Below are 113,310 nucleotides of genomic sequence, written 5' to 3'. Positions count from 1 at the left end.
ACAAGGTCGCCAAATATCACCTCTCGGCCACCCAGCGCCTGCGCTTCTACCTGCAATATCGCGGGCACACGCGGCTCAATGCCCGTGACAAGCGACGGATTCGCCAGGTGGTGAGCTTCTTCGAGGGAAGGGAATGACCGATTACCTGGCCAGCGCCGACCATGCGCTGCTGCAACGCCATGGCCTGAACGACTTCGAGGCGCTGTGGGCACTGCAACTGGATGCCGTCGACGAACCCAACACCGGGCGCGGCGGCTGGAGCAGCGTGTTCCGCCTGGAACTCGAGGGCAAGGGCTACTACCTCAAGCGCCAGAGCGACTACCTCACGCGTACCCTGCACCGGCCGTTCGGCGAGCCCACTTTCGCCCGCGAATTCCGCAATATCAGCCGCTACGAAAAGCTCAACATCCCAGCACTGCAGGCGGTGTTCTATGGCGAGCGCAAGCAGGGCGGCCAGCATCGGGCGATCCTGATGACCCGCGCGCTCGACGAGTGGAATGACCTGGAGAGTTTCCTCGGTCAATGGCCGCAACTGCCCGAATCCCGACGCCAGGGTATTCTCGCGGCCTGTGGCGAGCTGGCGCGTACCCTGCACGGCGCCGGCCAGGTGCATGGTTGTTTCTATCCCAAGCATATTTTCCTGCGCGAACGCCGCGAAGGCTGGCAGGCCCAGCTGATCGACCTGGAAAAGACCCGGCCACTGCTGTTCGGCATGCGTGACCGCCTCAAGGACCTCGAGCCCTTGCTGCGTCGTGCCCGTGCCTGGAGCGAGGCGGACGTGCGCCGCCTGCTCGCCGCCTACCTGGCGCAGCCGGCCGACAGCGCGCTGGTCGGCACCTGGCTGCAACGCCTGACGCAACGCCGTCGTGAAAAAGAGGCCCGCTGATGCGCTTGTCTGAACTGAAGGATGCCGGGCGCAGCCCGAGCCTGCCCTTGAGCGTGACGCTCGAAGACGCTGCCGGCAGTGCCGAGCTGCAGTTGCTCAGCCTGCTGCGCGTACTGCCAGGGCAGCGCTATGTCGGTGCCGGTATCTGGCGCGGCACGCCGGTGCTGGCCAAACTGCTGGTCGGCAACAGCGCCGCCCGCCATTTCCAGCGTGAGCTGGAGGGCGCGCGCTTGATGGCTGCACAGGGGTTGATCACGCCCCGACTGCTGGCCGATGGCCTGAAGGATGGCGAGGGTGGCTGGCTGCTGTTCGAGTTCCTTGAAAACGCTGAAAACCTGGGTGACGCCTGGGCCAAGGTCGAGCATCTGCCGATGCTGGCGGACGAGCAGCATGGGGTGCTCGGCGAGGCGCTGACCGCAGTGGCGCAGATGCACGCCAAAGGGCTGTGGCAGGAAGACCTGCACCTGGACAACCTGCTGCGCCACGAGGGCCACCTGTACCTGATCGATGGTGCCGGCATCAAGGCTGAAACACCGGGCCAGCAACTGTCGCGCCAGCGCGTGCTGGAAAACCTCGGGGTATTGTTCGCCCAGTTGCCCAAGCGCCTGGAACCGTTCATCGAAGAGGCGCTGGTGCATTACCTGCTGGCCAATGGCGAGCATGCGCTGCCGCTCGAAGCCCTGCAGAAGCAGGTCGACAAGGTGCGCAGTTGGCGCTTGAAAGACTACCTGGACAAAGCCGGGCGCGACTGCACGCTGTTCAGCGTCGAGCGAAGCCTCTCGGGCCTGCGTGCGATCCGGCGCGAGGAGGTGTCTGCCCTGGTGCCGGTACTGGAGCAGGCCGATACGCTGATCGAGCAGGGCCACCTGTACAAGACCGGCGGTGCTGCCAGCGTGGCACGTATCGAGGCCGGTGGCCGCACGCTGGTGCTCAAGCGCTACAACATCAAGAACACCGCCCACTGGTTCAAGCGTTTCTGGCGCCCGAGTCGTGCCTGGCATTCCTGGATCGAAGGCCATCGCCTCGAGTTTCTCGACATCGCCACGCCGCGCCCGCTAGCGGTGCTCGAGCAACGGGTGATGGGGTTGCGCAGCACCGCCTACCTGGTGACCGAATACGCCGACGGTCCTGATCTCACGGCCTGTTTTGCGCCCTACGTCGAGAATGGCGAAGTGCCTGAAGAACAGGTTCAGGCGTTGGTCAAACTGATGCAGAGGCTGATTGCCGAACGCATCAGCCATGGTGACTTCAAGGGCCACAACCTGTTCTGGCAGAACGGCCAGTGGTCGCTGATCGACCTCGATGCCATGACCCAGCACGCCACTCAGCTCAGCTTCGCTCCTGCCTACGCACGTGACCGTGCGCGCTTGCTGCGCAACTGGCCAAGCAGCAGTGCCTTGTACCAGCGCCTCGATCAGTTGCTGCCTCGGCTCACCGAATAAGCCTGCGGCAGCGTCAGCCAGTCGCTGCTGCGACCGGCCTGGCGCACGCGAAGGCTCCATTGTCTGTCTTGCCAGCGCAAGATGGCCGAGGCGGGGCTTTCGTGGTTTTGCCCGTCAAGTAGCAGCCGGTAGTGGTGCTTGAGCAGATGCGCGCGCAGCGGCAGGGCATGGCCACCGGCAAGCAGGTAAAGCCCTTGGTCGCTTTGGTACAACCCGTCGGCATCTTCGTGTTTTTCCCCCGCAGGCACTTCGGCGAGCCGACAGGTGTCGAACAATGCTTTCAGGTCTGGCAGGCCGTCATACCACAGCACGGGGGAGTCGACGACCCATTCGCCGTCCTCGCGACGCTTGACCGGGACCTTGGTGTAAGCGTCCGGCTTGCGCGGATCGACCACTCGCCAGCGGTAACCGTCGAACGCGACCTGGTAACTCTGGCCGGCGCTGTCCTTGATGAAGTAGAAGGTCAATCCTGGATAGGGTGAGGGCTGTTCATAAATACCCTCCTTGTGGATGCCGTCGACTCGGTAGCGAAGCTTGCTGGTATTGACCACACTGACCATGGCCGGGGGGAGTGACAGTGGCGGCGTCGGTGGCATGGCTCGAATTGCCCGGCGAACCACCGTTGAACCGGAGACGCTGTTGATGCCGTCGCTGGCATAGCTGAAGGCATCGACCAGCGAGCGCAGCATGCCGATGCGATCACTTTCGACGTACGCCTTGTGGGTGTCGAGCACCGAGATCGCGGCTCTGGCGAACGACAGTACTGCCAAGGCCCGGCTGGGCAGAACCAGGCTGAGCAGGTCGAGGATGACCCACAGCACATGCAGGCTGAAATCGCCCAGCAGCTCCAGTTTCGTATTGGTGGCCGCGTCCACCGCTGAGAGTGCTGCGTGGACCTCGGCCCGATAGCGTGCGTGCTGAAAGTCGCCGGTGATTTCCGGACGGCTTATCCGTGAGCCCAAGCCGCCCTTGGACAGCCAGCGTTCGACATTGGCCGGGTTGGCCAATGGCATGCGGTCTTTGACATAGTCACGCAGAGCTGGTCTCTCGCGTAGCGAGCGCAGCATGTGCCGAGCGTTGCGATACTCACGCCAGGCGCGGCGATCCGGGGCATCCGGGGTATAGACCAGAAAGCGCTGCATGCCGGCGTTCTCGGGGGTGACGAACATGACCCCTTGTACGGTATGGCCGTCTATCAACAGCTGTCGCACGCTCAGGCGCGTAACCTTCAGTGCCTTGCGCTGCTCGCTGTCGGGATGGTCGAGCACGGTACTGGTCCACAGATAGCCGCGTTCGAAAGGGTCTTCCAGGTAATGGCCGGCGTATCGCGCCTTGGCCGCCTCGGCGCGCATGCGCGCTCTGCTGATGGCGGCATAACTGTCGCGTCGCCACTTGGCCGTCGGTGACTCCAGCAGGTGCGTGCGCAGGTAGCGGCTGTAGCTCTCGCCAACGTCCAGGGCGCGAACCATCTGCTTGATCTGCGCCGGGGTGATCTCGGTCACGGGGCTGCCGTCCGTACGGTGCACTCGTGCTGTCAGCCAGTAGTCGACGTCAAGCCAGCTGACGTTGAGCATGGCCAACTGATCCAGGCGATAGCTCTGCGACACCAACTCCACAGTGTCGCCGACCTGCGGGCGGCTGGCAGCGGGGATGTAGCCGGTAGTGAGGCCGGGATGGAAGACTGGCCCTCTCTGGCGTGCCATCGTCACGCTGACATGCAGATCAAGCGGGTCGGCATCGATTTGATACTGCTGGCGCATGGCTGAACGCAGTTGTTCGCAAATCCATGTACTCAGGCCTTCACGGTCGAGGAACTGATCGTGACTGAGAATGCCTGGCGCGGCAGCCTTGTCGATGGCGATCACCAGCTCCTGCATGGTTTGCATGATATGGATCAGGCCTTGTGTCGACGCGTTCTTGAGCCAGGCGGGGCTGTTTCTCTCCAGCAGCAGGGCATAGCGTGTCTGCAAGGCCGACCTGCTGTCGGCCAGCGGCAGCAGGTCGGCTGCTGTGTCCAGTTGGGCTGTCAGGTTCGGCCAGTCGATTGGCGATGTCTGGGCAGCGTTTTCCCAGACCTGGGTCAGGCGTGCATGTTGGCTATCTATCAGGGCCTGTACCTGCAACTGCAACGGATCATCGTTGAACCATTCGTAGCGCAGGCGTTCGGCATTGCGCGCAAGCTCCCGCTGTTCATCGCCGGCCATCAACTGCAACAGCGGCCTGCTCTGCTGCAGGTCGTCCATGCGCTCGCACAGCTCGGTGTGCAGTTCTGCCAGGTCGTCGAACGCCTCGATGCCATGGGACAGACTGCACAGCAAGGCGTAGTCGCTGGACTCGGCAGGGTCGGGCATGCTGCCCTCGGGGCCGCCTTCGACAATGACGAAGGCGCCGGGCAGGTACTCGCGCCAGTGAGGGGTGCCGATGTCCAGCAGTGGGCGGTAGATTTGTGGGCGCTCGGCAGGAGGCAGGTGCTGGCGTTGCCCGGGCAGCGGCATTTCTATGCTGGTTTTGAGCAGCTCGGCGTGGTTCGAACCGAGGGTGTGATCATCGACGCGCAGGGTGATCTGTGCGAGCAGTTGCGCGCGTAGCAAGCTGACCAGTCGTGCGTTACGACTTTCGCCGGTGACGCCGGTGTCGAGCCAATACTCGGCGAGGTCTGCGAAATACCGCTGGCGTGCCTTGAGCCAGGGCTGCGAGGCCTCAGGCCGGGGCGGCGACGCAAGCAGGTCGCTCAGCTGTTGATCGAAGGCTTGGAAATGTTGCAGGCTCATTGGCTGCGCTCCGTAGTGATGGAGCGGCCAGCTTGGCGTGCCAGGCCTCGGTGGGCGCGTTAGCCGATTACCTCATCGTCTCGACAGGCCGCGCACCCCAAGTAGTACCGGTATGCCCAGCCCCGCCCAGGACAGCACATCCCAGGCGCCATCCCCGAGCAGAGCCGCGAACAGCCCTGCAGCGCTCAGGAGGGCGATGGCGGTTGGCCAGGCGAAGATCCGGCGAGTGCTTTGCGAGCGGTGGCTCATGTCCGCACCTCGCGGGGCTTGCGCTGCTTGCCCCACCACAGGTACAGGCCACTGAGCAGGACGACGATGGTCAGCACATCCAGTACCGCCCAGAGGATCTGCATTGGCCGTCCGCCATAGTCGCCGAAGTGCAGCGGCTGTGACAGGCCCATGGCGTCCATGTACCAGGGGCGATCGCCAATGGCGGTGACTTCCAGGGTACGGGCATCGATCAGTACCGGCGTCAGCAAGTGCGAGGTCAGGTGTGTCGCGCCTTTCATGAACACCGCGTAGTGGTGTTCGCTGGAAAAGCGTGTACCGGGAAAGGCGATGAAGTCTGCACGCATGCCGGGCGCGGCCAGCTCGGCGATCTGCAGCAACTGCGTGGCAGGCGCGCGTTCGGTGAGTGGTGGGGCATCGCGATAGGGCGCAACCATCGCCGCCAGGCTGTCATTGCGCCAGGCCGCGATGACCAGGTCGGACAGCGCGCTGATCACCCCGGTGACACCGACCACCAGCGCCCAGGTCAGGGTGACAACGCCGATCAGCTTGTGCAGGTCGAGCCAGCGCAGGCGCCGCGATTTATCGGTGCGGACCGTGGCGAACTGCAGGCGGCGCATGAACGGAGCGTAGAGCACCGTGCCCGAGACGATGGCAACGACGAACAGCACGCCCATGGCGGCCAGCAGGAGTTTGCCGGGAAGGCCGGCGAACATGTCCACGTGCAGGCGCAGGATAGTCATCATCAAGCCGCCATTGGCGGCGGGCATGGCCACCGCCTCGCCGGTGCGGGCGTCGAGCATGAAGGTGTGCGAGGCGTTGGGTTCGGTGCCAGCGGTGGCTGCGGTGATCGCCACCACGCCGTTGCGCTCGTCATCCTCGAAACCGAAATACTGCATGACCTCGCCGGGGCGGTGTTGCTCGGCCTTGATTACCAGTTGCTGCAGGTCCAGATGCGGCGTGTCGGCAGGCATTTCGCGCAGTTCCGGGGCATCACCGAGCAGGTGTTCGAGTTCGTGGTGGAAGATCAGCGGCAGGCCAGTCAGGGCGAGCAGCAGCAGGAACAGCGTGCAGATCAGGCTGGTCCAGGTGTGGATCGCCGACCAGCGGCGGATGGTTTGGCTTTTCATCAGGGTTGCAGCCTTTGCAGCTTGTGCTGTCTTTCAGGACGCAATCGCGGGGCAAGCCCGCTCCCACAGGATTGTGGTGTACCTGTAGGAGCGGGCTTGCCCCGCGATGCGTCACTCAGAACTTGTAGTTGGCGCTGACCACAACGCTACGCTGGTCGCCGTAGTAGCAGTAGTACGAATCGCAGGTCGAAATGTAGTCCTTGTTCAGCAGGTTGGTGGCATTGACCGCCACCGAGGCGCCCTTGAGGCTGTTGTCCAGGCGGCCCAGGTCGTAGTGCACCGAAGCGTCGAACACGGTGTAGGCCTTGGCCTTGCCGAGGTAGGTGTTGCCCTGGTCGCCGTAGGTGTTGCCGGTGTAGCGCGCACCGCCGCCGATGCCGAAGCCGTCGAGCACACCGCTGTGCCAGGTGTAGTCGGCCCACAGCGAGGCTTGCTGGTTGGGCATCAGTTGCAGGCGGTTGCCTTTGTAGATGCCATCCTGTACCTCCGACTTGGCCAGGGTGTAGGCAGCGATCACCTTCAGGTTCTCGGTGACATCAGAGACGGCCTCAAGCTCCAGACCACGTACCTTCACTTCGCCGGTCTGGCTGGTGATCGATACGCCACCCACGTTGTTGGTGACCGAGACGTTTTTCTGGGTGAGGTCATACACAGCAGCCGTCAGCAGGGTATTCGAGCCCGGCGGCTGGTACTTGACGCCCAGCTCCCATTGCTGGCCTTCGGTAGGTTTGAACGAGTCGGTGGGCGACGCACTGGCATTACTGGAGGGTTGGAACGATTCTGCGTAGGAAAGGTAGGGCACAAAGCCCGAGTCGAAGACGTAGCTGATCGCCGCGTTACCGCTGAATTTCTTGTCGCGCTGGGTGTTGGTGGCATCGTTCTTGTTGAAGAACTTGGTACCGGTGTGCACCCAGTCTTCACGGCCACCCAAGGTCAGGTGCCAGTTGCCAAGCGCCATCTGGTCCTGAACATACAGGCCGGTCTGTCGGGTTTTCTGGTTGTAGTCGTAGAACGCCGTGGAGCGATCCGGGCGAGTGATCGGCAGCCCGTAGACCGGGTTGAGGACGTTGCTGTCTGGCACGTTGAAGCCAAAGATCGACAGGTAGTTGCTGTTCATACGCTGGTGATCCAGGCCGATCAGCAGCGTATGGGTGATGTCCCCCGTGGCGAAGTCGCCCTGGAAGTTGTTGTCCACCGCGAACTGGCTGATGTCTTCATCGGTGTTGGTGGACATGCGGCTGACGGTGCCATCGTCCTTCACCGGGCCTCCGGGTTGATAGTAGCTACCGGGAGTGATGGTCTGGAACGCCAGGTCCGACTTGGTGTAGCGCAGATTCTGGCGGAACTGCCAGACGTCGTTGAAGCGATGCTCGAAGGCATAGCCCAGCGCGTAATAGGTGCGATCGTAGAACTCGTAGTCCGGGTCTCCGAGGTTCTTGTGGTGCGAGATCTTGCCAAACGGCATGTCGATCTTGGTGCCTTGTATCGGCCGGAACTGGCTGGTGGCACCGGTATCGTCACGGGTGAACTGGCTGAGGAAGGTCAGCGAGGTGTCCTCGTCGATGTTCCACGTCAGGCTCGGAGCGATGTTGTAGCGCTTGTCGTCGATATGGTCGATCTGCGTGCCGCCATCGCGGATCACACCGCTGACGCCGTAGAGAAACCGGCCTTCATCGTCGATCTTGCCGGTGCTGGCGAAGTTGATCTGGCGATGGTTGTCGCTGCCGTACTGCACCTCGATCTCATGTGCGGCTTCGGCTTGCGGGCGACGGCTGACGATGTCCAGCAAACCACCGGGTGGGGTCTGGCCATAGATTGATGACGCCGGGCCGCGCAGCAGGGCCAGGCGGTCGAGGTTCCAGGTTTCCGGTTTTGGGTTGGCATAGACGCCGCGTGGCAGTGGCAGGCCGTCAAGGAACTGGGTCGGCTCGAAGCCCCGCACGCGCATCCAGTCGTAGCGAGTATCGCTGCCGAAGCTGGCGGAAACGATACCTGGCATGTACTTCACCGCGTCATCGAGGCTGTGCACGCCGCGGTCGCTCATCTGCTGGCGGGTGGCAACCGAGATCGAGCGCGGGGCCTCGACCAGTGCGGTGTCGGTCTTGGTGCCGGCAGCGGTGCGCTTGGCCAGGTAGCCATCGACCGGTCCCCAGGCGCTTTCGCTGTCGCTGGAGGCGTTCACGCTGGTTTCCGGTAGCGCCAGGCTGCCTTCCGGCACGGCGACCAGGCTGTAGCTGCCTGCACTGCCCTGCTGCAGTTGCAGGCCGGTGCCGCGCAGGGCTGCCTGCAGGGCGCCGATGCCATTGAAGGTGCCACGAACCGGTGCCGAGGTACGTCCGCTGGCCAGGCTCGGGTCCAGGGCCAGGGCGATGCCGGCCTCGCTGGCGATCCGGTTCAAGGTGCCGGCCAGCGGCGCGCTGGGCAGGTCGTAGGCCCGCACGCTGGACTGCTCGGCAGCCAGCAGCATGGGGCTGACCAGAGGGGTGGCAAGGCCGATGGCCAGGGCCATCAGGCTGGGACGCAGGTAAGACTCGACAGCACGGGACATGCAGTGGCTCCTAGACGGATAAGTGCTAACTGCTTCCTTGCCGAGCGAGATTTGGAAAGTGACAGGGGGGTGGAGATTTTTTTGTCTGGGGTTATTGCAGGGATGTTCCGGGCTCGCCCCGCGATAGGACCGCTACTGATTCACCGCGCCCCGACGGTCACCCACCACGGCGTATGCCGCTCGACCTTCACCGGCAGTGCCGGCACCAGCGAGGCCAGCGCCAGGTCGATATCGGTCAGCGGGAAGCTGCCCGTGACACGCAGGTTGGCCACCTCGTCGGTCACGCCCAAGTGGCCGCGGCGGTAGCGGGCGAGTTCGGCCACCAGATCCGCCAGGCGCACGTTGTCGACCACCAGCATGCCCCGGGTCCAGGCGTCGGCACCGGCGCTGACCGGGCCGACCAGGCCGAGGCCGTTGCTGTGCATCAAGACTTGCTGGCCCTCGTTCAGCACTTCTTCGTTATCCGTGTTGCTCGGTTGCGCAGCTACCTGAGCCTGCAGCACTTCAAGGCGTGTGCCGGCAGTTTCGCGTTTGACCAGGAAGCGCGTGCCCAGCGGACGCAGCCGTCCATCGTCGGTGCGCACCCACAACGGGCGAGGGTCGTCGTGGCCGGTTTCCACGGAGATCTCCCCTTGGTGCAGCACGATCACCCGTTGTTCGCCCTCGTAGTCGATATCGACTGCGGTGTGGGTGGCCAGGCTCAGCAGTGTGCCGTCCTCCAGGCGCAGGGTACGCAGCTCTCCGGTCCCGGTGCGTTGATCAGCCAGCCAGTAGCTGGGTGCCAGCGAAGGGGCGCCGATCCAGGCCAGCAGGCCACCGAGCAGGAGCATCCCGGCCAGCCCGCCACCGAGCTTGCCAACCCGCTGGCGCAGGCCGGCGCGTGACTGCAGCAGGGCGTGGCGGGCGGGGCCTGCAGCCGCGCCCACACGTTGGTCGAGCATGCCAAGCTGGAACCAGGCGCGCGCATGTTCCTCGCTGGCGGCGTGCCAGCGCGTGAATTCGTTGCGCTCATCGGCGGTGCCGTCGCCGCCCTCCAGGCAAAGTTTCCAGGCAATGGCGGCTTCCAGGACCTTGGCCGAGACCGGCCTATTGCTCACGTCGGCTCCCCGTACAACGCCACGTAGCACTGGCGCATGCCTTGGGCAATGTACTGGCGCACTCGCGACACCGACACCCCCAGGCGTTCGGCGATCTCGGCATGGCCCATGCCGTCCAGACGGTTGTACAGGAACGCGGTGCGTGCCTTGCTCGACAGTTTGCCCAGCTGGCGGTCGATGGCCTTGAGGTCTTCGAGGATAAGGTGCTGGGTTTCTGGCGAAGGCTGCTCTGCTTCAGGCAGCAACGCCAGCTCGGCAAGGTAGGCCTGCTCCAGGGCGGCGCGGCGGAAATGGTCGAACAGCAGCCCCTTGGCCACGGCGACAAGAAACGCGCGGGGTTCGCGAGGCGCGATCAACTGTTCGCGGCCGAGCAGGCGCACGAAGGTGTCCTGGCTGAGGTCTTCGGCGCGCTGGCGGCAAGCCGTGCTGCGCTGCAGCCAGGCCAGCAGCCAGCTGCGGTGGTCGCGGTACAGGCTGCCGACCAGCTCGGCATGTGGGCTGTGCGCAGAGGACAAGGGCGTTCCCCGGGGAAGAATGCGTTATATAACGATAATGATTCGCGATTGTGGCAGAGGAGGGCGGGGGGATGCAATTGACGCTGGTCAGAATGCCTGTGGGCGCGGGTTTATCCGCGAAAAGGCCAGCGCCTGCCTACAGGCCATGGCTGTGCACGGCGCGCCGCCGCCACTGCCTCAGCCGCTGTTCCAGTTGCAGCGGGCTGTCCAGTTGCTGGCGTCGTGCCTGGCTGAACAGGATCAAGGCCAGCTCTGCGGTGACCTGGGCGTCGGCACTGGCATGATGGCGCGCCTGTACCTCAAGGCCGAAGCGTGCCACCCAGTCGTCCAGGCCTGCCTCACGTAGCACGGTGTCGGGGTTGAGCATCGGTGCCAGTTCCGCCACATCGATGAAGACATGTTGCAGGCGATAGCCGAGGGTTTCCTTCAAGGCGCGCCCGAGCATGCCCTGGTCGAACGGCGCGTGAAAGGCCAGTACCGGGCTGTCGCCGATGAACTCCAGCAAGTCCACCAGCGCTTCGGCCGGGTCGCTGCCTGCCGCCAGTGCGCTGGGCCCCAGGCCGTGGATCAGCACGCTGGCGTTGGTTTTCTGTTCGGGACGGTGCAAGGTGCGTTCGAACTGGCGGCCCAGGTCGATACCGCCGTCCTCGATGGCCACGGCACCGATCGACAGCACCTGATCACGGTTGAGGTTCAGACCGCTGGTTTCGAGGTCCAGTACTACCCAGCGCTGCTCGCGCAGAGGCTGCACGCCGTACGCTGCCGGGCCTGGCAGCGCGGCCAGGCGCTGGCGCAGTTCATCGTCGAGCGCCGGTGCGCTGGAGCGTAGCCAGGCGAACAGCTTCATAGCTGGTACCGCTGCGCCAGGCTGCTTTGCAGGCGCTGGGCCTGGCGCAGCGATTCACGCAGGATGCGGCGGTCCAGATGGTTGAGGCTGTCCGGGTCGACGCGATTGGAGTAGGCCAGGTTATCGCGACTCTGGCGCTGGTGCTGTTGCATGCGGGTCTGCTGGATGAAGTGATAGGCCTCTTCGAAGGCGGCGCCATCGAGGGCATCGATGACGCCCTTGGCCACTAGCTGGCGCAACCGTTCCAGTGTGTTGTTGGCACCGATGCCGTTGGCCAGGGCGAGCAGGCGGGCGCCATCGACGAAGGGTGTCAGGCCCTGGACCTTGAGGTCGAGGGTGGCGGCCTTGTCGTTGCCCTGACGGGTCAGCACGAACTCGCGCAGGCGCCCGACCGGCGGGCGCTGGCGCAGGGCGTTGTCAGCCATCATGCGCTGGAAGATACGGTTGTCGGCAACCTGGGCGAGGATGCCCTGGCGAAGCACTTCGCAGCCTTGCTCATCGCCCCAGACCACGCGCAGGTCGAAGTAGATGCTCGAACCCAGCAGGTTTTCCGGGCTGGCTTCGCGGATGAAACCGGCAAAGCGCCGCGCCCATTCGGCACGCGACAGGCATAGCTCGGGGTTGCCGGCCATGACATTGCCCTTGCACAGGGTGAAGCCACACTGGGCGAGGTTGTGGTTGATGTATTGCGCCAGTGGCAGCAGGCGCGCGCGAATGGCGTCGGCTTCGGCGCTGTCGCGTGCCTCGAAGAGAATGCCATTGTCCTGGTCGGTGTGCAGGGTCTGCTCGCGGCGTCCCTCGCTGCCGAAGCACAGCCAACTGAAGGCCACGCCGGGGTCGCCGCGTTCGGCCAGCGCCAGCTCGATTACCCGGCAGACGGTATGGTCGTTGAGCAGGGTGATGATCTGGGTGATCTGCGTCGAGGAAGCACCATGGGCGAGCATGCGCTCGACCAGTTGGCCGATCTCGCCGCGCAATGCCACCAGCACTTCCAGGCGCGGCGCGTGACGGATGGTGCGCGCCAGATGCACCAGGTCGACCCGCTGCAGGGAGAACAGGTCGCGCTCGGACACCACCCCACACAGGCGACCGTTATCCACCAGGCAGACATGCGCGATATGCCGTTCGGTCATCGCCATGGCGGCATCGAAGGCGCTGGCCTGGGGGCTGAGGTAGAACGGTGCGACGGTCATGTGCCGGTCGATCGGTGCACTGAGCTCGGCGCTGGCGTCGGCGACCACCTGACGGAGGTCGCGCAGGGTGAAGATACCGATGGGGAAGCGCTGCTCATTGACGATGGCAATGCTCCCCACTTGTTGTTCGTGCATCGACCGTACCGCGTCGCGCAGTGGCGTGTCGGGCGTGCACACCACCGGATGACGCATGGCCAGCTCGCCCAGCGGTGTATTGAGCGAATACTGCGTGCCCAGGGTTTCCACGGCGCGCTGGCGCACCTGCTGGTTGACCTGATCGAGCAGGCTGCTGACGCCGCGCAGGGCGAAGTCGCGAAATACGCCGGACAACGAGAACACGCGGATGAACGCCGCCTTGTTCAGTTGCAGGCAGAAGGTGTCTTCGCCGGCCAGGTGTTCGGTGCGCGTGGCCCGTTCGCCAAGCAATGCGGCCAGGGGGAAGCATTCGCCGCTGGCGATCTCGAAGGTGGTTTCAACACCGGGGCCGGTGACATGCTGGCGTTCGCCCACCACCCGGCCCTGCTTGACGATGTAGAAGTGTTCCACGGGCCCGTCGGCGGGCTTGATGATGCTTTCGCCGCTGGCATAGAAGCGCAGTTGGCACTGCTCCACCAGATAGGCGAGGTGGCCCTGTTCCATCTGATTGAACGGCGGGAAGCGCTGCAGAAACTGCAGCGTACCTTGGATGTTCTGCAGCACCGCTGTCCTGCCGGCCTGGGTGTAGGCGTCCTTTTTGCTCATGAAGCTGACCGTATCGCTACGCCGAACTATATATATCTATCTATAGGTATCGGCTTTGTTGTTTTCGGCCTCCATGGTCGGCTGGCTGCCCGTGGATGCCCATTGGACGTAAGTCTATCGGTGAGCGTCGCTGTCAAGGATCCGACGAAAGGTGGGTAGGCTACGCCGGTTTTCGCGGTCCTAAACCTAGCACGAGATTTTTTTGACGAGATGGCCATGGCTGAGCATGACGAAATACTGAGTGACGCCGAGCGCGAAGCGTTGGCCGTGGTGAGCGCGCCAGTGGCGCCCAGGCCGGTGGTGCTGGTGGTGGACGACAACCCGGTGAACAGCGAGGCCCTGAGCCTGTACCTGAAAAGCCGTGGCATCGACTGCATGATGGCCGATGGTGCGCAGGAGGCGATGTTCAAGCTGCACTACGAACCGCGCATCGCGCTGATGATCACCGATCTGCGCATGGAGCCCAAGGATGGCCTGGAACTGATTCGGCAGATTCGCGAGTCGGAGCGGGCGGCCTTGTCGATCATCGTGGTGTCGGGTGACACCGATGTGAAGGAGGCGGTGGACGTGATGCACCTGGGGGTGGTGGATTTTCTGCTTAAACCGGTGGATCTGGGGAAATTGCTGGGGCTGGTGAAAAGAGAATTGAAGATCGAGTAATGCAGGACTAGGGCTGCTTCGCAGCCCAATCGCGGCACAAGGCCGCTCCCACAGGTACGGCGCAAGCTTCGAACCGTGCACTGTACCTGTGGGAGCGGCCTTGTGCCGCGATTGGGCCGCAAAGCGACCCCCGTCGTAGATCTAACTTACAGCCCGTTACGCGCCTTGAACTCGCGACGGCGGCGATGCAGTACCGGCTCGGTATAGCCGTTCGGCTGCTTCGCACCCTCGACGACCAGCTCGACCGCGGCCTGGAACGCGATGTTGTCATCGAAGTTCGGCGCCATCGGGCGGTACTGGGCGTCGCCGGCGTTCTGCTTGTCGACCACCGCCGCCATGCGCTTGAGGCTTTCCAGCACCTGCTCCTGGGTGACGATGCCATGACGCAGCCAGTTGGCCAGCAACTGGGCGGAAATGCGCAGGGTGGCGCGGTCTTCCATCAGGCCGACGTTATTGATGTCCGGCACCTTCGAGCAGCCCACGCCGTGGTCGATCCAGCGTACGACGTAGCCGAGGATGCCCTGGGCGTTGTTGTCCAGCTCGTTGCGGATCTCGTCGGCAGACCAGTGGGTGTTGGCCGCCAGCGGAATGGTCAGGATGTCGTCCACCGAGGCCGGGGTACGCGAGGCCAGCTCGCGCTGGCGCGCCTGGACGTCGACCTTGTGGTAGTGCAGCGCGTGCAGGGTCGCGGCGGTCGGCGAAGGGACCCAGGCGGTGTTGGCGCCGGACAGCGGGTGGGCGATCTTCTGTTCGAGCATCGCCGCCATCAGGTCAGGCATGGCCCACATGCCCTTGCCGATCTGGGCACGGCCTTGCAGGCCAGTCGCCAGGCCGATGTCGACGTTGTTGTTTTCGTACGCGCCGATCCATTTCTCGCTCTTCATGGCGCCCTTGCGCACCATGGCGCCGGCTTCCATAGAGGTGTGGATCTCATCGCCAGTGCGGTCGAGGAAACCGGTGTTGATGAACACCACGCGCTCGGCTGCCGACTTGATGCAGGCCTTGAGGTTGACCGTGGTGCGGCGCTCCTCGTCCATGATGCCCACTTTGACGGTGTTGCGCGGCATGCCCAGCAGGTCCTCGACGCGGCTGAAGATCTCGGCGGCGAACGCCACTTCCTCAGGGCCGTGCATCTTCGGCTTGACGATGTACACGCTGCCGCTACGGGTGTTCTTGCGGCTGGTGTTGCCGTTGAGGTTGTGCAGCGCGATGAGGTTGGTGAACAGGGCGTCCTGGATACCTTCGGGAATTTCGTTGCCCTGGGCATCGAGGATCGCCGGGTTGGTCATCAGGTGACCGACGTTACGCACGAACAGCAACGAACGACCGTGCAGGGTAACGCTGCCGCCATTGGGCGCTGCGTACTCGCGGTCGGGGTTCATGGTGCGGGTGAAGGTCTTGCCACCCTTGGTCACGCTTTCGGCCAGGTCGCCCTTCATCAGGCCCAGCCAGTTGCGGTAGACGACGACCTTGTCGTCGGCATCGACGGCGGCGACAGAGTCTTCGCAGTCCATGATGGTGGTCAGTGCCGATTCCATCAGGATGTCTTTCACGCCGGCGGCGTCGGTGCTGCCGACCGGGGTGCTGGCGTCGACCTGGATCTCGAAGTGCAGGCCGTTGTGCTTGAGCAGCACGGCCGTCGGCGCTGCGGCGTCGCCACGGAAACCAATCAGTTGGGCGTCGTCGCGCAGGCCGCTGTTGCTGCCGCCCTTGAGCGCGACGACCAGCTTGCCGGCGTCGATGCGATAGCCGGTGGAATCGACGTGGGAGCCGGCAGCCAGGGGCGCGGCCTCATCGAGGAAGGCGCGGGCGAAGGCGATGACTTTGTCGCCGCGTACCTTGTTGTAGCCCTGGCCTTTTTCGGCGCCGCCTTCTTCGCTGATGGCGTCGGTGCCATACAGTGCGTCATACAGCGAACCCCAGCGGGCGTTGGCGGCGTTCAGGGCGAAGCGCGCGTTCATCACCGGCACCACCAGCTGCGGGCCGGCCATATGGGCGATTTCTTCGTCGACGTTTTGCGTGGTGGCCTGGAAATCGTCGGCTTGTGGCAGCAGGTAGCCGATTTCCTGGAGGAATGCTTTGTAGGTCGCGGCGTCGTGGGCCTGACCCTGGCGTGCCTGGTGCCAGGCATCGATCTTGGCTTGCAGCTCGTCGCGCTTGGCGAGCAGGGCTTTGTTCTTTGGAGCGAGGTCGTTGATGATCTTCTCTGCACCGGCCCAGAACTGCTCGGCGACGATGCCGGTCCCCGCAATGGCTTCGTCGTTGACGAAGTCGTACAGGACCTTGGCGACCTGAAGGCCACCGACTTGAACGTATCCAGTCATTGCTTGCCTCACTCTGCTCAGCTATTTCGCTCTTCTGTATTAAGCCTGTAGCGCTTCTCTAAACACGCGGCCAGTACATGCCCTCGTCATGCAGCCCGAGCGCGGCTGGGTGCGGCCTGCCAGACAGGCTGGCGGGCGATTCGCGTATTTTCACAGGCGCCTTGGCAGACATCCAAACGACGTTTTGTAGTCCGCGCTGGCGCATACTACATGATGCAGTAGGCGAGTGAACATCAGACTAAAAGCGTCGTTGTGCGACCCGTTGGTCGCATGGGGTCACGCTGGGAGACAGTATGTTCGCAAAAAACGTGTGGATTGTTCCAGATAAATCTCTAAACGGTACACGATTTGTTGCTCGGTCTGCCCTGCGGCAGGTTGCCGCGCCTTGCCTATACTGATTCGATGCCCTTGTAAGAGCAGGTAGAGGAGTGGCCCGTGGATCATCTTGTACTCACCGTGATCGCCCCTGACAAGGCCGGACAGGTCGAACGCATCGCCCAGTGCATCTCCGATCACAGTGGTAACTGGCTGGAAAGCCGCATGTCGCGCATGGCCGGGCAGTTCGCCGGTATCCTGCGGGTGGCGGTGCCAGCGGAAAACTATGACGAGCTGGTCGAGTCACTGCAGAAGCTGGGCGACCATGGGATCCGCGTGCTGATTGCCGAGAGCGGCATCGAACCGTCCTGCACCTGGAAACCGATCGCGATGGAGCTGGTGGGCAATGACCGGCCCGGGATCGTTCGCGATATCACCCGGTTGCTGGCGGAGCAGGGCGTCAACCTCGAGCGCTTGAGCACCGAAGTACGTCCGGCACCGATGAGCAGCGAGCCACTGTTCCACGCCGATGCCTTGCTGGCATTGCCGCTGACCTTGTCGCTGGATGACCTGCAGCAGAAGCTCGAAAGCCTCGCCGATGACCTTATGGTGGAGTTGAAGCTCAGGCCGGAGGAATAGCGGGTTATCCCGATTTAACGGGGAAGCCCCTGTGGATAACCTGAGGGTACTCCAGGCCAGCCCCGATAGATCGCGGGCTGCAGCGGATTGTGCAAAAAATGTCCATATTTCAGGGGCTTGTGCACAAAGCGCGGGGATCAGGGTGTGGATAACCTCTGGAGACCTTGCTGCAGGCCACGTGATACGTGGCCTGTAGAAGTTTGACTGTTTTTTGATCAGGCGCGTTTGCGCAGGCTCAGCCAGGCATCGACGCTGTAGATCGCCAGGCCAGCCCAGATGAACATGAAGGCGATCAGGGTACTCGAGGACAGGTGCTCGTCGAACAGCAGCACCGCCTGCAACAGCACCAGGGTCGGCGCCAGGTATTGCAGGAAGCCCAGGGTGGTGTAGGGCAGGTGGCGCGCGGCGGCGTTGAAGCACACCAGCGGCACCAGCGTGACCGGCCCCGCAGCCATCAACCACAACGCTTCGCTGCTGCTGAAGAACGCGAGGTTGGCGCTGTTGGCTTGCGGGTGCAGCAGCAGCCAGCCCAGTGCCAACGGCACCAGCATCCAGGTCTCCACCACCAACCCCGGCAGCGCTGCTACCGGCGCCTGCTTGCGGATCAGGCCATAGAAACCGAACGACAGCGCCAGCCCCAGCGACACCCAGGGCAGGCCACCGACCTGCCACACCTGTTGCGCCACCCCCGCTGCGGCCAACCCGACCGCTAGCCATTGCAGGCGGCGCAGGCGTTCGCCCAGCAGAAGCATGCCCAGCAGCACGTTGACCAGTGGGTTGATGTAGTAGCCCAGGCTGGCCTCAAGCATGCGCCCGTTGTTCACGGCCCACACGTAGGTCAGCCAGTTGCCTGCGATCAGTGCGCCGCTCAGGGCAAGGATCGCCAGGCGCCGCGGGTTGTCGCGCAGCTCGCGCCACCAGCCTGGGTGTTTCCATACCAGCAGCAGGAGCGAACCGAACAGTGCCGACCACAGTACCCGGTGGACGATGATCTCCACCGCCGGGACGCTCTGGATGGCTTTGAAGTAGAGGGGGAACAGCCCCCAGATGATGTAGGCGCTGAGGCCGAGGATGTACCCGCGCTGCGGGTTTGCGGCGTGCATGCAGATTCCTTGCTTTGGCAGCTGATATCGCGGCGCCTATTGTAGACAGCTGGCGCCTTGCAACTAGAACAATTTGAGTGGTGCTTCATCCAGCGCCGCCATCTGCTCGCGCAGGGCCAGGATCTGGTCGCCCCAGTAGCGCGGCTGGCCGAACCAGGGGAAGCTGCGCGGGAACGCGGGGTCGTCCCAGCGCCTTGCCAGCCAGGCGCTGTGATGCAACTGGCGCAGGGCGCGCAGCGGCTCGATCAGCGCCAGTTGGCGCGGGTCGAAATCGTGGAACTCGTTGTATCCGTCGATCAGTTCGGCCAACTGCGTCAGGCGCTCTTCGCGGCTGCCGGCCAGCATCATCCACAGGTCCTGCACTGCCGGCCCCATGCGGCAGTCGTCGAGATCGACGACGTGGTAGACGTCGTCGCGGTGCATCAGGTTGCCAGCGTGACAGTCGCCATGCAGGCGGATCGCCTCGAAGGGCGTGCGTTGGTAGATATCCTCGACCCGCTTGAGCAGGTCGCGGGCCACGGATTCGAACGCCGGCAGCAACTCGCGCGGGACGAAATCGCCGTCGAGCACGGTCTTGAGCGAGGCATGGCCAAAGTTGTCCACAGCCAGTGTTTCGCGATGCTCGAAGGGGCGCGTGGCGCCGACGGCATGCAGGCGTCCGAGCAATTGCCCCAGGCGATACAACTGATCGAGGTTGCCAGGTTCGGGCGCATGGCCGCCGCGGCGGGGGAACAAGGTGAAGCGAAAGCCCTGGTGCTCGAACAGGCTGCGACCTTCATGCTGAAGCGGGGCGACAACCGGCACCTCGTGCTCGGCCAGTTCGAAGCTGAAGCTGTGTTCCTCGAGGATGGCTGCATCGCTCCAGCGCCCGGGGCGGTAGAACTTGGCGATCAGCGGTTGTTCACCTTCGATGCCCACCTGATAGACGCGGTTCTCATAACTGTTGAGCGCCAGCACCCGGGCATCGCTGAGAAAGTCCAGGCTTTCGACGGCGTCCAGGACCAGGTCGGGGGTGAGGGTATCGAAGGGGTGGGACATGGGAGCTCCGGCAGGGGAATGCATGCGCGGCATGGTAACGCATTCCATGGCGGCTTCAGGTGCCAAAGCTCCCAGCATTCCTGTGGGAGCGGGCTCGTCCCGCGATCGGGCGCGAAGCAGCCGTAAACCGGCCACTACAATGCTCCAGGCCCATCACGTCGCCTGCCAGGTAGCCGCTTCGGGTGATCGCGGTGCGAGCCCGCTCTAACGCATTGCGCTACACCGGCACCCCCAGCAGCACGAACGAAGGATGAAACTGCGCTCGCACCTTGCTGCCTGCCGCGACTGCCTGCTGCTGCAGCCATTGCGGTTCGGCAAAGGCGCACAGCGTCTGTCCGTTCTCCAGCGCCAGCCGCATTTCACTGCTGCCGCCTTCATTGGCCAGTACTTCTTCTACCTGGGCGTGCAGGCAATTGCTCTCGGCGTCCGGCTGATCACCGTCAGCCAGCACTTTCACCCATCCGGCCTTGAGCAGGGCCACCACCGTGCTTCCCAGGGCCAGCTCCAGCCGTTCGGTACTGTCCGGTGTGATCAGCGCATCGATTTCCAGCCCGCTGCCCAGTGCCAGGCTGACCCTGTCGTAACGCCCCTCGCGGCGCAGCCCGCTGATCTGCCCGCGCAACTGATTGCGAGCGCTGGTGCGCAGCATCAGGCGGCCGAGCAGGTCGAGGTCGCTGTGTTCTTCGGTGGATTCGAGGATTTCGCTCTGCAACGCCTGGATGCGCTGATACAGGCGCAATACTCGCGCGCCCTCCGTCGACAGCTTGGCACCGCCACCACCACGTCCGCCGGCACTGCGCTCGACCAACGGCTGCGCTGCGAGGTTGTTGAGCTCGTCGATGGCATCCCAGGCGCTCTTGTAACTGATCCCGGCCGCCTTGGCGGCGCGGGTGATCGAGCCTTGTTCAGCGATGTGCTGCAGCAGGGCGATGCGCTGCGGGCGACGGAAGATGTGCTGGGCAAGCAGGGCGGGCAGGGACATTGGGCAGGTTACCGGCGGTGTGATGCGGCGAAAGTGCCTTCGAGACCGAGTCTAGTCAACCCTGCCCAGGCCTGGGCGTGCGTGCCAGGCAATACACATCGACCCGGCGCGCCCCGGCCTTGCGCAGCAGGCTCGCCAGCGCTCGGGCAGTGGCACCGGTGGTCAGCACGTCGTCGACCAGGGCCACATGGCGCCCGTCGAGCGTGGCGTGCGGTGCGACGGTGAAGGCCTGGCGCAAGTTGCGCCAGCGCGCCTTGGCGTCGAGAGTCTGCTGCGCCGCGGTGTCCCGTGGGCGCAGCAGCACGCGCTCGTCGCAGGGGATGTGCAACTGGCTCGACAGCCAGCGTGCGAGCATGGCGGCCTGGTTGAAGCCGCGTTGGCGCAGTCGACGTGCAGCCAGTGGCACGGGCAACAGCTGGTCGGGTTTTGTCAGGCCCTCGTCATAGCGATGCTGCAGGGCCTGAGCCAGCAGATCTGCCAGCAGCCGCCCCAGCGGCCACTGGCTGCGGTGCTTGAAGCGGCTGATCGCAGCGTCCAGCGGATACCCGTAATGCCATGGCGCAATGACCCGTTCGAACGGCGGTGGCCTGCGGCTGCACTGGCCACAGGTCAACGCCCGCATCGCCAAGGGCAGCGCACAGCGCGTGCACTGTTCGTCGAGCCACGGCAACTCATGCTCGCAGGCCGGACACAAGGGATATGCCTGTTGCGCAGGCTCATCGCAAAGCAAACAGATCTGTTTAATATTTAGCCAGTTGTAAACCAGTGTTTTTATGTTTGGTTGACAGTGCATGGGCCTTCCCTGACTATGCGAGCTATCCGTGAAGCGCTGCGGGCTTTCCTGTCCCGGCGCCTGTCAGAGCCTAGATAAGGAAACGCCGATGAGCGCCAGCACAAATGCAACAACACGTCACGACTGGTCCCTGGCCGAGGTCAGGGCGCTGTTCGAGCAGCCGTTCAACGACCTGTTGTTCCAGGCGCAGACCGTGCATCGCGCGCACTTCGACCCGAACCGCGTGCAGGTCTCGACGCTGCTGTCGATCAAGACCGGTGCCTGCCCCGAAGACTGCAAATATTGTCCGCAGTCCGGCCACTACAACACCGGGCTGGAAAAACAGAAGTTGATGGAAGTGCAGAAGGTGCTGGAAGAGGCTGCCCGGGCCAAGGCCATCGGCTCGACTCGCTTCTGCATGGGCGCCGCCTGGAAGCACCCCTCCGCCAAGGACATGCCCTACGTGCTGGAGATGGTCAAAGGGGTCAAGGCCATGGGCCTGGAAACCTGCATGACCCTCGGCAAGCTCGATCAGGACCAGACCCAGGCACTCGCCCAGGCGGGTCTGGACTACTACAACCACAACCTCGATACCTCGCCGGACTTCTACACCAGCATCATCACCACCCGCACCTACAGCGAGCGCCTGCAGACCCTTGCCTACGTACGCGATGCCGGGATGAAGATCTGCTCCGGCGGCATTCTCGGCATGGGCGAGTCGCTGGACGACCGCGCAGGCCTGCTGATTCAGCTCGCCAACCTGCCCGAGCACCCGGAGTCGGTGCCGATCAACATGCTGGTGAAGGTTGCCGGTACGCCGCTGGCCAACGCAGAAGACGTCGATCCGTTCGATTTCATCCGCATGCTCGCGGTCGCGCGGATCCTCATGCCCAAGTCGCACGTGCGCCTGTCTGCTGGTCGAGAACAGATGAACGAGCAGATGCAGGCCCTGGCCTTCATGGCTGGCGCCAACTCGATCTTCTACGGCGAGAAACTGCTGACCACCGCCAACCCGCAGGCGGACAAGGACATGCAGCTGTTCGCGCGTCTGGGCATCAAGCCCGAAGAGCGTGAGGAGCACGCCGACGAAGTGCACCAGGCGGCCATCGAGCAGGCGCTGGTCGAGCAGCGCAGCAGCGAGATGTTCTACGACGCCGCTTCGGCCTGATCATGGCCTTCGATCTGGCGGCGCGCCTGGCCGAACGGCGCGCTGCGGACCTGTATCGGCGCCGACCCCTGTTGCAGAGCCCGCAAGGCCCGGAGGTGGTGGTCGACGGGCAGCGTCTGCTGGCGTTCTGCAGCAACGACTATCTCGGGTTGGCCAATCACCCGGAAGTGATCGCCGCCTGGCGTGCCGGTGCCGAGCGCTGGGGTGTCGGTGGCGGTGCCTCGCACCTGGTGGTCGGCCACAGTACTGCGCACCACGAGGTCGAAGAGGCCATCGCCGAGTTGACCGGACGCCCGCGTGCGCTGCTGTTCACCACCGGCTACATGGCCAACCTCGGCGCCATCACCGCGCTGGTGGGGCAGGGCGATACGGTGTTGCAGGATCGTCTCAACCATGCCTCGTTGCTCGACGGTGGGCTGCTCAGCGGCGCCCGCTTCAGCCGCTACCTGCACAACGATCCGGCGAGCCTGGCGAGTCGCCTGGATAAAGCGGTCGGTGACACGCTGGTGGTCACCGATGGTGTGTTCAGCATGGACGGTGATCTTGCCGACCTGCCCGCCCTGGCGACGGTGGCGCGTCCACATGGCGCCTGGCTGATGGTCGACGATGCCCATGGTTTCGGCACGCTGGGCGCCAATGGTGGCGGTATCGTCGAGCACTTCGGGTTGGGCATCGATCAGGTGCCGGTGCTGATCGGCACGCTCGGCAAGGCCTGCGGTACTGCCGGCGCCTTCGTCGCGGGCAGTGATGACCTGATCGAGGCGCTGGTGCAGTTCGCCCGTCCTTATATCTACACCACCAGTCAGCCGCCGGCACTGGCCTGTGCAACGCTGAAAAGCCTGCAACTGCTGCGTGATGAACGCTGGCGGCGCGAGCACCTTGGCGCGTTGATCCGCCAGTTCCGCCAGGGCGCGCAACAGATCGGCCTGGCGTTGATGGACAGCCCGACCGCGATCCAGCCGATCCTGGTCGGCGATGCGGCGCGGGCGTTGACGCTGTCGAAGATGCTGCGCGAGCGCGGTCTGCTGGTTACCGCGATCCGCCCGCCAACCGTACCTGTCGGCAGTGCGCGCCTGCGCGTAACCTTGAGCGCCGCGCACAGCGAGGCGCAGGTCCAGCTATTGTTGAATGCATTGGCCGAGTGTCATGCACAGCTGGAGTCCGCCGATGCGTAACCGACTGATCCTCTTGCCCGGCTGGGGGCTGGGCACCGCTTCACTGGAACCCCTGGCTGCCAGCCTGCGGGCGCAGGATCCACGCCTGCAGGTCGACCTGGCAGCGTTGCCGGAGCTGCCTGATGCTGACATCCAGGCCTGGGTCGATCACCTCGACCGCAAGCTGCCGACGGATGTCTGGCTGGGTGGCTGGTCGTTGGGCGGCATGCTTGCCAGCGCCTTGGCGCACAAGCGTGGCGACCATTGCTGTGGCCTGCTGACGCTGGCCAGCAATCCGAGTTTCGTGGCTCGCCACGACTGGCCCCACGGCATGGCCGAAGACACTTTCGGCACTTTCCTCGATGGTTGTCGCAGCCACACGCAGGTCACCCTCAAGCGATTTCGCACGCTGTGCAGCGAGGGGGCGCAGCAACCCCGCACCTTGCTGCGCCAGCTCGGCGTGGGTGTGCCGGACACCGATCCCTTGTACCTGGCCACCGGCCTGCAAGTGTTGGCCAAGCTGGATACCCGCCAGGCGCTCGAGCAGTACGGCGGCCCACAGTTGCACCTGTTCGCCGGCAGCGATGCTCTGGTGCCGGTGGATGCGGCCAAGGCGCTCAGCGAGCTGCTGCCGGATGTTGAAGTCGGCCTGGTCGAAGACAGTTCCCACGCGTTCCTGCTGGAGTACCCACAGGAGCTGGCGGCGGGTATCAAGAGTTTCTTGCATGAGAGTGGTGATGACTGATCTTTCCCGCCCGATCCTGCCCGGCGCCCTGCCGGACAAGCGCCAGGTGGCGGCCTCGTTCTCTCGCGCGGCGGCCAGCTATGACAGCGTCGCAGCCCTGCAGCGCGCGGTGGGTGACGCTTTGCTCGCGCGCTTGCCGGCGTCGATGGCGCCGACCCGCTGGCTCGACCTGGGCAGCGGCACAGGCCATTTCAGTCGCGCCCTGGCTGCGCGCTTCGAGGCTGCCCATGGCGTGGCAGTGGATATCGCCGAAGGCATGTTGAGCCATGCCCGCGAGCAGGGTGGGGCTCATCATCATGTGGCTGGTGATGCCGAGCGCCTGCCGCTGCGCGATGGTGCCTTCGACCTGGTGTTCTCCAGCCTGGCAGTGCAGTGGTGCGACCAGTTCTCCAGCGTGCTGGCCGAAGCCCGGCGCGTGTTGCGACCGGGCGGAGTGCTGGCGTTCAGCAGCCTGTGTGTCGGCACGCTGGAGGAGTTGCGTGCCAGCTGGCAGGCAGTGGATGGGCTGGTGCATGTCAATCGTTTCCGGCACTTCGAGGATTACCAGCGCCTGTGCGCCGACAGTGGCCTGACCCTGCTCGGGCTGGAGCGCCTGCCCCACGTACTGCACTACCCGGATGTGCGCAGCCTGACCCACGAACTCAAGGCGCTGGGTGCGCATAACCTGAATCCCGGGCGCCCGTCGGGCCTGACCGGGCGTGCACGCATGCAGGGGCTGCTGCAGGCCTATGAGCAGTTCCGTGACGACCAAGGTCTGCCTGCCACCTATCAGGTGGTCTATGGGGTGTTGCGCAAAGGCGAAGAGGAGTGACATGAGCCAGGCCTATTTCATCGCCGGTACCGACACCGATGTCGGCAAGACCACCATCGCCACCGGGCTGTTGCGTGCAGCACATAACCTTGGGCGCAGCACGCTGGCTGCCAAGCCTGTGGCGTCCGGATGCACGGTCAGCTCCAAGGGGCTGCGCAACAGTGATGCGCTGGCGCTGATCGACGAAAGCTCGATCAAGCTGCCCTATGAGCAGGTCAATCCCTTCGCCTTCGAACCGGCCATCGCCCCGCATGTGGCCGCGCGCGAAGCCGGCGTGGCACTGAGCGTGCCGACACTGCGTGACGCCATGCAGCAAATACTGGCGCACGGCGCCGACTTCACCCTGATCGAGGGGGCGGGTGGCTGGCGGGTGCCGTTGTCCGATCATGCCAACCTGTCCGACCTGGCGGTTGCCTTGAAGCTTCCGGTGATCCTGGTGGTGGGGGTGCGCCTGGGTTGCATCAACCATGCGCTGCTCAGTGCCGAGGCCATCGCCCGCGATGGGCTGCAACTGGCGGGCTGGGTGGCCAATATCGTCGATCCACGCACTGCGCGGCTTGAAGAAAACCTGGCAAGCCTCGCCGAGCGCCTGCCGGCACCATGCCTGGGGCGGGTGCCGTGGCTGAAGTCTGCCGGAGCCGAGGCGGTTGCCGGTTATCTGGACCTGGACTTGCTTGACTGACCGCTTGGTGAACATCCGGTTACGAAAAATGCCCTGATTCTATTAGCTGGCACTGGGCTATTAAGGATTTAAACGGGTAATTTTCCTTGCGGGCTGTTTTAATTGAGCCCTCTTCCCTCACCCAGTCTTGTGGAGTCCTGATATGGAAATCACCGGCAGCTCTGCTTTCTACGCAGGCCTCGGCGCCATCCAGAACGGGCAGAACCGCGTAGACCAGGCCGCCAGCCAGATCGCCAGCAATGGCGTCGAGCGCGCAGGCGCCAGCCAGTCCACCAGCTATCAGGCCGAGCGCCTGCGGGGTGTAGACCGCAGCCAACAGCAAGACTTGGCCACCAGTACCGTGCAGCTCGCCCTGGGCAAGCACGAAGTCGAACTGGGCGTGAAAGTCGCCAAGGCCTCCGACGAAATGCTCGGTCGGTTCATCGATACCTACGCCTGACTGCATAACCGTCGGCCAAGTACCTGTGGGAGCGGGTTTACCCGCGAATCAACCAAGCCACGCAAGTGTGCCTGGTTTGTTCGCGGGTAAACCCGCTCCCACAGGCGCATTGGGCCGATGAATCAACCGCTGGCAGAAACGCCATCGTTCGCGACCGAATTGGCACTATCGTCCCTTCTTGACATTGCCCTGAGCTAAACGTAAGTTTCAAACAACTGTTTGACCGAAAGCCACCAAGAGCTGGTCGGTACCCGCGGTCTCCCCAACGAACTCAGCCCAGAGGTTCATCGCCATGCCTGAATACAAAGCCCCCTTGCGTGATATTCGCTTCGTCCGTGACGAGCTGCTCGGCTATGAAGCGCACTATCAGAGCCTGCCGGGTTGCCAGGATGCTACACCGGACATGGTCGATGCGATCCTCGAGGAAGGTGCCAAGTTCTGTGAGCAGGTGCTGGCCCCGCTGAACCGTGTCGGCGACCTGGAAGGCTGCACCTGGAGCGAGTCGGGCGTGAAGACCCCGACCGGCTTCAAGGAAGCCTACAAGCAGTTCGTCGAAGGCGGCTGGCCGAGCCTGGCCCATGACGTAGAGCACGGCGGCCAAGGCCTGCCAGAGTCGCTGGGCCTGACCCTGAGCGAGATGGTCGGCGAGTCGAACTGGTCCTGGGGCATGTACCCAGGCCTGTCCCACGGCGCGATGAACACCATCTCCGAGCACGGGACCCCCGAGCAACAGGAAACCTACCTGACCAAGCTGGTGTCCGGCGAATGGACCGGCACCATGTGCCTGACCGAGCCGCACTGCGGCACCGACCTGGGCATGCTGCGCACCAAGGCCGAGCCGCAGGCCGACGGCAGCTACAAGGTATCCGGCACCAAGATCTTCATCTCGGCCGGTGAGCACGACATGGCCGATAACATCGTCCACATCGTGCTGGCGCGCCTGCCCGATGCCCCGGCCGGCACCAAGGGCATCTCGCTGTTCATCGTGCCCAAGTTCCTGCCGAACGCCGAAGGCGGTGTAGGCGAGCGCAACGGCGTGAGCTGCGGCTCCCTCGAGCACAAGATGGGCATCCACGGTAACGCCACCTGCGTGATGAACTTCGACGCGGCCACCGGCTACCTGATCGGCCCGGCCAACAAGGGCCTGAACTGCATGTTCACCTTCATGAACACCGCGCGCCTGGGGACAGCACTGCAAGGCCTGGCTCACGCCGAAGTGGCCTTCCAGGGTGGCCTGAAATATGCCCGCGATCGTCTGCAGATGCGCTCCCTGACCGGCCCGAAAGCACCGGACAAGGCCGCTGACCCGATCATCGTCCACCCGGACGTGCGCCGCATGCTGCTGACCATGAAAGCCTTTGCCGAAGGCAACCGCGCAATGGTCTACTTCACCGCCAAGCAGGTGGACATCGTCAAGTACAGCCAGGACGAGGAAGAGCGCAAGAAGGCCGATGCACTGCTGGCCTTCCTGACCCCGATCGCCAAGGCATTCATGACCGAAGTCGGTTTCGAGGCCGCAAACCATGGCGTGCAGATCTACGGTGGCCACGGTTTCATTGCCGAGTGGGGCATGGAGCAGAACGTGCGCGACAGCCGCATCTCGATGCTGTACGAAGGCACCACCGGCATCCAGGCTCTCGACCTGTTGGGCCGCAAGGTGCTGATGACCCAGGGCGAGGCGCTCAAGGGCTTCACCAAGATCGTCCACAAGTTCTGCCAAGGTCAGGAAGGCAACGAAGCCACCAAGGAATTCGTCGAGCCGCTGGCTGCGCTGAACAAGGAGTGGGGCGAGCTGACCATGAAGATCGGCATGGCCGCCATGAAAGACCGTGAGGAAGTCGGTGCAGCGTCCGTGGACTACCTGATGTACTCCGGCTACGCGTGCCTGGCCTACTTCTGGGCCGACATCGCCCGCCTGGCTGCCGAGAAGCTGGCGGCCGGCACCGCTGAAGAGGCGTTCTACACTGCCAAGCTGCAGACCGCGCGCTTCTACTTCCAGCGCATCCTGCCGCGTACTCGCACGCACGTGGCGGCCATCCTGTCGGGTGCCAACAACCTGATGGCGATGAAAGAAGAAGACTTCGGTCTGTCGATCTGACGCCCGACGCTGTACGGAAAAACGCCTGCCATTATCGGCAGGCGTTTTTTTTTGCCTGCTCTCGTTGCATCCGGTAACGAGAAAACCTCAAGACTCGCCCCCCGCGTGCCGTTAAACCCTTCGTTGTATTCATCTATTCATGTGCGCTGCCGATGAAGTAAGGGCACAATGCTATTATTGATCTGCCGGGTCGGAGATTACCCTTGTTTCGTCTATCCGCTGTTCGCGCCAGCCACTTTCTGCCTTCGATCCTGCTGCTGGTGTCGGGGCTTGCGGCGGCGTATGTCAGGGACCTGAGCGTGTTCTTCACGTCCCTGTTCAACGTATTACCTACCCTGGTGCTGCTGCTCGGCGGTGCCTACTGCGCGGTGTACCGCCGCCAGCGTGAACTGTTCCTGATGGTCACGGTGTACATCGCCTACTTCTTGCTCGATACCCAGACCGATTACTACCGCGATCATGGCAAGGTCCGCGAAGACGCTGCAGTGGTGTTCCACCTCGTGTGCCTGCTGCTGCCAGCACTGTTCGGCCTGTTCGGCGCCTGGCAGGAACGCACCCACCTGGCCCAGGACATGCTTGCCCGCTTCGCCGTGCTGTTCGCGGTTGGCAGCGTGACCCTGGCACTGGAGCAGAGTTATCCACAGACGTTGCTGACGTGGCTGGCAGAGATCCGCTGGCCGTCGCTGCATGGGCAGTGGATGAGCCTGATCCAGTTGGCCTACCCGTTGTTCCTGGGCGTATTCATCCTGCTGGTGGTGCAGTACCTGCGCGAGCCCCGGCCGTTGCACGCCGCGCAGGTCACCGGCCTGGTGGGGATCTTCTGGATGCTGCCGCAGACGTTCATCCTGCCCTTCACCCTGAACATCATGTGCAGCCAGGTGATGCTGATGATCGCCGCAGCGGTTTCCCACGAGGCCTACCAGATGGCGTTTCGCGACGAACTGACCGGCCTTCCTGGCCGCCGCGCACTGAACGAACGCATGCAGCGCCTGGGCCGCAGTTATGTGATCGCCATGACCGACGTGGATCACTTCAAGAAATTCAATGACACCCATGGCCACGATGTCGGCGACCAAGTGTTGCGCCTGGTCGCCAGCCGCCTGTCGAAGGTGACCGGGGGCGGGCGCGCCTATCGCTATGGTGGTGAGGAATTCGCCCTGGTATTCGCCGGGCAGACCGCCGAAGAATGCCTGCCGCACCTGGAAGCGGTGCGCGAGATGATCGCCAACTACGCCATCCAGCTACGCGACCAGAACAGCCGCCCACAGGATGATTCCACCGGGCGTCAGCGCCGTGCAGGTTCGGCGGGCAACACGGTGTCGGTGACCATCAGTATCGGCGTCGCCGAGCGCCTACCGGAGCACCGCAACCCGGAAGAAGTGCTCAAATCCGCTGACCAGGCGCTCTACAGCGCCAAGGCTGCGGGTCGTAACTGCGTCATGCAGCAGGGGCAAACTGCACGGCGCGGGGCAGTTCGCATGGCGTGACTATAGTTGACTATATGGTCGCGTGATGACCCTATGTCTCGTAAAAGTTGTTCGGTTACACTGCTTCCAACCCAGTGTGCGGCCCATGGCGGCCGCCCCCGACTCTGCTAGCGAGAGGTTGTCATGGCCGACTATAAAGCGCCCCTGCGCGATATGCGCTTCGTACTCAATGAAGTCTTCAAGGTTGCCGATCTCTGGTCCCAGTTGCCGGGGCTGGCTGAGGTTGTCGACGCCGAAACTGCCCTGGCCGTGCTGGAAGAGGCAGGCAAGGTCACCAGCAAGAGCATTGCGCCCCTGAGCCGCGCCGCTGATGAAGAAGGCTGCCACTGGGACAATGGCGCGGTCCGCACCCCGGCCGGGTTCATCGAGGCTTACCAGACCTACGCCGAAGGCGGCTGGGTCGGTGTCGGCGGGGATCCGCTGTTTGGTGGCATGGGCATGCCCAAGGCCATCTCGGCCCAGGTCGAGGAAATGGTCAACGCCTCTAGCCTGTCGTTCGGGCTGTATCCCATGCTCACCGCAGGTGCCTGCCTGTCGATCAACGCCCACGCCAGCCAAGCGTTGAAGGAAAAGTATCTGCCGAACATGTACGCCGGCGTCTGGGCCGGCTCCATGTGCCTGACCGAACCCCATGCCGGCACCGACCTGGGCATCATCCGCACCAAGGCCGAGCCGCAGGCCGACGGCAGCTACAAGGTCAGCGGCACCAAGATCTTCATCACCGGTGGCGAGCACGACCTGACCGAAAACATCATCCACCTCGTGCTGGCCAAGCTGCCGGACGCGCCGGCTGGTCCGAAAGGCATCTCGCTGTTCCTGGTGCCCAAGTACCTGGTCAACGACGATGGCAGCCTGGGTGCGCGCAACCCGGCCACCTGTGGCTCGATCGAACACAAGATGGGCATCCAGGCTTCGGCCACCTGCGTGATGAACTTCGACGAGGCAATCGGCTATATCGTCGGTGAGCCGAACAAAGGCCTGGCGGCGATGTTCACCATGATGAACTACGAGCGCCTGGGTGTCGGTATCCAAGGCCTGGCGTCGGCCGAGCGCTCTTACCAGAATGCCGTCGAATACGCCCGCGACCGCTTGCAGAGCCGCGCACCGACGGGCCCGCAAGCCAAGGACAAGGTCGCCGACCCGATCATCGTCCACCCCGACGTGCGCCGCATGCTGCTCACCATGAAAGCGCTGATCGAAGGCGGTCGGGCGTTTTCCACCTATGTCGCCATGCAACTGGACAGCGCCAAGTTCAGCGAAGACGCCGCTACGCGCAAACGCAGCGAGGAACTGGTGGCCTTGCTGACGCCGGTGGCCAAGGCCTTCCTCACCGACCTCGGCCTGGAGTGCACCGTACATGGCCAGCAAGTGTTCGGTGGACACGGCTACATTCGCGAATGGGGCCAGGAGCAGTTGGTGCGCGATGTGCGCATCACGCAGATCTACGAGGGCACCAACGGCATCCAGGCCCTGGACCTGATGGGGCGCAAGGTGGTGGCCAGCGGCGGCGCGTACTACCGTCTGTTCGCTGACGAGATCCGTCAGTTCCTCGGCGCTGCCGACGACGAGTTCACGCGGCCGCTGGGTGCTGCGCTGGATCAGCTCGACGGCTTGACCGAGTGGGTGCTGGAGCAGGCGAAAGGCAACCCCAACGAAATTGGTGCCGCCTCGGTCGAGTACCTGCATGCGTTCGGCTACGTGGCCTATGGCTACATGTGGGCATTGATGGCCCGTGCTGCGCAGGTAGGCGAGGGCGACGAGGCCTTCTATGGTGCGAAGCTAGGGACGGCGCGCTTCTACTTCGCCCGCCTGCTGCCAAGGCTGGATTCGTTGGTGGCTTCGGTAAAGGCGGGCAGCGAGTCATTGTACCTGCTGGACGCCGCGCAATTCTGATCGAGGAGTCGGGGTTTTCGAGTGCAAACGGGACGTTCTGAAAACCTCGGCCTTGTAAGCTTTTTCCTACATTACGTGGTGACTTTTCTCCTCTTTCCTAAGATTGGATCCACGGTTAATCTTTCTTACATGGACGGAGCGCAGGAAGCGCAAAGGACAGAACAGGGACACGTAGGATTTCCCGCTAGGATGGTGGGACGATAAGGATGTCAGGGAAACAGTCTGGAGAACCCCGCCTCGGCGGGGTTTTCTTTGTCTGGCGTTTTTATGCGCCGCGCCCATCCAGTGTCTGCACGCCAGCCTGGCGGGCATCGCTCTCCTCCTCAAGCAGGGTGCGCAGCAACTCCACCGATGCCTGCTGGCGCTGGGCATCGCGAAACACCAGGCCCACCTTCAGCGGCACCCGCGGCTCGCTCAGGGGTTTCCACAGCAGTGCCTGATCGTCTTCGGCCGCTTCCTTGGCCCGCCCCGGAAGGATGGTCGCCAGGGCGGTATTGGCCAGGCTGTCGAGAATCCCCCCCATGTTGTTCATCTCTGCCTGCACCTGCGGCCTGCGCCCGAGGTTGGCCAGTTGTGCCTTCCAGATCTGTCGGATCTGAAATTCCTCCCCCAGCATCAGCAGCGGCAGTTCGGCGGCTTGTCTGATCGAGACCTTCTTGAAGTCTTTCAGTGGATGCGTATTGGGGATGACAAGCTGCAGTTCATCTTCGTACAACAACAGCCCGTGCAGCCCAGGCTGACGTGGCGGCAGGTAGCTGATGCCGATATCCAGGCTGCCGTTGAGTAGCCGCCGCTCGATTTCCAGCCCCGACAGTTCGTAGATCTGTACGACCAGGTGTGGCTGGGCCTTGCGCAGTTTCTCCAGCAGCCGCGGCACCAGGCTCGGGCGTACGGTCTGCAGCACACCGATGGCCAAGGTGCGCAAGGACTGGCCCTTGAACCCCTGCATGGCTTCCTGGGCGCGCTGCAGCCCGTCGAGCAGGGGCAATGCGTGGTTGTAGAGGGTGTGCGCGGCGAGTGTCGGCAGCAGGCGTTTGTTGCTGCGCTCGAACAGGTTCAGGTCAAGGCTGTGCTCAAGCTGGCGGATCTGTTGCGACAGTGCCGGTTGCGACAGTGACAGACGCTCAGCAGCCCGCCCCACATGGCCTTCTTCATAGACCGCGACGAAATAACGCAGTTGGCGAAAATCCATAAGAAATACTTATCGAAAAAGCTGAAAAATCGAAATGGCCGCGAAGCGCCGGTACGCCTAGTCTATCGCCGTATTCCGGAGGGCTGAAGCGATCCGCCCGGTTCATTGTTGCCCCGGATGAGAAACACTTTTGATAGGCAAGGCAAAATATCCGACCTCAGGCGAAGACCGGGGCGCCTTGCCGTCCCCGTGATTGCCTTGGAGTCATCATGAACCTGTTCAAGCTGCGTCGTTCGGCTGCGGCCGTTGCCGGGCCCGTGCAGAGTCCGACGCATGAGGCGCAGCCCTCGCCGTTGTCCCGCGAGTGGCTGATGCCTGGCCGCGAGCGCGCACCTCAGGTGTTCGTGCGGGGTCAGGGTTCGTGGTTGTGGGACGACCAGGGGCATGCGTACCTGGACTTCACCCAGGGCTGCGCGGTCAACAGCCTCGGGCACAGCCCTGAAGCGCTGGCCAGAGCCCTCGGCAGCCAGGCCCAGGCCCTGATCAATCCGGGCGCGGGCTTTCACAGCTCGGCGCTGCTGGCGTTGGCCGGGCGCTTGTGCCAAAGCACCGGCAGCGACCAGGCGTACCTGCTCAACAGTGGCGCCGAGGCTTGCGAGGGCGCAATCAAGCTTGCGCGCAAATGGGGCCAGCTGCATCGCGGCGGCGCCTATCACATCATCACGGCCAGCCAGGCCTGCCATGGCCGCAGCCTTGGCGCGCTGTCGGCGTCCGACCCGCTGCCGTGCAACCGCTGCGAACCGGGATTGCCAGGCTTCAGCAAGGTGCCGTTCAACGACCTGGCTGCGCTGCATGCCGAGGTCGACTCGCGCACCGTGGCGATCATGCTCGAGCCGATCCAGGGCGAAGCCGGCGTGATTCCGGCGACACGTGAATACCTGCAGGGAGTCGAAAAGCTCTGCCGCGAGCTGGGCATCCTGTTGATTCTCGACGAAGTGCAGACCGGTATCGGCCGTTGTGGCGCGCTGCTGGCCGAACAGACCTACGGCGTGCGTGCCGACATCCTCACCTTGGGCAAGGGCCTGGGTGGTGGGGTGCCGCTGGCGGCCCTGCTGGCCCGCGGTACGGCCTGCTGCGCCGCGCCGGGCGAGCTCGAGGGCAGCCACCACGGCAACGCCCTGATGAGCGCGGCGGGCCTGGCGGTGCTGGATACCGTGCTGGCGCCGGGTTTTCTCGAGAAGGTGCATGACAGCGGCCGGCACCTGCGCGAGGGTCTTAGCCGTCTGGCGGGGCGCTACGGGCAGGGCGAGGTGCGGGGCCAAGGGTTGTTATGGGCGTTGCAGTTGCGTGAAGCCCTGGCCCAGGAACTGGTCGAGGCCGCACTGCACGAAGGCCTGCTGCTCAATGCCCCGCAAGCGGATGTGGTGCGCTTCTCGCCGGCGCTGACCGTTAGCCGGGGCAATATCGACGAAATGTTGCAGCGGTTATCCCGGGCCTTCGCCCGCTTGCATTCCCACCCACAGGTTCGCCGCGAAGCGACGGCCTGACCACCGAATTTCAACGAACCGTCTCGCGTTCCTGCGCATCGCCCTTGGCCAGCTGTATTTGGCCCGGGGCGTTTTTTTTCAGGCGTGATATCAGTGTGGAACCTCCAGCGAAGCGCACTAGTCTGTGTTGAGAACCATCCCAGGAGAGCTTCACATGGACTTCATTCGTATCATCATCGCTATTCTTCTGCCGCCTTTGGGCGTGTTCCTGCAGGTTGGCTTCGGCGGCGCGTTCTGGTTGAACATCCTGCTGACCCTGTTGGGCTACATTCCGGGGATCGTGCACGCGGTGTACATCATCGCCAAGCGCTAGCGCATGAGGGGGCCGGGCGCGGCCCCCTCAACCCGCCAACACCCGGCAATAAAACCGCCATTCCTCCTCCAGCGCATGGGCAAGGTTCTGTGCCTTGCGAAAACCATGACGCTCCTCAGGGTAGAAGTGCCCAACCGCTTCGATGCCATTGGCTCTCAGCGCCTCCAGCATGCTGCGGGTCTGTTCCGGCACTACCACCGCATCCAGCTCACCCTGGAAGAAGATCACTGGCGCCTTGATCCGCTCAGCATGCAGTAGCGGCGTGCGTTGCCGGTAGCGCTCGGCATCTTGCTGCGGGTCGCCGATCAGCCAGTCCAGGTAATCGCCTTCGAACTTGTGAGTCGCCTTGCCCAACGCGATGGGATCACTGACGCCATAGAGGCTGGCGCCCGCGCGGAATACGTCGTGGAAGGCCAGGGCACACAGGGTGGTGTAGCCGCCGGCACTGCCGCCGCGAATGAACGCCTTGTCCGCGTCTATCAAGCCTTGCCCGGCGAGGAAGGCAACGGCGGCGCAGGCGTCCTGCACGTCGATTTCGCCCCAGCGCAGGTGCAATGCCTGGCGATAGGCGCGGCCATAGCCGCTGCTGCCGCGATAGTTGAGGTCGGCGACGGCGAAACCACGCTGGGTCCAGTACTGGATGCGTGCGTCGAGTACCGGGTAGCAGGCCGAGGTCGGGCCTCCGTGGATGAACACCACCAGCGGGGGTGTGTGCTGGCTGTCCATGGCTGGGTAGAAGAATCCATGGGCCAGGGCGTCGCCACTCGGGTAGCGGATGGGCTGTGGATAACTGATGCGCTCGGCTGGCAGTACCTCGCCGCCACCTGCCAGGACCCGCCTGCGCTGGCCGTCGCGTGCGATGGCGAGGATTGCCGGTGGGCGCGTGGGTGAGGCGGCGATGGCATAGAGGTGCTGTGCGTCCATCGCCAGGCTGCGAAACCGCGTGTAGTCCTCGGCGAACACTTGCAGGTCTTGGTCTTCGCTGCGAATCGCCAGCTTGCCGAAGCCGTTGTCGAACCAGGTCGCGAGATAGCCTTGCGGGCCCAGGGGCAGCCAGGTGCAGGCGCCCAGTTGCCACGGCGCAGCAGCGTGGTCGGCAGCTTCGGCAGGGATAGCCTGCCAGCCGCCGTCGAACTCGCCCCAGGGCTGCCAGAAGCCGTTGCGGTCGGACAGGCAATACAGCCTGCCGTCAGTGTCGAAGCGAGGCTGTTGCAGGGACTCGTCCTGGCCGGCCACGCAGTGCGTCGGCCCCCAGTGTCCGTCGGCTTGCCGCGCGCGACTCATCAGGCGGGTGAGGGTCCAAGGCTGCGCCGGGCGATCCCATTCGATCCACGCCAGGCGCTGACCGTCGGGGCTCAGAACAGGGGAGGCGTAGAAGTCGGCACCTTCGGCCAGTACTTGGCGCATGCCTGCGGCCAGCCTCACCAAGCGGTGCTCGACGCATTCGCCATGCCGCTCCTCGACCGCCAGCACCTGGCCGTCATGCCATTGCAGGTCGCCATAGCGGCATTCTGAGGCTGCTGTCAGTGCTTGGGGGGGCGAGCCGTCCAGCGCCTGGCTGTAGACCTGCTGGTCCTTCTCGTTGACGAAGACCACCGTCTGCGGGGCCAGGCAGAAACTGCCGCCGCCGTATTCATACACTCGGCTGCGCGCGCTGAAACCGTCCGGTGTCAGGCAGTGGGCCTGCTGCTGGCGCCAGTGCCAGATACGGCAGGCGCCATCGGCGGGGCGGAATTCGTTCCAGAACAGCCCCTGCTCGCCGACCTTGAGTTCGGCGAAGTCGGTGCCGGCGGCCACCGCCTGGGTGGCGCTGAACTCAGCCGCGGGCGATGACACGGGAGTTGCGCTCATTGCGGAAGGTCATCTGTTCGATGTTCATCTGAGCGGTCTGCGCCTCCTCGCGGGCCTTGAGAATGATGCCGTGATCCGGCGACTTGGCGCACACCGGGTCGGCCTTGCTGGCATCGCCAGTGAGCATGAAGGCCTGACAGCGGCAACCGCCAAAGTCCTTTTCCTTTTCGTCGCACGAACGGCAGGGTTCGGGCATCCAGTCGTAACCGCGAAAGCGGTTGAAGCCGAACGAGTCGTACCAGATATGCCGCAGGTCGTGGTCGCGCACGTTGGGAAACTGCACCGGCAACTGACGCGCGCCATGACAGGGCAGGGCGGTGCCGTCGGGGGTGATGGTCAGGAACAGGCTGCCCCAGCCGTTCATGCAGGCCTTGGGGCGTTCTTCATAGTAGTCGGGGGTGACGAAGATCAGTTTGCACGGGTTGCCGTCGGCTTTCAGCCGTTCACGGTACTGGTTGGTGATGCGCTCGGCGCGTTCGAGCTGCTCTTTGGTCGGCAGCAAGCCCAGGCGATTGAGGTGCGCCCAGCCGTAGAACTGACAGGTGGCAAGTTCGACGAAGTCGGCTTCGAGGGCGATGCACAGCTCGATGATGCGGTCGATCCGGTCGATGTTGTGCCGGTGGGTGACGAAGTTCAGTACCATCGGATAACCGTGGGCCTTCACCGCGCGCGCCATTTCCAGCTTCTGCGCAAAGGCCTTCTTCGAGCCGGCCAGCAGGTTGTTCACCTGTTCGTCGCTGGCCTGGAAGCTGATCTGGATATGGTCCAGACCGGCCTGCTTGAACGCGGCGATCTTCTGCTCGGTGAGGCCGATGCCGGAGGTGATCAGGTTGGTGTAGTAGCCCAGGCGCCGGGCCTCGCCGATCAGCTCGGCGAGGTCCTGGCGCACCAGTGGCTCGCCGCCGGAAAAGCCGATCTGCGCCGCGCCCATTTCACGGGCCTGTGCCATCACCTCGAACCACTGTTCGGTACTCAGCTCCTTGCCCTGGGCGGCGAAGTCCAACGGGTTGGAGCAGTACGGGCACTGCAGCGGGCAGCGATAGGTCAGCTCCGCCAGCAGCCACAACGGCAGGCCGACCGGCACCTCAGGCGAGGGTGATCCAGTGTTCGGCACGGGCCACCTCCATGAACTGCTCGATGTCCTCGGCCACTTCCGGGATACCGGGGAATTGCTTTTCGAGCTCAGCGATGATCGCCGCGACATCGCGTTGGCCATCGACCAGCCCACCGATCAGGCCGGCACTGTCGTTGAGCTTGATCATGCCTTCGGGGTACAGCAGCACGTGGCCCTTCTGCGCGGGTTCGTACTGGAAGCGGTAGCCGGTGCGCCAGTTCGGCACCAGTGTGCGGTCGAGACTCATAGTGCGATCCCCTTGTGCCAGACCCGTTCGCTTGTGACGCTGTGATAGGGCGGGCGGTTCAGTTCATAGGCCATGCTCATGGCATCGAGCATGCTCCAGAGGATATCCAGCTTGAACTGCAGGATTTCCAGCATACGCTCCTGCCCTTCGCGCGTGGTGTAGTGCTGCAGGGTAATCGCCAGGCCATGCTCTACATCGCGTCGGGCCTGGCCCAGGCGGGTGCGGAAGTACTCGTAGCCGGCCGGATCGATCCAGGGATAGTGCTGCGGCCAGCTGTCCAGGCGCGACTGGTGGATCTGCGGGGCGAACAGCTCGGTCAGCGAGCTGCTGGCCGCTTCTTGCCAGGATGCACGGCGGGCGAAGTTGACATAGGCGTCGACGGCGAAGCGCACGCCGGGCAGCACCAGTTCCTGCGAACGCAGTTGCTCCGGGTCCAGGCCCACCGCCTGGCCGAGGCGCAGCCAGGCTTCGATGCCGCCGTCCTCGCCGGGGGCGCCGTCGTGGTCGAGCAGGCGCTGGATCCACTCGCGGCGTACTTCGCGGTCCGGGCAATTGGCCAGGATCGCGGCATCCTTCATGGGGATGTTCACCTGGTAGTAGAAGCGGTTGGCCACCCAGCCCTGGATCTGCTCGCGCGTGGCGCGGCCCTGGTACATCGCCACGTGGTAGGGGTGATGGATGTGGTAGTAGGCGCCCTTGGCGCGCAGGGCCTGCTCGAACTCGGCAGGGGACATCGGCAGTGCGTCGCTCATCAGGCCTCCTTACAACTCGATGCTCATGCCATCGTAGGCGACTTCCACGCCACGGCGCTGGACTTCGGCGCGCTCCGGGGAGTCCTCGTCGAGAATCGGGTTGGTGTTGTTGATGTGGATAAGCACCTTGCGCTGGCGTGGGAAGGCATCGAGCACCTCCAGCATGCCACCGGGGCCGTTCTGGGCCAGGTGGCCCATTTCGCGGCCGGTGCGGGTGCCGACACCGCGGCGCTGCATTTCATCGTCTTCCCACAGGGTGCCGTCGACCAGCAGGCAATCGGCGCCGTGCATCATCTCCAGCAGGTTGTCGTCGACCTGACCCAGCCCCGGCGCGTAGAACAGCTTGCCGCCAGTGCGCAGGTCCTCGACCAGCAGGCCAAGGTTGTCGCCTGGGTGCGGGTCGAAACGGTGCGGCGAGTAGGGTGGCGCCGCGCTGCGCAATGGGAAGGGCGTGAATTGCAGATCAGGGCAGGCGGGGATGACGAAGCTGCCTTGCAGCTCGATGCGATTCCACTGCAGGCCACCGTTCCAGTGGCTGAGCATGGTGAACAGCGGGAAGCCGGTGCTCAGGTCCTGGTGGACCATGTCGGTGCACCAGACCTGGTGCGGGCAGCCTTCGCGCAGGCTGAGCAGGCCGGTGGTGTGGTCGATCTGGCTGTCGAGCAGGACGATCGCGTCGATACCGGTGTCGCGCAGGGCACGTGCCGGCTGCATCGGTGCAAAGGCCTGGAGCTGGGCGCGGATGTCGGGCGAAGCGTTGCACAGGATCCAGTGCTCACCGTCGTCGGACAGGGCAATGGACGACTGGGTGCGTGCCGTTGCGCGCAGGCTGCCATCGCGAAAGCCCTTGCAGTTGACGCAGTTGCAGTTCCACTGGGGGAAACCGCCACCGGCGGCGGAACCGAGAATCTGGATGTACATGGCTACTGTCTTGCCCCTGGTCCATGAAACGAAAACGCCCCGGCGGGCCGAGGCGTTGCACTGCAGCGCTGCTTAGCGGCTGGCGAAGTACATGGTGACTTCGAAGCCGATGCGCAGGTCGGTGTAAGCGGGTTTGGTCCAGGTGGTCATGGTCGAACTCCTTCCGGATGGTGTGGGTGGATGTCAGCTATCTACTTTGGTGCCGCCTGAGTCAGGAGGTTCCATTGGCTGAGATTGCGCTATCTTACAAGAAAAATTTGTACCGAAAGGTTAATTCTTCGAAAAGCGCCCTTGCAGTACAGGTAACAATCCTCGCCTCAGACAGAGAGAATTTGCTCAATGCGCGCATCCGGTGCTTCGCTGGTGGCCAGGCATAGCCAGCCGTGCTCGGCGTCCAGAAGGCGTTTCACCAGATCGTCCAGTATTGGCTGGTCTGTCCTGAGAATAGACCTGCGCAGATGGGAAAGGTCTGTCGGCTCTGTAGCCAGATATGTCTGCCAGGCCCATTCGGCGACTTCCGCATTGGCCATCGCCGGCTCCTCGAACTGCGCGGCCAGGGCCCTTACGGCGGCGGGGTCGAACGTGACGCCGTCGGCCAACAGGCTGAGCAGGTGTTCGAGAATCTGGCCGGGCGTTGCCTGTGGCGATTGCACACCGAACAGCAGGCCGCCTTGGCCTTCTATCTGACGAAAGGCGCTGAACACGGCATAGCCCAGTTGCAGTTCGACCCGCAGGCGCTGGTAAACCGGCCCTTGCAGCGCTTGCGCCAGTACCCGACCTGCGCCTTCATCGTGTGCGGGAACCGGGCAGAACAGCAGCAGCGCATGCTCGCTGCCGCCCGTGGGGTGATGCAGCCAGCGTCGGGCCGGCAACGACCGGGAGGCCGGCGGTGGCGCCTCCGTCAACCCCGGTGCATGTGCCAATACCGCGCCGAGGGCCGCTTGCGCTGCGCCATCGAAGCCGATGGCGAGGCCGTGTCGAGGCGCGCTGGCCCAGATCTGCCCAAGCATTGTCAGCTCCAGTAGGCAGGCTGGCTGTGGCTGTATGGTTGCCTCGCGCAGGTGATCTGGCAGTGCCTCGAGCAGTGCCCTGATCGGGATGTGCGCTGGCTCGGCGGGCGCAGGTGTGTGCAGCAAGTGGGGTGCAGGTTGGCGTAGGTGTTCCAAGGCCAGGTCGAGGGTGCGGATTACCGCGCCAGGCATGCCCGCACAGCGCAGTTGCCAGTGTTCGCCAATGAGAGAGAAGTCCAGCTGCAGCGAGGCGCGGCGGGCGCGTTCGAGCAGTGGTTGCAGCGCTTGTGACAGCACTGCGTGAAAGCGCTCGCGCAGGGGTGAGGCGATACGCCAGCGTAGATACAGCGTTGCGAGGCCTCGCTCGACCGGCAGGATGTCGCTGACGGTCAGATCATCCGGCAGCGCTGCGCATCCAACCGGGAGGTCGGCGATCAGCAGGGGCTCATCGTGCGGTTGCTGCCATTGGCCCTGCTCACCGCTCGGCAGATCATCGAGCAGTGCCTTGAAGGCTTTCAGTGCCTGGGCATCCAGCGCTTCGAACGGCCGCTGGGCACTGTCCCGACGGGCGAGTTCAAGTGCGCTGGCTGCTTGCTTGCGACTGTGTTGAAGGCGCATGAACTCGTTGTTGAGCGCTGCGGCGTCCAGGCGCCGCAGCGCGCCGAACCAGCCGTGCAGCAGTGCGCGAACCTCGGCTGGCGGGGCGTCCGGCTGCAGTTGCAGGCGGATGTGCCAGAGCAACTGGCCGGCAAAGGCATACAGCGAATCGCTGTGAACCTCCTGGAGCCAGCCGCGTTGGCGCAGGGCATCGAGCCAGCCGCCTGGGCGGCTGTCGTTCAGGCAGGCCTGCAGCAGGTCCAGGGCCTGCTCGGCACCTGGCGGAAGGTGCTCGTGGGCGAACAGCAAGTCAAGGCCGCCTCTGGAGGCTTCGAGCTCGATCAAGGGGGTATCGAGCAAGGGGGCGGGAGGTGTTTGCGCTTGCATTTCGCCCGCCCTGAACAGGCTGCCGAACTGCCGGCCCAGTGCTTCGAGCTGCATCAGCGATTGCGGCCCGCACAGGCTCAGATGGATCTGCCCACCGCGATAGAAGCGAGCATGGAAGTCGCCCAGCGCGCGCTGGAAAGCCGGGTCCTGCAACGCCAGGCTGTACCGGTTGCCTGCGTGGAACCCGCTCAAGGGATGATGTGGCGATACGCATTGCAACAGCCTGAACTGGCGTTGCGCCTCGGCATTGCGCGACCAGGCGATGAACTCGGCATGGATCACTTCACGCTCGCGGTGCTGGCGCGCCAGGCTCAGGTCCGGTTCGGCGAGCATCTGGCACAGGCGCTCCAGCGCTGAGCCCAGGGCCGAGACGGGCACTTCGAAGAAGAAATCGGTGGTGCGTTCGCGGGTACTGGCATTGACCTGGCCGCCGAACGCCTGGACATGCCGCATCAGCCCGTCTTCCAGCGGGAAGCGCGCGGTGCCGAGGAACAGCAGGTGCTCGAGAAAGTGCGCTATGCCTGGCCACCTCACCGGAGCGTCATGACTGCCGGCATGGACCCTCAAGGCTGCGGCGGCGCGCTTGAGGCGCGGGGCGTGGCGCAGGGTCAGGCGCAGGCCGTTGGGCAGGGTGAGTGTGTTGATAGCGTCGGTCATGAAGCGATGCTAGCGCATTTACGGCGACCGGGCCGGTGCCATCTGCCACGGTGCCGATTTCGCCGGTGAACCCGCTTCTTTGCCGTCGGCTTCAATCCTGACCGCGGTGAAGATCCCGCCGCAGGTCCGCAAGATACGGAAACGCCTCACGCCCCTTCACCACCCGTTCGTGCTCAAGGTCGGCCAGCAATTGGCATTCCTCGCGTCCGGCCATGGCCAGCAGGCTGCCGTCCGGGCCGATGATGCTGCTCTGCCCGCAATACTGGATCTCAGCCTCAGCCCCGCAGTAGTTGGCGTATACCAGATAGCACTGGTTCTCCTGCGCCCGCGAGCGCACCGTCACCTGGCAGACGAAGTCGTAGGGCGTCATGTTCGCGGTCGGCACCAGGATCAGCTCGGCACCCTCAAGCGCCAGGCGCCGGGCGTTCTCGGGGAATTCGATGTCATAGCAGATCAGCAGCCCCAGCTTCCAGCCATCGAGCTCGACCACCGGAAAGTGGTTGGCGCCCGGGCTGAACATCGAGCGGTCCAGCTCACCGTACAGGTGGGTCTTGCGGTAGTTGCACAGGCTGCGGCCGTGGGCGTCGATCAGTTGCACGCTGTTGTGAATCGAGCCGTCCTCGGCCCGCTCCGGGTAGCCATAGACGATGGCGATGCGCTGCGCCTGGGCAATCTCCACCACCGCCATGGCCGACGGTCCGTCTTCGGGTTCGGCCAGGCGCTGCACCGCTTCGGCGCCGATGTTGTAGCCGCTGAGGTACATCTCCGGGCACACCAGCATTTGCGCACCACGTGCTGCGGCCAGTTGTGCCTGGTGCTGCAAGCGTTCTAGATTGCCGGGCACGTCCAGTGGCCTGGGCGCTCCCTGGAACAGGGCGATGCGCATGAGCGCCTCCTCGTCTCAGTCAGGCAGGGCGATAGGGCCGATCTCGTGGAACACGTCGCCCGGCCCGGGATTGTCCGCATGGGTCTTGCCGCCGAAGTGGTTCATGATACCCCACACCGCATTCAGCGACGTTTGCACCGCGCCTTCGACCCAGGCCGGGGTCCAGGACACGTCGTCGCCAGCAATGAAGATGCCGCGCTGCTCGGGGGGCAGGTCCTGTTGCATGAAGTGCGCGTACATGCGCTGGTTGTAGCGGTAGTGGCCTGGCAGCGCGCCTTTGAAGGCGCCGAGGAAGTAGGGGTCGGCTTCCCAGGAGATGGTGATCGGGTCGCCGATGATGTGCCCCGCGATGTCGGTTTTCGGGTAGATCTTCTTCAGCGCATCCAGGGCAAGCTGCACGCGTTTCTCGGTCGGATGCGGCAGCATTTTCAGCGCATCGCTCATCCATGCGTACGACAGGCAGATCACTCCCGGCTTGTCGTCGCCGTTGTCGAACAGATAGGTGCCACGGGTCAGGCGATCGGTGAGCGTCATGCTCAACAGGTCGCGGCCGGTCTGCGGATCCTTGTCCTTCCAGAACGGGCGATCGACCATGACGAAGGTCTTCGACGACTGCATGTAGCGGGTGCGGTCCAGGGCCATCCACATCTTCTGCGAGAACAGCGACTCTTCGCAGTCGATCTGGGTGGTCAGCAGCCAGCTCTGGCAGGTGGTGAGCACCGCGGCGTAGTGGCGGGTGTCGCCATAGTTGTCGGTAACCGCCAGGCGGCCATCGCTGGCACGGGCGATGCGCTTGACCCCGGCCCGCGGCGCGCCGCCGTGCAGCGAGCGAAGACTGGTGCCGGCCGGCCAGTGCGCAGTGCTGTCCGGCACATGTCGCCAGATGCCCTGCGGCACTTGCTCCACACCTCCGACCACCAGGTGCTGGTGATCGTCGCAGTTGGTCATGACCACGCGGAAGATTTCCAGCATCGAGTTGGGGAAGTCCGAATCCCAGCCGCCGGTGCCGAAACCGACCTGGCCGAACACTTCCCGGTGTTGGAAGCTCAGCTTGGCGAAGGCTTTGGAGGTGGCGACGAAATCGTAGAAGGTGCGGTCGTCCCACAGCGGCACCAGGGTATCCCACAGGGCCTTCAGGCGCGGCACGTCGCGCTCGCGGATGGCCTGCTGAATCTCGCCGAAGCGTGCGCCGTCCTCCAGTGCATCGGCCCAGGCTTCGGCCACCTCGTGGAACAGGGCCGGCAGGTCGGCGGCTTTCTCGGCGTAGTAGGTCTGGCCTTCGAGGTCGATCACCGTGCTGCCCGACGCCGGGGTCAGCGGGTTGGGGAAGGGTTTCGTTTCCAGGCCGAGCTTGTCGACATAGTGGTAGAACGCGGTGGACGATACCGGGAAGCGCATGCCGCCCAGTTCGGCGACGATACCGTCGGTGCCGTTGAAGGCTTGCGAGCGCAGGCGCCCGCCGAGCTTCGAGGCTTCGTAGACGACCGGCTTGAGGCCCAGCTTCATCAGCTCGTAGGCCGCCACCAGCCCAGCGATGCCGGCACCGACGATCGCCACTTCTTCGCCATGCCTTTGCGCGGGAATGCTGCCAAGGCCTGCGGGATGCTCGAGCCAGTCATCGAAGGCGAAAGGAAAATCAGGGCCGAAGATGGTGACCGGCGGCTTGCCGTCGACGGGGTGGCGGTTTTTCTTGTTCATCTGATGACCTTGCCAGAGCGGCTGCGCTGAGAGCGGAGCCTGAGTATAGGAAATGCGTGGCGGTCATTTTATGAAGCGTGGCGTTCGTAATTAAGAGCAATAGTGGCGTCGATATGCAGGCTGATATGTCGATATGACGATCAGGATTCGCATTATGACAAACGCCTATCCAGGCTGCCCGCGATCCACCTTGCTGCTGAGGATGATCGAGGTGGTGGTCTTTTCCACCCCTTCTAGGCTGCCAATCTGGTCGAGCAACTGGTCCAGCTGTTCCGGTGAGTCACTGAGCAGCCAGGCAACGTAGTCGAACTCGCCACTCACCGCGCACAGCTGCTGTACCTGCCCCATCGCCGACAGGCGGCGCACCACTTCGCGCCCTGATCGTGGTTGCACCGTGATGCCGACATAGGCCTGCAGACCACCCCCGACCAGGCGCTGGCCCAGGCGCACGCCGTAGCCGGTGATCACCTTGTGCTTCTCCAGGCGCGCCAGACGCGACGTGACGGTGGTGCGGGCGATGCCCAGCTGGCGTGCGAGGGTAGCGACGTTTTCGCGGGCGTTGATCTGCAGCAGGGCAATGAGCTGACGATCGATTTCGTCGAGGGCGATGGCGCGGGAGTCCGGCATGACAAATCTCTGCAATGGGTGCGCTAGCCTAGCCAGACCTGGGCTCGGGCGGCAAGATGAGCCGTTCGCACGATGATGGCAAAATGATTAAATCGATTTCACTTCTGTCCTTGAGCGGGTGCGTATTATGATGCGGCACTTGGTATTTGATAATCATTCTCGCTAAAGAATTGACGCCAGAAATCCCCTCTGCCTAGCTGTAGGTGCCACGTGTCCAGCCTGTTCAAGTTCGACGTCGATGCGGCGTTCTGTGTTTCCTTGCGCGATCGGCAGGACAGCCGCGAGCGCTTCATGCGGGAAGTGGGCAGCAGGATTGGCAATCCACTGGTCTTCCACCTCAGGGACAAGGACATCAACCCGATTCGGGGCCACTACGAGTCCCATCGCGCCTTGGCGCTGATGGCCCTGGAGCACGGCTGGCAGCGCATCCTGATTTTCGAGGACGATGCCAAGCCCTACGACTGGCGTGCCACGTCGATCAACTGGATCAACCGCTTCATCGCCACCCGGCCGTTCGAGAGCCTGCACCTGGGCTATACGATGGGCCGCACCTGGCTGACCTGGTTTCCATTCATCGCCCGTGGGCGGGTCAGTGCACCGCATGCCTACATCCTTTCCCAGGAAGGCTGTCGAGTGCTGGTTGCCGCGCCCTACGACGGCAGAACGCTGGACAGCCTGTTCAAGCGACGGATCAAGCAGCACTGCGTTTACCCGATGCTGTTCCGCCGCATCAGCACTGCCGCCTCCCAGGATGCGCGTGTCGCCCGGCATGAGGATGCGCAGTGGCAGCAGAACTGGGGGCGCCACCTGCGTTCGCCGCTGAAGTATTTCTGGAAAACCTTGTTACGCTGGGGCTTTTGATAGCGCAGGGGACACCGGCATTGACCTTCGAACATCTGCTGGAGTGCTGGCGACTGGAAGTCTCCAACAAAAAGAAGCCGGGGCGATTGGTCAGTTTGCTGAGTAACGTCCTGCGTCGGTCACGCAGGGATAACAAGCTGCGCTTCCTGTTTTCCTACCGTCTGGCTCAGTACCTGGACGGCAAAGGGGGGCTGGCCCGCCGGTATGCCCGCGGCATGCAGCAGCGACTCAATCTGAAGTATGCGCTGGACATCGACATCGGCGCGCAGATTGCGCCTGGGTTGCGTATCGCCCATCTGCCAGGCGTTGTCATCACTCGGCATGTACGGATCGGGCGCAATTTCTTCATCCGCCAGAACTGCACGATCGGTATCAAGACCTTGGGGCTGGAGCACTACGCGCTGGAGATCGGCGACAACGTCAGCCTGGGTGCCAACAGTTGCATCATCGCCGACCGCCTGCGCATCGGTGACAACGTGGTGATCGGTGCGATGTCACTGGTCACCCGCGACATTCCCGCCGACACGACGTTCTACAACCCACGGCAGGCGACGCTGCTGCAGCGCTGACGGTTGCCGTGAGGTTCAGCCGACCGACGCTGCAGGCGAACGATTGCCGCGACTGCCAGACAAAAGCACCATGACTGCCGCCAGCAGCAACACACAGGCATAGGCATTGGTGGTAACGACCAGCCCGACATGCTGGGTGGCGATGCCGGCGGCAACTGCCGGCAGGCTGAAGGCCAGGTAACTCAGCACATAAAATCCGGCCATCAGCCCGCCGCGTTCGTGAGCGTGGGCCAGCGGCACGACCGAGCGCAAGGCGCCGAGAAAACCGCCACCAAAGCCCAGGCCGGCGACTGCGGTGCCGAGGAAGAACAGCCAGGCCAGGCCGCAGTCGACGCCGATCAGGGTCAGCAGCAGGCCGGTGACCAGTGCCAGGCTGCCGCGGCGCAGGATCACTTGGGCCTCGCTGTTGCGCAGGACGAAGATGCCCAGCGCGCCGCAACTGGTGAGGAGAAAGACCAAGGTGCCGCCGACCAGCGGTGCCTGCAGCCCTGTGACCTGGCGCGCGAGCGTCGGCCCCAGTGACAGGTAGAAGCCCCCCAATGCCCAGAGACTCGCATTCAGCGGTGCGATCCGCCAGAAGGCCCGCCGGGCCTGCGGCGGAATCCGCACCCGTGGCCGCAGCGAGGCCCATGCACCGGGCTGACGGCTGATGCTTTCCGGCAGGCGCGCCAGCACCAACGCGAACAACGCAAAGATCCCCAACAGAACCAGGAACACCCGGTGCAGCGGTTCGCCGGAAAACTGCATCAACGCACTACTGCCCAAGGCGCCAAGGGCCAGGCCCAGCATCGGTGTCACGCTGTTGAGCAGCGGCCCGCGCTCACGGTCGAAATCCAGCAACGCGGCGCCCAGCACACTGGTGGCAAGCCCTGTGGCGCAGCCCTGCAGCAAGCGGGCGACGATCAACGCCTCGACCGATTCTGCACGCAGGAATACCGCCATGGCCAACACCTCCAGTGCCAAGGCGGCTGCTATCACTGGGCGCCGGCCGATGTGATCGGACAGCGAGCCGCACACCAGCAATGTCAGCAGCAAGCCGCCCGCGTAGATGCTGAAGACCACACTCAGCAAGGCCGGCGAGAAGCCCCAGGTTTCGCGGTAGAGGGCGTAGAGGGGTGTCGGCGCGCTGGCCGCAGCCGAAAAGGCGATCAGTATCGCCCCCAATAACCACAGGGAGGCAGCGCGAGACAGACCGTTGCGGCGTTCGCGCATGCTTTTGGGTAAGGTATCGCTCATGGTTGCTCTCGCAAAGGCTAAGAGTTAGCTTTTGCAGACGATGAACCTGTTTCGAGATAAAAGCAAACTCTTTGCGTTAAGGTGTATATGGCGATCAATCAGGGCGTGCGTCCAGGCGGGCGTAGTGCGAGGGTCCAGGCCTCGGTCCACAATGCGGTCAATCAGCTGCTGGAGGAGCGCGAGCGTGGCGAACTGACCGTGCCGCTGATCGCTGCCCGCGCCGGAGTAACGCCTTCGACCATCTATCGACGCTGGGGCGACCTCAACGAACTGCTGGGTGACGTTGCGCTGCAGCGCATCCGCCCGGACAGCGGCCCGACCGACACCGGCAGCCTGGCTGGAGATTTGCTCGCCTGGGGCATCCAGTACATGGAAGAGACGTCATCGGTACCCGGCCGCGCCGCGGTGCTCGACTTGCTGGCGGCAGGCGGCGGCTGCTCCGGACGCTGCCTGGAAATTGCCACGGCACAGTTTGGCGCGATTCTCGAACGCGCAGTGTCACGCGGTGAGCCGGTTCCGAGCAATGATCGCGTGGTCGATAGACTGATGGCCCCGCTGGTGTACCGGATTCTGTTTTCCGGTGAGCCGCTGGAAGCGGCGTATGTGGAGGCTCTGGTGGAGGTGACGCTGGAGGGGATTGGCGGCTGAGGGTTATTCGCCTGACGTGGCCGTCCAACCAAACGCAAAAAAGCCGCGCTGATGCGCGGCTTTATCGTATCTGGTAGGCCCACACGGACTCGAACCGTGGACCAAAGGATTATGAGTTGCTTGGCTAATCGATGTGCCTAGCGAAAGCACTCAAGGCTGGGCGTAGGTTACCATAGCTGGAGACCTCATAAAACATGGCGTTGAGCGTAGTTTAGAGTAACCTTCCTCAGCTAGCGACTGTACCGCTATTGTACTGATTCATGCATCAAACAGCATCAGGGTCGCGCCGATACCAAAGCATGTTCCCTGCGATGAAATTCATTATGCGCAGTGCATAATTGATCGTTAAATGCTATCCGCCTATTTAATATGTGCGAGTCGGGCGAGTTATAGTTAGGTCTTGATTTTTTCACCATTGCCTATCCAGCGCATTGAAAAAATTGCTAAGTAGATCAAGGTTAAGTAGAAGAAATACCTAACGGCTGATTGCAATATGTGGTCAATTTTTTTAAGAGAAACTACTGCTTCTAAAATTTCTCTTTCACACAGCTGTTGAATTGTTGGTGAGGAGTTGTCGGGCGCTTTGAGTATCAAACAATTGAAGATTTCTTGCTCTGAAGGCAGTGTGTCGTAAGTGGCAATAGTCGCAAAAACTATAAATATCATAGTTCCAACTATTAGTAATCGGTGAAACTTGTTGAGGGCAAGCTTAAGGTGTATATGCATACTATGTCCTTATATGGCTACATTTTTCCATTTGCTGGGGAATGTGAACTCAATATCGCTAGGCGTCTTTTTGTAATTTTGCTTGATTCTAGAGGGCTTCTGGCTCAGGTCGGGCCTTTTTACACGCAGATACTTGTCGACCTCACAAAAAAGATTTTGGCAGTCAATTAATTGAAGCTTCCGGTTCGCCAGAAATGGAAAGTTTAACCCAAGTCTAGTAAATTCGCGATCCTGTGATTCGGTCATCATTTGTATGATGTAACTGTCTGACTTGCCATCGCTATTAGTGAAGCATTTTTTTATGCCTCTTACAGCACCTGGGCCAGCGACTACGAATTGATCTTCAGAAGCTTCAGAAAATTTGCTGTAAGCGATATCTATCGCGTATTGGTACGCCAGAAAAGGGCCTATGGTAGGTATCTTGAGGAACTCTTCATAAATTTCCCTTAGATTCTTAAGGTCCCATATGCGTTTATGTAACTCACTTTTGAGCATGAGATTTAGCATCTGCATATTGTTCTCATGCTTAACAGCGCTGCCGTACTCTTTTTTACCCGAGGGCATAATGTATGCGGCTGAGTAGATTGGATCGCCTAGGTCTTTGATGGTGCTTAGCACTGCGCAGTAGGTATCGGGATCGAAGTCTCTATAGTCGATCGTTCCTATCCGGTGTTTCAGTGGAAGCCAAGTTTTTTGACTGTTAAATATTTTGAATAGAATTGTTTGAAAAAAAATATTCTCGGCGCACGTATCGGGTACGTTGGTGACTTCTTTTATTAGGTGCTGAGTGGTTCTGTCAAGGACTCGGTAGCAATTGGTAAATTTGTATTTGCTTATAATATCGTCTGGGGTGGTTTCGAATGGGATCCCGGTTGCTCTCGACCTGAAGGCAAGCTGACGATTATAAGCAAAAGACCAATATTCATCATACGCATCGCTCTTTTTCGCCAACTTATTCCCCTGAACTCTTTTGGTTGAGTTGGCTGGGGGCTTCACTGGTCTGAGGGAATATGTTCATGCCAGTGATATCATTGATGCCGGAGAATATATAATTGCGAAGCCCGAAGCCAAGAATGGCTATGAATATAGCGAAGACCACAGTCGAGTATCTGGTTATAATTTTGCTTTCAAGTGTGAGCATTTCTTTTTTTAATGATTCGATCTCGCTTTTAAGCTTTACAGGTGAAAATACCTCGCCAGACATATTTGATATCAGCTTGCTATCGAGTGATTTTGGCGGATTAGTACCCGATTTTCGGAATTCCGGGCTAGAGTCGCGATCGAGATTTGCAAACCAAATTAAAGCGAATGGATCACCACGCTCAATTGTAATATCAAGAGGTCCGGCATTGTAGACCGAGAATGTAAGTCTACCTTTCCATCCAGGGTCTACATGAAATCCTGAGACGTTTATCAGTCCCTTAAACTTGTATGAGGCTTTAAAGGAGATTAAGGCCATAGCATTTGCTGGGACTGAGATGATTTCACTTGTCAGCAGGAATGCAAATTGGCCTTTGGGTATTACGAACTGTGACTTCTCAGCAGTGAGCTTCTTCTTGACGCCAGTATCTTTGCTATTATCAGGGTCGCTTGGGGTTATATAAACCTCATCACCAATCGTCAGCGATATAGCAGCACAGTCTACTGAAATACCGTTAGTCGTCCCGTCCTCAGTGGTTACTAAACTTTCTAGGTTTTCCTTGAGTTTATCGCCGCTCCAAAACATACTAATATCCTGATTCGTAGTTACCCAGTCGGTTGAAGAATATGTTCTTTTTTTCAACCGGAAGTAAGCGGTTCGAGAAAAGGGCTTCTATATTTTCATTGGTAAGTGTGTAAAGGGCTGCGAGCGAAGTTCTGAAACCCATGCCTAGACATTCGGTCATGTTTTGCCTGAATGGAAACGGCTCAAGGTGATCTAGCGACTCCGCAGCCTTGCACAATTTACCCACATGAAAAGATATTTTCTTTGAGAAATCCAGTAGCGTGTTATCGAAAGCGCTGTTTTGTTCGCTGTCAATAATGTGGTTGGCTAAGTCACCTATGTTGTCCAGGCTCTTCTCGTAATCGCTAAGGGCGATATCATAGATTCTAGAGTTGAATATATTGGCAGACGAAAGTGTTATGATAAGGCAGTCAATTAAGGTTTTTTTAAAGTCTTCTGAGTCATTGTCGATGGCAGCTACGGTGAGCTTTGCACTGTATTTTGCTAGGTGCAAAGTCATATGGGTTATGCGCTGCTGAACAGGCAAAAGCCAAATGTCCTTATGGTACTTCTCATCATGTTGTAACTGCTTCCACTGAAGCTCTTCGAGTTGACTGAAAAGTGACATACCTGCTCCTCAGTTTGAAGTATGTTCACCATTCCTGTTCCAGGAATGGCGTTTTAATGGTTGCAGTATACAGGATCTTGAGGCTAGGGGCACCGTTCAGCGCTCTTTTGGCTGGCCAACGAGCCGAACCCCTAGCTGCCTGAGGCCGCGTACGGGGTGGCGCGCGCCAAGCGTTTTCTTGATAGGCTGCGGCCGATTGCTCTGAATGGCGGATGTGTACGCCATCATGCTCAAGGCTGCCACTTTTTAAAAAACGTCGCTTATTTCTCATGGGTATATTTACCCTGTAAGTATCCGAGACTCAGGTTAGCGCATGCTAAAGCTATGGTTTAACTAATTTTACCCAGGTTGGGGTTGGAGTGAGTGGTGTCGCTAACAGTCTAGGTTTGATTGTGATGGAGTATGTAAAATCTGATAGGTTAGTATTGCGAGTAGTCGTCTTTTTTGGGTGTGCAGTGTCAGCTGTGGCGGAATTTGCTTGGTTAAGTATATCTAGGGTTCAATGTTCGGCGGCAAGCGCTTAATGCTTGCTTTTGTTTTATAGCTTGTGTCTGCCCGATTGTGGTTGGCTTTTAACAGCCCAAAATATGAATTGCCCTGGGCTGCTAATTGCAGCGTGTTAATTGCCGATGATGTCAGGAAGATTAAGTGTGGATCTATAAGGGTTAAAGTATCCTGATAAGCAGGTTTTTATTATGTCGATTTGGATAAAAAGAGGAAGGGTTGGATAAGGTCTATCTCGCGGGTACATTTTTAGATATCTAGTATGGTCGGGAACTTAATCTTGATTTGTCGCGATCTTCTCAATGATTCCCGTAACACTTCTGAGTCAATTGAGCCCTGGCGGCGATCAAGTTCGTGTCGTCGGTAATACTTAGTAAAAAAGGATGGTGAGTTTCCCTTGGCCAGTATCCGCTATGACGATTTGAAATACGTAATTAGCGTCCTGCGTGCTTTTGGTCACTTAGCCTAAGCTTAGGCGCCTTGGCAACTGGAGTGCTTATCTTTGCTGTGCTTTACTTAAACTTCGAATTTCACCGGATAGCGCCGGTGCGCTTAAGTACTTTCCGAATTTATGGGTGTCTGTTTACTCTCGTCGCTGAGCGTGATTTGACCTTTCTTAGATGTGCGGTAAGGCGCGGCAGCGGTTGCCTTGACCAGCAAGACAGCATTGAGCGCCGTAGGCGCGAATACGCGTGAGTGAAGTTAGCTAAGCGACTTGTCGCTTAGCTAACTTCACCTGTCTTGCCCTGAATGTTCTTGTGGCTGAGGTAGGCATCGGTAGTGATCATCGGTAAGCAACATGTTTACTTTAATGGTCAGTTCTTAACTGAACGCCGAAACAACGGAAATGATCGGATGTTGAACGCTAGAGCAACTATTGTTCGGCTCAGCAACGGACCCAGATAGCTATGGAACGCCGCAGTTCATGGGAAGCAATCTTCTGGCATAGCGACGAAAAGCTTGATAGCCAAAGTCGATAGACCCTTCGTCATGTAAGGTCTTCCATATTCCTAACAAGGACCAACCACCTTCAACTGCTTGCGAAATTTCCCCGCGTAGCAGTATAAATTTAGCTAAGTTGGTGGTCGGATCTGAAGGCGGGTAGGTAGCGAGTACTCGTTCCGCGATCCGTATGGTAAGGGGGTTCATCTCAACCTCATGGATGACTACGACTCAGAGTTAGAGTCTAGATTTTCAGTTGTCAAAATTCGGGCTGGTGATGAGCCAGGGTTAGGTCTATTTATCTTTAGCTTCTTCAAATATTCCTTTCCTACCCGAGACCGATTTTCGTTGTTGACAGTTGAGCGTCCTAATTCCGGGGTGTCTGTCGAGGTATAGCGATGTGCGTTATCGTTGCACGTAGATTTTCCCGCAGGTGCTTGGTCCTTGAAGTTGTAGGTGCCATCTCTATATCGCTTGATGATTCCGTGAAACCACCGGACTGCTGTGGTTTTGATAGATCCTGCTTTAATCGCTGCCGACAGTTCGTTCAGCATGCGTTGTTGGTCAACGGGAGCAACCTGCTCCAGTGCCCTGAAAATTTGGCTTCTCGTTTCCGCTGAGACCAATGCCGTCAGCCGCAGCTGTGGACCAGCGGCTACCGGCACATCGCCGAGGGACGTAGTAGTTTTTTATTTTTTGGTTTTATTGTTTTGTTAGTATTTATATGTGCTTGTTTTTCCAGGTGCGGCTGCTCCGTCTGCGGTTTATCCATGTTCGAATTATTACAATATGGTGCAGCGTTAGCGTTCTCACAGGGTTCGTCAGAGATGTGCCATACCGTCTTTGCGAATCGGCCTCGGGAGTCATGGGTGCGCTCGATACTCAAGTAGCCTGCGTCCTCCAACTCCTTTAACCCACTCCTGGTTGCAGCTGTGCCAGTGCCGTTTTTCTTGGATAACGATTCCACTGTCAGGTATGGATAGCCTGGAGGTAACGATAGTAATTTCACCAATAGACCCAACGATTTCCAGCTCAGATTTGAGTCGCTTATTAAATCGTTAGGGATAATTGTGAAATGGCTTGACACTTTCCTTTTTATAACTAGAGATATAGACATCTTCGTCAGCCCTGCTCGAGAACCTTGGCTACATCTGCGGTTCTAAAGTAAATCCTTCTGCCAATTCTGACCTTGCAAGGAAGAAATTTTCTCGATACCTCATTGTCGCCACTCAGGCTGATTCTCAGGCCGTCCTTGCTTCTATGTAATACCTCTGCAAGCTGCTCAAGGGACAAAAGTGGAGCCCCAGAGAATAAGTCACGTATGTATTCTTCCGTGGTCATGTTAGGTGTCCTCCGCTTAATTTCGGATATCCTATGACACTTAACGCTATTTTTAAAAGGCTTTTTTCAAACTTTGCTTGACATTGCAGAAGTTTAGCTATAGTGCTTCGTGGTTATTTAGTTAAACTTTTCCCAGGGTTGTAATGTTTTAGCGGCTAAAATTCAGTTTCCGCTTGAGAGTCACGAAAAAATAGCTAGGACTTTAGCTAAACTGCCTTTGGAGGTTTAGCTAAACTTTTCTTTCTTTTTGACATGCTATCTAGCCGGGCAACTAAATCCTCTGAGCGTAAGTGCGTATATCTCTTCAACATTTGCATTGATTTATGGCCGCTGATGCTCGATACCTCTTGGTCGGAGAGGCCGCCCTCCACCAGGCGACTTACCGCCTCATGTCTCAAGTCGTGAAATCTGAAGTCGGCTAGCTGTAGCTTCTTGACCAGTAGCCCCCAGATTTTTGTGAACGCGTAGGGGCGACATTTCCCGTCCTTCCCAGGTTCACCAAAAAACACCAGGTTGCAGTCGCTAGGGCGAGCGGGATTCATCATCGCGGCTTTGAAAAGCGCAGTCGCTCGCTTGCTCAGTGGCACAGTTCGTTGACCATAATTTTTCGTGTCAACGAGTCTTACGATGCGGCGCTCTGTATCCACCTGAGGTCTGCGTAGCGACGCGATTTCAACTGAGCGCATACCAGTTTCCAGAGCGATGCCAACGATCCACCCAAGCATTGGATTGCTATGTCGATTCACCTCTGCGAACAGCCGCCGTTCCTCATCGGGCGAGAGCCTACGATTGCGACCCTCCCCCGGGCTTGGCTTGCGTATATTCAACACGGGGTTAAACGTCAGGCCCAGCCCCCACTCCTGGATCGCGACCGTGAAAACGTGGCTCAGTAGAGCCAGCTCCAGGCGAACGGTGTTGTTGCTTGTCGTGCCTGCGCGGCCTGGCTCGTTAAGGCGCTTGTCGCGATAGTTGGCAATGGTTTCAGCGGAAAGGGCTGCGAGAGAATACTTGCCCAGATGCTCCGTTAGCTTCTTGGCCTTGGAGATCTCACCGCGTTGAGTCGTAGGCTTCTTTGTAGGTGTAATGTCGGTCAGGTAGCGCTTGAGCTATTTCAAGCGTCATTCGCTCGGAGCCGCTGCGCTGGATGTACACACCGCGCACCATCTCGTCTTCGGTGCGTCGTGACCAATCCTCAGCGTCGCGTTTGGTGCGGAATGTTTTGGCGTTGGTTGGCCATCCGGTCTTACGGATAACGGCCTTCCAGGTGCCAGCAGGGGTTTTGACGATTGTAGCCTTCTGAAGGACTCCAAAGGCGTGCAAGCGAAGCCGCACTGTACCTAATTTGTACCTTTAGACCATAGGATTGTAGCTGAGGTGGTTCCACCAAAAACACGAAAGCCACGCAGTGCGCGGCTTTGAGTTTGGTGGGCCCACACGGACTCGAACCGTGGACCAAAGGATTATGAGTCCTCTGCTCTAACCAACTGAGCTATAGGCCCCAGAGGTCGGCCGGATTATAACGAGGGTTTGCTAAGGGTGCCATCTGAAAGATCCGATAGTGCTATACGAAGAAAGGTGGCGGCGAACTCGTCGGCGGGCAGGGGCAGGCTGACGATGTAGCCCTGGATCTGTTCGCACCCTTCGGCGGCCAGGAAGCGTTGTTGGGCCTGGTTCTCCACGCCTTCGGCGATGATGGTCAACTGCATGCTGCGGCCCAGGGCAATGATGGCGCGGGCGATGGCGGCGTCGTGGGGATCGTCGGGCAGGCCGCGGATGAACGACTGGTCGATCTTGAGGATATCCAGCGGCAGGCGCTTCAGGTAGCTCAGCGAGGAGTAGCCGGTGCCGAAGTCGTCGATCGCCAGTTGCACACCCAGGTGCTTGAGCTGATGCAGGATGGCCAGGGCTTCCTCGGCCTGGCTCATGATGAAGTTCTCGGTGATTTCCAGCTGCAGGTCGCCGGCCTTGAGGTGGAAGGTCTTGAGCAGGTGTTCGATACGTCGGGTCAGGCTGGGCTGGCGTAATTGAGCGCCCGCGAGGTTGATCGACAGTGGGCCGAATGCTTGGTACGTGCGCTTCCAGGTGTGCATCTGCCGGCAGGCCTGCTCCAGCACCCAGTCGCCGAGCTGGAGGATGCTGCCGTTCTCTTCGGCCAGGTGGATGAACTGCTCCGGTGGTACTTCGCCGAAGGTCGGGTGGTTCCAGCGGATCAGCGCCTCGGCACCGACCAAACCCTGGGTCTTGAGGCTGAACTTGGGTTGGTAGTACAGGCTCAGTTCGTTGCGTTCGATGGCGCGGCGTAGCTCATGCTCGAGGAAAATACGTTCGCTGGCTTGGGCAGTGAGGTCGAGGGTGTAGCTTTCGACGCGGTTGCGGCCCTTGGCCTTGGAGCGGTACATCGCGGCGTCGGCGTTGCGGATCAATGTGGCGACGTCGGTGCCGTCTTGCGGGTACAGGCTGATACCGATGCTGGCACTGGTGAAGAACTCGTGCTCGCCGGCCTGAACTGGGGCGTGGAAACACGTCAGCAGCTTGTTGGCGATGGCGCTGGCGTCGCTTGGGCGATGCAGGCCGGGCAAGAGGATGATGAATTCGTCGCCGCCCAGGCGGGCGACGGTGTCGACATCGCGCACCTGCTCTTTCAGGCGTTGGGCGATGCCTTTTAGCAAGAGGTCGCCGACCGGGTGGCCGAGGCTGTCGTTGATGTGCTTGAAGCGGTCGAGGTCGAGGAACAGCACGGCGCCCTGGCGGCTGGAAGCCTGGACGCAGGTGAGGGCAGCCTGCAGGCGGCTCTCGAACAGGGTGCGGTTGGGCAGGCCGGTGAGCGGGTCGTGGTGGGCCTGGTAGTCGAGCTTGGCCTGGGCGTGCTTGAGGCTGGAGATGTCGGCGAACACGGCGACGAAATGGGTGGTCTCGTGTTCGCTGTTGCGCACGGCGCTGATGGTCAGCCAACTGGGGTAGAACTCGCCGTTCTTGCGTCGGTTGCAGATCTCGCCCTGCCAATGGCCTTCGGCGGTGAGCTGATGCCACATGGCGACGTAGAAGGCGCTGTCGTGTTGGCCGGAGGCGAGCAGACGCGGGGTCTGGCCGAGGGCTTCGAGCTCGCTGTAGCCGGTGATTTCGCTGAAGGCGCGATTGACGGCACTGATGCGCTGCTCGGTGTCGGTGATCAGCACGCCCTCGGCGGTGTTCTCGAAGACCGTGGCGGCCAGTTGCAGTTTTTCCTGCATCATGTGGCGCTCGGTGATGTCGCGGGTGATGGTCAGCATGCAGTCGATGCCGCCGATTGGCAGCGGCCGAGCGGACATTTCGCACAGGCGGATCTGGCCGTCGCTACGGCGGATATGGCAACTGAAATCGCGCGCAAAACCATCGCGCTTGAGCAGTTCGATCAGCCGATCACGTTCGTTGAGGTCGAGCCAGATGCCCAGATCAAGGCTGTTGTGGCCAAGGCTTGGGTTGATGTCGTAGCCGGTCAAGCGGCAGAAACCTTCGTTGGCTTCCAGCAGCAGGCCATCGCTCTGGCGCGACAGCAGCAAGCCGTCGGGCGATGCGTGGAAGGCCTTGGCGAACTTCTCTTCGGAAGTCTGCAACTGTTGCTGAGTTTCCTTGAGCTGGCTGATGTCGCGCACGGCAACCACCAGCGCCGGTGTGCCATCCAGGTCGAAGCTTTCAGCGGAGGTGAGGCCTGTGAATAACTCGCCATTGCTGCGCCGGAAGCTCATTTCCAGGTTGCGGATGCCGCCCAGTTGCATGCGCTCAAGGATCGTCGGGCCGGAGCCCGCAACGCCCCACAGGTCCAGTTCTGTGGCGGTGCGGCCTATGACCTGGGCCGGGCTCAGGCCGATCTGCTCCTCGAATGCTTTGTTGACTTCCAGCAGGCATCCGTCGCTGTGACGGGCGATGAGCAGGATGTCGGGGCATTGCTCAAACACCGAGGCGAACTTCTGTTCGGATAGGCGCAGGGCATCCTCGGTGCGTTTGGTTTCGCTGATGTCGATCATCAGGCCGCGCATGAGCGGCTTGTGGCCGTGCTCGATCATGCTGACGATATTGCGCACCCAGAGGATGTGCCCGTCGGCACGTATTACGCGATAGTCGAGGCTGTGGTCGCGCCCGGCAGCGGTTTCGGCGTCGCAGTAGGCCTGGGCCCAGAGGGCGTCCTCGGGGTGCAGGATACCGCGCCAGAAACCAGGTCTGAGCCATTCCCTCAGCGGGTAGCCAAGCAGGCCCTCGGCGTGTGGGGAGACGTAGCTGTAGGTGAAGTCGTTGGCGTCGGCTTCCCAGGCGATGGCCGAAAGGCTTTCGATCAGGCTGCGGTAGTGGTATTCGCTGCTGCGCAGCTCTTGCTCCAGGGCGATCCGCCGCGAAATCTCCGAGCTGAGACGGCGGTTGATGCGCAGCATGGCGGCGAGGATCAGCAACACCACGGCCAGTGTCGGCAGGCCATAGACCAGCAGATCGCGCCATAGGCTCCGTTGATCGACGACGTTGCCGACCCAGCGCTGCTGAATGTCGCTGATTTCGGCGCTGCTCAGGTCAGCCATGACTTTGTCGAGAATACCGATGAGGATTTTCTGTTCCCGTGGCGCGGCCATGGCCAACTGATAGCGGTAGGGCGTCTCGCCGCTGACGTACAGGCCATCGAGCTTGAGCTGGCGCAGGCTCCAGATACTCGATGCAAGGTCGCCAACCACTGCATCCACTTCGTCGGTAGCCAACGCCTGCAGGGCTGAACTCACATTGGGCAAGGCCACCAGATTGAGATCCGGGTGGTGGGTACGTAGCAACTCATGGGGAGCGTAGTTTTCCACGACCGCGATTTTCAGGCCGTACAGGTCTTTGAGGGTGCGTGGCTGAGGGCCGCCTTCGTGGGCAAGGATGACGATGGGGAAGTCGAGGTAGGGGCGGGTGAAGGCCAGGTAGGACTGGCGTTCGGGCGTCGACATGATGCCTGGAAGCAGGTCGATGCGGTTCTGTCGTGCCTGCTCGAGTACCTGCGACCAATTGCTCGGCTCGATTGGCTGCAGCGAAACGCCCAGGCGTTGCTGGATCAGGGCAATGTAGTCGGCGGCCAATCCCTGATAGCGACCTTCCTGGTCGCGAAATTCGAATGGCGGCCAAGACGCATCCACGCCCAGGCGCAGCTGCGGATGGGCGTTGAGCCAGGCTTGTTCTTCGTCCGTCAGGGTCAGGGCGCCGGCCGCTGTGTTCCAGATCATCAAGAGCAGCAGCAGAAGTGCCGGCATCAAGGGCATGGCGACCTCTCTCTATCAGGGGGCTGATTCGAGTGTAGACGGACGCGGATGAAGAGTGCCGGTGAATGCGGCAGATTGCCTGCAGCTTTTGTCGCCCATGAAAAACCCCGGCCTGGGCCGGGGTTCGTCATCACTCGTCGAGGAAGGAGCGCAGATGCTCGCTTCGCGTCGGGTGGCGCAGCTTGCGCAACGCCTTGGCTTCGATCTGACGGATCCGCTCGCGGGTCACGTCGAACTGCTTGCCGACTTCTTCAAGTGTGTGGTCGGTGTTCATGTCGATACCGAAACGCATGCGCAGCACCTTGGCTTCGCGTGCGGTCAGGCCCGAGAGCACGTCGCGAGTGGCTTCCTTGAGGCTTTCGACCGTGGCCACGTCGATCGGGGACTGCATGGTGGAGTCCTCGATGAAGTCGCCCAGATGCGAATCCTCGTCGTCACCGATCGGGGTTTCCATGGAGATCGGCTCTTTGGCGATCTTCAATACCTTGCGGATCTTGTCCTCAGGCATTTCCATGCGCTCACCCAGCTCTTCCGGGGTCGGTTCACGACCCATTTCCTGCAGCATCTGCCGGGAAATACGGTTGAGCTTGTTGATCGTCTCGATCATGTGCACCGGAATCCGGATGGTGCGCGCCTGGTCGGCGATCGAACGGGTGATCGCCTGGCGAATCCACCAGGTGGCGTAGGTCGAGAACTTGTAGCCACGACGGTATTCGAACTTGTCCACCGCCTTCATCAGGCCGATGTTGCCTTCCTGGATCAGGTCGAGGAACTGCAGGCCGCGGTTGGTGTACTTCTTGGCGATGGAGATCACCAGACGCAAGTTCGCCTCGACCATTTCCTTCTTGGCGCGACGGGCTTTCGCCTCGCCGATCGACATGCGACGGTTGATCTCTTTGATTTCTGCGACGGTCAGGCCGGTCTCGGTCTCGAGGTCGATCAGCTTCTGCTGGCAGGCGACGATCGCGGCGTCCTTCTCACCCAGGGCAGCGGCCCACTTGGTGCTGCGCTTGGCGAGGTCACCGCTCCAGGTCTGGTCGGTCTCGTTGCTCGGGAACAGGCGCAGGAAGTCGGCACGCGGCATGCGGGCATCACGTACGCACAGTTGCATGATCGCACGCTCCTGCTGACGCAGGCGGTCAAGGGCACCGCGCACACGCTCGACGAGTACGTCGAACTGCTTGGGCACCAGCTTGATCGGCATGAACAGATCGGCCAGGGCCTGGAGCGCCGCAACGCTTTCCTTGCCACTGCGACCATGTTTCTTCAGGACCTTGTTGGTGGCCTGGAGCTGGTCGGAGACGGCACCGAAACGCTGACGCGCAACTTCTGGATCGGGGCCGCTTTCGCCCTCTTCCTCGCTGTCGTCGCTGTTTTCGTCACCTTCTTCTTCGTCTTCCGACTCTTCCTTCGCCGCTGCAGTCTTGGCGCCTGGGATCGGTACTTCTTCGGTAGGCGCGGCGATGTTGTCGTCAGGGTCGATGTAACCGCTGAGAACATCCGACAGGCGGCCGCCTTCGGTCGTTACACGGTCGTACTCGCCGAGAATGTGATCGACGGTGCCCGGGAAGTGAGCGATGGCGCCCATGACTTCGCGGATACCTTCCTCGATACGCTTGGCGATTTCGATCTCGCCTTCGCGGGTCAGGAGCTCGACGGTACCCATTTCACGCATGTACATGCGTACCGGGTCGGTCGTGCGGCCGATATCGGTTTCAACGGCCGCCAACGCTGCGGCGGCTTCTTCGGCTGCGGCTTCGTCGGTGTCGGCTTCCGCCAACAACAGGGCATCCGCATCCGGAGCACTCTCGAATACGTTGATCCCCATGTCGTTGATCATGCGGATGATGTCTTCCACCTGTTCCGGATCTGAAATATCCTCAGGCAGGTGGTCGTTGACCTCCGCGTAAGTCAGGTAGCCCTGCTCACGACCGCGGGTGATCAACTCTTTGATACGAGATTGCTGTTGCGCTTTTCCGGACATAACACCCTATCCACTGAAGGTCTTGGCGGGCAAAAAACAAGCCGAGGATTATACCCGAGCATGGACCTCACGCGCCAGATGAGGTCGGGGTTTGTGCGGGAACATTCCTGCTGAGCAGGGCGAGCAACTGGGATTTTTCCTCAGTGCTCAACTCACTTTGACGTGCTTTCCTGAGCAGATGTTCCAAGCTTCGCTCGCGCTGGCGGGCTGACAAGCTAGTTATGGTGTCGAAAAACTGTTGTTCAAGGTTATCGGCATCGATCAGCCATTCCTTCTCCGCCAGCGCCCGCAACAGACGCCCCTGTTCGGTGCCGTGCCAGCGTGCGATCAGTTGCATGGAGCTTAGCCCAGGATTCTTCTGCACGGCTTCGATCAGGGCTACCAGCAACTGGCTGTAAAGATGTTCTTCGTCGGCGAAATGGCTCGCGTCCTCGACCTTGCCGGCCAGCAGCGGATGGTGCAGCAATGTGCGCAAGGCCGCGAGCGCCGGGGGTTCGACCGGTGCCGGCGTGCGTGGAGGCGCTTCGTCGCGCTGCCAGCCCTTGCCGCCCTTGCGGTTCTTGTCCCAGGGCTTGCCACTGCCATCCCAGGGCTTCTTGCCACCCCCTTTGTTGGGCGTCCAGGGGCGTTGCTCCTGCTGGGCGGGAGCGTAGTCGTGGTGCTGTTCGCTGAAGTCCGGCGTGTAGCTGGCCATGGCATCGTAGTCATAGCTTGGATCGTAGTCCGGTACGCTGGGCGCGGGCGCTTTCTGTGCCAACTGCTCCATTTGCTGGACATCAAGACCAGTAATTTCCTTCAAGCGATTTCGCATTAACTGACGCAGATTGGCGCCCGGAATCTTTTCGATCAACGGTGCAGCCAAGGTCGCCATGTGGGCCTTGCCTTCCAGCGAGCGAGGGTCGGCTTCGCTGCCCAATTGCTCGAAGAAATAGTCGGCGAGCGGTTGGGCGTGCTGATGGATGCGGGCCTGAAAAGCGTCGGTGCCTTCTGCGCGGACCAGCGTATCCGGATCTTCCCCTTCGGGCAGGAACAGGAAGCGCGCACGCCTGCCATCCTGCAGGTTCGGCAGCGTGGCCTCCAGTGCACGCCAGGCCGCCTTGCGCCCGGCCTGGTCGCCGTCGAAGCAGAACAGCACATGGGGCACCACGCGGAACAGGCGCTTGAGGTGCTCTTCGCTGGTCGCGGTGCCTAGCGTAGCCACAGCATTGCGCAGGCCTTGCTGGGCGAGGGCGATCACATCCATGTAGCCCTCGACCACGATGATTTCGTCGAGGTTGCGGTTGTGCTTGCGTGCCTCGAACAGCCCGTACAGCTCCTGGCCCTTGTGGAATACCGGGGTTTCCGGGGAGTTCAGGTACTTGGGCTTGTCATCGCCCAGCACGCGCCCGCCGAAGGCGATCACCCGGCCACGGCTGTCGCGGATCGGGAACATGACCCGGTCGCGGAAGCGATCGTAGCGCTTGCCGGTCTCGGCGTTCTCGATCAGCAGGCCGGCGTCGATCATCACCTTCTGTTGCAGGGTGTCGGCGCCCAGGTGCTTGAACAGGTTGTCCCAGCCCGGCGGGGCGAAACCCAGGCCGAAATCACGGGCAATTTCGCCGGACAGGCCGCGGCCCTTCAGGTATTCGACCGCTGCCTTGCGTGTTGGATGGTTGCGCAGCGCCTGGCGATAGAACTCGGCAGCTGCTTCGAGCAGCGGGTACAGCGGAGAGTCGGTGGGCTGGCGCGGCTTTTGTCCGCGTCGTCCCTCTTCGCGCGGCACTTCCATGCCTGCGGCGCGGGCCAGTTCCTCGACTGCCTGGGGGAAATCCAGGTTGTCGTGGTCCATGATGAAGCCCAGGGCGTTGCCCCCGGCGCCACAGCCGAAGCAGTAGTAGAACTGCTTGTCGGGGCTGACAGTGAAGGACGGCGTCTTTTCCTTGTGGAACGGGCAGCAGGCCGAATGGTTCTTGCCGGTCTTCTTCAGCTGGATGCGCGAACTCACCACGTCGACAATGTCGGTGCGGTTGAGGAGGTCGTCGATGAAACTCTGGGGAATCAGCCCGGCCATGGCAGTCTCGTTATCTGGCTACTGGCAAGTCTAATCGCTGGAGAGAGCAACAAGGGAGATGCGTGTCGGCCTATCACCTGCCGCATCGGGCATTCTGGTGAGGCGTATGAATTCTGCCCATGGGCGAGTGCCGGGGCCTCCAAGGCACATGGCCAAGGGTGTGAAGCGACAACTGCCATTAGCCCGGCACGAGGCCGGGCTGGGCAGAAGCTTTGCGTAGAACGTCTGTATTAGTACAGACGAACGGCGCGGCGCTGTTCGCGCTGAACTTTCTTGGCGTGACGCTTAACAGCGGCAGCAGCTTTGCGCTTACGCTCAGCGGTCGGCTTCTCGTAAAACTCGCGGCTACGAACTTCAGCCAGTACACCGGCTTTTTCGCAGGAGCGCTTGAAACGACGCAGAGCTACGTCGAAGGGTTCGTTCTCTTTAACTTTGACGGCTGGCATCCAGGGCTACCTTAATTCATTACCGGGGTAGACGTGCTCCTGGCAAAACAAAGGTGTGCTGGAGAACGTCGGTTTTCAAGGGTTGCGGATGTTAACCCTTAGCGGGGAGGAATGCAAAGCCTCTGATCGAAAACCGCTGGTCGGCACTCTGTACGGGGACTAGAATGCGCGGCTTCGAATTCAGCCTCCACAAGGCACGGACCCATGCTAGTACTGGGATTGGAAACATCCTGCGACGAAACCGGCGTCGCATTATACGACAGTGAGCGCGGCCTGCTGGCCGATGCGCTGTTCAGCCAGATCGACCTGCACCGCGTTTACGGCGGCGTCGTGCCCGAGCTCGCCTCGCGCGATCACGTCAAGCGCATGCTGCCGCTGATCCGCGAAGTGCTGGATGAAGCCGGCTGCGTCGCTGCCGACATCGATGCCATCGCCTATACCGCCGGCCCTGGTCTGGTCGGTGCGCTGCTGGTTGGCGCCTCCTGTGCACAGGCGCTGGCGTTCGCCTGGGATATTCCGGCAATCGGCGTTCACCACATGGAAGGCCACCTGCTGGCGCCGATGCTCGAGGAGCAGCCGCCGCAGTTCCCGTTCGTCGCCTTGCTGGTATCCGGTGGTCACACTCAATTGGTGCAGGTCGATGGCATCGGCCAGTACGCGCTTCTGGGCGAGAGCCTGGATGACGCGGCGGGCGAGGCCTTCGACAAGACGGCCAAGCTGATTGGTCTGAATTATCCCGGCGGTCCCGAGATCGCGCGTCTGGCCGAACAGGGTACGCCCGGGCGCTTCGTGTTCCCGCGGCCGATGACCGACCGTCCGGGGCTCGAGTTCAGCTTCAGCGGTCTCAAGACCTTCGCCCTGAATACCTGGCAGCAGTGCCGCAATGCGGGTGACGACAGCGAGCAAACCCGTTGCGACCTGTCGCTGGCATTCCAGCAGGCGGTGGTGGAGACTCTGACCATTAAGTGCAAGCGTGCCCTCAAGCAGACCGGTCTCAAGCGCCTGGTCATCGCCGGAGGCGTGAGCGCCAACAAGGCGCTGCGGGCATCGCTCGAGGACATGCTCGCGAGCATCAAGGGCAATGTGTACTACGCACGTCCGAAGTTCTGCACCGACAACGGCGCGATGATCGCCTACGCCGGCTGCCAGCGCCTGTTGGCCGGACAGCAGCAGGATCTGGCGATCAGCGTGCAGGCGCGTTGGCCGATGGAGCAATTGCCGCCGCTGTGAGGCGGCGTTTTCCCCGCGAGTGATTCAGAAATGTCGTTCGCGGCCGGCAAACAGGTCGCGCAGATTGCTGCGGTGTCGCCAGACTATAAGTACTGTCAGCACCGTCATTGGCAGCAGCGCGGCCGGCTCGCGCCAGGCCAGCAGCGGCAGGGTCAGAGGTGTGGCGATCAAGGCCGCCAGCGAGCTGGTACGGGTGAGGTAGAAGGTCAGCAACCAGGCGCCGATCGCCAGCAGCGCGGCGGGAAAGTACAGCCCCATGAGCATGCCCGCCGCAGTGGCTACGCCCTTGCCGCCCTGGAAACGGAAGTACAGCGGAAACAGGTGGCCGATCACCGCGCACAGGCCTATCCAGGCTTGGGCCTGCAGGCTCAGGCCAGCAAGTCCGGCCAGCAGCACTGGCAGCAAACCCTTGCACAGGTCGCCGAGCAGGGTGAGGATGGCCAGCTTGCGGCCTGCCAGGCGCAGCATGTTGGTCGCGCCGGCGTTGCCCGAACCACTGGAGCGAGGGTCGGGGTTGCCACTGAGGCGGCTCAGGACAATGGCGAAGGACAGCGAGCCGAGCAGGTAGGCGAGCAGCGCCAATAACCAAAACATGCTAACTATTCCGGGCGGGGACGCCCTGATTCTAACGGCGCCAGTCGCCCTTGTCGTCTGTGGAGAGAAGTGCTTGGACAGAGTGTTCATCGAGGGACTGGAAGTCGATACCGTCATCGGTGCCTATGACTGGGAGCGGGATATTCGCCAGTGCCTGCGCCTGGACCTGAGTTTCGCCTGGGACAACCGCCCGGCGGCGGCCGGTGACGACCTCGACCTGGCGTTGGACTACGCCAGTGTCTCGGCCCGTATCCAGGCCTTTGCCGAGCAGTCGCGCTTCGAGCTGGTGGAAACCTTCGCCGAGCGTCTGGCGGCGACCTTGATGGAAGAGTTCGGCATTGCGTGGATGCGGCTGAAGCTGACCAAGCCCGGTGCCGTTCCTGCGGCCCGGGGTGGCGTGGGCGTGGAGATCGAGCGCGGATGTCTCTGAGCACGGTTTACCTGGGACTGGGCAGCAATATCGACCGCGAGCGCCACCTGTGCGCCGGGCTTGATGCGCTGGCCGGCATCCTCCAGGACATGCGCTGTTCGGCGGTGTTCGAGAGCCAGGCGGTAGGGATCAAGAGCGGGCCTTTCTTCAACCTGGTGGTGAGCGGGCAGACCGCGCTGCCGCTACTGGAACTGGATCGCCGGCTCAAGTTCATCGAGGCGGAAAACGGCCGCTATGCCCCGGATCGCAAGGGTTTGCCGCTGGATATCGATGTGCTGATGTTCGATCAACTGCACGGTACTTTCGACGGCCTTGTACTGCCGCGCGCCGAAATCCTGAAAAACGCGTTCGTGCTATGGCCGTTGTCGTTGCTCGCGCCCGAGCTGGTGCATCCTGGAGCAGGTCAATCCATGGCCGAGTTGTGGCAGCAGGCGAATATCCAGCAGGAGCTGGCGCCCGTGCCGTTCGAGTGGCGTGGGTTGCAACTGACGCAGCCATTTTAGCCACGACTGCGTTATCCAGAATCTGAAGGCCGTTTCAATGTCGCGGCCTTTTCTCACCTGGCGGTGGCGGTTTGCCGCTGCGACTTGCGCCGCGATCGCCGGCAAAGCCGGTGCCATCCACCGCAGCTCCACAAGGATCGGGCTCGCTGCGCAAGGTCAGCCTTTGTAGCGTGTCAACGCCTGCAAGCGCTCTGCCTTAAGTGCCTCTCCCAATGCCTGTCCGGTCAAACCTTGTGCAACCAAGGGTTTCACATCGACGTCTCGTGCCGCCGACGCCGCGCCTCGCAGGTAGGCGGCCTGTGGATAACGCTCTGCTTGCCGCGCAAGTGCCTCCATCTCGCAGGCGGCGATGAAGTCTTCGAAACGCTGCGGCCTGCGATACACGTCGAACTTCTGCAGAAGCTCCAGCAATGCCGCTGCTTCCAGCTCCATTGCGCGATGCGCCAGAGGCAGGCACTCACCAACCAGCAGTGCCAGTTCCTGGCATTCACGTGGCGCCTTGAAGCGCTGGTTTACAGCTTTCAGTTGTGAGGTGTCCCGAACGCCTTGCAGCAGGCAGGCCCAGCGCACGTGCAGTGGCTGCCGATGCTCTGCCGCCTGTTGCAGCGGGGCGAGTGCCTGCGGGCTGGGGTCGAGCTCCGGCATCAGTTGTTGCAGCGCGCCGCAGTCGCGCAGCACTTCGATGAACACCTGTGGCTGCGCTTCCATCAGCGCACGTTCGATCTCTTTCCAGCTCCGTTCGGCAGTCAGTGCCTGCAGTTCGCCGCTGGTGCTGATCTGGCGCATGAGTTCAAGGGTTTCATCGGCGACGTGAAAGCCCAGCGGCGCATAGCGCGCGGCAAAGCGGGCAACCCGCAGCACTCGCAAAGGATCTTCGGCGAATGCCGGGGAAACATGGCGAAGAATGCGTCTATCCAGATCAACTTTGCCATGGTAGGGGTCGTGCAGATTGCCTTGGTCGTCCTCGGCCATCGCATTGATGGTCAGATCGCGGCGTATCAGATCTTCCTCGAGTGTGACTTCGGGGCTGGCGTGAAAGGTGAATCCGCCATAGCCGCGACCGCTCTTGCGCTCGGTGCGCGCCAGGGCGTATTCCTCGCCGGTTTTCGGGTGGATGAAGACGGGGAAATCCGCGCCTACCGGGCGAAAGCCCAGGGCCTGCATTTCTTCGACCGTGGCGCCGACTACCAACCAGTCGATATCGCTGACCGGGCGCCCGAGCAGGCGGTCGCGAACCGCGCCGCCAACTTTATAGATGTGCATGTACAACCTCCGTGACTGCCGACAGCATACCTTGTCGGCAGTCACGAGGTCTCAGAGGTGGTGGATGACGGCGAGATCCATGCGGCCGTAGTCGCCTGGTTCCCCATGCTCGCCACGGGGCGGCATATGGTGGGTTTTCACCACCTGGTCACCCTGTACGGTCTCCAGGTGTATGTCGAAGCCCCACAAGCGGTGCAGATGCTTGAGCACTTCCTCGGTGGAGTCGCCCAGCGGTTTGCGGTTGTGCTGCTGGTGGCGCAGGGTGAGCGAGCGGTCGCCGCGGCGGTCGATGCTCCAGATCTGCACGTTGGGCTCGCGGTTCCCCAGGTTGTACTGCGCCGCCAGTTGTTCGCGGATGACGCGATAACCCGCCTCGTCGTGGATGGCCGGTACCAGCAGGTCGTCGCGTTGGTCGTCGTCGAGGATGCTGAACAGTTTGAGGTCGCGGATCACCTTGGGGGAAAGGTACTGAAGGATGAAGCTCTCGTCCTTGAAGCTGCTCATGGCGAACTTGATGGTCGACAGCCAGTCGCTGCCGGCGATTTCCGGGAACCAGCGGCGATCCTCTTCCGTTGGGTGCTCGCACATCCGGCGGATATCCGTGTACATGGCAAAGCCCAGGGCATAGGGGTTGATGCCGCTGTAGTAGGGGCTGTCGAAGCCGGGCTGGAACACCACGCTGGTGTGCGATTGCAGGAACTCCATCATGAAGCCGTCGGTGACCAGGCCTTCGTCATACAGGTCGTTCATCAGGGTGTAGTGCCAGAAGGTTGCCCAGCCTTCGTTCATCACCTGGGTCTGGCGTTGCGGATAGAAGTACTGCGCGATCTTGCGCACTATCCTTACCACCTCACGCTGCCAGGGTTCGAGCAGCGGGGCGTGTTTTTCGATGAAGTACAGGATGTTTTCCTGGGGTTCGGCAGGGAAGCGCGCGTCGTCCTTGTCGCTGCCCTTGTCGGCGCCCTTCGGGATGGTGCGCCACAGGTCGTTGATCTGCCGCTGCAGGTGTTCCTCGCGCTCCTTCTGGCGCCGGCGCTCTTCCTCGGCGGAGATGGGGTATGGCCGCTTGTAGCGGTCGACGCCGTAGTTCATCAGGGCATGGCAGGAGTCGATGAGGTCCTCCACCGCATCGATGCCATGGCGTTCCTCGCACTGGGCGATGTACTGCTTGGCGAATACCAGGTAATCGATGATCGAGCTGGCGTCGGTCCAGGTGCGGAACAGGTAGTTGCCCTTGAAGAAGCTGTTGTGCCCGTAGCAGGCGTGGGCGATCACCAGCGCCTGCATGCAGATGGTGTTTTCTTCCATCAGGTAGGCGATGCAGGGGTCGGAGTTGATGACGATCTCGTAGGCCAGGCCCATCTGCCCGCGGCTGTAGGACTTCTCGGTGCTGAGGAATTGTTTGCCGTAGGACCAGTGGTGATAGCCCAGCGGCATGCCCACGGAGGCGTAGGCATCCATCATCTGCTCGGCAGTGATCACCTCGATCTGGTTGGGGTAGGTGTCCAGCGCATAGCGCGCGGCCAGGCGGCTGATTTCCCGGTCGTAGGTCTGGATCAGCTCGAAGGTCCATTCCGAGCCGGTGGAAATGGGTTGGCGTCTCTGTGCTCTGGCGGTCATGTGGCTAACCTGCGCTGGAAGAGTTCACGGAAGACCGGGTAGATGTCACCGGCCGAGACCAACTGTTGCTGGGCGAAGGTGTCGGGAAACGCCTCGCCGATACGTTCGTACTCGTACCACAGTGCCTGATGCTCGCGGGGGGTGATCTCGACGTAAGTGTAGTACTGCACGTGCGGCATGATCTGCTTGGTCAGGATATCGCGGCAGATAGGGGAGTCGTCGTTCCAGTTGTCGCCATCCGACGCCTGGGCCGCATAGATGTTCCAGTCGCTGGCCGGATAACGCTCGGCCATGATCTCCTGCATCATTTTCAGGGCGCTGGAGACGATGGTGCCGCCGGTCTCGCGCGAGTAGAAGAACTCTTCTTCATCCACTTCGCGGGCGCTGGTGTGATGGCGGATGAATACCACCTCGATGCGTTCGTAGTTACGCTTGAGGAACAGGTACAGCAGGATGAAGAAGCGCTTGGCGATATCCTTGGTGGCCTGGGTCATGGAGCCGGAGACGTCCATCAGGCAGAACATCACCGCCTTGGAACTGGGGTTGGGCTGCTTGACCAGCAGGTTGTACTTCAGGTCGAAGGTGTCGAGGAAGGGCAGGCGGTTGATGCGTGCCTTGAGACGCACGATCTCGGCTTCGACTTCCTGGATGTCGGTGAAGTTATCGGGTTCCTCGACTTTCAGCCGCTCCAGTTCCTTTTGCGCTGCGCGCAGCAGGCCGCGGCTGCTGCCGGTCAGGGCGATGCGCCGGGCATGGGCCGAGCGCAGTGTACGCACGATGTTGATGCGCGACGGATTGCCCTCGTTGGCGATACCAGCGCGTACGGTCTTGAAGGTGTCGGCACCGGTCAGGTGACGCTTGACCAGGTTGGGCAGCTCCAGGTCCTCGAACATGAACTCGAGGAATTCTTCCTGAGTGATCTGGAAGACGAATTCGTCCATGCCCTCGCCGGAATTACCGGCCTTGCCGCGTCCGCCACCGCCACCACCGCCTTGCGGACGGGCGATATGTTCGCCTGCGGTGAATTCCTTGTTGCCCGGATGAACGATAGTCTGCTTGCCGCCACGGCCGTGGTGCAGCACCGGTTCGTCGATATCGCGCCCGGGGATGCTGATCTGCTCACCATGCTCCATATCCATGATGGAGCGGCGGCTGACCGCCTCTTCGACGGCCTTCTTGATGTGCTCACGGTACCGGCGCAGAAAACGCTGGCGGTTGACCGTGCTCTTGTTCTTGCCGTTCAGGCGTCGGTCGATTACGTAGCTCATGGGGCCTCCGCTAAGAGCAGCTGCAAGCGTCAAGCTGCGAGACACAGCAGCCACCAGCACTGCAAGCCGAGGCGCAGACCTGACGGTCGCGCCGTACAGCTTGCAGCCTGTGGCTGACAGCTTGTCGCTTTATTGCGATTTCCTGACCCGCAGGTACCATTCCGACAGCAGGCGCACCTGTTTGTCGGTGTAGCCACGTTCCACCATCCGCGTGACGAAGTCGTTGTGTTTCTGTTGGTCTTCCTTGCTTGCCTTGGCGTTGAAACTGATGACTGGCAGCAGGTCTTCGGTGTTGGAGAACATTTTCTTCTCGATCACCACCCGCAGCTTCTCGTAGCTCAGCCAGCTTGGGTTCTTGCCGTTGTTGTTGGCGCGGGCACGCAGCACGAAGTTGACGATTTCGTTGCGGAAGTCCTTCGGATTGCTGATGCCGGCCGGTTTCTCGATTTTCTCCAGTTCTTCGTTGAGGGCGATCCGGTTGAGGATTTCGCCGGTTTCCGGGTCGCGGTATTCCTGGTCCTGAATCCAGAAGTCTGCGTACAGCACATAACGGTCGAAGATGTTCTGGCCGTATTCGCTGTAGGACTCCAGGTAGGCGGTCTGGATCTCCTTGCCGATGAACTCGATGTAGCGCGGTGCCAGGTATTCCTTGAGGTAGCGCAGGTAGCGTTCGCGCACCTCGGCCGGGAATTGCTCCTGTTCGATCTGCTGTTCGAGCACATAAAGCAGGTGCACCGGGTTGGCCGCGACTTCGTGCGGGTCGAAGTTGAACACTTTGGAGAGGATCTTGAAGGCGAAGCGGGTCGACAGGCCGTTCATGCCTTCGTCGACGCCAGCGGCATCACGATACTCCTGGATCGACTTGGCCTTTGGATCGGTATCCTTGAGGTTTTCGCCGTCATATACCCGCATTTTCGAGTAGATGTTCGAGTTTTCCGGCTCTTTCAGGCGTGAGAGCACGGTGAACTGGGCGAGCATCTTGAGGGTGTCGGGCGCGCAATGGGCCTTGGACAGCGAGCTGTTAACCAACAGCTTGTCGTAGATCTTGATTTCGTCGCTGACCCGCAGGCAGTAGGGCACCTTGACGATATAGATCCGGTCGATGAACGCCTCGTTGTTCTTGTTGTTGCGGAAGGTGTGCCACTCAGACTCGTTGGAGTGGGCCAGCAGGATGCCCGAATAGGGAATTGCCCCCAGGCCCTCGGTGCTGTTGTAGTTGCCTTCCTGGGTGGCGGTGAGCAAGGGGTGCAGGACCTTGATCGGTGCCTTGAACATCTCCACGAACTCCATCAGGCCCTGGTTGGCCCGGCACAGGGCGCCCGAGTAGCTGTAGGCGTCGGCGTCGTTCTGCGGGAATTCCTCGAGCTTGCGGATATCCACCTTGCCGACCAGTGCGGAAATGTCCTGGTTGTTCTCGTCGCCGGGTTCGGTCTTGGCGATAGCGATCTGGTTGAGGATCGAAGGGTACAGCTTGACCACGCGGAACTTGCTGATATCGCCGCCATATTCCTGAAGACGCTTGGTCGCCCAGGGCGACATGATGGTGTTCAGGTAGCGCCGCGAGATGCCGTACTCCTCTTCGAGGATGGCGCCGTCTTCGGTGGCGTTGAACAGGCCCAGTGGCGACTCGAATACGGGCGAATCCTTGATGGCGTAGAACGGCACTTTCTCCATCAGCTGCTTGAGTTTCTCGGCCAGGGACGATTTGCCGCCGCCTACCGGGCCCAGCAGATAGAGGATTTGCTTCTTCTCTTCCAGACCTTGGGCGGCGTGGCGGAAGTATGAAACGATCTGGTCGATGCACTCTTCCATGCCGTGGAAGTCGGCAAAGGCCGGATACCGGCGGATCACCTTGTTGGAGAAGATCCGCGACAGTCTGGAGTTGCTCGAGGTGTCGATCAGTTCCGGCTCACCGATGGCCAGCAACAGCCGTTCAGCGGCCGATGCGTAGGCACTGCGATCCTCTTTGCACAGCTCGAGGTACTCCTGCAGCGAGAGTTCTTCCTGGCGCGTTGACTCGAAACGTTGTTGGAAGTGGCTAAAAATGCTCATGACGTCACCTCGCTCGATACGTGGAGACGACGCCGGATCAGTCAGCTGATGCTGGCATGCAAGCGGCTTTCACCGATTGCTGTTTACCCCCCAGAACACCTTGGAACGCTACCGATGACCCGCACGCCGGTGTACCGGCTCTCCCCTTTTTTGGATGGCCTGCGCTTAAGGATAGTTGGTAATACGCAAGGTCAAGGGCGAGGGGCGGAGAAGTTGCTTCCGACCGTTCGTCAGGTAAGGCGCAAGCCCGCAGGTGACGCGGGCTTGAGGGGAAATGAAAAAAATTATTCGGCGTCGCTCTGGGCGGTTTCGGCCGGATAGGTAGCGCGCCACAGCTCGAAGCCGCCGTCGACGCTGTAGACCTCAGAGAAGCCCTGGCCCACCAGGTAGGCGGCGGCACTCTGGCTGGAGTTACCGTGATAGCAGACCACCAGCGTCGGCGCGTCGAGGTCGGCGTTGCGGATGAAGTCGGCCACCGAATGGTTATCCAGATGGCGGGCGCCGGTGATATGGCCGGCAGCGAAGGCCTGGGGATCGCGAATGTCGACCACCACCGCACCTTGGGCACGCAAGGCCAGGGCCTGTTCCGGAGGGATGCGCTTGAATTCGCTCATGGGTACGTTTTCCTTCAGGTTCGGTCGTTGATTCTAGTGGGTTCCGGTGCCGTACGTACGGTGCCTTCGTCGGTGCAGTCGCAGCGGTGGTATTGGCCGCTGTCCAGGTTGTACAGGGTCATGGCGCCGCCCCATACGCAACCGGTGTCCAGGGCGATGACGCTCGGCTCTTCGACGTTGCCTTCGAGGGCGGCCCAATGGCCGAAAATGATCTTCACGTGGCGCGAGCGACGGTCCTTGTGGGCGTACCAGGGCTTGTAGCCCTTGGGGGCGCTGTCCAGGCCTTCCTTGCTCTTGAGGTCGAGCTTGCCGTCGGTGGTGCAGAAACGCATGCGGGTGAAATAGTTGGTGATGACCCGCAGGCGCTCGACGCCGCTGAGGTTCTTGCTCCACTTGTTCGGTTCATTGCCATACATGCCGTCGAGGTAGAGCTTGAGGCGGTTGTCGTCGCGCAGCACCTCCTCCACCTCTGCTGCCAGCTCCAGGGCCTTGCCCAGCGTCCACTGGGGCGGGATGCCGGCGTGAGCCATGGCGATACCCCGGGCCTCGTCATAGTGCAGCAGCTTCTGGCGGCGCAGCCAGTCGAGCAACTGATCGGCGTCTGGTGCCTCGATGATCTCGCGCAGGGTGTCACTTTTCTTCAGGCGCTCGATGTTATGCCAGGCTGCGAGCAGGTGCAGGTCATGGTTGCCGAGCACGCAGACCAGCGACTCGCGCATCGCATACAGGTAGCGCAGGGTTTCGAGCGATTCCGGGCCACGGTTGACCAGGTCGCCCACCAGCCACAGGCGATCGACCTTGGGATCGAAGTTGACGCGTTCGAGCAAGCACTTGAGCGGTTGCAGGCAGCCTTGCAGATCGCCGACGGCGTAGGTGGCCATCAGTGCAGAGCTCCAGGCACAGCCAGACGGAACGGCGCGATCTCGGCGTCGAAGCGTGTACCGTCTTCGGCGAACATCTGATAGCTGCCTTGCATGGTACCGACGCGGGTGGCGATAACTGCGCCACTGCTGTAGGTATAGCTCTGCCCGGGGTCGATGGTCGGTTGTTGGCCAATGACGCCATCGCCGCGCACTTCCTCGACCTTGCCGTCGCCGTTGGTGATCAGCCAGTGGCGCCCCCTCAGCTTGGCCTTGAGCGTGCCATTGTTCGACACCGTGATGGTGTAGGCGAAGGCGAAGCGGTTGTTCTCGGGGTCGGATTGCTCTTTGAGGAAGCGGGTCACGACGCTGACGTCGATCTGGTAGCGGGGGTCGGACATGCAAGGGCCTTGGGCGAACGGGAGCATTAACGCGATTGTCGCAGTCTAGGCCATTGAGAGGGGGAAGGGCCAGCGGTGGGCGCTGTCATCGGTGTGGGGTACTTCGCGGGTAAACCCGCTCCCAGAATAGGTGCGGGTTGCCGGCGAAGGGGCAGGAAGGGCCGAGTCAGCCTTGCTGCAGTGCCAGTTGATCAGCCAGGCGCACGAAGGCCGCCAGGTCCAGCTGTTCAGGGCGCAGGCTGCCATCGACGCCAGCCGCCTCGATGGCCTGGCTGTCGAGCAGCCCCTTGAGTGTGTTGCGCAGGGTCTTGCGGCGCTGGTTGAACGCTTCGCGCACCACGCGCTCGAGCAGTGCCGGGTCCTTTGCCGGGTGCGGCAGCACTTCGTGCGGCACCAGGCGGACGATGGCCGAATCCACTTTTGGTGGTGGATTGAACGCGCCAGGGCCGACGTTGAACAGGTGTTCCACGCGGCAGTGGTACTGCACCATGATCGACAGGCGTCCCCAGTCCCCGCCGCCCGGACCTGCGGCCATGCGCTCGACCACTTCTTTCTGCAGCATGAAATGCATGTCGCGGATCAGTCCGGCGTGAGCCAGCAGGTGGAAGATCAGTGGCGTGGAGATGTTGTAGGGCAGGTTGCCGACGACTTTCAGGCTGCGCGGCGGCACGCCCAGGGTATTGAAATCGAACTTGAGGGCATCGCCCTGGTGCAGGCGGAAATTGTCGCGGTCGGCGAACTTGTGCTGGAGGATGGGCACCAGGTCCTTGTCCAGCTCGACCACGTCGAGTTGTGCGCCGCTGCCCAGCAGGCCCTCGGTCAGGGCGCCCTGGCCCGGGCCGATTTCCAGCAGGTGCTCGCCGGCCTTGGCGTTGATCGCCCGCAGGATGCGGTCGATGATGCCGGCGTCGTGCAGGAAGTTCTGGCCGAAGCGCTTGCGCGCCCGGTGTTGGTAGTGCTCGTTCATGGTCGGTTCTCGGCCATCTGGTAGGCGGTTTCCAGGGCGACGCGCAGGCTGCCGGTGTCGACCTTGCCGCTACCAGCCAGGTCCAGGGCAGTGCCATGATCGACCGAGGTACGGATGATCGGCAGGCCCAGCGTCACGTTGACTGCGGCGCCGAAGCCCTTGTACTTGAGTACGGGCAGGCCTTGGTCGTGGTACATCGCCAGCACTGCGTCGCAGTGCTCCAGATATTTGGGGGTAAACAGGGTATCGGCCGGCAACGGACCGCGCAGGTCCATGCCCTCGGTGCGCAGGCGCTCGAGCGCGGGCTCGATGATGTCGATTTCTTCGCGGCCAAGGTGGCCGCCTTCGCCGGCATGCGGGTTGAGGCCGCAGACCAGGATGCGTGGTTTGCTGATGCCGAACTTGTCGCGCAGGTCGGCATGCAGGATGCGCGTGACGCGTTCCAGGCGTTCGGCGGTGATGGCGTCGGCGATGTCGCGCAGCGGCAGGTGCGTGGTGACCAGCGCCACACGCAGACCGTGGGTGGCGAGCATCATCACCACCTGGGCCGTCTGGGTGAGGTCGGCGAGGAACTCGGTATGCCCGGAGAAGGCGATACCGCTCTCGTTGATCACGCCCTTGTGCACCGGGGCGGTGATCATCCCGGCGAAGTCACCTTTCAGGCAGCCTTGGCCCGCGCGGGTCAAGGTCTGCAGGACGAAGGCCGCGTTGCGTGAGTCCAGTTGGCCGGCAGCTACAGGCGTTGCCAGCGGCGTGTCCCACACGTAGAGGCTGCCTGCGGGTGCCGGTTGGTCTGGCCAGGCATCCGGCGACACCGACAGCAGCGTAACCGCCAGCCCCAGCTGCGCGGCCCGCTCGGCGAGCAGGTCACGGCTGGTGATGGCGATCAGGGGGTGCGGCTGAGGCTCTGCGGCGAGCAGCAGGCACAGGTCTGGACCTATGCCGGCCGGCTCGCCGGGGGTGACGGCGAAGCGCAGGGGCTTCACTGGGTCGCCTGGTCGGCGCCAGGCAGCTTGATCTCAACGTAGGCTTCGTCGCGGATCTGGCGCAGCCAGGTCTGCAGCTCTTCGTCGTATTTACGGTTGCGCAGTACGTTCAGCGCCTGCTGCTCGCGGGCCTGTTCGGTGCTGTCGGTAGCGCGACGACCGAGTACTTCCAGCACATGCCAGCCGTACTGGGTGCGGAACGGCTTGGTCACGACGCCTTGCTCGGCGTTGGCCATCTGCTCGCGGAATTCCGGTACCAGGCTGTTCGGGTCGACCCAGTTCAGGTCGCCGCCGTTGAGTGCGGAACCTGGATCTTCCGAGAAGCTTTTCGCCAGTTGGGCGAAGTCTTCGCCATTCTTGATGCGATCGTACAGGCGTTCGGCCAGTTGCTCGGTCGCCGCATCGCTGCGGATCTCGCTGGGCTTGATCAGGATATGACGTACATGGACTTCGTCGCGCAGTACGCTTTCGCTGCCACCGCGCTTCTCCTCGAGCTTGAGGATGATGAAGCCGTTGGGGATGCGAATCGGCTGGGTGATGTCACCGATGGACATGCTGCTGAGCATCTTGGCGAAGTCAGGTGGCAGTTGGCCGGCCTTGCGCCAGCCCATCTCGCCGCCTTCCAGGGCGTTTTCGCTGGCCGAGCGGGCGATGGCCAACTGGCCGAAGTCGGCGCCCTGGCGCAGTTGCTGGTAGACCTCGCCAGCCTGGCGTGCCGCGGCCTGGATAGCGTCCGAATTGGCGCTTTCCGGGGTCGGAATCAGGATGTTGGCCAGGCGGTATTCTTCCGACATCTGCATCTTGCCCAGGTCGGAGTTGAGGAAGTTCTTCACTTCCTGCTCGGACACCTGGATGCGCTCGGCCACGCGACGCTGGCGAACGCGGCTGATGATCATCTCGCGCTTGACCTGATCACGGGCGTCCTCGAACGACAGACCATCGTGAGCGAGGGCAGCACGGAACTGATCCAGCGACATGCCGTTGCGCTGGGCGATGGTGCCGATGGCCTGGTTGAGTTCTTCGTCGGTGATACGAATGCCCGAGCGCTCGCCGATCTGCAGTTGCAGGTTCTCGACGATCAGACGTTCCAGCACCTGCTGTTCCAGGGCGCCGGCAGGCGGCACACCACCGCCGCGCTTGGCGATGGTCTGCTGCACTTCGTGTACGCGCTGGTCCAGCTGGCTTTGCATGACCACGTCGTTATCGACGATGGCCACCACACGGTCCAGAGGTTGCGGCGCGGCATGCACCGCACCGCTCAGCATTACGGCGCCCAGCATCAGCGGGCGCAGACGATCAATAAGCTTGCTCTTCACGGGTACGGTAACCTTGAATGCCTTGGTCCAGGAACGATTCGACCTTGTTGCCCACGACGCCGCCGAGGCCTTTGAGGACGATCTGCAGGAATACGCCGTGGTCGCCTTTCTCGTTCTGCGGCAGGGCCTGACTGAAGTCGTCGGTGTCGAGCCAGTAGCGGTTGATCAGGCGCAGCTTCCAGCAGCAGCTGTCGTACTCGAAACCGCCCATCGCTTCGAGGGTGCGGTTGCGATTGTAGTCGTGCTGCCAGCGGGCAATGACGCTCCATTGCGGCACGATCGGCCAGATGACCGAGAAGTCGTGCTGCTGGATCTTGTAGTAATCCTTGATGTAGCCCGGCTGGCCAGGTGTGCCGTAGTCACCGCCGCCGACTTTCCACAGACCGGTCAGGGAGTCGTAGGTAATGGTGTCGTTACGGTAGCGATAGCCGGCGTTGATCACTTTGTTCGGGTTGTCTTCAGGCTGGTAGTGGAACATCGCGCTGCCCGAACGGGTGCTGCGGCTGTCCGGATCCCAGTTGAAGTCCGAATTGAAGCGCCAGTCGCGGTTGAAGGCGTACTGGTACACCAGGGCGTACGGCGAAACATTGGATTTGGCGTCGTCGCGGGTACGGTAGTCGATACCCGGCAGTTGCACCTTGCGGTCTTCGAAGTAGTAGGCCTGGCCAACACTGAGGCGCTGGCGCTCGAAACCGTTTTCCTCGATCCAGCGGGTGGTCACGCCCAGCGACAGCTTGTTCTCGTCGCCGATGCGGTCGATGCCGCTGAAGCGGTTGTCGCGGAACAGCGAGTCGTAGCTGAACAGGGTTTCGCCGGAGTCGAACAGCGGGATGTCCTTCTGGTCCTTGTTCGGGACATAGAGGTAGAACAGGCGTGGTTCGAGGGTCTGGCGATAGTTGGTGCCGAACAGCGAGGTGTTGCGGTCGAAATACAGACCGCTGTCGACGCTGAAGATCGGAATGTCGCGGTTCAGCGAGCTGTGGTAGCTGCCATAACCTGGTTTTCCAGCGTCCCTGATAGCTTCGCTTTTGCCTTTGCCGTCCAGATCCAGATCGTAGCTGGTGTAAGCGTACTTGAGTTTAGGCGTAATGTAGCCATAGCTCGCTTCCATCGGCAGGCTCATCGCTGGGGCGATATTCAGGCGGGTGCCGTTGGCTCGAGCGATGCCAGATACGTTTTCGTCCAGGCGACGTCCAGGAAATCCGGTGCTGTCATCCGGGAGCCCGTCTTTGTTACGAATGAAATCATTCTTGAGATTACGATCAAAGCGCACAGCCTCGGTATCGTAAGAGAAATCAAAGCCAGCAGGATGGTATGGCAGCATCCCGTTAACGGTAATCTGCGGCAGGCGATCATAAGGCGTGATCTGCGAAATGGTGGCCATTTCGTACGCATGCACGTTCAACCGCGCATTGTAAGTGTCACCCCGGTACGTCAATGCCCCTTGCTGGTTGACGAAGTCGCGCTTCTGCACGCCGATCTGGTCGGTCTCAAGGTCCTGGAAGTAGAACGGGTCGCTGATGTCGGTGTAGTCCACCTCGGTCATGATCCGGTCGTCCAGGCCACCCTTGTGCTGCCAGTTGACCATCCAGCGTTCTTTCTTGTAGTCCGTCTGCAGCTTGCGGTCGTCGTCCTCGTCGTTGAGGTAAGCGCCGCCGAACTGACCTTCGCTCGACTTGGTCAGGTAGCGGAATTCGCCTTCCATCAACAAGCCGCGCTTGGCCATGTAGCGCGGATACAGGGTGGCGTCGTAGTTCGGCGCCAGGTTGAAGTAGTACGGCGTGACCAGCATGAAGCCGGTGTCGCTGCTGGTGCTGAACGACGGCGGCAGGAAACCGGACTGGCGACGGTCGTCGATCGGGAAGTAGATGTACGGTGTGTAGAACACCGGAATATCCTTGACCCGAAGGGTGACGTTGGTGCCGGTACCGAAGCCGGTGGCCGGGTTCAGGGTGATGTTGTTGCCCTTGAGCTGCCATGCGTTGCTGCCCGGCTCACAGGTGGTATAGGTACCGTCCTTGAGGCGGATGATGGCGTTTTCTGCACGCTTGGCGTACAGGGCCGAGCCGCGGATGTGCGACTTGTGCATCACGTATTCGGCGTTGTCGACCTTGGCTTCGCCAGTATCGAGCTGGACTTCGGCCTGGTCGCCCACCACCAGCGTACCGTTGTCGCGAATCTTGACGTTGCCCTTGAGCTCGCCGCGGTTCTCGGTCTGGTAGAGGTTGGCTTCGTCGGCTTCGGCCTGCATGCTGCCCTGGCGCATGACCACGTCACCGGCCAGGGTAGCGATCTGCTGCTCCTGCTGGTACTTGGAGACCTTGGCGTTGAGGTAGGTCGGCGACTCGTCCTTGGGCGTGGAGTCGTTCATGCCCGGACGGATCGGCTCGATGTACGCGCCGCCGCAATACGGGCCGGTCTCGGCCAGTTGCGCAGCGGTGAGCTTCTCGCGGGGCACCCAGTCCAGATGGCTGTAGTCTTCGCTGCGCGATTTCAGCGCGCGGCCCTTGCTCTCGGTGACCAGCACCGGCTTGGGCTCGGCACTGCCAGCCGCCTCGGCGGTCTGGGCCTCGGTGCCGCCACTGAGCGCGGCACCATCGTGCACAGGGCGCGGCGGCAGAGTGCTGGCAGCGGTCTTGGGCTTGCAGTCCCAACCACCGGCGGCGGACACTTGGCAGTCGAACTGCTCGGCAGCCACCACGTACGATGTGGCCAGAGGTTGCAGGGCCAGCAGACCGCCAGTCACCAGCAATGGAAACTTTCTACGAAACGCGGGGGATTTCAATGCCATCTTATTAGTCCGGGCTTCCTGCGTGCCATCTGCCCGCGTGTGGGGCCGCACGCCTCTCGATGGTCTGAAAAAGATGCTGGATAATAAAGCATGACCCGCTTGACGGCTAGGGGCCGTCGGAGACCCTTGTAATGCCTGATCATGATGTACGCCTGCAACAGCTGACTGTGTGGCTCGAACAACAGCTTCAGAATCTTTTCCGCGAAAACGCCTGGGGCGACGTGCCTGCGGGCAGCCTGACCGCCGCCAGCAGCGACGCGAGCTTTCGTCGCTACTTCCGCTGGGAGGGCGGCGGACACAGTTTCGTGATCATGGATGCGCCACCGCCGCAGGAAAATTGCGCACCTTTCGTCGCCATCGACCACTTGCTGGCCAGCGCGGGTATCAACGTGCCGGTGATCCATGCCCAGGACCTGGAGCGTGGCTTCCTGCTGTTGAGCGACCTGGGGCGCAAGACATATCTGGAAATCATCGGCGACGACAATGCCGATGCCCTGTTCGCCGATGCCATTGACGCGCTGCTGGCCCAGCAACAACTGCCGATGCAAGCGCCGCTGCCGAGCTACGACACCGCCTTGCTGCGCCGCGAGCTGGAGCTGTTCCCCGAGTGGTATGTCGGGCGTGAACTGAAACTGGCGTTCAGCGAAGCGCAGCAAGCCAGCTGGCAGCGTGTCAGCCAGCAACTGATCGACAGTGCCCTGGCCCAGCCCAAGGTCCTGGTGCACCGCGACTACATGCCGCGCAACCTCATGCACAGCGCCCCCAACCCGGGCGTGCTGGACTTTCAGGACGCCGTCTACGGCCCGGTGACCTACGACATCACTTGCCTGTTCAAGGATGCCTTCCTCAGTTGGCCGCAAGCACGTGTCGATGGCTGGTTGCGCAGCTACTGGGACAAGGCGCAGGCCGCAGGGATTCCGGTGCAGCCTGAGTTTGAAGAATTCCAGCGTGCCAGCGACCTGATGGGCGTACAGCGCCACCTCAAGGTGATCGGCATCTTCGCCCGCATCTGTCACCGCGATGGCAAACCGCGCTACCTCACCGACGTGCCGCGTTTCTTCGCCTATATAGATGAAGTGATCGCCCGTCGCCCTGAGCTGGCCGAACTCGGTCAACTGATCGGCGAACTCAAGACTGGGGCACACCCATGAAAGCGATGATCCTGGCGGCAGGCAAGGGCGAGCGCATGCGCCCGCTGACCTTGCATACCCCCAAGCCCCTGGTGCCTGCCGCGGGCAAGCCGCTGATCGAGTACCACCTCGAAGCCTTGGCCAGGGCGGGGGTGAGCGATGTGGTGATCAACCATGCCTGGCTCGGGCAGCAGATCGAGGATCACCTGGGCGATGGCAGCCGCTTCGGTCTGAGCATCAGCTATTCGCCCGAGGGCGAGCCGCTGGAGACCGGCGGCGGCATCTTCAAGGCGCTGCCGCTGCTGGGGGATGCGCCGTTCCTGCTGGTCAACGGTGACGTCTGGACCGATTACGACTTCAAGCGCCTGTTTCAACCGCTTCAGGGCCTTGCGCACCTGGTGCTGGTGGACAATCCGGGGCATCACGGGCGTGGCGACTTCCGTCTCGACGGCACGCACGTCGTCGATGGCGACGACGCTCCCGGCACCCTGACGTTCAGTGGCCTGTCGGTACTCGACCCGAAGTTGTTCGAAGGCTGCCAGCCCGGCGCCTTCAAGCTCGCGCCGCTGCTGCGCCAGGCAATGGCGGCCGGGCAGGTGACAGGTGAGCATTATCCTGGGCAGTGGATCGACGTCGGCACTCTCGAGCGCCTGGCCGAGGTCGAGCGCCTGATCGGCGAGCGTGCCTGACATGTGGTGGCCGAGCACAGTGATTGGTGCCGGAGCCGGTTTTGCCGTGGCCAGCATTCCTGGCGCCTTGCTGGGCGCCTTGCTGGGACAGGCCATGGACCGACGTCTGCGCCTGCAGGGATGGGATGATGTGCGCGAGCGCCTAGGTGGGCGTCCGGCCTTGCGCGACGAAGAGTTGCTGTTCGTGCTGTTGGGGCGTCTGGCCAAGAGTGATGGGCGAGTCGCAGAGGGGCATATCTATCAGGCACGTCAGGAAATGACCCGCCTGGACCTTGCGGAGCCCGCCCGCTTGCGGGCGATCGCGGCATTCAACCGCGGCAAGTCGGGCAAGGACCGTCTGGGGCAGTACCTGCGCCGTATCGGCCAGCAGCCCCACGGCGCCGAAGGTACGCTGCGGGCGTGCTGGCGCATGGTCTGGGCCGATGGCAAGGCGGGGCGGCACGAGCGTGAACTGTTGCTGGACTGGGGCCAGCAATTGGGCATGAGCCGTAACCAGGTGCAGGCCTTGTCCCAGGAGTACGAGCCGAACCGTTCTGCGGTCGAGGGCGGGGTGATGACCTATGCCGCGGCGCTGCGACTGCTGGGCGTCGAGGCCGATACCGACGGTGATCGGATCAAGCAGGCCTATCGCCGACTGGTCAGCCGGCATCACCCGGACAAGCTGGTCGGTAGTGGTGCAAGCGCGGCTCGGGTGCGTGAAGCGACCGAGCGCACGCGTGAGTTGCATCAGGCTTATGCCCTGATTCGCAAGCGGCGGGGGATTTGAGGGGCAGGGTGCGGTGGTGAATTCGTCGCGGGCAAGTCGCAGCGGCGAACCGCTGCTCCCACAGGGGGCAACACACCCAGCCCCTTACTGCGCTTCCTGCGGCATCAACCATCCCCGCACCCGACGGAACAGCTGCTCTTGCTCCGCTGCCCTGGCACCCGGCATGGCAATCAGCGACAACTGCCGATACTGGCTGTCCTTCTCGCGCTTGCTGGCTTGCAGGCGCAGCTTGGCGGCGTTCTGATCGCGGGTGCGGGTCATGACGTAGATGTCGGCGGTGGGCACTTTGAGCGTCGGCACCAGGCTTTCCAGGTCGTGCTCGACCCGTGCCGGTGTCTGCGCCGAGATCAGTGCCAGCTTCTGCACCTGTGGTGGCTGTTTCTCGCTCACATAGCGCGCCGCCCAGTACGCCCCGCTGCCATGGCCGATCAAGACGATGCTGTGGGCATTCTGCTGCTGGGCGAAGGCCACGGCAGCATCGAGGCGGGCGAAGATGCGGGTGGCGTCGGCGGAGTCGTTCTGCTCGTCGGCCTGCACGGCGTCGGTGCCCTGCGCGGTATCGGCATCGGCCGCCGTGGCCTGGGCGACATTGGCGTTGGCGTCGTCCGGCGTATCCTTGGCCGGGGCGCTGGTGCCCTTGCCTTCTACCTTGTCGGGCTGGGCGGCGGGTGTGTTGGCGGCGCGTGCCTGCGGGCTGTCGGCCAGCAGATCGGGCAAGCTGATGCTCAGGCTGTGCCAGCCGACATCGGGAAACTTGTTGCGCAGCGGGCCGACGGCGTTGGGCCAGTCGGCGGTTTCGCCGGCACCGGGCACAATGATCACGGCGCCTTTCGGGGCGCTGTCGTTGGCCGGTTTCCACAGCGCCAGAAAGTTTTCGCCGTCGGCCTGCAGGGTCTTCTGCTCGGCCTTGGGCACCAGGCGCTCAAGAGCCTGGGCGTCTTCCTGGCTGCGTTCGGCCAGGGGCGCGCGCACGGCAGTGGTTTCGGCCGGCGCGGCAGGTTTGTCGGGGTCGGCGGCATGGGCCGCGAGCGGTAGGGCCGAGGCCAGGCAGAACATGGCCAGCGTCGTGCGATAAAGTATGAACATGGATCAACCCAAGGCCAGAATGATACCGGCAGCCTAATAGTATTTGCCCGCGACGGCCACGCAGATGGCCGTCATTGCCAAGACGAGCGTATCGATGAAGCGAATGCGTTGCCTGTTGGTTATCGGCTGGTTGTGCCTGCCCTTGATCGCCCTTGCCAAAGCCCCAGCACCCCCGTCGGTGGTGCTCGAGCCTGCGCAGCAGCAGTGGCTCGACAGCCATCGCAGCCTGCGCGTGGGCCTGGTGCTGCAAGCACCCTATGCTCAGTTCGACCGGCGCCTGCAGCAGTTGTACGGGGCCAACGTCGAGCTGGTGAGCTGGCTGGGGCGGGCTCTGAATCTGGACCTGACCTGGCGAAACTTCCCAGACCAGGCTGCCTTGGAGCATGCGTTGCAGGCAGGCGAGATCGATTTTGCCCCAGGCCTCGCTCAAACCCCGGCAAGCCTGCGCCTGTGGCTGTTCAGCGACCCCTACATGCGTGTGCCGCAATTGCTGGTCGGCCTGCGCAGTGGTGCGCTGGCGGTCGACCTGGAGCAGCTTGGCGCCAGCGACCGGGTGGCCGTGCGCATGCCTGGCAGCCTGGCCGATTACCTGCGTGGCAACTTCGCCAATCTCAACCTGCAGGGCGTGCCCAATGAGCGCGAGGCGCTGCAACTGGTGCTGGGTGCGCAAGCCAGCTACGCCGTGCTCGACGAGGCGCAGCTCAGTCGCCTGTCGCGCGAGAGCGAATTCGGTGACCTGGTGGTCGTGGGCGACATTGGCCTGCCGCAGTTGCTGCGTATCGGCTCGCGCCGCGATTGGCCGCTGCTGGCCGACGTGCTGGAGCGCGGTCTGCAGGCGATGCCTGCCAAGGAACTGGAGCAGTTGCACCAGCGTTGGTTGCAACCGAAGTACCCGCGCCTGAGCGAGTCGGCAGGGTTCTGGCAGAACCTTGCGCTGTTGTTCGGCTTGTTGCTGCTCTGCGCGCTGGCCACCCTGGCGATGCAGCGTCGCCAGCAGCGCCGACTCGAGCGGAGCCTGCTCAGCGTGCGCGAGAGCCTGCTCGAACGCCAGGCCCGTGAAGAGGCACTGCGGCTCAGCCAGTTTTCCATCGATCAGAGCACCGTCGGCATCCTCTGGGTGCATTGGGACAGCCACGTGCGCTACGCCAATCATGCTGCCGAGCGCATGCTCGGCCATGGTGAGGGCGAACTGCTCGAGCGACCGCTGATCGATATCGAGCCGAGCCTGCACATGGACCGCTGGCTGGAGTTGTGGAAGCGTGCGCGCACGGGCGACAGTGGGGCACAAGCGTTCGAGACCCTGTGCCGTCGTGCCGATGGCAGCTTGCTGCCGGTGGAGCTGTCACTGAGCTTTCTGCGTTTTCGTGATGCCGAATACCTGGTGGTGTTCATCACCGATGTCACCGAGCGCCGCCGCGCCCTGGCGGCCCTGCGCGAGAGCGAGGCGCGGCTCAAGGGTATCGCGGGCAACGTGCCGGGCCTGGTCTTTCGCCTGGAGCGTGATCCTGCCGAGGGTGAGCCGGAGTTTCCCTATGTCAGTGAGGGCAGCGAGGCGCTGGTCGGCTATGCCCCCGCCCAGATTCAGCAGGCGGACATGGGGCTGCGCAACCTGGTCCACCCCGATGACCGCGCCGACTATCACCGGGTCCAGGACCTGGCGCTGGCCAATGACCGCGACTGGTCCTGGCAGGGCCGCATTCTCACCCGCGAAGGTCTGCAGCGCTGGGCCGACATCAAGGCCAGCGCCCGGCGTCAGGCCGATGGCCGGGTGGTGTGGGACGGCATTGTCTGGGATATCACCCAGAGCAAACGGGTCGAGCTGGAACTGGCGCGCTCCCAGGAGCAACTGCGTGAGTTGTCGGCACACCTGGAGAGTGTGCGTGAGGAGGAGAAGGCGCGGATCGCCCGTGAAGTGCACGATGAGCTCGGGCAGATGCTCACTGTGCTCAAGTTGGAAGTTTCGATGTGCGAGCTGGCGTTCGCCGAGCTCGACCCGGGGCTCAACGAGCGACTTACCAGCATGAAGCGACTGATCGCCCAGTTGTTCCAGCTGGTGCGCGATGTGGCCACGGCGTTACGTCCGCCGATCCTCGATGCCGGGATCGCCTCGGCCATCGAATGGCAGGCCCGGCGCTTCGAGGCGCGCACGCAGATTCCCTGCCTGGTGCAGGTGCCGGATAATCTGCCAGCATTGAGCGATGCCAAGGCCACTGGACTGTTCCGCATCCTGCAGGAGGCGCTGACCAATGTCATGCGCCATGCCAGGGCGCACACGGTGCAAATCGAGCTCAAGCATGAAAATGACTGGCTACGCATGACGGTGATCGACGACGGTGCCGGCTTCAGCCCCGCTCAGTCACGCCCCACCTCGTTCGGCCTGGTCGGCGTGCGTGAGCGGGTGCTGATGCTGGGCGGCAGCGTGACCCTGGAAAGCGAGCCGGGCGAGGGCACCAGCCTGAGCGTGGCCATCCCTCTTTATTAGGAGAAACACCGTGATTCGAGTGCTGGTGGCCGAAGACCACACCATCGTCCGCGAGGGCATCAAGCAATTGATCGGCCTGGCCAAGGACATGCTGGTAGCGGGCGAGGCCGGCAATGGCGAGCAGTTGCTCGAAACCCTGCGTCATACCCCCTGCGAGGTGGTGCTGCTGGATATCTCGATGCCGGGCGTCAACGGCCTGGAGGCGATTCCGCGGATCCGCGCGCTGAGCAGTCCGCCAGCCATCCTGGTGCTGTCGATGCACGACGAAGCGCAGATGGCAGCACGCGCGCTCAAGGCGGGGGCGGCAGGCTATGCGACCAAGGATAGCGACCCGGCGCTGCTGCTGACCGCGATCCGCCGCGTCGCCGGTGGTGGTCGCTACATCGACCCGGTGCTGGCCGACCGCATGGTCTTCGAGGTGGGCCTGACCGAGACCCGGCCGCTGCACACACTGCTGTCGGAGCGTGAGTTCTCGGTGTTCGAACGCCTGGCCCAGGGTGCCAACGTCAACGACATCGCCCAGCAGCTGGCGCTGTCGAGCAAGACCATCAGTACCCACAAGGCGCGGTTGATGCAGAAGCTCAAGGTCAATTCGCTGGCGGAGCTTGTGAAGTACGCCATGGAGCACAAGCTGGTCTGATTGCGACATGCATCTGTGGGAGCGGGCTTGCCCGCGAAAGGTCCCTGCCTGTCGATCTCTGTGTCTGTGTCGACCTCTTCGCGGGCAAGCCCGCTCCCACAGGGTTGGAGGTGTCGGGATGAGGAGTATTCCAATCGCGTCATCCTTGTAGGGCAATCCCTACAACAACTCTTCCATCTGGATGATGGCATTCTCTCAGCACCCCCGATTTCCGGGGCTTTGCCGTTCTTCTAGTCTTTTGCCTACGCAGTCATTCCAACAAGAAGGTGCAGGGCATGAGCGAGGCGAATTCGAACGAGACGCTGGTCAGCTTCCGTGGTGTGCAGAAGAGCTACGACGGCGAATCGCTGATCGTCAAGGACCTCAACCTCGACATCCGCAAGGGCGAGTTCCTCACCCTGCTCGGCCCTTCCGGTTCGGGCAAGACCACCAGCCTGATGATGCTGGCCGGTTTCGAGACCCCCACCGCCGGTGAGATCCAGCTGGCCGGGCGCTCGATCAACAACGTGCCACCGCACAAGCGCGACATCGGCATGGTGTTCCAGAACTATGCGCTGTTCCCGCACATGACCGTCGCCGAGAACCTGGCTTTCCCCCTGAGTGTGCGCAACCTGAGCAAGACCGACATCAGCGAGCGGGTCAAGCGTGTGCTCAACATGGTCCAGCTCGACAGCTTCGCCAAGCGCTACCCCGGTCAGCTTTCCGGCGGTCAGCAGCAGCGTGTGGCGCTGGCGCGAGCGCTGGTGTTCGAGCCGCAACTGGTGTTGATGGACGAGCCGCTCGGGGCGCTCGACAAGCAGTTGCGCGAACACATGCAGATGGAGATCAAGCATATCCACCAGCGCCTGGGCGTGACCGTGGTCTATGTCACCCACGACCAGGGCGAGGCGCTGACCATGTCCGACCGCGTGGCGGTATTCCACCAGGGCGAGATCCAGCAGATCGCCGACCCGCGCACTCTCTACGAAGAGCCCGCCAACACCTTCGTCGCCAACTTCATCGGCGAGAACAACCGCATCAACGGCACCCTGCTGGCGCGCAACGGCGAGCGCTGCCAGGTGCAACTGGCACGTGGCGAGAAGGTCGAGGCGCTGGCGGTGAACGTCGGCCAGGCCGGCGAGCCGGTGACCCTGTCGATCCGCCCGGAGCGCGTGCGTCTCAACAGCCACAGCGAGCATTGCGTCAACCGTTTCTCCGGCCGCGTGGCCGAGTTCATCTATCTGGGCGACCACGTGCGGGTGCGCCTGGAAGTCTGCGGCAAGGCCGACTTCTTCGTGAAGCAGCCAATCGCCGAGCTCGACCCGGCCCTGGCCGTGGGCGATGTGGTACCGCTTGGCTGGCAGGTGGAGCACGCCCGTGCGCTCGACCCGATTGCCGAAGCCCACTGATCGATTGCTTCACCAACCCTGTACTGTGGAGAGAATAATAATGCGCAAGCAGTTGAAACTGACCGCCCTGGCCCTGGGGCTGTTTACCGCGGGGCAGGCCCTCGCCGCGGACCTCACCGTGGTGTCGTTCGGCGGTGCCAACAAGGCGGCCCAGGTCAAGGCGTTCTACGAGCCGTGGGAAAAGGCCGGCAAGGGCAAGATCGTCGCCGGGGAGTACAACGGCGAGATGGCCAAGGTCAAAGCCATGGTCGATACCAAGAGCGTGTCGTGGGACCTGGTCGAGGTGGAGTCGCCAGAGCTGGAGCGCGGTTGCCAGGAAGGCCTGTTCGAGGAACTCGACCCCGCGCCGTTCGGCAACGCGGCCGACTACGTACCCGGTGCGATCCAGGGCTGCGGCGTAGGCTTCTTCGTGTGGTCCACGGTGCTGGCCTACAACGCCGACAAACTCCAGACCGCGCCCACCAGTTGGGCCGATTTCTGGGACACCAAGAAATTCCCCGGCAAGCGTGGCCTGCGCAAGGGTGCCAAGTACACCTTGGAATTCGCCCTGATGGCCGACGGCGTAGCGCCCAAGGATGTGTACTCGGTGCTGCAGACCAAAGCCGGTGTAGACCGAGCCTTCAAGAAGCTCGACGAGCTCAAGCCGAACATCCAGTGGTGGGAAGCCGGCGCCCAGCCGCCGCAGTACCTGGCCTCGGGTGACGTGGTCATGAGCTCGGCCTACAACGGCCGGATCGCTGCGGTACAGAAGGACAGCAACCTGAAGGTGGTGTGGAACGGCGGGATCTACGACTTCGACGCCTGGGCCATTCCGAAGGGTGCGAAGAACGTGGAAGAGGCGAAGAAGTTCATCGCCTATACCGTGCAACCGGCACAGCAGAAGATCTACTCCGAGAACATCGCCTACGGCCCTGCCAACTCCAAGGCCATCGAACTGCTGTCGGACGATGTGAAGAAGGACATGCCGACCACGCCTGAGAACATCGCCAACCAGGTGCAGATCGACGTGGCCTTCTGGGCCGACAACAGCGAGCAGTTGGAGCAACGCTTCAACGCCTGGGCTGCGAAGAAGTAACGCGCCTCAAAGGAGCGCCGGGGTTTGACCGGCGCTCCCTCGTTTTCTGTGTTTTTCGGAGTTCGCCATGGCCATTGCAGTGCCCCTGAATGAAGGCGCAGGTCCAAGTCTCAAACAGCGCCTCAAGCGCGCCGAACGGGTCAACCGCTGGAAGGCCCAGGCGTTGATCGCGCCGCTGGCGCTGTTCCTGCTGCTGGTGTTCCTCGTGCCGATCGCCGCACTGTTGTACAAGAGCGTCGAAAACCCCGAGGTGGTCGCGGGCCTGCCGCGCACCGTCGAAGCCGTGTTGCAGTGGGACGGCAAGAGCCTGCCCGACGAGGCGGTGTACAAGGCTCTCAGCGAGGACCTGGCCGAATCGCGCAAGAACCAGACCCTGGGCGAGCTTTCCAAGCGCCTGAACATGGAGCTGGCCGGCTACCGCAGCCTGCTGTCCAAGACAGCACGTGCACTGCCGTTCAAGACCGAACCGGCTTCCTATAAAGACGCCCTGCAGACCCTTGATGAGCGCTGGGGCGACCCGGCCTACTGGCAGGCAATTCGCCGTAACACCAGCGAGGTGACACCTTTCTACCTGCTGGCCTCGCTGGATCACCGCATCGATGATCTGGGCGAACTGGCCAAGACCACCCCGGACCAGGCCATTTATCTGGACATTTTTGCCCGCACCCTGTGGATGGGGGTGGTGATCACCGTGATCTGCCTGGTGCTGGCCTATCCGCTCGCCTACCTGCTGGCCAACCTGCCGACCCGGCAGAGCAACCTGTTGATGATCCTGGTGCTGCTGCCGTTCTGGACTTCGATCCTGGTGCGGGTGGCGGCGTGGATCGTGCTGTTGCAGTCTGGCGGCCTGATCAACAGCGCGCTGATGGCCATTGGCATCATCGATCAGCCGTTGGAGCTGGTGTTCAACCGCACCGGGGTCTACATCTCCATGGTGCACATCCTGCTGCCATTCATGATCCTGCCGTTGTACAGCGTGATGAAAGGTATTTCGCCCAGCTACATGCGTGCGGCGATCTCGCTGGGCTGTCATCCGTTCGCCAGCTTCTGGCGGGTGTACTTCCCGCAGACTTACGCCGGTGTCGGCGCCGGCTGCCTATTGGTGTTCATCCTTGCCATCGGCTACTACATCACCCCGGCCCTGCTGGGCAGCCCGAACGACCAGATGGTCAGTTACTTCGTCGCCTTCTATACCAACACCAGCATCAACTGGGGCATGGCCACGGCCCTGGGCGGGTTGCTGTTGCTGGCAACCGTGCTGCTGTACCTGATCTATAGCTGGCTGGTCGGCGCCAGCCGCCTGCGCCTGAGCTGAGGAGCCTTGTCATGCTGAGCCCTTACATGTCGCCCGTGGAGCGGGTCTGGTTCTACAGCCTGCGCATTCTCTGCGGCCTGATCCTGTTGTTCCTGGTCTTGCCGGTGCTGGTGATCATTCCGCTGTCGTTCAACAGCGGCAGCTTCCTGGTGTATCCGCTGCAAGGCTTTTCGCTGCAGTGGTACCAGGACTTCTTCGCCTCTGCCGAGTGGATGCGCGCGCTGAAGAACAGCATCATCGTCGCTCCGGCGGCCACGGTACTGGCCATGGTGTTCGGCACCCTGGCCGCGATCGGCCTGACCCGCGGCGACTTCCCCGGCAAGTCGCTGGTGATGGCGCTGGTGATTTCGCCAATGGTGGTACCGGTGGTGATCATCGGTGTGGCCAGCTACTTGTTCTTCGCGCCGCTGGGGATGGGTAACAGCTTCATTTCGTTGATCCTGGTGCACGCGGTGCTGGGCGTGCCGTTCGTGATCATCACCGTGTCGGCGACCCTTCAGGGGTTCAACTACAACCTGGTGCGCGCCGCGGCCAGCCTCGGCGCCTCGCCCTTGCTGACCTTCCGTCGGGTGACCTTGCCGCTGATTGCGCCGGGCGTGATTTCCGGAGCGCTGTTCGCCTTTGCCACGTCCTTCGATGAGGTGGTGGTGACGCTGTTCCTCGCTGGCCCAGAGCAGGCCACCTTGCCGCGGCAGATGTTCAGTGGCATTCGCGAGAACCTGAGCCCGACCATTGCGGCGGCGGCCACGTTGCTGATTGCGTTTTCGGTGATCCTGCTGCTGACCCTGGAGTGGTTGCGCGGGCGCAGCGAGAAGTTGCGGACCCAGCAGCCGGCCTGATCCTGCGGCGGCTGCACCGGCCTCATCGCGGGGCAAGCCCGCTCCCACAGTTGCCCCGCCGCTCATGAGGGCAGCGTTGTACTGGTAGGAGCGGGCTTGCCCCGCGATGAGGCCGGTACAGATAACCCCGGTTCCGTGCACCGTTCGACACCAATTGATACCAATCAGCCCCCGTCCACTTCCCTGAGTTACAATGCGCGCCACCGTGATTTCCACCACATAGGTGCGCCATGCAGCCCTACGCTATTGCCCCCTCCATTCTTTCCGCCGATTTCGCCCGCCTGGGCGAGGACGTCGACAAGGTTCTGGCCGCCGGGGCCGACATCGTCCACTTCGATGTCATGGACAACCACTACGTGCCCAATCTGACCATCGGTCCGATGGTCTGCACGGCACTGCGCAAGTACGGCGTGACCGCGCCGATCGATGTGCACCTGATGGTCAGCCCAGTCGACCGCATCATCGGCGACTTCATCGAGGCCGGCGCTACCTACATCACCTTCCACCCGGAAGCGTCGCAACACATCGACCGTTCGCTGCAACTGATCAAGGACGGCGGCTGCAAGGCCGGCCTGGTATTCAACCCGGCCACCAGCCTGGACGCACTGAAATACGTGATGGACAAGGTCGACATGGTCCTGCTGATGAGCGTCAACCCTGGCTTCGGCGGGCAGAAGTTCATCCCTGGCACCCTCGACAAGCTGCGCGAGGCCCGCGCGCTGATCGATGCCAGCGGGCGTGATATCCGCCTGGAGATCGATGGCGGCGTCAACGTCGGCAACATCCGTGAAATCGCCGCTGCTGGCGCTGACACCTTCGTTGCTGGCTCGGCGATCTTCAACGCCCCGGACTACCAGGAAGTGATCGCCAAGATGCGCGCCGAACTGGCCCAGGCCCGCCCATGAGTGGCTTCGAGCAGCTGTTCCCCGGGACGCTGCCCAGGCTGGTGATGTTCGATCTGGACGGTACGTTGATCGATTCGGTACCGGACCTGGCCGCCGCCGTGGACCGCATGCTGCTCGAACTGGGGCGCCCGGCCGCAGGGCTGGATGCCGTGCGCCAGTGGGTGGGCAACGGTGCCGAGGTGCTGGTGCGCCGCGCCCTGGCCGGCGCCATCGAACACGATGCCGTCGATGCGCAACTGGCCGAGCGTGCGCTGGCACTGTTCATGGAAGCTTATGGCGAAAGCCATGAGCTGACCGTGGTCTACCCAGGCGTGCGCGACACCTTGCGCTGGTTGCGCAAGCAGGGCGTGGAGATGGCGCTGATCACCAACAAGCCCGAACGCTTTGTCGGGCCGTTGCTGGACCAGATGAAGATCGGTCGCTATTTCCGCTGGATCATCGGTGGCGACACCCTGCCACAGAAGAAACCCGACCCGGCGGCGTTGCTGTTCGTCATGAAGATGGCCGGCATTGCGCCCGAGCAGTCGCTGTTCGTTGGCGATTCGCGCAGTGACGTGCAGGCGGCCAGGGCGGCGGGGGTCAAGAGCGTCGGCCTGACCTACGGCTACAACCACGGACGGCCGATCGACGAGGAGTCACCGAGCCTGGTACTCGACGATCTGCGCCTGCTGCTGCCCGGTTGCTTAGTCACCGACACTGGGATAACGTGGGCGGACCTTCAAGCCTCCCAAGACAGAGACTCCACTGTGGGTGCTACCGGCAAATTCTGGATGAAAGTCATCAAGGCCCTGGCCCGTTGGCGCTGGCGCGCCTGACTCCCCCTCGCCGGCGCCTGCCGGCCCGTCCGCTTGCCCGAACCCATTGCTGCTTGCCACGAGGCTACCCATGACCCGCGAAGAATTCCTGCGCCTGGCCGCTGCCGGCTACAACCGCATTCCCCTGGCCTGTGAAACCCTGGCCGACTTCGATACGCCGCTGTCGATCTACCTGAAGCTTGCCGACCAGGCCAACTCTTATCTGCTCGAGTCCGTGCAGGGCGGGGAGAAGTGGGGGCGCTACTCGATGATCGGTTTGCCTTCGCGCACGGTGATGCGCGTGCACGGCTACCGGGTGAGCATCCTGCACGATGGCGTTGAGATAGAGAGCCACGAGGTCGAGGATCCGCTGGCATTCGTCGAGTCGTTCAAGGACCGCTACAAGGTCGCCGACATTCCTGGACTGCCGCGCTTCAATGGTGGCCTGGTCGGCTATTTCGGCTATGACTGCGTGCGCTATGTCGAGAAGCGCCTGGGCGCCTGCCCGAACCCGGATCCGCTGGGGGTGCCGGACATCCTGCTGATGGTCTCCGACGCCGTGGTGGTGTTCGACAACCTCGCCGGCAAGATGCACGCGATCGTGCTGGTCGACCCGTCTGAGGAGCAGGCGTTCGAGCAAGGCAAGGCGCGTCTGGATGGCTTGCTCGACAAGCTGCGCCAGCCAATCACCCCGCGTCGGGGGCTGGACCTCAGCGGGCCGATGGCCGCCGAGCCTGAATTCCGCTCCAGCTACACCCGGGACGACTACGAGAATGCGGTCGGGCGGATCAAGGAATACATCCTCGCTGGCGACTGCATGCAGGTCGTGCCGTCGCAGCGCATGTCCATCGACTTCAAGGCTGCGCCCATCGACCTGTACCGGGCGCTGCGCTGCTTCAACCCGACCCCCTACATGTACTTCTTCAACTTCGGCGACTTCCATGTGGTCGGCAGCTCGCCGGAAGTGCTGGTGCGGGTCGAGGATAATCTGGTCACCGTACGTCCGATCGCCGGCACCCGCCCGCGCGGCGCCAACGAAGAGGCCGACCGCGCGCTGGAAGACGACCTGCTGTCGGACGACAAGGAAATCGCCGAGCACCTGATGCTGATCGACCTGGGGCGCAACGATGTGGGGCGTGTGTCGTCCACGGGCAGCGTGCGTCTGACCGAGAAAATGGTGATCGAGCGTTATTCGAACGTCATGCATATCGTCTCGAACGTCACCGGCGAGTTGGCCGAGGGGCTGACGGCGATGGACGCACTGCGTGCGATCTTGCCAGCCGGCACCTTGTCGGGCGCGCCGAAGATCCGGGCGATGGAGATCATCGACGAGCTGGAGCCGGTCAAGCGGGGTGTCTATGGTGGTGCAGTGGGTTACTTTGCCTGGAACGGCAACATGGACACCGCCATTGCCATCCGTACTGCGGTGATCAAGGACGGCGAACTGCACGTGCAGGCTGGTGGCGGCATCGTGGCCGACTCGGTACCGGCACTGGAGTGGGAAGAGACCATCAACAAGCGTCGGGCGATGTTCCGTGCCGTGGCGCTGGCCGAGCAGACGCCGCGCGGCTGATGGATGAAAAAACGGCGCTCTGATGAGCGCCGTTTTTTTTGGTGGTGTGAGTGGGCTGCTGCGCAGCCCATCGCGGGGCCAGCCCGCTTCTACAGGTTCACTGCAATTTCTGTAGGAGCGGGCTGGCACCGCGACGGGTTAACCCTCAAAAGTCCAGGCTCACCGCCAGGCTTACCCCCTGTTGGCGCAGCTCATCACTCTTGCGCCAGTTGTAATTGCCCCGCAGGTTCACCCCCGGCACCAGTTCATGGCTGAGGCCCAGGCTCGCGCGGGTCAGGTTGCTGTGCGGCGTGTAGCCGGCGAGGGTGAAGTCGTTGCCCGGCAGGGTGGTCAGGTGCATGGTCAGGTCCTGGCGGTCATCCTCGAACTCGTGCTCGCGCGCGACCTCGGCGAACAACCGCGTGCTCGGCAGCACTTGCACACTGCCCAGCAGTCCTGCACCCAGGCGGCGGGATTTGCGGTCCTGGTCGTCGAAAGCCAGGGCCGTGGAGCGTCCGCTCTTCTCGTCGTAGCCATCGACCTTGACTCGCGCATAGTCGGCGCTGATGAACGGCGCCAATTGCCAGCTGCTCGCGTCGGCGGCCAGGTTGTAGCCCAGTCGCCCGCTGATGCCCCAGGCCTCGCCATCGGTATCGCCTTTTTCGGTACGCTCGCTGGCGCCCAGGGCGAAGCTGCGTTTGAGATCGCTGTAGTCCAGGTGCCCGGCAGTCAGCGTCGCATCGGCCCACCAGCGGTTCTGGCGGAACTGGGCGAAGGCACTGGCCAGGTAGCTGTCGAGCTTGTAGTCCGAATCCTGTTGGCCTGCCTCCAGTTTCTGTCTGTAGACGCCTGCTGCCAGGCCGACGCGCCAGGCATCATCGAGTCGGTAGCTACCGCCGAGGGTCAGGTTGTAACCGCGACCATCGCCACTTGCCGAACTGCGCTGGCTGCCGAAGTCCAGATCCTGGGCGCCGGTGGCGACGAAGGCTTGCCACTGACCAACTGCCTGCCAGGGCGTCTGCCACTGGTTGCGCAGCTCATCCTGATGGGCGCGCAGGCTGGCGTGGGCCATTTCCGGAAGCAGCGTCAGTTCCCAAGGGGCGGCTAGGATGGAATAGGCGTAGTCGGCGATCAGTTGCTGGCCAGCAATGGTCGGGTGTACCGAGTCGTTGAACAGCAGCCGGGTTGGGTCGGGGTTGGTGCCGTTGGCGCCATAGACCGGGTTTTGCACGCAGCTGTCGCCGCTGTAGCAGGTACCGACCAGGTTCTGGTCGGCGGCCAGGCCGAACTCCGCCGGGCTGCGCAGGGCCTCGCCGAGCAGGGTGGGGATGTTCAGCGGGATGATTTCAGCGTCGATCTGGCGCAACTGGTTGAGCAGCGACTGGTTGAACACGCCCGAAAGCTGCGACAGCGGGCCCTGTTGCGGCGTACCGCTGAAATTCGGGGTCTGCCCCAGGTCGGGCAGCAGCCACACCATGATGTAGCGCGCTCCGTCCTGCTGCAGGGCCTGGGCACTGGCGGCCAGCCGCGCGCCAGCGGCGGCTGCATCGGCGGCGCTGTTGACCTGCCCCTGCAGGAAGTCATTACCGCCACCGGTGATGTAGTAGAGGGCATTCGGGTCGGCTCGCAGCCCGTTGGCCAGGTAGCCGGGGCGCTCACGCAGGACGAGACCTGCGCCAGGGCGCCCGGGTGGAATCACCGCCTCGGAGGTGTCGGTGATCGAGTCGAGGATCTGCTGTGTCGTGTAGCCGCCGACGGCCCAGTTGTTGCCGTCGGGGCGACCTTGCACAAGATTGACCCGCGAGGTGGATGGGCCCAGTTCCGTGTCGGAAAAGCCCAGCTTCCCGCCAAGGATCATGGGTGACACCGGGGCATAGTTGCCGTTCGCATCGCGATTGGTGAAACGCATGCCCGGTGTGCCACCGGTGAGGTCAGGGAACTGCCCCGCATCGCTCAGGCTGTCGCCGAATACGATCAGCGAAGAGTACGGCGAGGGCGCCGCCATGGCCTGGCTGCAGGCGAGGGTGAGCAGGCACAGGGCCGTGCGCAGGAAAGGTGGCTGTCGCATGTGGAAGTTCCTTTTCATTGTTTTTATGGAGACAAGCCCGAAGACCTTAGCAAAAAAGCACGCAGTCCGTTCGTTCCCCAGTATTTGCGGCGTATTGCGCCTGCCGTCGCGGTAGGCTACTGTGCCGGGACGTATGAGCGAGAACTACCCCGTGTTGATCGTCAGCAAACTCCTGATGCGCGTTATCAAGGCTCACGCCCGTTGGCGTTGGCGCGCCTGACTCTTTCTCCTGCCGGTCCTGTCCGGCCCGCCCCCGTTTGCCCTCCTGTCGTTCCATCTTCGCTGTCGCGGTAGAGCCGCGCCCATGTCGAGGCAGGAAGGTTCGAAAGCACAGTCAGTAGATTCAAGAGGTTGACCCCAGATGTTACTGATGATCGACAATTACGACTCCTTCACCTACAACGTCGTCCAGTACCTCGGCGAGTTGGGTGCCGAGGTCAAGGTCATTCGCAACGACGAACTGACCATCGCCCAGATCGAAGCCCTCAACCCGGAGCGCATCGTCGTCTCGCCCGGCCCTTGCACGCCCAGCGAGGCAGGCGTTTCCATCGAGGCCATCCTGCACTTTGCCGGCAAGCTGCCGATCCTCGGTGTGTGCCTGGGCCACCAGTCCATCGGCCAGGCGTATGGCGGTGACGTGGTGCGGGCCCGCCAGGTCATGCATGGCAAGACCAGCCCGGTGTTCCACCGCGACCTGGGTGTGTTCGCCGGCCTGAACAACCCGTTGACCGTGACCCGCTACCATTCGCTGGTGGTCAAGCGCGAAACCCTGCCGGACTGCCTCGAAGTCACCGCCTGGACTGCCCATGCAGACGGTTCGGTCGACGAGATCATGGGCCTGCGCCACAAGACCTTGAACATCGAAGGGGTGCAGTTCCACCCCGAGTCCATCCTCACCGAGCAGGGCCACGAGCTGTTCGCCAACTTCCTCAAGCAGACCGGCGGCCGCCGCTAAGGATCGATCATGGATATCAAGAGCGCGCTGAGCCGCATCGTCGGCCACCTGGACCTGTCCACAGACGAAATGCGCGATGTCATGCGTCAGATCATGACCGGACAATGCACCGAGGCGCAGATCGGCGCCTTTCTGATGGGCATGCGCATGAAGAGCGAGAGCATCGACGAGATCGTCGGCGCCGTTTCGGTCATGCGTGAGCTGGCCGACAAGGTCGAGCTCAAGAGCCTCGACGGCGTGGTCGACATCGTCGGCACTGGCGGCGACGGGGCCAACATCTTCAACGTTTCCACGGCTTCGGCCTTCGTGCTCGCCGCGGCCGGTTGCCCGGTGGCCAAGCACGGCAACCGCGCGGTGTCCGGCAAGAGCGGCAGCGCCGACCTGCTGGAGGCGGCCGGTATCTACCTGAACCTTACGCCAGTGCAGGTGGCCCGCTGCATCGATAGCCTGGGGATCGGTTTCATGTTCGCCCAGACTCACCACAGTGCGATGAAGCATGCTGCTGGCCCGCGCCGCGACCTGGGCTTGCGCACGCTCTTCAACATGCTCGGCCCGCTTACGAATCCGGCCGGTGTGAAGCACCAGGTGGTTGGTGTATTCACCCAGGCCCTGTGCCGCCCGCTCGCCGAAGTGTTGCAGCGCCTGGGCAGCAAGCATGTGCTGGTGGTGCACTCCAAGGATGGCCTGGACGAATTCAGCCTGGCCGCGCCGACTTTCGTCGCGGAATTGAAGAACGGTGAGATCACCGAATACTGGGTCGAACCGGAAGACCTTGGCATGAAGAGCCAGAGCCTGCATGGCCTGGCGGTCGAGGACCCACAGGCTTCGCTGGCGCTGATCCGTGACGCCCTGGGCCGACGCAAGACCGAAAACGGCCAGAAAGCTGCCGAAATGATCGTGCTCAACGCTGGCGCCGCGCTGTATGCCGCCGACCATGCGATGAGCCTGAAGTCGGGCGTCGAACTCGCCCACGATGTGCTGCACACCGGCCTTGCCTGGGAAAAACTCCAGGAGCTGGGCGCCTTTACCGCGGTATTCAAGCAGGAGAACGGAGCATGAGCGTACCGACGGTGCTGGAAAGGATCATCGCCCGCAAGTTTCAGGAAGTGGCCGAGCGCAGCGCGCGCGTGAGCCTCGCCGAACTGGAGCGTCTGGCCAAGGGCGCCGATGCTCCCCGCGGCTTCGCCAACGCCTTGATCGAACAGGCCAAGCGCAAGCAGCCTGCCGTCATCGCTGAGATCAAGAAGGCCTCGCCGAGCAAGGGCGTGATCCGCGAGCACTTCGTGCCTGCGGAAATCGCGGTGAGCTACGAGAAGGGCGGCGCCACCTGCCTGTCGGTACTCACCGACGTGGATTACTTCCAGGGCGCAGACGAGTACCTGCAACAGGCCCGCGCTGCCGTGTCGTTGCCGGTGATCCGCAAGGACTTCATGGTCGATCCCTACCAGATCGTCGAAGCCCGCGCCCTGGGCGCCGACTGCGTGCTGCTGATCGTCTCGGCACTGGACGATGTGAAGATGGCCGAGCTGGCCGCCACCGCCAAGGATGTCGGTCTCGACGTGCTGGTGGAGGTACACGATGGCGATGAACTCGAGCGTGCGCTGAAAACCCTCGACACGCCGCTGGTGGGGGTCAACAACCGCAATCTGCACACCTTCGAGGTCAGCCTGGACACCACCCTCGACTTGCTGCCGCGCATTCCGCGTGACCGCCTGGCGGTCACCGAGAGCGGTGTCCTCAACCGCGCCGACGTGGAGCTGATGGAAATCAACGAGGTGTATTCGTTCCTGGTGGGCGAAGCCTTCATGCGCGCCGAGCAGCCGGGGTTGGAGCTGCAGAGGCTGTTCTTCCCGGATCAGGTGAAGAAGACTGTTCAGCCTCTGGACTGATCAAAAAACGAAGCCGGCTTGATGCCGGCTTTTTTGTATGACTGTTCTGGCCCTTTCGCGGGCCAGTGAACCGGATTTCCAAGGTGGATCAATGACCGATCAACCCCTGGCCCTCACCGTCGAGCAGGGCCTGCATGCCGAACAGGAGCTGCTCGCCGCCGTCTGCCGTGGCGAGCGTGAGTCCGGCGTGCTGTTCTGGCGCCCCACCGATCATGCTCTGGTCATGCCGCGACGAATGAGTCGTCTCGACAACTTCGAAGCCGCCTGTGCCGAGCTGGCGATCGCTGGCTGGCCGGTGTTGCTGCGTGAAACCGGTGGAGAGCCGGTGCCGCAGTCCCATTCGACCGTGAACGTGGCGCTGGTCTACGTCGCACCGCGCAGCGAAGGTGACCACGGACGCATCGAGAACGCTTACGAGCGCCTGTGCCTGCCGCTGTGCGATGTCTTGCGCGAATGGGGTGGTGTGGCGTCGGTCGGGGAGATCGACGGTGCGTTCTGCGATGGGCGCTACAACGTCAATCTCAACGGCCGCAAGCTGGTCGGCACTGCCCAGCGCTGGCGCCAGGGGCTGGGCGGCAAGCGCCCGGTGGTGCTGGTGCATGGGGCGCTGCTGCTGGACAACGAGCGCGAGTCGATGGTGGCGGCGGTCAACCGCTTCAACGACTGCTGTGGGCTGGAGCAACGTTGCCGCGCCGACAGCCATATTGCCTTGCATGAAGTGGTGCCCGCAGCCCCTTGGTTCGAACGGCTGTCCCAGGCCTACGCCGAGGTGATCGCGGCGCTGCCCAAGGATTAACGGGTGCCGTAGACCACCATGGTCTTGCCCTTGACCTGCACCAGACTACGTTCTTCAAGATCCTTGAGCACCCGGCCGACCATCTCGCGCGAACAGCCGACGATCCGCCCGATCTCCTGACGGGTGATCTTGATCTGCATGCCGTCGGGGTGGGTCATGGCATCCGGCTGCTTGCACAGGTCGAGCAGGCAACGGGCGACGCGGCCGGTGACGTCGAAGAAGGCCAGGTCGCCGACCTTGCGCGTTGTGTTGCGCAGGCGCTGGGCCATCTGGCTGCCAAGGGCGTAGAGAATGTCCGGATCGTGACGGGCCAGCTCGCGGAACTTGTCGTAGCTGATCTCGGCCACTTCGCACTCGGTCTTGGCCCGTACCCAGGCGCTGCGCTGCTGTTCGGGGCCCGCTGGTTCGAACAACCCCAGTTCACCGAAGAAGTCACCATTGTTGAGGTAGGCGATGATCATCTCATGACCTTCGTCGTCCTCGATCAGGATGGTCACCGATCCCTTGACGATGAACGACAGCGTCTCGGCCCGGTCGCCGGCGCAGATGATGTTGCTCTTGGCGGCATAGCGGCGGCGTTGGCAGTGCACCAGCAGCTTGTCGATATTCTTGATCTTGGCAGGGAGTGCTGAGGCTACCATCACGAAAATCCTGTTCGAGCGACGCAGAGGCATTTTTGTAGGAGGTTACTGACGGCGGGCGCCAGTGATTTGGCGTCAGCTTATCAGACACTTCGGCTTTATCGGCATGAAACCCCAACGTCTTGAGCTTTTCCGACAGCGCTACAAGGTCTAAGCTGACGACCTTTTACGAAATCAGGAGTCCGGATAGATGAAGGCACGCATCCAGTGGGCCGGTGAGGCCATGTTCCTCGGTGAGTCGGGGAGTGGGCATGTCGTGGTCATGGACGGTCCTCCCGAGGCTGGCGGTCGTAACCTGGGCGTACGCCCGATGGAGATGCTGCTGCTCGGCCTGGGTGGCTGCAGCAGTTTCGATGTGGTCAGCATCCTGAAGAAATCCCGACAGGCGGTGGAAAGCTGCGAAGCTTTTCTCGAGGCTGAGCGCGCCAGCGAAGATCCCAAGGTATTCACCAAGATCCACCTGAACTTCGTGGTCAAGGGCCGTGGCCTCAAAGAGGCGCAGGTCAAGCGAGCGGTCGAGCTGTCGGCCGAGAAGTATTGCTCGGCATCGATCATGCTCGATCGTGCGGGTGTGGAGATCACCCATGGCTACGAGATCGTAGAGCTGGGTTGAAGTGGTGGGGCCGCCTGGCGGCCCCTTTTCAGTCGCGCAGGGCCGGTAACGCGTCGAGCAACCATTGCGGCAGCTTTGCCCGCAACGACTGGCTCAGGTGCTCGCGGCGTTTCTGGTAAGCCAACCCAAGGCCGATAACGCCAAGCCCGATCAGGGTGATTACTACCGGGAACAGCAACGACTCGGCGAACACGTCATACGACAGGTAGCCCAGGTACGCCGCCACGCCCATGGCGCCGAATACCATGAACATCGGTCGGCGCAGCAGCACTGCACATCCCATCAGGCCAAGGTTGATCAGACAATAGAGCGCCTTGCCCAGCTCACTGTCGCTGTTCATCGAAGTCAACCCGCCCCAGAATGCCAGAAGCCCTGCCAGATAGCCCCAGTAGGCGTAATCGCGGCGCGTGCGACCATCGGCAGCCAGGAACACGGCCAGCAACAGCAGGCCGAACCACACCGAGACCTTCTGGCGCTGCTCCCAACTGAACACTTCGCCGTAGAACCATTCGCTGAGGTCCATGGACATGAACCACAAGGCCACGGCAATTGGCATCACGATGAAGGGGAAAGGCACCAGGCGCAGCATCGCCACCCCGGCGACGACGGTCGCCGCTTCCATCAGCAGCCAACCGCCCTGCACGTAGGTGTAGTACTGGTGGTAGTCGAACTGCAGGTCATCCAGCGGCCACCAGCCGAGCAGGCGCTCGATGGCGAAGACTGCCAATGGCACGATGCTTACGGCCACCGCAGCGAGAACGCCAGCAGCAATGACCTGTCCACGGCGCTGGAGTGACAGGGCGAACAGGGTAAGCGCGGCGATATAGAGGAGGGCGGCGGTCAGCAGTGCTGTATCACCAATGCGCATCCAGGCTTCGGTGAGCAACCAGCCCATGGCTGCCATGATCAGCAGCGCGCCGAAGTAGAAAGCGACATGGGCCAGCTGGAACCGGCCCTGTTGTTGCGGTTGCTGACGCAGGAACTCGAGCAGCGCCCGATCCTGTCCTGGCTGGAGAATGCCGGCGCTTACGGCGCTGGCCAGGTCCTTGGCATCGAAGCGCTCGGTCATCGGCTCGTCCTAGATTCGGTAGGTGCTCTTGGTCATCACCTTGGCCAGCAGGCTCATGCCGAAACGCACCGGGGCAGGGAAGCGGTAGCCGCCTGCTTCCAGTGCGGATTCGGCGTGTTGCTCTTCATCGACGCGCATCTGCTCGAGAATGGCGCGGGATTTTTCGTCTTCCTCGGGGATCTGTTCGAGGTGCTCGTCCAGGTGCTTGCAGACCTGATGTTCTGTGGCGGCGACGAAGCCCAGGCTGACCTTGTCGCTGACCAGGCCGGCGAGGGCACCGATGCCGAACGACATGCCATAGAACAACGGGTTGAGCACACTGGGATGACTGCCCAGTTGGCGGATGCGCTGTTCGCACCAGGCCAGGTGGTCGATCTCTTCCTCGGCGGCATGTTCCATGGCCTTGCGTACCTGCGGCAGCTTGGCGGTCAGTGCCTGGCCTTGGTAGAGCGCCTGGGCGCAGACTTCACCGGTATGGTTGATGCGCATCAGGCCGGCGATATGGCGGGTCTGGGACTCGTCCAGCTCGGCGTCAGGCTGGATGATCGCGGGCGAGGGACGGGAAGGTTGGCCGCTGAAGGGCAGCAAGGTGCGCATGGCGGTGTCAGCCTGCAGCAACAAGCGGTCGAGCGGTGAATAGTGACGTTCGGTAGCCATCGGGCACCTCCACTAAAGTGATGCCCGACAGTTTAACTCAATCATGCCGGATGGGCTTGCCTTGGGTCAGCCCGGTGGCCAGTTCATCTGACGCTGGCCGAGCACGTGCATGTGGATGTGATAGACCGTCTGCCCACCCTTGGGGTTGCAATTCATGACCACGCGGAAACCTTCCTCGCAGCCCTGCTCGACGGCCAGGCGCTGGGCGGTGAACAGGATGTGGCCAGCCAGTGCCTTGTCCTCTTCGGTCAGGTCGTTGAGGGTCGGGATGTGCTTTTTCGGGATGACCAGAAAATGTACCGGCGCCGCAGGGGCGATATCCTTGAAGGCCAGGATCTGGTCGTCTTCGTAGATGATATCCGCCGGGATTTCCCGGTTGATGATCTTGAGGAATAGATCGTCCACGTCATTTGCTCCTTGGTGAGGGTCGAAGCGCAGTGTACTCAGCGAAGCGCTGCTCGGACAGAGGTCATTCGGCGCCGATCGGGCAGTAGCGACGATGGATCACGCCCGCCAGCTTGCGGCTCAACCAGCGCGGCAGAAGGCGTGGGGCGAAGGCCAGCCAGCGATTGCGTCGGCCTGGCATGATCAGGGCGTGGTTCTTGTCCAGCGCGCGCACTGTGTAGAGCGCCACTTCTTCGGCACTCAGGCAGCGCGAACTGCCCTCCAGTCGCGGGATGTGTCGTTTTGCCGAGCGGATCGGGCCCGGGCACAACACCGACACCTTGATCCCGGTACGACGCAGTTCTTCGCGCAGGGCTTCCGAGAAACTCAGTACATAGGCCTTGCTGGCGCTGTAGCAGGCCATCCACGGACCTGGCGCGGCGCTGGCCAGTGAGGCTACGTTGAGGATCTGGCCGCCACCATGCACCGCCATCAGGTTGCCGATCGCGTGGCACAGGCGGGTCAGGGCGAGGATATTGACCTCCAGCAGGTCTTGTTCGTCGGCCCACTCATGGGCCAGGAAGGGCCCGTAGGTGCGCTGGCCGGCACAGTTGACCAGCAGGTCGATGCGCCGCTCGCCCTCTTCCAGCTCAAGTACGAATCCCGACAGGCGCAAAGGCTGGCTGAGGTCGCAGGCGCGCAGCAGAACCTCGACACCGAAGCGCTGGGTCAGCTCGATCGCGATCGGTTCGAGGGTTTCACGATGGCGTGCCACCAGGATCAGGTTGCGCCCGCGCCGCGCCAGGGCCTCCGCCAGGGCCAGGCCCAGGCCGCTGGAAGCTCCGGTGATCATGGCGTAACGGGTCATGCAAGGCTCCTGGGGGCGGAAGAGGGCGCCTAGTGTACAGCTTGGCCGGGGCGGTTGTGGTCTTTTGCAGGGGCTTCAGCGCGCCAGTTCAGCGCTGCGAAGCTGGGCTGCCTGGTATTCGTCACGCAGGCGCTCGATCAGCGCTGCCGTATCGGGCAGGTCATGGATACCGCCCGCGCCCTGGCCAGCCGACCACACGGTTTTCCAGGCCTTGGCTTCTTCATCCAGCGGTTTGAGCTTGACCTCGCCCGGATTGTGCTTGAGCGCGGCCATGTCGTAGCCGGCCTGCTCCAGGCTCTGGCGCAGAAAGCTGGCCGGCACACCCGACACCGCTGGGGTGTGGACGATGTCGGCAGCATGGGCATCGAGGAGCATTTTTTTGTAGGCGTCCTGGGCTTGGCTCTCGCGGGTGGCGATGAAGCGTGTGCCCATGTATGCGAGATCGGCGCCCAGCAGACGTGCCGCGAGAATTTCGTGACCGTGGTTGATGCAACCGGCCAACAGCAGGGTCTTGTCGAAGAATTGGCGGATCTCCGCGACCAGGGCGAACGGGCTCCAGGTCCCGGCATGACCGCCGGCGCCCGCAGCCACGGCGATCAGGCCATCGACGCCGGCTTCGGCGGCTTTCTCGGCGTGACGACGGGTGGTGACATCGTGGAACACCAGGCCGCCATAACCGTGCACTGCGTCCACTACCTCCTTCACCGCGCCCAGGCTGGTGATCACGATGGGAACCTGGTGCTCCACGCACAGGGCGAGATCGGCCTGCAGGCGCGGGTTGCTCGGGTGCACGATGAGGTTGACGGCATAAGGCGCGGGCGCATGCAACTGCGCGAGCCCTGCCTCGATCTCCTCCAGCCAGGCCTTGAAGCCGGCACTGTCGCGCTGGTTCAACGCCGGAAAACTGCCCACCACACCGTTGGCGCAGCAAGCCAGGACCAGCTGCGGGTTGGAAATCAGGAACATCGGCGCGGCAACCACAGGCAGTCGCAGACGGTGTTCAAGTGTTGCGGGCAGGGACATGGCAAGGCTCCTTTGCTCAGGGGGTATGCTCAGAACGGTTTGACCACCACCAGAATTACGACAGCCAGCAGGATCAATACCGGTACTTCGTTGAACCAGCGGTAGTACACATGGCTGCGGGTGTTCTGCCCGGCGGCGAAGCGTTTGCGCTGTGCGCCGCATACGTGATGGTAGCCGGTCAGCAGGATCACCAGGGTCAGCTTGGCATGCAGCCAGCCTTGGCTCAGCCAGCCGGGCGTGAGGTAGAGCATCCAGATACCGAACACGTAGGTGGCGATCATCGCCGGGTTCATGATGCCGCGGTACAGCTTGCGCTCCATGGTGACGAAGCGTTCCTGGCTGATGCTGTCCTGGCTCTGGGCGTGATAGACGAACAGGCGCGGCAGGTAGAACAGACCTGCGAACCAGCAGACCACGCTGACGATATGCAGCGCCTTGATCCAGAGATAGAGCATGGGGGAGTTCCTTCAGGTTTTCACGGTGGTCAGATAGTAGTGGTCCGGCGCTGCGAAGGGGTACCCAAGAGTTGTTACAGGCGTCACGTAACCCTATTATCGTGCGCTTTCCAGTGGTCTCGTTGATGAGGGGCAAGCGTTATGATCAAGGTCGGTATCGTCGGCGGCACGGGTTACACCGGTGTCGAACTGTTGCGCCTGCTGGCACAGCACCCACAGGCCGAGGTAGCGGTCATCACATCGCGCTCCGAGGCGGGTGTCGCGGTGGCCGACATGTACCCGAACCTGCGCGGCCACTATGACGGTTTGCAGTTCAGCGTACCGGACAGCAAGACGCTCGGCGCCTGTGACGTGGTGTTCTTCGCCACACCGCATGGCGTTGCCCATGCCCTGGCCGGCGAGTTGCTGGCTGCCGGGACCAAAGTCATCGACCTGTCTGCCGACTTCCGTCTGCAGGACGCTGTCGAGTGGGGCAAGTGGTACGGCCAGCCGCATGGCGCGCCGGAACTGCTCAAGGATGCCGTCTACGGCCTGCCTGAAGTGAACCGCGAGAAGATCCGCCAGGCGCGCCTGATCGCCGTGCCGGGTTGCTACCCGACCGCGACCCAGCTTGGTTTCCTGCCACTGCTCGAAGCGGGTCTGGCCGATCCGTCGCGCCTGATTGCCGACTGCAAGTCGGGTGTCAGTGGCGCCGGCCGCGGTGCTGCAGTGGGCTCGCTGTTCTGCGAGGCCGGCGAAAGCATGAAGGCCTATGCAGTCAAAGGGCACCGCCACCTGCCGGAAATCAGCCAGGGCCTGCGCCTGGCAGCGGGCAAGGATATCGGTCTGACCTTCGTGCCTCACCTGACTCCGATGATTCGCGGTATTCATGCCACCCTCTACGCAAATGTTGTCGACACCTCGGTCGACCTGCAGGCGCTGTTCGAGAAGCGCTATGCGAACGAGCCGTTCGTCGACGTGATGCCGGCCGGTAGTCACCCTGAGACCCGCAGCGTGCGTGGCGCCAACGTCTGCCGTATCGCCGTCCATCGCCCGCAGGGTGGTGATCTGGTGGTGGTGCTGTCGGTGATCGACAACTTGGTCAAGGGCGCGTCCGGCCAGGCGGTGCAGAACCTGAACATCCTGTTCGGGCTGGATGAGCGCATGGGCCTGTCCCACGCTGGCCTGCTGCCTTAATCGTCAAGCAGGTGAATAGGCCCGCCTCGTGCGGGCCTTTTCGTTTGTGTCGACCAAAGCCGCACAATTCTTGACCAATTTTCTCGGAGAAGCGGATAATGCGCGTCATCGAGTTTTATGGCGGCTTACGCCGGGAGAACCAACATGAGCGTTGAAACCTTCACCCCCACCGCTTTGGAGTTTACCCAAGGGGCTGCGCACAAGGTGAAGACCCTGGTATCCGAAGAAGGCAATGATCGCCTCAAGCTGCGTGTGTTCGTCACAGGCGGCGGCTGCTCGGGTTTCCAGTACGGCTTCACCTTCGATGAAGACGTGGCCGAGGACGACACCATTGTCGAGCGCGAAGGCGTTTCGCTGGTCGTTGACCCAATGAGCTTCCAGTATCTGGCGGGCGCCGAAGTGGACTACCAGGAAGGCCTGGAAGGCTCGCGCTTCGTGATCAAGAACCCGAACGCCGCTACCACCTGCGGGTGCGGTTCGTCGTTTTCGATCTGAGTCGCGCTTGAACGAAAACGCTGCGCAATTGCGCGGCGTTTTCGTTTCTGTCTTTCAGGCTGGGTAGATCGCGCCCAGTACTCGTAGCCCTCTGGCAGCCGTGACACTTGGGCGGTTAGCCGGGATGCCTTCGAGGCAGCAATGAGCCAGCCATGCGAATGCCATTGCCTCGACCCAGTCCGGATCGATACCTTTGGCGCTGGTGCTGGTCACTTTCGCGGCAGGCAGCAAGGCGGCCAGCCGATTCATCAGGGTGCCATTGCGCGCGCCACCGCCGCAGACCATCAGGGCCTCGGTATCCTGCTGGGCATTGCGCAAGGCATCGGTGATGCTGCGTGCAGTCAGCTCCAGCAGCGTGGCCTGAACGTCTTCGTCGCGGTAGTGCGGCAACGTTGCCAGGTGGGCATCGAGCCAGGGCAGGTTGAATACCTCGCGCCCGGTGCTCTTGGGGCCGTTGCCGGCAAAGAACGGGTCGCTCAGCAGTGCCGCCAGCAATTGGTCCTGCACCTTGCCACTCGCCGCCCATGCGCCATCGGCGTCGAAGGTCTGGCCGCGCTTGCGCTCGATCCATGCATCCAGCAGCACATTGCCCGGGCCGCAGTCGAAGCCATGTACCGGAGTGTCCTGGGCAATTAGGCTCAGGTTGCTGAAGCCGCCGACGTTGAGTACGGCCAGGCGCTGTCCCAGATGGCCGAACAAGGCTTCGTGGAAGGCCGGGACCAGCGGTGCGCCCTGGCCACCTGCGGCCACATCGCGGCGACGGAAATCACCCACCACGCAGATGCCGGTCAACTCGGCGAGCAAGGCCGGATTACCGATCTGCACGGTGAAGCCTCGGGCCGGTTCGTGGCGGATGGTCTGGCCGTGGCTGCCGATGGCGCGGATGGCGCTGGGCTCGAGTTTCTGCTCGGTCAGCAATTGCTGTATGCCTTCTGCAGCAAGGCCAGCCCAGCGGTTCTCGGCCAGCGCTGCCCGTGCGATCTCGTCAGGGCCGCTGGCGCAGAGGCTCAGCAGGTCCTGGCGAAGGTCGGAGGGCATGGGCAGGTAGCGGGTGGCGAGCAACCGGGGCTGCTCGCCTTGTTCGATCAGGGCAATGTCCAGGCCGTCAAGGCTGGTGCCGGACATCACCCCCAGGTAGAACGCCATGAATCAGCGCTTGTTGGCGGCGAGCAGCGTGGCCTTTTCCTGATCCATGCGAGCGATCAGGGGTTGGCTTTGCTGCATGAAGCGCTGGCGCTCGGCCTTGGCGATCGGATCGGCCATCGGCACCTTCTGGCTCAGCGGGTCGACATGGACGCCGTTGACCTGGAACTCGTAGTGCAGGTGTGGGCCAGTGGAGAGACCGGTGGTGCCGATATAGCCGATGATCTGGCCCTGCTTGACGTTGCTGCCGGTCTTGATGCCTTTGGCGAAGCCCTGCATGTGGCCATACAGGGTCTTGTAGGTGTTGCCGTGGGCGATGATGACGGTGTTGCCGTAGCCGCCCCGGCGGCCGGCCAGCTCGATGCGGCCATCACCGGCTGCCTTGATTGGCGTGCCGCGAGGCGCTGCATAGTCGACACCCTTGTGGGCGCGAATCTTGTTCAGGATCGGGTGCTTGCGTCCGGCGGAGAAGCGCGAGCTGATGCGGGCGAAGTCTACCGGTGTGCGGATGAACGCCTTGCGCAGGCTGTTGCCGTCAGCGGTGTAGTAGCTGGTATTGCCCTGTTTGTTGGTGTAGCGCACGGCGGTGTAGGTCTTGCCGCGATTGGTGAAACGCGCCGAGAGGATGTTGCCGGTGCCGATCACCTTGCCATCCATGACCTTCTGTTCGTAGACCACGTCGAATTCGTCGCCAGGGCGGATGTCCTGGGCGAAGTCGATGTCGTAGCCCAGCACGCGGGCCATATCCATGGTCAGGCTGTGGGAAAGGCCGGCACGTTGGGCCGAGGCCGAGAGCGAGCTCTTGATGACGCCATGGGCGTAGGCGGTTCGCACCAGGGGCTTGGTGATTTCGCGCTCGAACGCGTAACCCTTGTCGGTCTTGTTCAGGCGGATGCTTTCGAGGTTGCTGACCTGGCTGTGCAAGCTGGCCAGTTGGCCGTCCTTGTCCAGCTCGAACTGCAGCACCTGGCCGTGTTTAAGCTGGCTGAACTGCTTGGCTTGCTTGTCGCTGGCCAGCACGTCATGCACGACGTTGGCAGGCAGGCCCACTTTGGCGAACAGCGTGGAGAGGGTGTCGCCACGGGCGACCACGACTTCGCGATGGCCGGGAGCCTTGTCTTGCGCCTTTTCCTGTGCGACGGGTTGCGGTTGCTCGGCGGCCTGTTCTGTAGCGGGTTCATCCCCTTCGATCTGGGCGAAGGGCGAGCCGGTGGATTCGGTGGACTGCACCAGCGGTGCGGCCTTGGATTCGTCCTTGAGTTGCTCGGCCGGGGTTTCGAGCTCGAGGCTGAGGGTGGTCTTCTTCGCTTCTACGTCGCTGGAGGGAAATACCAGCAAGGCCAGGCTGAGCAGGGCGGCGATGCCGCTGGCGGCCAACAGATGGCTTTTCGGATAAAGCGGGGGCGCTTTAGGCGTGTCGTTGGTCATAGATAAGGTGACTTTGAAAAAGTGAATGAAAAAGGTGACTGAATACGCTGAAAAAGATGAATGACATGATGAAGATGAAATAACTGTATAAAATATAACCAAATCCATTTTCGCGCAAGGGCGCGTAGACGCCGCAAGGCGCCTCTCGGGTCACATTCCTTTGCGAAACTTGTATTTGACGGCCGATCTTGTATGGTTGGTCCCCTTTGAATCTGAGCCTTGCGGGTCTGTCTATGAAGTCGGTTGAAGAGCAGCTGGCGCTTATCAAGCGCGGTGCGGAAGAGGTGTTGGTCGAGTCGGAACTGGTGGAGAAGCTCAAGCGCGGCCAGCCGCTGCGTATCAAGGCTGGCTTCGACCCAACGGCTCCTGATCTGCATCTGGGCCATACCGTACTGATCAACAAGCTGCGGCAGTTCCAGGAGCTGGGGCACCAGGTGATCTTCCTGATCGGTGACTTCACCGGCATGATCGGTGACCCGAGCGGCAAAAGTGCCACGCGCCCGCCGCTGACCCGTGAGCAGGTTCTGGACAACGCCGAAACCTATAAACAGCAAGTGTTCAAGATTCTCGACCCGGCCAAGACCGAGGTGGCGTTCAACTCCACCTGGATGGATACGCTGACCCCGGCCGACTTCATTCGCCTGGCGTCCCAGTACACCGTCGCGCGCATGCTCGAACGTGACGACTTCGACAAGCGCTACACCAGCCAGCAGCCGATCGCCATCCATGAGTTCCTCTATCCGCTGGTGCAGGGTTACGACTCGGTTGCGCTCAAGGCTGATGTCGAACTGGGTGGTACCGACCAGAAGTTCAACCTGCTGATGGGGCGTGAGCTGCAGCGCGCCTATGGTCAGGAAGCTCAGAACATCGTGACCATGCCGTTGCTGGAAGGGCTCGATGGCGTGAAGAAGATGTCCAAGTCGCTGGGCAATTATGTGGGTATCCAGGAAGCGCCTGGGGTGATGTACAGCAAGTTGGTGTCGATTCCGGATACGCTGATGTGGCGTTACTTCGAGCTGCTGAGCTTCCGCTCGATGGAGGAAATCGATCAGTTTCGTGCCGATGTCGAGAAGGGCGCGAACCCTCGTGACATCAAGATCAAGCTGGCCGAAGAGATCGTGGCGCGTTTCCATGGTGAAGAGGCTGCGGCGAACGCTCACCGTGCTGCGGGCAATCGCATGAAGGATGGCGAGCTGCCGGAAGATCTTCCGGAGATCGAAGTGGTTGCGGCTGAGGCCCTGCCTATCGCGGCGGTGCTCAATCGTGCGGGCCTGGTGAAGAACTCGGCACAGGCACGTGATCTGCTAGGCAGTGGTGCGGTCAAGGTTGATGGTGCAGTCATCGACAAGGACTTCATGTTTGCGCTGGGTGCTACCCATGTGTGCCAGGCGGGCAAGAAGTCGTTTGGACGGGTTACGCTGAAGGCTGAGTGATCGCCTGATGGTGTAGCTATATATAAGCGGGGAGGCCGACAGGCCTCCCCGCTGTGTTTTCAGCGATCCGGAAGATTCTTGAAATAAAAGGTTGACGCCCTCTCAGATCCCCTTATAATGCGCCCCACTTCCGCAGCAAATGGAACGCAAAACTTCTTGTTAATCAACGAGTTAAGCGAGTTCGGTGAGGCGTGAAAGGCTTCGGTCACCTGATCGGCAGCGGTGAAAAAGGCAGTTGACAGCATCTTCGAGTGCTGTATGATTCGCCTCCCGCTACGAGAGATCGCAGCGAGTCAAGTGTTTGAAGCTAAACGAG

General features: G+C 62.2%; 99 protein-coding genes, 1 tRNA gene and 1 pseudogene (1 of these 101 only partly in view). 42 read left to right on the top strand and 59 right to left on the bottom strand.

The window, feature by feature from the left end; genetic code table 11:
* The 3 genes in view from ACNFHO_RS08445 to ACNFHO_RS08435 are tightly spaced (each overlapping or abutting the next) and all read left to right on the top strand, a layout consistent with a single transcriptional unit that may run on beyond the window.
* Window positions 1-137, top strand: partial view of a lipopolysaccharide kinase InaA family protein gene (locus ACNFHO_RS08445; protein WP_416765963.1) — the end only. Its footprint begins 598 nt before the window's first position; 137 of the gene's 735 nt are visible here — the last part of the coding sequence; its start codon lies off the left edge, out of view; it ends in the stop codon at window positions 135-137.
* Complete coding sequence (locus ACNFHO_RS08440; RefSeq protein ID WP_416765961.1) at window positions 134-886, top strand: lipopolysaccharide kinase InaA family protein; 753 nt, start codon at window positions 134-136, stop codon at window positions 884-886. Before ACNFHO_RS08445 ends, ACNFHO_RS08440 begins: the two co-directional genes overlap by 4 nt.
* Window positions 886-2,328: a lipopolysaccharide kinase InaA family protein gene (locus ACNFHO_RS08435; RefSeq protein ID WP_416765959.1), complete on the top strand. Its 1,443-nt coding sequence runs from the start codon at window positions 886-888 to the stop codon at window positions 2,326-2,328. The genes ACNFHO_RS08440 and ACNFHO_RS08435 overlap by 1 nt, the downstream gene beginning before the upstream one ends.
* Here the strand turns inward: ACNFHO_RS08435 and ACNFHO_RS08430 are convergent.
* From ACNFHO_RS08430 to ACNFHO_RS08395, 8 genes are all read right to left on the bottom strand, one after another.
* Entirely contained in the window at window positions 2,301-5,099 is a 2,799-nt protein-coding gene (locus ACNFHO_RS08430) for a dermonecrotic toxin domain-containing protein (RefSeq protein WP_416765958.1), read from the bottom strand. The genes ACNFHO_RS08435 and ACNFHO_RS08430 overlap by 28 nt on opposite strands.
* Before the next feature lie 72 nt (window positions 5,100-5,171).
* On the bottom strand, window positions 5,172-5,348 hold the full coding sequence (locus tag ACNFHO_RS08425; RefSeq protein ID WP_172964795.1) for a hypothetical protein: 177 nt from the start codon (window positions 5,346-5,348) through the stop codon (window positions 5,172-5,174).
* Complete coding sequence (locus tag ACNFHO_RS08420) at window positions 5,345-6,457, bottom strand: PepSY-associated TM helix domain-containing protein (protein WP_416765956.1); 1,113 nt, start codon at window positions 6,455-6,457, stop codon at window positions 5,345-5,347. The genes ACNFHO_RS08425 and ACNFHO_RS08420 overlap by 4 nt, the downstream gene beginning before the upstream one ends.
* Before the next feature lie 115 nt (window positions 6,458-6,572).
* Entirely contained in the window at window positions 6,573-9,005 is a 2,433-nt protein-coding gene (locus ACNFHO_RS08415; protein WP_416765955.1) for a TonB-dependent siderophore receptor, read from the bottom strand.
* Window positions 9,006-9,145: 140 nt separating this feature from the next.
* A complete protein-coding gene (locus tag ACNFHO_RS08410) occupies window positions 9,146-10,102 on the bottom strand; it encodes a FecR domain-containing protein (RefSeq protein WP_416765953.1) in 957 nt (318 codons plus the stop codon).
* Window positions 10,099-10,617, bottom strand: coding sequence for an RNA polymerase sigma factor (locus ACNFHO_RS08405; protein WP_054892176.1), 519 nt, complete (start codon window positions 10,615-10,617; stop codon window positions 10,099-10,101). The genes ACNFHO_RS08410 and ACNFHO_RS08405 overlap by 4 nt, the downstream gene beginning before the upstream one ends.
* A gap of 136 nt (window positions 10,618-10,753) precedes the next feature.
* Complete coding sequence (locus tag ACNFHO_RS08400; protein WP_112897158.1) at window positions 10,754-11,464, bottom strand: PolC-type DNA polymerase III; 711 nt, start codon at window positions 11,462-11,464, stop codon at window positions 10,754-10,756.
* The gene (locus tag ACNFHO_RS08395; protein WP_063542328.1) at window positions 11,461-13,398 is read right to left on the bottom strand and encodes a putative nucleotidyltransferase substrate binding domain-containing protein; all 1,938 of its coding nucleotides are present in this window, start codon (window positions 13,396-13,398) and stop codon (window positions 11,461-11,463) included. Before ACNFHO_RS08395 ends, ACNFHO_RS08400 begins: the two co-directional genes overlap by 4 nt.
* A 216-nt stretch (window positions 13,399-13,614) precedes the next feature.
* Between ACNFHO_RS08395 and ACNFHO_RS08390 the strand changes: the two genes are divergently transcribed.
* Window positions 13,615-14,058: a response regulator gene (locus tag ACNFHO_RS08390; protein WP_054892255.1), complete on the top strand. Its 444-nt coding sequence runs from the start codon at window positions 13,615-13,617 to the stop codon at window positions 14,056-14,058.
* 146 nt (window positions 14,059-14,204) lie between these two features.
* Here ACNFHO_RS08390 and ACNFHO_RS08385 read toward each other — a convergent pair whose 3' ends face one another.
* On the bottom strand, window positions 14,205-16,382 hold the full coding sequence (locus ACNFHO_RS08385; RefSeq protein WP_372821677.1) for a malate synthase G: 2,178 nt from the start codon (window positions 16,380-16,382) through the stop codon (window positions 14,205-14,207).
* A gap of 435 nt (window positions 16,383-16,817) precedes the next feature.
* Here ACNFHO_RS08385 and ACNFHO_RS08380 point away from each other — a divergent pair, with 435 nt between their 5' ends.
* A complete protein-coding gene (locus tag ACNFHO_RS08380; RefSeq protein WP_112897161.1) occupies window positions 16,818-17,336 on the top strand; it encodes a glycine cleavage system protein R in 519 nt (172 codons plus the stop codon).
* A gap of 215 nt (window positions 17,337-17,551) precedes the next feature.
* On the opposite strand, the gene rarD is transcribed toward ACNFHO_RS08380, so the two are convergent.
* The 4 genes from rarD to ACNFHO_RS08360 all read right to left on the bottom strand — a co-directional run bounded on the left by rarD (window position 17,552) and on the right by ACNFHO_RS08360 (window position 21,252).
* Window positions 17,552-18,439 (bottom strand): EamA family transporter RarD, encoded by an 888-nt coding sequence (gene rarD / locus ACNFHO_RS08375; RefSeq protein ID WP_054892181.1) that lies wholly within the window; start codon window positions 18,437-18,439, stop codon window positions 17,552-17,554.
* A gap of 63 nt (window positions 18,440-18,502) precedes the next feature.
* Complete coding sequence (locus tag ACNFHO_RS08370; RefSeq protein WP_416765951.1) at window positions 18,503-19,477, bottom strand: serine/threonine protein kinase; 975 nt, start codon at window positions 19,475-19,477, stop codon at window positions 18,503-18,505.
* 217 nt (window positions 19,478-19,694) lie between these two features.
* A complete protein-coding gene (locus tag ACNFHO_RS08365) occupies window positions 19,695-20,459 on the bottom strand; it encodes a TOBE domain-containing protein (protein ID WP_112897162.1) in 765 nt (254 codons plus the stop codon).
* Between the two features lie 55 nt (window positions 20,460-20,514).
* On the bottom strand, window positions 20,515-21,252 hold the full coding sequence (locus ACNFHO_RS08360) for a ComF family protein (RefSeq protein WP_063542338.1): 738 nt from the start codon (window positions 21,250-21,252) through the stop codon (window positions 20,515-20,517).
* Window positions 21,253-21,340: 88 nt separating this feature from the next.
* On the opposite strand from ACNFHO_RS08360, the gene bioB reads away from it, so the two are divergent.
* The 9 genes from bioB to ACNFHO_RS08315 all read left to right on the top strand — a co-directional run bounded on the left by bioB (window position 21,341) and on the right by ACNFHO_RS08315 (window position 31,708).
* Window positions 21,341-22,399, top strand: coding sequence for a biotin synthase BioB (gene bioB, locus ACNFHO_RS08355; RefSeq protein WP_054892185.1), 1,059 nt, complete (start codon window positions 21,341-21,343; stop codon window positions 22,397-22,399).
* Window positions 22,400-22,401: 2 nt separating this feature from the next.
* Window positions 22,402-23,574, top strand: a complete 1,173-nt coding sequence (gene bioF, locus ACNFHO_RS08350; protein WP_063542342.1) for an 8-amino-7-oxononanoate synthase — start codon at window positions 22,402-22,404, stop codon at window positions 23,572-23,574.
* Window positions 23,567-24,298, top strand: a complete 732-nt coding sequence (locus tag ACNFHO_RS08345; protein WP_416765948.1) for an alpha/beta fold hydrolase — start codon at window positions 23,567-23,569, stop codon at window positions 24,296-24,298. Before bioF ends, ACNFHO_RS08345 begins: the two co-directional genes overlap by 8 nt.
* Complete coding sequence (gene bioC, locus ACNFHO_RS08340; RefSeq protein WP_197889795.1) at window positions 24,291-25,109, top strand: malonyl-ACP O-methyltransferase BioC; 819 nt, start codon at window positions 24,291-24,293, stop codon at window positions 25,107-25,109. The genes ACNFHO_RS08345 and bioC overlap by 8 nt, the downstream gene beginning before the upstream one ends.
* 1 nt (window position 25,110) lies before the next feature.
* Window positions 25,111-25,791 carry a dethiobiotin synthase gene (bioD, locus tag ACNFHO_RS08335; RefSeq protein ID WP_416765947.1) on the top strand — a complete coding sequence of 227 codons (681 nt, stop codon included), beginning with the start codon at window positions 25,111-25,113 and terminating at the stop codon, window positions 25,789-25,791.
* 142 nt (window positions 25,792-25,933) lie between these two features.
* Window positions 25,934-26,230 carry a hypothetical protein gene (locus ACNFHO_RS08330; RefSeq protein ID WP_063542348.1) on the top strand — a complete coding sequence of 99 codons (297 nt, stop codon included), beginning with the start codon at window positions 25,934-25,936 and terminating at the stop codon, window positions 26,228-26,230.
* 292 nt (window positions 26,231-26,522) lie between these two features.
* The gene (locus ACNFHO_RS08325) at window positions 26,523-28,328 is read left to right on the top strand and encodes a phenylacyl-CoA dehydrogenase (protein ID WP_054892191.1); all 1,806 of its coding nucleotides are present in this window, start codon (window positions 26,523-26,525) and stop codon (window positions 28,326-28,328) included.
* 203 nt (window positions 28,329-28,531) lie between these two features.
* Entirely contained in the window at window positions 28,532-29,815 is a 1,284-nt protein-coding gene (locus ACNFHO_RS08320; RefSeq protein ID WP_063542350.1) for a sensor domain-containing diguanylate cyclase, read from the top strand.
* Between the two features lie 123 nt (window positions 29,816-29,938).
* On the top strand, window positions 29,939-31,708 hold the full coding sequence (locus ACNFHO_RS08315) for an acyl-CoA dehydrogenase C-terminal domain-containing protein (RefSeq protein ID WP_416765945.1): 1,770 nt from the start codon (window positions 29,939-29,941) through the stop codon (window positions 31,706-31,708).
* Between the two features lie 265 nt (window positions 31,709-31,973).
* Here the strand turns inward: ACNFHO_RS08315 and ACNFHO_RS08310 are convergent, their stop codons facing one another.
* Complete coding sequence (locus ACNFHO_RS08310; RefSeq protein WP_054892194.1) at window positions 31,974-32,900, bottom strand: LysR family transcriptional regulator; 927 nt, start codon at window positions 32,898-32,900, stop codon at window positions 31,974-31,976.
* A 209-nt stretch (window positions 32,901-33,109) separates the two neighbouring features.
* Here ACNFHO_RS08310 and ACNFHO_RS08305 point away from each other — a divergent pair, with 209 nt between their 5' ends.
* Both ACNFHO_RS08305 and ACNFHO_RS08300 read left to right on the top strand, forming a co-directional pair.
* Window positions 33,110-34,387 (top strand): aspartate aminotransferase family protein, encoded by a 1,278-nt coding sequence (locus ACNFHO_RS08305; RefSeq protein ID WP_416765943.1) that lies wholly within the window; start codon window positions 33,110-33,112, stop codon window positions 34,385-34,387.
* A gap of 154 nt (window positions 34,388-34,541) precedes the next feature.
* Window positions 34,542-34,700: a YqaE/Pmp3 family membrane protein gene (locus tag ACNFHO_RS08300; protein WP_003177654.1), complete on the top strand. Its 159-nt coding sequence runs from the start codon at window positions 34,542-34,544 to the stop codon at window positions 34,698-34,700.
* A 27-nt stretch (window positions 34,701-34,727) separates the two neighbouring features.
* Here ACNFHO_RS08300 and ACNFHO_RS08295 read toward each other — a convergent pair whose 3' ends face one another.
* The 10 genes from ACNFHO_RS08295 to ACNFHO_RS08250 form a co-directional block, all read right to left on the bottom strand.
* Window positions 34,728-36,551, bottom strand: a complete 1,824-nt coding sequence (locus ACNFHO_RS08295; RefSeq protein WP_416765941.1) for a S9 family peptidase — start codon at window positions 36,549-36,551, stop codon at window positions 34,728-34,730.
* Window positions 36,517-37,665: a pyrroloquinoline quinone biosynthesis protein PqqE gene (gene pqqE, locus ACNFHO_RS08290; protein ID WP_054892197.1), complete on the bottom strand. Its 1,149-nt coding sequence runs from the start codon at window positions 37,663-37,665 to the stop codon at window positions 36,517-36,519. Before pqqE ends, ACNFHO_RS08295 begins: the two co-directional genes overlap by 35 nt.
* Complete coding sequence (pqqD, locus tag ACNFHO_RS08285) at window positions 37,637-37,912, bottom strand: pyrroloquinoline quinone biosynthesis peptide chaperone PqqD (protein ID WP_416765939.1); 276 nt, start codon at window positions 37,910-37,912, stop codon at window positions 37,637-37,639. Before pqqD ends, pqqE begins: the two co-directional genes overlap by 29 nt.
* Window positions 37,909-38,664, bottom strand: coding sequence for a pyrroloquinoline-quinone synthase PqqC (gene pqqC, locus ACNFHO_RS08280; protein ID WP_054892199.1), 756 nt, complete (start codon window positions 38,662-38,664; stop codon window positions 37,909-37,911). Before pqqC ends, pqqD begins: the two co-directional genes overlap by 4 nt.
* 9 nt (window positions 38,665-38,673) lie before the next feature.
* A complete protein-coding gene (pqqB, locus tag ACNFHO_RS08275) occupies window positions 38,674-39,585 on the bottom strand; it encodes a pyrroloquinoline quinone biosynthesis protein PqqB (protein WP_416765936.1) in 912 nt (303 codons plus the stop codon).
* A 72-nt stretch (window positions 39,586-39,657) separates the two neighbouring features.
* A complete protein-coding gene (gene pqqA, locus ACNFHO_RS08270) occupies window positions 39,658-39,735 on the bottom strand; it encodes a pyrroloquinoline quinone precursor peptide PqqA (protein WP_081255326.1) in 78 nt (25 codons plus the stop codon).
* 167 nt (window positions 39,736-39,902) lie between these two features.
* Complete coding sequence (pqqF, locus tag ACNFHO_RS08265) at window positions 39,903-42,236, bottom strand: pyrroloquinoline quinone biosynthesis protein PqqF (RefSeq protein ID WP_416765934.1); 2,334 nt, start codon at window positions 42,234-42,236, stop codon at window positions 39,903-39,905.
* Window positions 42,237-42,327: 91 nt separating this feature from the next.
* Window positions 42,328-43,122, bottom strand: coding sequence for a carbon-nitrogen hydrolase family protein (locus tag ACNFHO_RS08260; protein ID WP_112897171.1), 795 nt, complete (start codon window positions 43,120-43,122; stop codon window positions 42,328-42,330).
* 15 nt (window positions 43,123-43,137) lie between these two features.
* On the bottom strand, window positions 43,138-44,820 hold the full coding sequence (locus tag ACNFHO_RS08255) for a flavin monoamine oxidase family protein (protein ID WP_054892203.1): 1,683 nt from the start codon (window positions 44,818-44,820) through the stop codon (window positions 43,138-43,140).
* A gap of 165 nt (window positions 44,821-44,985) precedes the next feature.
* A complete protein-coding gene (locus ACNFHO_RS08250) occupies window positions 44,986-45,447 on the bottom strand; it encodes an Lrp/AsnC family transcriptional regulator (RefSeq protein ID WP_063542364.1) in 462 nt (153 codons plus the stop codon).
* Window positions 45,448-45,657: 210 nt separating this feature from the next.
* On the opposite strand from ACNFHO_RS08250, the gene ACNFHO_RS08245 reads away from it, so the two are divergent.
* Together ACNFHO_RS08245 and ACNFHO_RS08240 are read left to right on the top strand one after the other, a co-directional pair.
* Window positions 45,658-46,308: a hypothetical protein gene (locus tag ACNFHO_RS08245; protein ID WP_253781889.1), complete on the top strand. Its 651-nt coding sequence runs from the start codon at window positions 45,658-45,660 to the stop codon at window positions 46,306-46,308.
* 20 nt (window positions 46,309-46,328) lie between these two features.
* Window positions 46,329-46,877: a serine acetyltransferase gene (locus ACNFHO_RS08240; RefSeq protein WP_063542366.1), complete on the top strand. Its 549-nt coding sequence runs from the start codon at window positions 46,329-46,331 to the stop codon at window positions 46,875-46,877.
* A gap of 15 nt (window positions 46,878-46,892) precedes the next feature.
* On the opposite strand, the gene ACNFHO_RS08235 is transcribed toward ACNFHO_RS08240, so the two are convergent.
* Window positions 46,893-48,113 (bottom strand): MFS transporter, encoded by a 1,221-nt coding sequence (locus ACNFHO_RS08235; RefSeq protein ID WP_416765930.1) that lies wholly within the window; start codon window positions 48,111-48,113, stop codon window positions 46,893-46,895.
* Window positions 48,114-48,200: 87 nt separating this feature from the next.
* On the opposite strand from ACNFHO_RS08235, the gene ACNFHO_RS08230 reads away from it, so the two are divergent.
* A complete protein-coding gene (locus ACNFHO_RS08230; RefSeq protein WP_063542370.1) occupies window positions 48,201-48,761 on the top strand; it encodes a TetR/AcrR family transcriptional regulator in 561 nt (186 codons plus the stop codon).
* Window positions 48,762-49,496: 735 nt separating this feature from the next.
* Here the strand turns inward: ACNFHO_RS08230 and ACNFHO_RS08225 are convergent.
* The 11 genes and pseudogenes from ACNFHO_RS08225 to rpsU form a co-directional block, all read right to left on the bottom strand.
* Entirely contained in the window at window positions 49,497-50,438 is a 942-nt protein-coding gene (locus ACNFHO_RS08225) for a nucleotide kinase domain-containing protein (protein ID WP_416765927.1), read from the bottom strand.
* Window position 50,439: 1 nt separating this feature from the next.
* A complete protein-coding gene (locus ACNFHO_RS08220) occupies window positions 50,440-51,213 on the bottom strand; it encodes a dCTP deaminase domain-containing protein (protein ID WP_416765926.1) in 774 nt (257 codons plus the stop codon).
* Window position 51,214: 1 nt separating this feature from the next.
* Window positions 51,215-51,820 carry a hypothetical protein gene (locus ACNFHO_RS08215; protein WP_392517035.1) on the bottom strand — a complete coding sequence of 202 codons (606 nt, stop codon included), beginning with the start codon at window positions 51,818-51,820 and terminating at the stop codon, window positions 51,215-51,217.
* 1,410 nt (window positions 51,821-53,230) lie between these two features.
* On the bottom strand, window positions 53,231-53,473 hold the full coding sequence (locus ACNFHO_RS08210; RefSeq protein ID WP_392517036.1) for a TraK family protein: 243 nt from the start codon (window positions 53,471-53,473) through the stop codon (window positions 53,231-53,233).
* A gap of 915 nt (window positions 53,474-54,388) precedes the next feature.
* A complete protein-coding gene (locus ACNFHO_RS08205; RefSeq protein WP_028633554.1) occupies window positions 54,389-54,607 on the bottom strand; it encodes a hypothetical protein in 219 nt (72 codons plus the stop codon).
* Window positions 54,608-54,813: 206 nt separating this feature from the next.
* Window positions 54,814-55,927, bottom strand: a pseudogene (locus ACNFHO_RS08200) (site-specific integrase).
* 102 nt (window positions 55,928-56,029) lie between these two features.
* Window positions 56,030-56,106, bottom strand: a tRNA-Ile gene (locus ACNFHO_RS08195).
* Window positions 56,107-56,121: 15 nt separating this feature from the next.
* Complete coding sequence (locus tag ACNFHO_RS08190; protein WP_416765923.1) at window positions 56,122-59,865, bottom strand: EAL domain-containing protein; 3,744 nt, start codon at window positions 59,863-59,865, stop codon at window positions 56,122-56,124.
* Between the two features lie 130 nt (window positions 59,866-59,995).
* Window positions 59,996-61,849 (bottom strand): RNA polymerase sigma factor RpoD, encoded by a 1,854-nt coding sequence (gene rpoD / locus ACNFHO_RS08185; protein WP_054892208.1) that lies wholly within the window; start codon window positions 61,847-61,849, stop codon window positions 59,996-59,998.
* A gap of 67 nt (window positions 61,850-61,916) precedes the next feature.
* On the bottom strand, window positions 61,917-63,899 hold the full coding sequence (gene dnaG, locus ACNFHO_RS08180; protein WP_416765922.1) for a DNA primase: 1,983 nt from the start codon (window positions 63,897-63,899) through the stop codon (window positions 61,917-61,919).
* Window positions 63,900-64,129: 230 nt separating this feature from the next.
* Window positions 64,130-64,345, bottom strand: coding sequence for a 30S ribosomal protein S21 (gene rpsU, locus ACNFHO_RS08175; RefSeq protein WP_003255575.1), 216 nt, complete (start codon window positions 64,343-64,345; stop codon window positions 64,130-64,132).
* A 204-nt stretch (window positions 64,346-64,549) separates the two neighbouring features.
* On the opposite strand from rpsU, the gene tsaD reads away from it, so the two are divergent.
* Window positions 64,550-65,575: a tRNA (adenosine(37)-N6)-threonylcarbamoyltransferase complex transferase subunit TsaD gene (gene tsaD / locus ACNFHO_RS08170; protein WP_054892210.1), complete on the top strand. Its 1,026-nt coding sequence runs from the start codon at window positions 64,550-64,552 to the stop codon at window positions 65,573-65,575.
* 24 nt (window positions 65,576-65,599) lie between these two features.
* Here tsaD and plsY read toward each other — a convergent pair whose 3' ends face one another.
* Entirely contained in the window at window positions 65,600-66,169 is a 570-nt protein-coding gene (gene plsY, locus ACNFHO_RS08165; RefSeq protein ID WP_054892211.1) for a glycerol-3-phosphate 1-O-acyltransferase PlsY, read from the bottom strand.
* A 73-nt stretch (window positions 66,170-66,242) separates the two neighbouring features.
* On the opposite strand from plsY, the gene folB reads away from it, so the two are divergent.
* Together folB and folK are read left to right on the top strand one after the other, a co-directional pair.
* Window positions 66,243-66,599 (top strand): dihydroneopterin aldolase, encoded by a 357-nt coding sequence (folB, locus tag ACNFHO_RS08160; RefSeq protein ID WP_414154668.1) that lies wholly within the window; start codon window positions 66,243-66,245, stop codon window positions 66,597-66,599.
* Window positions 66,590-67,102, top strand: coding sequence for a 2-amino-4-hydroxy-6-hydroxymethyldihydropteridine diphosphokinase (gene folK, locus ACNFHO_RS08155; RefSeq protein WP_112897179.1), 513 nt, complete (start codon window positions 66,590-66,592; stop codon window positions 67,100-67,102). The genes folB and folK overlap by 10 nt, the downstream gene beginning before the upstream one ends.
* 156 nt (window positions 67,103-67,258) lie before the next feature.
* Here folK and ACNFHO_RS08150 read toward each other — a convergent pair whose 3' ends face one another.
* The 11 genes from ACNFHO_RS08150 to ACNFHO_RS08100 all read right to left on the bottom strand — a co-directional run bounded on the left by ACNFHO_RS08150 (window position 67,259) and on the right by ACNFHO_RS08100 (window position 81,240).
* A complete protein-coding gene (locus ACNFHO_RS08150; protein WP_414154669.1) occupies window positions 67,259-68,365 on the bottom strand; it encodes a multifunctional CCA addition/repair protein in 1,107 nt (368 codons plus the stop codon).
* Window positions 68,366-68,416: 51 nt separating this feature from the next.
* The gene (locus ACNFHO_RS08145) at window positions 68,417-69,985 is read right to left on the bottom strand and encodes a SpoVR family protein (protein WP_125930925.1); all 1,569 of its coding nucleotides are present in this window, start codon (window positions 69,983-69,985) and stop codon (window positions 68,417-68,419) included.
* Window positions 69,982-71,253 carry a YeaH/YhbH family protein gene (locus ACNFHO_RS08140; protein ID WP_054892216.1) on the bottom strand — a complete coding sequence of 424 codons (1,272 nt, stop codon included), beginning with the start codon at window positions 71,251-71,253 and terminating at the stop codon, window positions 69,982-69,984. Before ACNFHO_RS08140 ends, ACNFHO_RS08145 begins: the two co-directional genes overlap by 4 nt.
* Before the next feature lie 129 nt (window positions 71,254-71,382).
* On the bottom strand, window positions 71,383-73,305 hold the full coding sequence (locus ACNFHO_RS08135) for a PrkA family serine protein kinase (protein WP_054892217.1): 1,923 nt from the start codon (window positions 73,303-73,305) through the stop codon (window positions 71,383-71,385).
* Window positions 73,306-73,589: 284 nt separating this feature from the next.
* Window positions 73,590-73,919 (bottom strand): thiosulfate sulfurtransferase GlpE, encoded by a 330-nt coding sequence (gene glpE, locus ACNFHO_RS08130; RefSeq protein ID WP_054892218.1) that lies wholly within the window; start codon window positions 73,917-73,919, stop codon window positions 73,590-73,592.
* 14 nt (window positions 73,920-73,933) lie between these two features.
* Window positions 73,934-74,800, bottom strand: a complete 867-nt coding sequence (locus tag ACNFHO_RS08125) for a symmetrical bis(5'-nucleosyl)-tetraphosphatase (protein WP_054892219.1) — start codon at window positions 74,798-74,800, stop codon at window positions 73,934-73,936.
* Entirely contained in the window at window positions 74,800-75,180 is a 381-nt protein-coding gene (gene apaG, locus ACNFHO_RS08120; RefSeq protein ID WP_323453135.1) for a Co2+/Mg2+ efflux protein ApaG, read from the bottom strand. Before apaG ends, ACNFHO_RS08125 begins: the two co-directional genes overlap by 1 nt.
* Before the next feature lie 166 nt (window positions 75,181-75,346).
* Window positions 75,347-76,147 carry a 16S rRNA (adenine(1518)-N(6)/adenine(1519)-N(6))-dimethyltransferase RsmA gene (gene rsmA, locus ACNFHO_RS08115; protein WP_063542418.1) on the bottom strand — a complete coding sequence of 267 codons (801 nt, stop codon included), beginning with the start codon at window positions 76,145-76,147 and terminating at the stop codon, window positions 75,347-75,349.
* Entirely contained in the window at window positions 76,144-77,133 is a 990-nt protein-coding gene (pdxA, locus tag ACNFHO_RS08110) for a 4-hydroxythreonine-4-phosphate dehydrogenase PdxA (RefSeq protein WP_416765918.1), read from the bottom strand. Before pdxA ends, rsmA begins: the two co-directional genes overlap by 4 nt.
* Window positions 77,130-78,449 carry a peptidylprolyl isomerase SurA gene (gene surA, locus ACNFHO_RS08105; protein ID WP_416765917.1) on the bottom strand — a complete coding sequence of 440 codons (1,320 nt, stop codon included), beginning with the start codon at window positions 78,447-78,449 and terminating at the stop codon, window positions 77,130-77,132. The genes pdxA and surA overlap by 4 nt, the downstream gene beginning before the upstream one ends.
* Window positions 78,430-81,240: an LPS-assembly protein LptD gene (locus ACNFHO_RS08100; RefSeq protein ID WP_416765916.1), complete on the bottom strand. Its 2,811-nt coding sequence runs from the start codon at window positions 81,238-81,240 to the stop codon at window positions 78,430-78,432. Before ACNFHO_RS08100 ends, surA begins: the two co-directional genes overlap by 20 nt.
* A gap of 131 nt (window positions 81,241-81,371) precedes the next feature.
* Between ACNFHO_RS08100 and ACNFHO_RS08095 the strand changes: the two genes are divergently transcribed.
* Genes ACNFHO_RS08095 through ACNFHO_RS08085 form a run of 3 tightly spaced genes read left to right on the top strand, consistent with a single transcriptional unit; the run spans window position 81,372 to window position 83,825 of the window.
* Window positions 81,372-82,391: an aminoglycoside phosphotransferase family protein gene (locus ACNFHO_RS08095; protein WP_416765915.1), complete on the top strand. Its 1,020-nt coding sequence runs from the start codon at window positions 81,372-81,374 to the stop codon at window positions 82,389-82,391.
* Window positions 82,388-83,059 (top strand): N-acetylmuramate alpha-1-phosphate uridylyltransferase MurU, encoded by a 672-nt coding sequence (murU, locus tag ACNFHO_RS08090; RefSeq protein ID WP_063542426.1) that lies wholly within the window; start codon window positions 82,388-82,390, stop codon window positions 83,057-83,059. Before ACNFHO_RS08095 ends, murU begins: the two co-directional genes overlap by 4 nt.
* Window position 83,060: 1 nt before the next feature.
* Window positions 83,061-83,825, top strand: a complete 765-nt coding sequence (locus ACNFHO_RS08085) for a TerB family tellurite resistance protein (RefSeq protein WP_063542428.1) — start codon at window positions 83,061-83,063, stop codon at window positions 83,823-83,825.
* Between the two features lie 84 nt (window positions 83,826-83,909).
* Here ACNFHO_RS08085 and ACNFHO_RS08080 read toward each other — a convergent pair whose 3' ends face one another.
* Entirely contained in the window at window positions 83,910-84,911 is a 1,002-nt protein-coding gene (locus ACNFHO_RS08080) for an alpha/beta hydrolase family protein (RefSeq protein WP_416765914.1), read from the bottom strand.
* 94 nt (window positions 84,912-85,005) lie between these two features.
* Between ACNFHO_RS08080 and ACNFHO_RS08075 the strand changes: the two genes are divergently transcribed.
* The 9 genes from ACNFHO_RS08075 to trpE all read left to right on the top strand — a co-directional run bounded on the left by ACNFHO_RS08075 (window position 85,006) and on the right by trpE (window position 95,922).
* Window positions 85,006-87,393 (top strand): PAS domain S-box protein, encoded by a 2,388-nt coding sequence (locus ACNFHO_RS08075; RefSeq protein WP_416765913.1) that lies wholly within the window; start codon window positions 85,006-85,008, stop codon window positions 87,391-87,393.
* 10 nt (window positions 87,394-87,403) lie between these two features.
* The gene (locus tag ACNFHO_RS08070; RefSeq protein ID WP_416765911.1) at window positions 87,404-88,033 is read left to right on the top strand and encodes a response regulator; all 630 of its coding nucleotides are present in this window, start codon (window positions 87,404-87,406) and stop codon (window positions 88,031-88,033) included.
* Between the two features lie 275 nt (window positions 88,034-88,308).
* Window positions 88,309-89,421, top strand: coding sequence for an ABC transporter ATP-binding protein (locus ACNFHO_RS08065; RefSeq protein ID WP_416765910.1), 1,113 nt, complete (start codon window positions 88,309-88,311; stop codon window positions 89,419-89,421).
* 40 nt (window positions 89,422-89,461) lie between these two features.
* Window positions 89,462-90,496, top strand: coding sequence for an ABC transporter substrate-binding protein (locus ACNFHO_RS08060; protein ID WP_054892231.1), 1,035 nt, complete (start codon window positions 89,462-89,464; stop codon window positions 90,494-90,496).
* Window positions 90,497-90,563: 67 nt separating this feature from the next.
* Window positions 90,564-91,811 (top strand): ABC transporter permease, encoded by a 1,248-nt coding sequence (locus ACNFHO_RS08055; protein WP_112897189.1) that lies wholly within the window; start codon window positions 90,564-90,566, stop codon window positions 91,809-91,811.
* Between the two features lie 11 nt (window positions 91,812-91,822).
* A complete protein-coding gene (locus ACNFHO_RS08050) occupies window positions 91,823-92,650 on the top strand; it encodes an ABC transporter permease (RefSeq protein ID WP_054892233.1) in 828 nt (275 codons plus the stop codon).
* Window positions 92,651-92,880: 230 nt separating this feature from the next.
* Entirely contained in the window at window positions 92,881-93,555 is a 675-nt protein-coding gene (gene rpe / locus ACNFHO_RS08045; RefSeq protein WP_054892234.1) for a ribulose-phosphate 3-epimerase, read from the top strand.
* The gene (locus ACNFHO_RS08040) at window positions 93,552-94,370 is read left to right on the top strand and encodes a phosphoglycolate phosphatase (protein WP_416765907.1); all 819 of its coding nucleotides are present in this window, start codon (window positions 93,552-93,554) and stop codon (window positions 94,368-94,370) included. The genes rpe and ACNFHO_RS08040 overlap by 4 nt, the downstream gene beginning before the upstream one ends.
* Before the next feature lie 70 nt (window positions 94,371-94,440).
* Window positions 94,441-95,922: an anthranilate synthase component I gene (gene trpE / locus ACNFHO_RS08035; RefSeq protein ID WP_416765905.1), complete on the top strand. Its 1,482-nt coding sequence runs from the start codon at window positions 94,441-94,443 to the stop codon at window positions 95,920-95,922.
* 145 nt (window positions 95,923-96,067) lie between these two features.
* Here trpE and estP read toward each other — a convergent pair whose 3' ends face one another.
* Window positions 96,068-97,969 carry an esterase EstP gene (gene estP / locus ACNFHO_RS08030; RefSeq protein ID WP_416765903.1) on the bottom strand — a complete coding sequence of 634 codons (1,902 nt, stop codon included), beginning with the start codon at window positions 97,967-97,969 and terminating at the stop codon, window positions 96,068-96,070.
* Between the two features lie 361 nt (window positions 97,970-98,330).
* Here estP and ACNFHO_RS08025 point away from each other — a divergent pair, with 361 nt between their 5' ends.
* The 4 genes from ACNFHO_RS08025 to ACNFHO_RS08010 all read left to right on the top strand — a co-directional run bounded on the left by ACNFHO_RS08025 (window position 98,331) and on the right by ACNFHO_RS08010 (window position 101,609).
* Complete coding sequence (locus tag ACNFHO_RS08025) at window positions 98,331-98,924, top strand: aminodeoxychorismate/anthranilate synthase component II (protein ID WP_054892238.1); 594 nt, start codon at window positions 98,331-98,333, stop codon at window positions 98,922-98,924.
* 9 nt (window positions 98,925-98,933) lie between these two features.
* Complete coding sequence (gene trpD, locus ACNFHO_RS08020; RefSeq protein ID WP_054892239.1) at window positions 98,934-99,983, top strand: anthranilate phosphoribosyltransferase; 1,050 nt, start codon at window positions 98,934-98,936, stop codon at window positions 99,981-99,983.
* Window positions 99,980-100,813 carry an indole-3-glycerol phosphate synthase TrpC gene (gene trpC, locus ACNFHO_RS08015; RefSeq protein ID WP_112897193.1) on the top strand — a complete coding sequence of 278 codons (834 nt, stop codon included), beginning with the start codon at window positions 99,980-99,982 and terminating at the stop codon, window positions 100,811-100,813. Before trpD ends, trpC begins: the two co-directional genes overlap by 4 nt.
* 91 nt (window positions 100,814-100,904) lie before the next feature.
* Window positions 100,905-101,609: a lipoate--protein ligase family protein gene (locus ACNFHO_RS08010; protein WP_063542450.1), complete on the top strand. Its 705-nt coding sequence runs from the start codon at window positions 100,905-100,907 to the stop codon at window positions 101,607-101,609.
* Here the strand turns inward: ACNFHO_RS08010 and crp are convergent.
* On the bottom strand, window positions 101,606-102,250 hold the full coding sequence (crp, locus tag ACNFHO_RS08005) for a cAMP-activated global transcriptional regulator CRP (protein ID WP_054925379.1): 645 nt from the start codon (window positions 102,248-102,250) through the stop codon (window positions 101,606-101,608). The genes ACNFHO_RS08010 and crp overlap by 4 nt on opposite strands.
* 190 nt (window positions 102,251-102,440) lie before the next feature.
* Here crp and ACNFHO_RS08000 point away from each other — a divergent pair, with 190 nt between their 5' ends.
* Window positions 102,441-102,863: an OsmC family protein gene (locus tag ACNFHO_RS08000; RefSeq protein ID WP_028689009.1), complete on the top strand. Its 423-nt coding sequence runs from the start codon at window positions 102,441-102,443 to the stop codon at window positions 102,861-102,863.
* Window positions 102,864-102,891: 28 nt separating this feature from the next.
* Here ACNFHO_RS08000 and ACNFHO_RS07995 read toward each other — a convergent pair whose 3' ends face one another.
* The 6 genes from ACNFHO_RS07995 to hemJ all read right to left on the bottom strand — a co-directional run bounded on the left by ACNFHO_RS07995 (window position 102,892) and on the right by hemJ (window position 107,319).
* Complete coding sequence (locus tag ACNFHO_RS07995) at window positions 102,892-103,932, bottom strand: hypothetical protein (protein ID WP_063542452.1); 1,041 nt, start codon at window positions 103,930-103,932, stop codon at window positions 102,892-102,894.
* Between the two features lie 9 nt (window positions 103,933-103,941).
* Window positions 103,942-104,589, bottom strand: a complete 648-nt coding sequence (gene coq7 / locus ACNFHO_RS07990; RefSeq protein ID WP_112897195.1) for a 2-polyprenyl-3-methyl-6-methoxy-1,4-benzoquinone monooxygenase — start codon at window positions 104,587-104,589, stop codon at window positions 103,942-103,944.
* A 66-nt stretch (window positions 104,590-104,655) separates the two neighbouring features.
* Window positions 104,656-104,994: a histidine triad nucleotide-binding protein gene (locus ACNFHO_RS07985; protein WP_063542456.1), complete on the bottom strand. Its 339-nt coding sequence runs from the start codon at window positions 104,992-104,994 to the stop codon at window positions 104,656-104,658.
* Between the two features lie 64 nt (window positions 104,995-105,058).
* Window positions 105,059-105,841, bottom strand: coding sequence for an SDR family NAD(P)-dependent oxidoreductase (locus ACNFHO_RS07980; protein ID WP_063542458.1), 783 nt, complete (start codon window positions 105,839-105,841; stop codon window positions 105,059-105,061).
* Window positions 105,842-105,916: 75 nt separating this feature from the next.
* On the bottom strand, window positions 105,917-106,864 hold the full coding sequence (locus ACNFHO_RS07975) for an NAD(P)H-dependent flavin oxidoreductase (protein ID WP_054892248.1): 948 nt from the start codon (window positions 106,862-106,864) through the stop codon (window positions 105,917-105,919).
* Window positions 106,865-106,893: 29 nt separating this feature from the next.
* The gene (gene hemJ / locus ACNFHO_RS07970) at window positions 106,894-107,319 is read right to left on the bottom strand and encodes a protoporphyrinogen oxidase HemJ (protein ID WP_054892249.1); all 426 of its coding nucleotides are present in this window, start codon (window positions 107,317-107,319) and stop codon (window positions 106,894-106,896) included.
* 141 nt (window positions 107,320-107,460) lie between these two features.
* Between hemJ and argC the strand changes: the two genes are divergently transcribed.
* Together argC and erpA are read left to right on the top strand one after the other, a co-directional pair.
* Window positions 107,461-108,495, top strand: a complete 1,035-nt coding sequence (gene argC, locus ACNFHO_RS07965) for an N-acetyl-gamma-glutamyl-phosphate reductase (protein WP_063542462.1) — start codon at window positions 107,461-107,463, stop codon at window positions 108,493-108,495.
* 144 nt (window positions 108,496-108,639) lie between these two features.
* A complete protein-coding gene (gene erpA / locus ACNFHO_RS07960) occupies window positions 108,640-108,990 on the top strand; it encodes an iron-sulfur cluster insertion protein ErpA (RefSeq protein ID WP_029615063.1) in 351 nt (116 codons plus the stop codon).
* 54 nt (window positions 108,991-109,044) lie between these two features.
* On the opposite strand, the gene ACNFHO_RS07955 is transcribed toward erpA, so the two are convergent.
* Together ACNFHO_RS07955 and ACNFHO_RS07950 are read right to left on the bottom strand one after the other, a co-directional pair.
* On the bottom strand, window positions 109,045-110,136 hold the full coding sequence (locus ACNFHO_RS07955) for an anhydro-N-acetylmuramic acid kinase (RefSeq protein ID WP_416765899.1): 1,092 nt from the start codon (window positions 110,134-110,136) through the stop codon (window positions 109,045-109,047).
* 3 nt (window positions 110,137-110,139) lie between these two features.
* On the bottom strand, window positions 110,140-111,561 hold the full coding sequence (locus ACNFHO_RS07950) for a peptidoglycan DD-metalloendopeptidase family protein (protein WP_063542466.1): 1,422 nt from the start codon (window positions 111,559-111,561) through the stop codon (window positions 110,140-110,142).
* A 233-nt stretch (window positions 111,562-111,794) separates the two neighbouring features.
* Here ACNFHO_RS07950 and tyrS point away from each other — a divergent pair, with 233 nt between their 5' ends.
* A complete protein-coding gene (gene tyrS, locus ACNFHO_RS07945; protein WP_063542468.1) occupies window positions 111,795-112,994 on the top strand; it encodes a tyrosine--tRNA ligase in 1,200 nt (399 codons plus the stop codon).
* Window positions 112,995-113,310: the final 316 nt, after the last annotated feature.

The sequence above is a fragment of the Pseudomonas sp. NY15374 genome (assembly GCF_048068255.1).
Lineage (GTDB): Bacteria > Pseudomonadota > Gammaproteobacteria > Pseudomonadales > Pseudomonadaceae > Aquipseudomonas > Aquipseudomonas machongensis.
This window is presented reverse-complemented; position numbering and strand designations above follow the sequence as displayed.

What these genes read in the sequence shown, in the direction of transcription:
- ACNFHO_RS08435 (WP_416765959.1), top strand. Translation starts at nt 886, where the DNA reads ATGCGCTTGTCTGAACTGAAGGATGCCGGGCGCAGCCCGAGCCTGCCC.
- ACNFHO_RS07995 (WP_063542452.1), bottom strand. Translation starts at nt 103,932, where the DNA reads ATGACCGAGCGCTTCGATGCCAAGGACCTGGCCAGCGCCGTAAGCGCC.
- ACNFHO_RS08365 (WP_112897162.1), bottom strand. Translation starts at nt 20,459, where the DNA reads ATGTCCCTGCCCGCCCTGCTTGCCCAGCACATCTTCCGTCGCCCGCAG.
- ACNFHO_RS08400 (WP_112897158.1), bottom strand. Translation starts at nt 11,464, where the DNA reads ATGAAGCTGTTCGCCTGGCTACGCTCCAGCGCACCGGCGCTCGACGAT.
- apaG (WP_323453135.1), bottom strand. Translation starts at nt 75,180, where the DNA reads ATGTCCGACCCCCGCTACCAGATCGACGTCAGCGTCGTGACCCGCTTC.
- pqqB (WP_416765936.1), bottom strand. Translation starts at nt 39,585, where the DNA reads ATGTACATCCAGATTCTCGGTTCCGCCGCCGGTGGCGGTTTCCCCCAG.
- ACNFHO_RS08150 (WP_414154669.1), bottom strand. Translation starts at nt 68,365, where the DNA reads ATGCACATCTATAAAGTTGGCGGCGCGGTTCGCGACCGCCTGCTCGGG.
- ACNFHO_RS08025 (WP_054892238.1), top strand. Translation starts at nt 98,331, where the DNA reads ATGTTACTGATGATCGACAATTACGACTCCTTCACCTACAACGTCGTC.
- argC (WP_063542462.1), top strand. Translation starts at nt 107,461, where the DNA reads ATGATCAAGGTCGGTATCGTCGGCGGCACGGGTTACACCGGTGTCGAA.
- rpoD (WP_054892208.1), bottom strand. Translation starts at nt 61,849, where the DNA reads ATGTCCGGAAAAGCGCAACAGCAATCTCGTATCAAAGAGTTGATCACC.
- ACNFHO_RS08000 (WP_028689009.1), top strand. Translation starts at nt 102,441, where the DNA reads ATGAAGGCACGCATCCAGTGGGCCGGTGAGGCCATGTTCCTCGGTGAG.
- ACNFHO_RS08390 (WP_054892255.1), top strand. Translation starts at nt 13,615, where the DNA reads ATGGCTGAGCATGACGAAATACTGAGTGACGCCGAGCGCGAAGCGTTG.
- ACNFHO_RS08065 (WP_416765910.1), top strand. Translation starts at nt 88,309, where the DNA reads ATGAGCGAGGCGAATTCGAACGAGACGCTGGTCAGCTTCCGTGGTGTG.
- ACNFHO_RS08060 (WP_054892231.1), top strand. Translation starts at nt 89,462, where the DNA reads ATGCGCAAGCAGTTGAAACTGACCGCCCTGGCCCTGGGGCTGTTTACC.
- ACNFHO_RS08085 (WP_063542428.1), top strand. Translation starts at nt 83,061, where the DNA reads ATGTGGTGGCCGAGCACAGTGATTGGTGCCGGAGCCGGTTTTGCCGTG.
- ACNFHO_RS08100 (WP_416765916.1), bottom strand. Translation starts at nt 81,240, where the DNA reads ATGGCATTGAAATCCCCCGCGTTTCGTAGAAAGTTTCCATTGCTGGTG.
- hemJ (WP_054892249.1), bottom strand. Translation starts at nt 107,319, where the DNA reads ATGCTCTATCTCTGGATCAAGGCGCTGCATATCGTCAGCGTGGTCTGC.
- rsmA (WP_063542418.1), bottom strand. Translation starts at nt 76,147, where the DNA reads ATGAACGAGCACTACCAACACCGGGCGCGCAAGCGCTTCGGCCAGAAC.
- ACNFHO_RS08220 (WP_416765926.1), bottom strand. Translation starts at nt 51,213, where the DNA reads ATGTTTTGGAGCGGCGATAAACTCAAGGAAAACCTAGAAAGTTTAGTA.
- ACNFHO_RS08395 (WP_063542328.1), bottom strand. Translation starts at nt 13,398, where the DNA reads ATGAGCAAAAAGGACGCCTACACCCAGGCCGGCAGGACAGCGGTGCTG.
- ACNFHO_RS08075 (WP_416765913.1), top strand. Translation starts at nt 85,006, where the DNA reads ATGAAGCGAATGCGTTGCCTGTTGGTTATCGGCTGGTTGTGCCTGCCC.
- ACNFHO_RS08370 (WP_416765951.1), bottom strand. Translation starts at nt 19,477, where the DNA reads ATGTCCCACCCCTTCGATACCCTCACCCCCGACCTGGTCCTGGACGCC.
- ACNFHO_RS08425 (WP_172964795.1), bottom strand. Translation starts at nt 5,348, where the DNA reads ATGAGCCACCGCTCGCAAAGCACTCGCCGGATCTTCGCCTGGCCAACC.
- ACNFHO_RS08430 (WP_416765958.1), bottom strand. Translation starts at nt 5,099, where the DNA reads ATGAGCCTGCAACATTTCCAAGCCTTCGATCAACAGCTGAGCGACCTG.
- ACNFHO_RS08255 (WP_054892203.1), bottom strand. Translation starts at nt 44,820, where the DNA reads ATGAACAAGAAAAACCGCCACCCCGTCGACGGCAAGCCGCCGGTCACC.
- ACNFHO_RS08260 (WP_112897171.1), bottom strand. Translation starts at nt 43,122, where the DNA reads ATGCGCATCGCCCTGTTCCAGGGAGCGCCCAGGCCACTGGACGTGCCC.
- ACNFHO_RS08310 (WP_054892194.1), bottom strand. Translation starts at nt 32,900, where the DNA reads ATGGATTTTCGCCAACTGCGTTATTTCGTCGCGGTCTATGAAGAAGGC.
- tyrS (WP_063542468.1), top strand. Translation starts at nt 111,795, where the DNA reads ATGAAGTCGGTTGAAGAGCAGCTGGCGCTTATCAAGCGCGGTGCGGAA.
- estP (WP_416765903.1), bottom strand. Translation starts at nt 97,969, where the DNA reads ATGCGACAGCCACCTTTCCTGCGCACGGCCCTGTGCCTGCTCACCCTC.
- ACNFHO_RS08300 (WP_003177654.1), top strand. Translation starts at nt 34,542, where the DNA reads ATGGACTTCATTCGTATCATCATCGCTATTCTTCTGCCGCCTTTGGGC.
- rpe (WP_054892234.1), top strand. Translation starts at nt 92,881, where the DNA reads ATGCAGCCCTACGCTATTGCCCCCTCCATTCTTTCCGCCGATTTCGCC.
- ACNFHO_RS08095 (WP_416765915.1), top strand. Translation starts at nt 81,372, where the DNA reads ATGCCTGATCATGATGTACGCCTGCAACAGCTGACTGTGTGGCTCGAA.
- ACNFHO_RS08360 (WP_063542338.1), bottom strand. Translation starts at nt 21,252, where the DNA reads ATGCACTGTCAACCAAACATAAAAACACTGGTTTACAACTGGCTAAAT.
- ACNFHO_RS08415 (WP_416765955.1), bottom strand. Translation starts at nt 9,005, where the DNA reads ATGTCCCGTGCTGTCGAGTCTTACCTGCGTCCCAGCCTGATGGCCCTG.
- ACNFHO_RS08235 (WP_416765930.1), bottom strand. Translation starts at nt 48,113, where the DNA reads ATGAGCGATACCTTACCCAAAAGCATGCGCGAACGCCGCAACGGTCTG.
- ACNFHO_RS07950 (WP_063542466.1), bottom strand. Translation starts at nt 111,561, where the DNA reads ATGACCAACGACACGCCTAAAGCGCCCCCGCTTTATCCGAAAAGCCAT.
- ACNFHO_RS08250 (WP_063542364.1), bottom strand. Translation starts at nt 45,447, where the DNA reads ATGCCGGACTCCCGCGCCATCGCCCTCGACGAAATCGATCGTCAGCTC.
- ACNFHO_RS07975 (WP_054892248.1), bottom strand. Translation starts at nt 106,864, where the DNA reads ATGTCCCTGCCCGCAACACTTGAACACCGTCTGCGACTGCCTGTGGTT.
- ACNFHO_RS08145 (WP_125930925.1), bottom strand. Translation starts at nt 69,985, where the DNA reads ATGACCGCCAGAGCACAGAGACGCCAACCCATTTCCACCGGCTCGGAA.
- ACNFHO_RS08295 (WP_416765941.1), bottom strand. Translation starts at nt 36,551, where the DNA reads ATGAGCGCAACTCCCGTGTCATCGCCCGCGGCTGAGTTCAGCGCCACC.
- ACNFHO_RS08345 (WP_416765948.1), top strand. Translation starts at nt 23,567, where the DNA reads ATGCGTAACCGACTGATCCTCTTGCCCGGCTGGGGGCTGGGCACCGCT.
- ACNFHO_RS08210 (WP_392517036.1), bottom strand. Translation starts at nt 53,473, where the DNA reads ATGAACCCCCTTACCATACGGATCGCGGAACGAGTACTCGCTACCTAC.
- ACNFHO_RS08125 (WP_054892219.1), bottom strand. Translation starts at nt 74,800, where the DNA reads ATGGCCACCTACGCCGTCGGCGATCTGCAAGGCTGCCTGCAACCGCTC.
- ACNFHO_RS08385 (WP_372821677.1), bottom strand. Translation starts at nt 16,382, where the DNA reads ATGACTGGATACGTTCAAGTCGGTGGCCTTCAGGTCGCCAAGGTCCTG.
- pqqC (WP_054892199.1), bottom strand. Translation starts at nt 38,664, where the DNA reads ATGAGCGACGCACTGCCGATGTCCCCTGCCGAGTTCGAGCAGGCCCTG.
- ACNFHO_RS08215 (WP_392517035.1), bottom strand. Translation starts at nt 51,820, where the DNA reads ATGTCACTTTTCAGTCAACTCGAAGAGCTTCAGTGGAAGCAGTTACAA.
- ACNFHO_RS08010 (WP_063542450.1), top strand. Translation starts at nt 100,905, where the DNA reads ATGACCGATCAACCCCTGGCCCTCACCGTCGAGCAGGGCCTGCATGCC.
- ACNFHO_RS08055 (WP_112897189.1), top strand. Translation starts at nt 90,564, where the DNA reads ATGGCCATTGCAGTGCCCCTGAATGAAGGCGCAGGTCCAAGTCTCAAA.
- coq7 (WP_112897195.1), bottom strand. Translation starts at nt 104,589, where the DNA reads ATGGCTACCGAACGTCACTATTCACCGCTCGACCGCTTGTTGCTGCAG.
- ACNFHO_RS08230 (WP_063542370.1), top strand. Translation starts at nt 48,201, where the DNA reads ATGGCGATCAATCAGGGCGTGCGTCCAGGCGGGCGTAGTGCGAGGGTC.
- ACNFHO_RS08205 (WP_028633554.1), bottom strand. Translation starts at nt 54,607, where the DNA reads ATGACCACGGAAGAATACATACGTGACTTATTCTCTGGGGCTCCACTT.
- pqqF (WP_416765934.1), bottom strand. Translation starts at nt 42,236, where the DNA reads ATGACCGACGCTATCAACACACTCACCCTGCCCAACGGCCTGCGCCTG.
- erpA (WP_029615063.1), top strand. Translation starts at nt 108,640, where the DNA reads ATGAGCGTTGAAACCTTCACCCCCACCGCTTTGGAGTTTACCCAAGGG.
- murU (WP_063542426.1), top strand. Translation starts at nt 82,388, where the DNA reads ATGAAAGCGATGATCCTGGCGGCAGGCAAGGGCGAGCGCATGCGCCCG.
- trpC (WP_112897193.1), top strand. Translation starts at nt 99,980, where the DNA reads ATGAGCGTACCGACGGTGCTGGAAAGGATCATCGCCCGCAAGTTTCAG.
- dnaG (WP_416765922.1), bottom strand. Translation starts at nt 63,899, where the DNA reads ATGGCCGGGCTGATTCCCCAGAGTTTCATCGACGACCTCCTCAACCGC.
- ACNFHO_RS08325 (WP_054892191.1), top strand. Translation starts at nt 26,523, where the DNA reads ATGCCTGAATACAAAGCCCCCTTGCGTGATATTCGCTTCGTCCGTGAC.
- tsaD (WP_054892210.1), top strand. Translation starts at nt 64,550, where the DNA reads ATGCTAGTACTGGGATTGGAAACATCCTGCGACGAAACCGGCGTCGCA.
- ACNFHO_RS08330 (WP_063542348.1), top strand. Translation starts at nt 25,934, where the DNA reads ATGGAAATCACCGGCAGCTCTGCTTTCTACGCAGGCCTCGGCGCCATC.
- ACNFHO_RS08315 (WP_416765945.1), top strand. Translation starts at nt 29,939, where the DNA reads ATGGCCGACTATAAAGCGCCCCTGCGCGATATGCGCTTCGTACTCAAT.
- bioC (WP_197889795.1), top strand. Translation starts at nt 24,291, where the DNA reads ATGACTGATCTTTCCCGCCCGATCCTGCCCGGCGCCCTGCCGGACAAG.
- glpE (WP_054892218.1), bottom strand. Translation starts at nt 73,919, where the DNA reads ATGAGCGAATTCAAGCGCATCCCTCCGGAACAGGCCCTGGCCTTGCGT.
- trpE (WP_416765905.1), top strand. Translation starts at nt 94,441, where the DNA reads ATGACCCGCGAAGAATTCCTGCGCCTGGCCGCTGCCGGCTACAACCGC.
- rpsU (WP_003255575.1), bottom strand. Translation starts at nt 64,345, where the DNA reads ATGCCAGCCGTCAAAGTTAAAGAGAACGAACCCTTCGACGTAGCTCTG.
- trpD (WP_054892239.1), top strand. Translation starts at nt 98,934, where the DNA reads ATGGATATCAAGAGCGCGCTGAGCCGCATCGTCGGCCACCTGGACCTG.
- rarD (WP_054892181.1), bottom strand. Translation starts at nt 18,439, where the DNA reads ATGCACGCCGCAAACCCGCAGCGCGGGTACATCCTCGGCCTCAGCGCC.
- ACNFHO_RS08050 (WP_054892233.1), top strand. Translation starts at nt 91,823, where the DNA reads ATGCTGAGCCCTTACATGTCGCCCGTGGAGCGGGTCTGGTTCTACAGC.
- pqqD (WP_416765939.1), bottom strand. Translation starts at nt 37,912, where the DNA reads ATGAGTCTCGACCGCACACTGGTGCCGAACTGGCGCACCGGCTACCGC.
- plsY (WP_054892211.1), bottom strand. Translation starts at nt 66,169, where the DNA reads ATGTTTTGGTTATTGGCGCTGCTCGCCTACCTGCTCGGCTCGCTGTCC.
- ACNFHO_RS08140 (WP_054892216.1), bottom strand. Translation starts at nt 71,253, where the DNA reads ATGAGCTACGTAATCGACCGACGCCTGAACGGCAAGAACAAGAGCACG.
- ACNFHO_RS07980 (WP_063542458.1), bottom strand. Translation starts at nt 105,841, where the DNA reads ATGACCCGTTACGCCATGATCACCGGAGCTTCCAGCGGCCTGGGCCTG.
- ACNFHO_RS08080 (WP_416765914.1), bottom strand. Translation starts at nt 84,911, where the DNA reads ATGTTCATACTTTATCGCACGACGCTGGCCATGTTCTGCCTGGCCTCG.
- ACNFHO_RS08040 (WP_416765907.1), top strand. Translation starts at nt 93,552, where the DNA reads ATGAGTGGCTTCGAGCAGCTGTTCCCCGGGACGCTGCCCAGGCTGGTG.
- ACNFHO_RS07955 (WP_416765899.1), bottom strand. Translation starts at nt 110,136, where the DNA reads ATGGCGTTCTACCTGGGGGTGATGTCCGGCACCAGCCTTGACGGCCTG.
- bioF (WP_063542342.1), top strand. Translation starts at nt 22,402, where the DNA reads ATGGCCTTCGATCTGGCGGCGCGCCTGGCCGAACGGCGCGCTGCGGAC.
- ACNFHO_RS08135 (WP_054892217.1), bottom strand. Translation starts at nt 73,305, where the DNA reads ATGAGCATTTTTAGCCACTTCCAACAACGTTTCGAGTCAACGCGCCAG.
- ACNFHO_RS08420 (WP_416765956.1), bottom strand. Translation starts at nt 6,457, where the DNA reads ATGAAAAGCCAAACCATCCGCCGCTGGTCGGCGATCCACACCTGGACC.
- pqqA (WP_081255326.1), bottom strand. Translation starts at nt 39,735, where the DNA reads ATGACCACCTGGACCAAACCCGCTTACACCGACCTGCGCATCGGCTTC.
- crp (WP_054925379.1), bottom strand. Translation starts at nt 102,250, where the DNA reads ATGGTAGCCTCAGCACTCCCTGCCAAGATCAAGAATATCGACAAGCTG.
- bioD (WP_416765947.1), top strand. Translation starts at nt 25,111, where the DNA reads ATGAGCCAGGCCTATTTCATCGCCGGTACCGACACCGATGTCGGCAAG.
- folK (WP_112897179.1), top strand. Translation starts at nt 66,590, where the DNA reads ATGTCTCTGAGCACGGTTTACCTGGGACTGGGCAGCAATATCGACCGC.
- ACNFHO_RS08190 (WP_416765923.1), bottom strand. Translation starts at nt 59,865, where the DNA reads ATGCCCTTGATGCCGGCACTTCTGCTGCTGCTCTTGATGATCTGGAAC.
- bioB (WP_054892185.1), top strand. Translation starts at nt 21,341, where the DNA reads ATGAGCGCCAGCACAAATGCAACAACACGTCACGACTGGTCCCTGGCC.
- ACNFHO_RS08305 (WP_416765943.1), top strand. Translation starts at nt 33,110, where the DNA reads ATGAACCTGTTCAAGCTGCGTCGTTCGGCTGCGGCCGTTGCCGGGCCC.
- ACNFHO_RS08440 (WP_416765961.1), top strand. Translation starts at nt 134, where the DNA reads ATGACCGATTACCTGGCCAGCGCCGACCATGCGCTGCTGCAACGCCAT.